Origin of the sequence: Nakamurella multipartita DSM 44233 (assembly GCF_000024365.1) — a bacterium.
Lineage (GTDB): Bacteria > Actinomycetota > Actinomycetes > Mycobacteriales > Nakamurellaceae > Nakamurella > Nakamurella multipartita.
Map to the genome: position 1 here is coordinate 4,526,384 of NC_013235.1, position 115,343 is coordinate 4,641,726.

Below are 115,343 nucleotides of genomic sequence, written 5' to 3' on the forward strand. Positions count from 1 at the left end.
TAGTTGGTGGAGGTCAGCCCCACGCCGTAGGCGGCGGAGGTAGCGAAGGTGGCGCCGAGACGGTGACCGCGGTCGGAATGGCGTTCATCAGCGCCATGCAGGCCACGCGGACCATGTCGATGCCGTTCTCCTTGACGACCTGCACGATCGGCGCCTGCGGCACCTCGCCGTGTTCGGCCTCCTCGGCGAACGCCGGGGTCTCGTCGACGTTGCGACGGATCATGTAGCCGGCCAGCACGACCAGCGCGGACAGGAAGAACGGAACCCGCCAGCCCCAGGACTGGAAGGCCTCGGTCGGCATCAGGGCCGACAGCGGCAGGAAGATCGCGGCGGCGAAGACCTGGCCGGCCTGGACACCCTGCAGGGTGAAGCTGGCGTAGTAGCCGCGACGGCCGAACGGCGCGTGCTCGACGATCATCGCGCTGGCACCGGAGATCTCGCCGCCGACCGCGAAGCCCTGGATCAGGCGCAGGGCGACCAGCAGGATCGGGGCCCAGATGCCGATGGCCGCGTAGCTGGGCAGCAGACCGACGCAGAACGTCGAGAACCCGATCAGCAGCATGCACAGCACCAGCACGTTCTTGCGACCGTGCTCGTCACCCCAGTGACCCAGCACGAACGCACCGATGGGCCGGGCGACGTAGCCGACACCGAAGGTGGCGAACGAGGCGACGATGCCGACCTGGGCGTTGTCGCTCGGGAAGAACAGGGTCGGGAAGATCAGCGCCGCGGCCTGGCGTAGATGAAGAAGTCGTAGTACTCCAGGGCACTGCCGATCCAGCCGCTGGCCGCGGCCTTCTTCGGGGTTTTGACGTGCTCCGTCGGTTCGTGCGAGCCCGGTGGCTCCTTGATGACGTCTGCCATGTGGTTCTCCTCGTCACGGGTCGCCGGGCGCGACTTGCGTCGGCTGTGAAGTAGTCCACAGCGCGGACCACACCCGGTCAACGACACCGGGGGCGCTTTCCGCTGGACGGCAGCACACGAGCGGACCGGTCACGGATCGGGGGTCAGTGCAGTGACGAAACGAAAACGATTGACAGACAAAAGGGCTCGCTGCGAAGGCGGGACCTGGGTCGATGCGCGGTGCGGGGACCCGGCAACGCAACGGCGGATTTTTTCGATCGTCGCAACAAGGGTGGGTCCACCGGCAGCGGTGGACCCACCCTTGTCGGCGGGTCGAAATCTTCAGCAGATCACGGGACGAACCGGTGACGCATGATCATGTTGACGACGACCGCGAGCAATCCGATGACGATCAACATCCAGGCGACGAGCTCGAAATCGGGGCCGCCCCGGTAGAGCAGGACGATGCCACCGAACAGCACCAGGGCCGAAAAACCCATGGCCAGAATCCACCGCCAGCGTGCGGCCGACGCGTCGTTCATGGCTGGATCAACGAGGTTTCACGAAGCTCGTCGGCGGTGGTGGTGCCGAAGCCGAAGAACTCCAGGTAGGCCGGGATCTGCTCGTAGAGCATGTCGGTACCGATCTGGATGGGACAGCCCTTGTCCAGCGCGGCCTGCAGGAACGGCGTGATGGTCTGCTTCATCACCACGTCGGCGACGAACGTCCCCGGCGCGATCCGATCGACGTCCACGGGTAGCGGGTCGCCGTCCTGCATGCCCAGCGGGGTCGCGTTGGCCACCAGGTCGAAGCCGTCGGGATCCTTGGAGCCGATGGTCACCTTCACCGCCGGGTAGTGCTGGTTCAACCGCTCGGCCAGGGCTTCGGAGGCTTTGATGTTCGGGTCGTACAAACCGATCTCGGCCAGCCCGTCGGCGACCAGGGACGCCGCGATGGGCGAGCCGACCCCCCCGTTGCCGACCACCAGGGCCCGCTTGCCGGTGACGTCGAAGCCCTTGCGGGCCACCCCGCGGGCGAAGCCGGCGCCGTCGAACTGATCGCCCAGCAGCGAGCCGTCCTCGCGCAGCAGCACGGCGTTGGCCGCGCCGGCCACCTGGGCGATCGGGGTGAGCTCGTCGACCAGCTCGGTCGTGGTCACCTTGTGCGGCATGGTGACCAGCGCACCGCGGATGTTGGACATCTTGAACAGCAGCGGGAAGAACTCCCGGTACTCCTCGGGCTTGACCCCCATGGGCACCACAACCGCGTCGATGTCGTTCTTGTCGAACCACGGGTTGTAGATCAACGGCGCCTTGAAGGCAAAGGTCGGGTAGCCCAGGTGCGCGATCAGTGTCGTCTTGCCGCTGATCATGTGTTCTCCTCCGGTACTCAGGGACGGGCCGTCAGGCCTTGAGCTGCTTGCTCATCGCGTCGAAGAAGACCTGAGAGGTCTCCCGGACGAAGTTGGCATGTGTGCTGGCCAGGGTGTTGGCCCAGTCCAGGCCGGAACCCTTGGCCGCCTGCTCCTCCAGGGTGAGCAGGCTTTCCAGCACCTTCTCGTAGCCTTCGAGCCAGGTCAGGCCGTTCTGCTTGGCCTGGTCGATGACCCGGTCGCTGAGTTCCTTGACCCGCGCGGTCGCGGCCTCCAGGTCGGCAGGCATGTCGGGAACAGTCATGAGGCGACTCCTTTTCGGGCGACATCGACCTGTCCGGGCAATCCGGCGGGCCGGCACTGGCAGATTGTCACGACGGACCTGGGCGGGCAGGGTGATCCCCGCCTCTTCCGACCAGTGAGAGCGGCTGGAGGTGGCGGCCGGGCCGCACCACAGTCATCGTGATCGGTGCCGCCGGGCGGTGGCACAGCGACGCCGGCGCGGAGCCGGCCGTCCAACCGAACACGTGGGAGGTCGCGTTGACGAGCTCGAATCCGGCGGACACGTCCGTCACTGCAGGATCGACGGCGGCCGGATCGACGGCGGCCGCACCGACCGGGCCGCGGGTGGTCGACGTCCATGCGCATGCGATGCCGATGCCGCTGCTGCGCAGCCTGGCCGACCGCGGCCTGGCCGACGTCTCCGCGGTCGATCAGGGCATCGTCCGGCTCGACCCGAAGGTCAGCGGCGTGGGTCCGGGAGCTCCGCTGCCGCTGGCCCGCTCCCAGCACGACGTGGCCACCCGGCTGGTCGAGATGGACGCGGCCGGCGTCGACGTGCACGCGGTGTCGTTGCCGCCGTTCCTGTTCGCCACCAACGCCGACGACGCGGGCTTCGCCACCGGCATCGTGGCCCAGGGCAACGACGAGCTGGCCGGCTACGTCGCCGGCGCCCCCGATCGGTTGGTCGGCCTGGGCTACGTGCCGCTGGGCTGGCCCGGGGTGGCCGACGAGGCGGTACGCGTGCTCGACGAGCTGGGCCTGGCCGGCATCGCGATCGGCAGCCAGGGCGGCGGCAAGGATCTGGACGATCCGGTGAACGAGGATCTGTGGGCGTTGCTGGCCGAGCGGAACACCTTCGTGTTCCTGCACCCGTCGGGCATGCCGGCCGGTCCGCGACTCAAGGACTACTGGATGCCGCAGCTGGTCGGGTATCCGATGGAGACGGCGATCGCGGTGGCCCGGCTGGTGTTCAGCGGCACCCTGGAGCGGTACCCGATCACCCTGTGCCTGGCCCACGGCGGCGGCTGCGTGCCCTCGCTGCGCGGGCGGATGGACATGGGCTGGGAGCGCAAGGACGTCGCCCACACCAACGACCACCCGCCGACCCACTACACCGATCGGCTCTACTACGACACGGCGGTGTTCAACACGACCGTGCTGAGCCGGATCGTGCAGGACGTGGGCGTCGAGCACGTGCTGATGGGTACCGACCACCCGTTCGAGCTGGGCGATCCGACGCCGCGAAAGACCGTGGGCGACCTGGGGCTGAGCGAGGCGGACACCGCGGCCATCCTGGGCGGCACGGCCAGCCGGTTGCTCGGGTTGGCCTGAGGCGGGGTCGAAAGGCCCGGCCGGTGTCCACTCGACGGAAGATCGCCCGCGCAGGGTCCACCGCGAGCCCCCAACTCCTAGTTTGAAGGCGCCGGCGATGCGGGCCCGACCCGGAGCCGGGGAAACGGTGGCGACAGTGGAGCGAGGGAAAGGGGAAGCGAATGCGAGGTGACCGAACGGGATGAGCCTTTACATGGTTCAGCGCTGCTTGTTCGACCACTTGCGGCGGTTGGAGGCAGCCGGCGACGGCCCGAAGCCGGACCTGGTGGTGGAGGGCTACGACCTGACGCCCGAGGAGGAGAAGGCTCTGCTGGAGCCGGACATCGGCGCCATCTACGCGATGGGCGTCCACCCGGTGATCCTCAACGGCTTCTGCCGCGCCTTGGGCTACAAGCGTGCCGACTACCGACCCTTGCTGGAGCAGTCCGGCGCCGTCCCCGAGAGGAAGAAGACCCGGTGGCAGAAATAGTCATGGCCTATTCGGCCTCCCACGCGCCGATGATGACGGCGGACCCCGGGTCCGCCCCGCGCGAGCAGGCCGACAGCTTCTTCGGTGCGCTGGAAAAGGTCCGCGACAAGTGTCGTGAGCTGGACGTGCAGGCCATCGTGATGATGACCGGCGAACACTTCACCAACTTCTTCCTGGACGGGCTGCCGCAGATCGCGATCGGCCTGGACGACGAGCACCTGGGCCCGCCCGAGGTGTGGCTGCAGGTGCCGAAGAAGATGGTGCCGTCCAACGCCGGTCTGGCCGCGCACATCACCGCGAGCCTCATCGAGCAGGACGTCCAGCCGGCGCTGTCGTACGGCATGAAGATCGACCACGGCTTCATGACCGTCTACTACTGGCTCGACAACTCCATGGAACTGCCGATGGTGCCGATCGTGCTGAACTGCACGACGCCGCCGCTGATGACGATCCGGCAGTTCCACGAGTTCGGCAAGAAGCTGGGCAAGGCGATCCGGTCGTACGAGGGTCTGGAGCGGGTGGCCCTGGTGGCCGGCGGCGGGCTGTCGCACTTCGTCGGTGAGCCGCGGATCGGCGACATCGACGAGGAATTCGACAACTGGTTCCTGGACATCCTGGCCAAGGGTGACCTGACCGACATCATCGACATCCCCAACGACGAGCTGATGGAGGCCGGCAACGGCACCGGCGAGATCCGGGCCTGGGTCGCCCTGGCCGGCGCGATGAACGACGCGCCGGGCGAGGTGCTCTCCTACGTGCCGGTCTACGAGTGGATCAACGGCATGGGAGTCGTGCTGTACAAGGGCGACTCCGAGGCGGCTGCGGCCGTCTGACCCGACCCGGTCCGGCGCTGCACCCCGATCACCGTCCCCGGCATCCTCCAGGATGCCGGGGACGCGTCGTCTGGTGCGCCGGAACGCCAGACCCGACCCGACTTGAGAAGGTGGCATCAATGATCCGCTGGGGATTGATCGGCGGCAGCGACATCGCCGCGACCCGGATGATTCCGGCCCTGCGGGCCCTGGGGCAGTCCCCGGTGGCGGTGAGCAGCAGCAGCGCCGAGCGGGCCGAACTGTTCGCCGGCCGGCACGAGATCGCCCACGCCTGCCGCGATGTCGACGAGCTACTGGCCCGGGACGACATCGACGCGGTGTACATCAGCAGCCTCAACCGGTTGCACGCCGAGCACACCATCGCCGCCGCGGCCGCCGGCAAGCACGTGCTGTGCGAGAAGCCGGTCGCCCTGGACGTCGCCGACGCCGCGGCGATGGTCGCCGCGTGCGATCGGGCCGCGGTGGTCTTCGCGGTCAACCACCATCTGCCCGCGCACACGAGCAACACCGTGATCCGCCAGCTCGTCGCCGACGGGGCTGTGGGCGAGGTCAGATCGATCCGCGCGTTCTTCGCCTACGAGCTGGCCCCGCGGCTGCGCGGCTGGCGGTTGACCGACCCGGCGGTCGGCGGCCCGATCCTCGACCTGGTCCCGCACGTGGCGTCGGTGGTCAACAAGATCGCCGGGACGCCGTCGTCGGCCGTCGCGATCGCCGTCCGGCAAGGCACCTGGGACGGGCCGGCACCCGACGGTGCGGCACTGCCCGAGGACACCTGCATGGCGGTGGTCCGCTACCCCGACGACGTGCTCGTCCAGATCCACGTCGGCTGGGCGACGCCGCATGCCCGCAACGGTCTGGAGGTCAACGGCAGCACCGGGTCCGTCGTCGGCACCGGCGTGCTGTGGGCCGACCCGATCGGCGCCGTGACCGTGGTGGACAGCGACGGGCGGCGCGAGATCGCGCTCGAGCAGCACGTCGATCCGTACCAGGAAACGCTGTCGGCCTTCGCGCGGGCGGTGACCGACGGCACCCCACCGGTGGTGAGCGGCCGCGAGGCGGCCACCGCCCTGGCGCTGACCCTGGCGGTCCGCCGGGCCGCGGCCAGCGGGACCACGGAGCCGGTCGAGCTCGCATCCCCCTGACGCCGGGGCGGGCCCCCGGTCCACGGCCGGACTGCGGGCCCCGCCGCCCTCTCCCCGGCGCGGATCATCTACCTCTGCGCGGATCAACCTCCCCCGTTTTGTGATGGGTGAGGCGAAAGTCAACGACTTGTGCCGCGCCGGCGTAGATGATCCGCGCGGGAGGAGGTGGCGGCGCCGGGGCGGGGGGTGCGGGTGGGGGTGGGGGCTGTGGGGGCGGCGAAGAGCCAGCGGGCCAGCAGCCGGGCGGCCCGCGGCATCACCACCCAGGTGGCGATGGCGGTGACCGGGACCGAGATCAGCACGATGTGCAGGGGCAGCGGCCAGCTGTCCAGGCTCCAGCCGTAGACCAGGCTCAGGGTCAGGTTGAGCAGGTAGAAGACCGTCGCCGAGACCAGGAACATCTTCCATTTCGGCGGGGCCGGGGCGGTCCGCCCGGGCAGCGAGAACCAGGTCTCCAGGCCGGAGACCCGTTGCACCGCGGTCGATTCGACCAGATGCTCACCCTCGGCGAGCCAGCGCGCGCGCTCCGGCGAGGTCTCCCAGGCGGCCAGGTGCGCGGCCGAGTCGAACCGGAAGACCACGTGCCAGGGGTCGCCCACCCGGCTCGGGCGCAGCATGCCCGCGCCCAGGAATCCGGGGTACCGGGTGGCCAGCGCGGTGAGCTGGTCGCTCCAGCGTTCGAAGTCGTCCTCCCGGCCGGCGGCCACGCCGCGGGCCACGGTCACCGTGACTGGCTCCGGGCCCGGGGGGACGGCCGGGTCCCGGTCCCGGGAACCCGGCCGTCCCGCCACGGTCAGCCGACCTCGGCTTCCCAGTCCCGCTGCTCCAGGGAGTCGCGGATGTGCATCAGGAACAGCGATGCGGTCGATCCATCGAACGCCCGGTGGTCGTAGACCAGACCGATGATGCCCGTCGGGTGGATGGCGATCGCGTCACCGACCGCGACCGGCCGCCGCTTGACCCCGTCGGTGCACAGGATGGCCACGTTCGGCTGGTTGATGATCGGCGAGGACGCATAGCTGGCAAAGGGTCCCGGGTTGGTGATGGTGAAGGTGGACCCCTTCATGTCCTCGGCGCCGAGCTTCTTGGACCGGGCCGCGCCGGCCAGCTCGGTGATCTTGCGGGCCACCCCGCGCATGTTCAGCGAGTCGGCGTCCTTGACCACCGGCACGACCAGGCCCTGCTGGTCCAGATCGACCGCGATGCCCAGGTTGACGTACGGGTGCAGGGTCATCGTCTTGGCCTCGATGTCGATCGAGGAGTTGACGGTCGGGAACGCCCGCAGCGCGTCGATGGTCGCCCGGGAGACGAACGGCAGGTACGACAGCGAGGCGCCGGTCTCCTTCTTGAACCGATCCTTGTGCTTGACCCGGACCTTCTCCACGTTGTCGAAGTCGACCTCGACCGAGGTCCACACCGACGCCGAGGCGGCCAGCGAGGCGACCATGCCGTTGGCCACGGCGATCCGCATCCGGGACAGGGTGACGACCTCGTCGCGGGGATCGGCCACACCGGCCGGGACCGCCGGCCGGGGGGCCGTCGTGGCTGGGGCGGCGGCGGGTGCCGCCGGAGCCGGGGCGGTCGCCGCTCGGGCCGCCGGGGCCGCGGCCCCGTTGGTGCGCGCTCCCCCACCGGCGATGGCCTTCTCCACGTCCTCGCGGCGGATCCGGCCACCCTCGCCCGTCCCGGTGAGGGCACTGACATCCAGGTTGTTCTCGGCGGCCAGCCGCCGCACCAGCGGCGAGAGCATCCGTCCCGGTTCGGCCTTGGAGCCGATCACGATCGTGGTCGCGGTGGACGAGCTGGGACCGGCCGAGGCCGAACCACTCGCCGTCGGGGCCGCGGCCGGGGCGCCGACGCTGGCGCCGGCCTCGCCGATCCGGGCCACCGGGGTGCCGATCGGCACGGTCTGCCCGGCCTGGACCAGGATCTCCAGCAGGACCCCGTCGTAGGGGCTGGGGATCTCGGAATCGACCTTGTCGGTGGACACCTCGAACAGCGGGTCGTCCATCTCGACGGCGTCGCCGACGTTCTTGAGCCAGCTGGTCAGCTCGCCCTCGGTGACGGTCTCGCCCAACTTGGGCATGGTGATGTCATGCACCAGCCCGGCCGGGGCGCTGACGCCGGGGGCCTCGTCGGCCGGGCCCTCGGAGCCGCCCATCTGCGGGGCCGCGCCGTCGCCGAGCGCCGGGCCGCCGGCCGCGGCCACGTGGTGGCCGGTCTCCGGCAGCCGCCCCTCGACCGGCGCCACCGAGGCGCCTTCAGGGACGATCCGGGCCAACTGGGTGCCGATCGGCACCGTCTGTCCGGCCGGCACCAGGATCTCGGCCAGCACCCCGTCATAGGGGCTGGGGATCTCGGAATCGACCTTGTCCGTGGACACCTCGAACAGCGGGTCGTCAAAGGCGATCGGATCACCGACGTTCTTGAGCCAGGTGGTCAGCTCGCCCTCGGTGACGGTCTCGCCCAGTTTGGGCATCGTGACGAACCATTCGTCGGACATCCAACGTCTCCTGGTCTTTGATGGTTTCGAGTGGGGAAGGGCCTCAGCCGTGTAGCGAGCGCCCGGAGAAGGTGATCATGGTTTCGCCGATCGCCTCGGACAGGCTCGGGTGCGCGTGGATCAGGCGGCCGACCTCGCTGGGCAGGGCCTCCCAGTTGACCGCCAGGTAGCCCTCGTGCATGAGCTCGCTGGCCCACGGACCGACCAGGTGCATGCCCAGGACCGGGCCGTCCTTGGCGGCGACGATCTTGACCAGGCCGTCGGTCTCGCCCAGGATCATGGCCCGCCCGTTGCCGGCGAAGCTGTGCTTGTGCACGACGACGTCGTGGCCGGCCTCCCGGGCCTGCGCCTCGGTCAGCCCGGACCAGGCGACCTCGGGGTGGGTGTAGACGACCCAGGGGATCTTGGCGTAGTCGACCGGCACCGGGTTCTCCCCCAGGAAGTGGTCGACGGCCAGCACGGCCTCGGCGTAGGCGACGTGGGCCAGACCCGGGGTGGGAACGCAGTCGCCGATCGCGTACACGCCCGGCTTGCTGGTCAGCATGGTGGTCGGGTTGACCTCGAAGAAGCCGCGGTCGGTGATCCTCACCCCGGCCTCGGCGGCGCCCACGGTCTCGGTCACCGGGCGTCGCCCGATCGAGACGAGAACCTGCTCCACCTCGAGCTTCTCGCTGCCCTTGGGGGTCTCGAAGGGCACCAGCACACCGTTGCTGGTGCGCTCCAGGGTGCCAACCCGGGCCTGGGCATTGATCTTGGTGCCGCGCTTGGTCAGCGACTTGGCCAGGACGTTGGCCACGTCGCGGTCGGGCCCGATCGGCAGCACGCCGTCGTTCATCGCCTCCAGCAGCGTGGTGTCGACCCCGAGATCGGTGTAGACGGAGGCGAATTCGGCGCCGATGACGCCGCCACCGATCACCACGGCCCGCTCCGGCAGCTTGTCCGCGGTGCTGTTGGTGGCGTGGTCGGAGGTGATGATCCGCTCACCGTCGATGTCCATGCCGGGGATCGCCCGCGGCACCGAGCCGGTGCACAAAATGGTGGCCTTGCCCTTGAGGGTCTGCCCGTCCACCGAGACCGAGCCGTCGGCCAGCAGCCGGCCCTCACCGATGACGACCTGCACCTTGCGCCGCTTGAGCAGGCCGGACAGGCCACCGTGCAACTGCTTGACGATGCCGGCCTTGCGGGTGTTGGCGGCGGGCCAGTCGGGTTCGGCCTTGAAGCCGTCGGGCAGCTTCACGCCGTGCGCGGCGGCGTGCTCGACCGTGCGGAAGACCTCGGCGGCATGCAGCAGAGCCTTGGCCGGGATGCAGCCCCGGTGCAGGCAGGTGCCCCCGACCTTCTCCTTCTCCACCAGCGCGACCGACAGGCCCGCCGAGGCCGCGTACAGCGCGGCGGCGTATCCGCCGGGACCGCCGCCGAGAACCACGATGTCGTGGTCGGCCACGTCAGTTGTTCCTTCCGAAGGTGAGCACCGCGCGGCGGGCCGATGGGCCCGCCGCGGCGGCGAGGGTTGAATCGAGCGATGCCGGTGGCACCGGACCGGTCAGGCCCGGGCGACCGCGCGGATGGCGGCGGCGATCTCGGCCGGCTGCGGGATGACGGCGTCCTCCAGCGGGGGGCTGGTCGGCGTCGGCGTGTTCTTCGCGCCGATCCGGGCCACCGGCTGGTCGAGGTACCAGAAAGCCTCCTCCTGGATGGTGGCGGCGATCTCGGCGCCGTATCCCATCCGCTTGGCGGCCTCGTGCAGGACCACGGCCCGGGAGGTCTTCTTGACCGAGTTGACGATCGTCTCCACATCCAGCGGGACCAGGGTGCGCACGTCGATCACCTCGACCGAGATGCCTTCCTTGTCCAGCTCGTCGGCGATCTCCAGGCCCTGGTGCACGCCGGCCGAGTAGGTCACCAGCGTGATGTCCCGGCCCGGCCGGACCACGTTGGCCACGCCCAGCGGGATCGGGTCCATGGACAGCGGACCGGCCGCCTTGAGCCGCCGGTACAGGTACTTGTTCTCCAGGTACAGCACCGGGTTGTTGTCCCGGATCGAGGAGATCAGCAACCCGGCCGCGTCCTGCGGGGTGCCCGGCATGACGATCTTGAGGCCCGGCACGTGGGCGAAGTAGCTCTCCACGCTCTGCGAGTGGGTGGGCCCGGCCCGCAGCCGGCCACCGAACGGCGCCCGCATGGTCACCGGCATCGGGTCGCCGGTCCGCCAGTGGTGCCGGGCCAGCACGTTGATGATCGGGTCGAACGCGCACGAGATGAAGTCCGCAAACTGGAACTCGACGATCGGGCGCAGCCCGACCAGGGCGGCACCGGCCGCGAGGCCGGTGAAACCCGTTTCCGCGATGGGGGTGTCGACGACCCGGCGGGGTCCGTACTTGTCCAGGAAGCCCTTGGTCACCTTGAAGGCGCCGCCGAACTGGCCGACGTCCTCGCCGATGATGAAGGTGTCCGGGTCGCGCTGCATCTCGTGATCGAGCGCCAGCGCGACGGCTTCCAGGTAGGTCGCCTGGCCGTTGTCCTTGGGTCCCGCGTCCTGGTTCAGGATGGCCGGGAGCGTGTCAGTCGGCATAAACGCCATCCTCGATGTTCTCCGCCGTCGGCATCGGATCGGCGAGGGCCTTCTTGCGTGCGTCGATGGCCGCCTGGCGGGCCTGCTTCCGGGTGTCCTCAGCTGTCGCCTGGTCGATGACACCGGCGGCCACCAGCCGCTTCTCGAACAGCTCGACCGGGTCCTTCTTCGACCATTCCTCGAACATCGCCGGCGGCACGTAGTCGGCCGGGTCATGCTCGGCGTGCCCGTGCATCCGCATCGTGATGCCCTCGACGATGGAGGGTCCCTTACCCGCGCGGGCCCGCTCGACGCCTTCGGCGACCGCGTCGTGCACGGCGAGCACGTCGGTGCCGTCCACAGTGACCCCGGGAATGCCGTAGGCCTTGGCCTTGTCGGAGAACTGCATCGACTTGGACTGCATCGAGATCGGCGTCGAGTAGGCGAACTGGTTGTTCTCGATGACGAACACGTTGGGCAGGTCCAGCACGCTGGACATGCTCAGCGCCTCGTGGAAATCGGCCCGCGAGGTGGAGCCGTCACCGCAGAACGCCAGGCAGACCTTGTCCTGCCCACGGTATTTCGCCGCGAATGCCATGCCGGTGGCCACCGGGAAGTTGGCCGGGATGTGGCTGGGCAGGTTGTAATGGCCCAGGTCGAGCCGGCCGTAGTGCAGGGTGCCGTCGCGACCGCCGGTGGGCGAGGTGGCCTTGCCCATGAAGCTGGCCATCACCTGCCACGCGTCCATGCCCCGGTACAGGTGGGCGCCCAGATCGCGGTGGATCGGGGCCATGTAGTCGTCCGCGCGCAGCGTGGACGCCGCGCCCACGCTGATCCCCTCGTGCCAGTGCCCGGTGTACAGGGAGCCGAGCAGGTCGCCACCCTTGTACATCGCGACCATCCGGTCCTCGACCGCCCGGGTCAGCACCATCGCGCGGTAGATGCGCAGCAGCAGATCCCGGTCCCGGGATCCCAGGTCGTCCGCGGCATCGGCGGCCGCGGCCGCCGGTGCTTCCTTCGTCTTGGTGGCCATCGTGTCCCTTACTCGTCCTCGACGGTGACGACCGGCTTGGTCGGCGCACCGAGGAAGAAGTCACGGACCAGCCGGTTGAAGTCGGCGGTGCGCTCGATCATCGACCAGTGACCGCAGTGCGAGAACACCGACAGGTCGGCGTTGTCGATCAGCTGCTCGAGCTTGAGCGAGGTCTCCAGCGGGATGACCTTGTCCTCGCGCCCGTGCACGATCAGGGTGCGGTTGGTCAGCTTGCGGATCTCGTCGTCGGGGGTGGTCATGGCCTCGACCCAGCGCTGCCGCGGGGCCGGGAACATCGACGAGAACGACTCGTGGAAGCCGGGCTCCATGCTGGCCTTGTGCCGGACCTGGGCGAGCTCCTCGTTGACCAGATCACGGGAGTAGGCGAAGAAGTCGAGCACCTTGCGCATCGACTCGATGGTGCCCTCGTAGCCCCAGACGGTGTCCAGGCCCTCGGTGATCTCGAAGGGCACGCCCATGCTGCCCATGAGCACCAGCTTCTCCACCCGGTCCGGGTGCTGGGTGGCGATGCGCAGCGCGATCGCCCCGCCGAAGCTGTTGCCGATCAGGTGCGCCTTCTCGATGCCCATCGCGTCCATGAAGCCGACGGTCTGGTCGGCCCAGGTCTGCACGCTGTACTCGACATCGGCGGGACGGTCCGAGTAGCCGAAGCCGACCATGTCCGGGGCGTAGCAGGTGAAGTCCTCGCCCAGCACCGGCAGCACCAGCCGCCAGTTCGCGTAGGCCGTCACACCCGGGCCGGAACCGTGCACGAGAACGACCGTCTGCTCGCCCGAGCCCGACTGCAGGTAGTTGGTGCGGATCCCGTTGGCCTCGATGCTCTGCCCGATCGCGGGGTTCGCCGTGGTGGTCATCTTCTCTCCTGGTCCGAAATGCTGAGTCCGAAATTGTTGATCAGTTGTAGTAGCGGAATACCAGGTCGGCGACGCAGCAGGGCTTGCTCTGCCCCTGCACCTCGTAGGTCAGCCGGTACACGGCCTCGGCGCCCGGACCGTTGGGCGTCTCGAGTTCCTTGACCTCGGCCAGGTTCACGTGCATGCGGATCTTGCTGTCCACGGCCAGCGGGGCCGGGAACCGGACCTTGTTCAGGCCGTAGTTCAGGACAACGGCGAACCCGTCGACCGAGCAGATCTCCCACAGGAAACCGGTGGACAGCCCCAGGGTGAAGAACCCGTGCTGGATGGTGGTGCCGAACGGCCCGTCCTTGGCCCGCTCCGGATCGACGTGGATCCACTGCTCGTCCCCGGTCAGCCGGGCGAAGGTGGTGATGCCGTCCTGCGTCACCGTCCACCAGTCGCTGACGCCCAGGTCGGTGCCGAGCCGGTTCTTCAGCCCGTCCAGACCCTGGATGACCAGGGGACCTTCGGTCGAATCACTCATCAATTCCGTCCTGAACTCGCGGGTTTCGGGTCGGTGACCGGCAGGGTCGCTCCCTGCCCGCTGAGTCAAACATCGGGCCCACCACCGCCGGGGGTGGCGACGGCCGTTTCCTACTCAGTGGGAGCACCCGCCGGCCCGGCGTCGGCGCCGAGCAAACGGGTCACCTCCAACGGCTCGTCGCTGGTGCTGAACCACTCGTAGACCCCGTCGGACCGGATGCGCCGCTCGATCAGCCCGGCGTAGCGCAGACAGGCGATGTGGGCCAGGGTTTCGTTGATCGCCAGCTGGCGCTGATGGCCCAGCATCGAGCCGACCACCAGCTTGTCGGTGAGCTCGCCGACGGTCGTCGGCCGGTCCTGGACGGCTCGCCGGATCCGCTGCATCCGGCGCATCTTGTTGCGCATGATGGCCTCGATCCGGCCGATCGGGTCGCCGAAGGGCCGGCCGTGTCCGGGGTAGACCAGCTCCGGCTGCAGGTCGTGGACCAGTTGCAACGAGCGCAGGTAGCTGAGCATCGGATCGGCGTCGAAGCCCCGCTCGAAGGTCACCGGCGGAGTGATCCCGGGCAGCAGGTGATCACCGGAGAGCAGCAGCCGCCGCCGCGGGGACCACAGGCACACATGACCCAGCGAGTGCCCGGGGGTATGCAGCACCGTCCACTCGTCGCCGCCGATGGCGATCGTTTCCCGGCCGCGCAACCGGGTGGAGGCCTCCACCACCGAGTGCAGGTACGGCATCCACCGGGTCAGGTGCTCGCCGTCCTCACCCGGCCCGTCGGCGATGCCATGGTCGGCGTAGGTGTCCCGCCGCTGGGACATCGAGGTGTCCGGATGCCGGTACTTCTGGCAGTCCAGGTCGGTCATCGCGTGCATCGACAGGTCGGCGCCGGTCAGCTCCATCACCCGGCCGGCCAGGCCGTAGTGGTCGATGTGGGCGTGAGTGATCACCAGCCGGGACACGTCGGACAGGTCGTACCCGGCGCTGTGCAGACCTTCCTGCACGACCGAGACGCCGCCGTCGGGCCGGTCCGGCTTCCACACCCCGCAGTCCACGACGGTCACCTGGGCGCCGTCGTCGACGATGTACATGTTGACGCTCTCGATCGAGTTGACCTCGATCGGCAACGCCACCCGGGTCACCCCCGGCACGCCATCGACGGCGGCGGAGGATGGGGTCATCGAGCTCATCCGTGCATGCGTTCCAGCACGGTGAACCACACCCTGATCTCCACCTGGTAGGCCGTGTGGGGGCCATCGACGATCCCGGTGATGTCCTTCACCTCGAACCGGGTGATCCCCTCGAGGGTTTCCCGGGCCCGGTCCAGGGCCTCGGACACCGCGTCCTGGATGGTCTCGCCACTGCCGGACAGGTCGATCGCCTTCTGCACACTCACGTCGCCGCCTTCCCGGGGCGCCGCGCCGGCTGGGGCGCCCCACACCCGATGATCGTGAAACCCGGGACGCGCCCGCGCCACTCGAAGCCGGCCCGGCGCGACCGCCTCGTCCCACCCAGCGGCAAACCGGGCCACAGGGGTTCCGGCCGCAGTCGGCGCCCCTACAGTTTCCTGGTGTGGGCGCAGCCAGCCGCGCCACCGGCCTGAACCTGGCCGGCCCGACAACGCTCGATCGAACGGCCGCCCGCACGGTCGTCCCGAACCTCCGCAGGGGGGGTCATGGCCGAACCCCATCGACAGCCGGCGAGTGCCGCCGCCCGATCCCCGGGCTCGCCGACGGTCACCATCATGGTGGCCGGACGCGCCGGTGCGGGAACGCTCGTGCGCATCGTCGGTCGGCTGGACGCGCGGGAGGCCCCCCGGGTCGCCCGCGAACTGGCCGCGGTGAACCGGCTCCCCCGCCGCGGACCGCCGCGGCTCACCCTCGACCTGTCCGGGGTCAGCTACCTGGACGACACCGGTCTGGAGGTCCTGCTGCAACTGCAGGACCGGCTCGCCGCCCAGGGCGGTGAGCTGGAGTTGCAGTCGCCGACCGCCGCCGTGGTCCGGCTGCTGCACGAAGCCCACCTGCACGGGGCGGCCGGACTGCGGGCGCCGGCCCGTGAGCTGCGGCCACCGACCGGGCCGTGACCCCCAACCAATCCCGACCAGGAGTCACGCGTTTCCGGCCAGGCGCTCAGTCCGGTCCGATCGACCGCAGCGTGCTCAACCCTTCCTCGGCCCGCCGCGCGGCCCGGGCCGGCGCCTTCCGGCCGCCTTCGGCCAACGCGGCCCCGGCCAGCAGCAGCGAGCGTTCGGCCTTGGCCCGCGCCGCCGCCGGCAGGTCCGCCGCGTCCAGCCGGTCCTCGAGTTCGGCGATCCGGCTCCGCGCGGCGGCCGCCGTCCATTCCGGCTCGGTGCGCGCGGACCGCTGACGGGCCAGCACCGGCCACAGGCCCACCACGACGATCGCCGCGGCCACCACGAGCCAGACCACCAGCTCCGCCGTCATGGTCGAACTCCCTTCTGCGTCAACAGCTCCCGCGCCTGGCGGAGCAGGCCGGCCCAGCCCCCGTCGGCGGTCCGGGCCCGGGTCAGCAGATCGACGTAGCCGGCCGCCCGATCGTGGTCGGGTCCGGCGTCCCGTGGGTCGGCCGGGGTCGCCTCGACGACGGCAAGGGCGAGCTCGGCCAGGACGTCGTCCAATTCGTCCCGGAGCTGTTCCTGCTCCTGCCGCCGAGTGCGCCGCACGCGCAGGTACAGGGCCAGCCGGCGCAGCCCGATCAGGATCAGCAGGATGCCGGCCAGCACCACCGCGACGATCAGCAGCGTGCCGGCGACCTGCGCCCAGGGGGTGCGCACGGCCCGCTCCTGGGGCTCCAGCCGGCCGTTGGTCACCATGGAGTCGTGCACCAGGGCGGCCGCCTGGGCCTTGGCGACCGGATCGGCGACGAACCGCAGGGCGGCGTTGAGCCGGATCTCGTAGGCCAGGCCGCGCAGGTCGTCGTCGCGGCCGGGGTCGCGGATCGGCACATCGTCACCGGTGCACCCGTACCGGCCGTCGGCCCCCTTGACGATGATCAGCTCGAGCTCCGGCAGCCGCGGCGAGACCGCCTGGCAGACCTCCGATTCGGACGGGCCGTCGGCGGGCAGGAAGACCATGGCGACCGGGCGGGTGCCGATGGCGCCGCGGATGCCGGCCAGCTGCTCGTCGGTCAGCCCGAGTCCGGCATCGGCGACGACATCGGTGTCCAGCTTGTCGACCACCGAGGCGTAGGCCGAGAACGGCAGGGTCACCCGGGGCCAGGCCAGGACGGTCCAGCCGAGCAGCACCACCATCAGCGCGGCCAGCAGCACCGCCCGACCGGACGCGGCCCGCCGGCCGTCCCGGCGTCCGGGAGGCACGGGCCTCATTCCCCGACCCCCGCGTCCGCGCGCGTCAGGCGGCCGGGGACGTTCGGCACCCCGAGCAGGTCGGCCGCCTCGGTGAGCGCCGTGCGGGCCGACCGCACGGCCGCGGCGGCCGCGGCCGCGTCCCGGCGGTCGGCCACACAACGGCGCGCCGACCGGTACTGCATCGTGGCCGTGGTCAGCCGGTCCTGGGACGGGCCGCTGCGGGCCAGTCCGTCCAGGGCCAGGATGCCGGCGGCCACCTCGGGCAACTCGGCAGCGGCCCCGGCGAGCAGGGCGACGTCCTCGTGCCGGGCGACCGCGATCCGCCGGGCCCGGCGGCGGGACCGGTGCCGCAGCCCGAAGACCACCACCAGCAGCAGCGCCAGCCACGGCAGGATCAGCAGCAGCCAGCTGACCGGGTTGCGCTGGACCGGCGCCGGCTGGTCCTGCACCGCCCCGGAGGTGAGTTCGGCGTACTGCGCGCCGAGCACCCGCACGATCTCGGTCGGACCGACCTGGCGGGACTGCAGGAAGTCCTCGTACCGGCTCAGGGTCATGTCCCGGGCCACGGTCCAGGTGGCCTGATCGGATCCGGCGACGTCGAGCCAGCGACCCTGCAGGAGCACGACGGTCTCGTCCGGGAAGGCCGCGGCCAGATCGGCGGCGCTCACCCCGGCCGGCTCGCCGTCGGCCAGCGGCGGTCGCACCACCAGACGCAGGCTGGTCCCGGTGGTGTCCTGCCAGCTCTGCCGGACCAGCTCGGGGTCGGTCACCGCCGCCGACGGATCGGCCGCGACGGCGCCGTCGGTGAGGACGACCGGGTGGGCGCGCAACCGGTCGGTGAGGTCGGCGAGCAGACCGGGATCGGTGCGATCGTCCACCCGCTCATCGGTCGACGGGCCGGTCGCCCCGCCGGCCAGGTACGGCGTGATGAACTCCAGTTCGGAGGTCACCTCGAAAGTGGTGAGCAGGTGCCGGATGTCGTCCAGGCCGTCCTGCCCGACGGATTCGACCTCGACCCCGACGACCCGGACGACGGTGCCGTCCCACTGCTCCTCGACGGCCTGGGCGACGTCCCGCAGGGCCCGGCGGTAGCCGGTGTTGGCGTCCGAGTCGATCGGGCCGGGCGGCGCGACCAGCAGCTTGACCTGGCCGTTCGCGGTGAGTGCGGCGATCCGGGACCGGTCGAACCGGGCGATCGATCCGGGCAGCACGACCACCGGGTTGGACAGCAGATCGGCCGTGACCTGGTCGGGGTCGAAGGATTCGTCGGCGGCGGCCGGCGGCGGCGCCGCGGCCCCGAGCCGCAGCGCCGCGGACCCGGCGCCCCCCAGGACCAGGGTCAGCAGGGCGAGCATCATCAGCAGCCCTGACCGCACCCCCGACCCCCTCCCCGACCGGACCGAACCTACCCGAACGGAGCAACCCACCGGGCCGGGGCATCAACGCCCGAACCTGTCGGGGCCGGATCAGGCCCGGTCTCGCCAGACCTGCACGACGGACGGCCGCGGGCCGCGCCACTGCCCCGGACCGGGATCCGCATCCTGCGCGACGTAGTCGGGGAAGTAGGAGTGCGGCGCAGCGAAGGTGCCCTCCTCACCGGGATGCTGCACCGCCACCAGCACGGTGCCCTCGGCATCCCGGATGACCGGCCCGCAGGTCTCGGCCTCTCGCGGCACGGCCAGGAACTGCCGCAGGTATCCCCGATCAGCCCCGGACAGGGGCATATGGAACAGCCCGTCGTTGTGCCCGAGGGTGGACGGAGCGCCGTCGGTGGCGATCCACAGATCACCCCGGGAGTCGAAGGCGATGTTGTCCGGGCAGGAGATCGGCGCGACCAGCTCGTGCGGGAAGCCGGCGAAGTAGGTGCCCGCCGCGGCCGGGTCACCGCAGACCAGCACCACCGACCAGGTGAACGTCCGGGAGCGCAGATCCCCACCGTCCTCGGTGATCTCGACGATGTGCCCGTCCCGGTTCGGGGTCCGGGGATTGACCTCGGTCGCGCCCTCCTTGGCCCCGGCCTTGCCCCGGTCGATGTTGTTGGTGCAGACCACGTAGACCTTTCCGGTGACCGGGCTGGGCTGAACGTCCTCCGGGCGGTCCATCCTGGTCGCGCCGAGCTGGTCGGCGGCCAGCCGGCTGTACACCAGGGCCTGCTCGGCGTTGAAGCCGGGCACCTGGCTCACCCCGTCCACGACGATCGGCAGCCACTCCCCGGTGCCGTCGAAGGCGCCGTCCGCGGGCAACCGCCCGGAACCGTCGATCTGGTCGGCCGGAGAGTTCCCGGTGAACCGGGCGACGTAGAGGCTGCCGCTGCTGAGCAGGCTCTTGTTGGCGTGCCGCGCCGCCGACCCGGACCCGGATTTCATCCGATTCGTGGAGACGAACTTGTAGACGTAGTCGAAGCGCTCGTCGTCACCCATGTAGGCGCCGACATGACCCGACCGGCCGACGATGACGTTGGCGCCCTCGTGCTTGAACCGGCCCATGGCGGTGTGCTTGACCGGGGGCTGATCCGGGCTGAACGGGTCGAGTTCGACGATCCAGCCGAACCGGTTGGGCTCGGTCTCGTAGCCGGCGCCGCGGGCATCGAACCGAGGATCGACCTCTTCCCAGCCGTACGTCGTCGCCTTGTCGGCCAGCCCGTACCGCTTGTCCGCGGCGAAGGCACCGGAGGTGCGGAAGTAGCCCTGGAAGTTCTCCTCCCCGGACAGCACGGTGCCCCACGGGGTGGTGCCGCCGGAGCAGTTGGCGAAGGTCCCCAGCACCGTGGTGCCGGACGGGTCGTCCTTGGTCCGCAGGATCGGGGCACCGGCGATCGGGCCGTCCAGGCTGATCGGGGTGTCGGCGGTGATCCGCCGGTTGTACCGGCTGCCGACCACGACCCGCCACGGTTGGCCGACCGCGTCCCGTCGCACGTGGACAACCGCCATTCCCTGCGCGGCCTTGGTCACCCGCCGCTGGTTCTGCCGTTCCTCGGCCGAGGCCGCCGGCGGGAACATGATGGGCGCATTGGTGTACTCGTGATTGGCCACCAGCAGCGCCTCGCGGTCACCCCGGCCGGGAATCGGGATGAGGTCCAGGTAGTCGTTGTTGTAGCCGAACTGGCGGGCCTGCCGCTGCGGGGTCTGTGCGGCCGCGTCGAACGTCTCGGCCGCGTCGAACAACGGGTCGCCCCACCGCACGACGGTGGCCCACCGGTACCCCTCGGGAACGGTCAGCGCATCCACGTCGGCCGGCACCGGCGCGATGCCGGCGAAGCGCAGTCGCCCGGGACCGCGGACCGCCCCGCCGCCCGACCCGGTCGGGCCGGCGGTCGAGGAACCGATGAGGGCCGCCGCCGCGGCGGGTGCACCCAGGGCCCCGCCGAGCATGATCAGCGCCCCGGCCCCAGCGCCGCGCAGCAGCGATCGCCGGGAGAACACGGCGGAGGCCACCTCGCGGAAGGTGGGGCCGTCGCTGGGGTTGGGGGCCGGCCGGGCGCAGGCGTCGTCGCACTTGAGATGGCAGGTCACCGGGCTGCGCTTGCCCCGGGTCAGGCCGGCCATGGGCAGGCGCCGGGTGGCCGGCCGATCGGCGGTGGGCTCGTCCAGCATGGGGCACTCCTCGACAACAGCGACGGACAACGGCAGCTGACGACGGATGGGCGGGCGACGCCGCGGCCGCGGCGACCCGGACCTGTTCGTCACCGGCCACGCTAGAAACCCGGGGCGGCCAGCGAACGGACGCCGGCCGTCGGCCAGGTGAACCCTGAGCGGCGCTCGGGCCCGCTCGGCGGGGTGAGCCGGGCGGTGACCGGTCCGGGTGATTCATCCCGTCCGGGTGAATCCTCGCGCGGCGACCTGGGCCGATGCTGGTGTCGGGTCGCGGATCGCACCGTCCGCCGTCACGATCGACGTGGCTCATCCGTCCGGCCGGGCGGGTGCGCGCAAGGGGAGGTCACCATGGCCAGCACATCCGGGACCGGCAAGGGCGGCGACGCGAAGCGGGCCGGGCACCCGGTCCCGAAGATGAAGACCAAGCCGTACGAGAAGCAGATGCGGCACCTGCACGGTGAGCTCGTGGCCATGCAGGAGTGGGTGAAATCCTCCGGGGCCAAGATCATCGTCGTGTTCGAGGGCCGGGACACGGCCGGCAAGGGCGGCACGATCAAACGCATCACCGAACGGGTCAGTCCCCGGGTGTTCCGGGTGGTGGCGCTACCCGCCCCGACCGACCGGCAGAAGTCGCAGATGTACCTGCAGCGCTACGTCGAGCACTTCCCCGCCGCCGGCGAGGTCATCATCTTCGACCGCAGTTGGTACAACCGGGCCGGCGTCGAGCGGGTAATGGGCTTCACCCCGATGGCTCAGGTCGAACGGTTCCTCGAGCAGACGCCGTCCTTCGAGAAGGCGATGGTCGAATCGGGCATCCAGCTGATCAAGTACTGGCTGGAGGTGGGACCGGAGGAACAGACCCGCCGGTTGGAGGGGCGGATCAACGATCCGCGCAAGATCTGGAAGCTCTCGGACATGGACCTGAAGTCCTACCAGCGCTGGTTCGACTACTCGCGGGCCCGTGACGACATGTTCCGGGAGACCGACACCTCCTGGGCGCCCTGGTACATCGCCGACACCAACGACAAGAAACGCGGCCGGCTCAACATCATCACCCACCTGCTGAGCCTGGTGCCCTACGAGCCGCTGCACATGCCGAAGACCAAGCTGCCCAAGCGGCACCCGGACCCCACGTACGTCGAACCGCACCTTCCGCTGCGGTACGTCCCGACGACGTTCTGACCCGCGCCCCCGAGCGACAAGGACCGACGATGACCGCGACTGCACCGGTCGGCCCGGCGCCGACCTCCACCGTCCGCTGGTACGCCCTGCCCGTGGCGGAGGTGTCGACGCGCCTTCAGGTCGACCCGGCCGCCGGGTTGTCGGCCGCGACGGCCGCCCAACGCCTGGCCGAGCACGGCCCCAACGCCCTGCCCGCGGAGAACCCACCGCCCGGCTGGCGGCGGTTCCTGGCCCAGTACGCCGCGTACATGCAGATCATCCTGGTGATCGCCGGGGTGCTCTCGCTGGTCATCGGTCAGTGGAGCACCGGCGGTGCCCTCCTGGCGCTGACCGTGTTCAACGCCGCCGTCGGCATGCGGCAGGAGGGCAAGGCCGAGAGCGCGATGAACGCGCTCAAGTCGCTGACCAAGCGCACCGCCCGGGTCCGGCGGGACGGGGTGGAGGCCTCGATCGACGCGGAACAGGTGGTGGTCGGCGACCTGGTCCTGCTCACCGCCGGTGACGACGTGGCTGCGGACGGCCGGATCATCCAGGCCTCGTCGCTGGACATCGACGAGTCGGCGCTAACCGGGGAGAGCACGCCGGCGTCGAAGCTGCCGGATCCGCTGGGCACCGACGGCGCCGAGCTGGGCCCCGGCGACCAACGGAACATGGCGTTCATGAACACCCCGGTTACCCACGGCAGCGGGGTGATGCTGGTGACGGCGATCGGCGCCGACGCCCAGATCGGCAAGATCGCCGGGATGCTGGCCGCGACGAAGAAGGAACAGACGCCGCTGGCCAAGCAGCTCAACGTGCTGACCCTGTGGATCGGGGCGGCCGCCCTGTTCACCATGATCGTGATGTTCGTGCTCGGCCTGCAACGGGGCCAGTCCGCGGAGAGCCTGTTCATCACCGCCATCGCGCTGGCCATCGCCGCCATCCCGACCGCGCTGCCGACGGTGCTCCAGGTCATCCTCTCGGCCGGGGCCAAGACGCTGGCCGGGGAGCACGCGATCGTCAAGGAGCTGGGCTCTGTGGAGACCCTGGGCTCGACCTCGGCGATCAATTCCGACAAGACCGGCACGCTGACGATGAACCAGATGACGGTCGTCGAGGTGCTGGATCCGCAGAACCGGTACACGGTCTCCGGCATCGGTTACGGCCTGGAGGGAAAGATCCACCACGCCCTGGGCACCGAGTCCTCGATCGAGGAGGCGATCCTGCCGCTGCTGGTGGCCAGCGACGCGACCCTGGTCGGCGGCAAGGTGGTCGGCGACCCGACCGAGGGTGCGATGCTCGTGCTGGGCGCCAAGGCCGGCCTGGACATCGACGCGACCCGCGAGGAGTTCCCGCGGCTGGCCACCCTGCCGTTCGACCCGACCTACAAGCTGATGGCCACCTTCAACAAGGCGGTCGACGGCACCGGCCGCGCGGTGGTCCGGTGCTTCGTCAAGGGCGCGGCCCCGGCCGTGATGTCGCGGACCGGCAGCGGCTGGGTGCAGGGACAGCCGGTGGAGCTCACCGACGACCTGAAGCAGCGGGCCCAGGGCGCGATGGACCGGATGGCCGGCGAGGGGCTGCGGGTGATGGCCGGCGCCTTCCGCGACCTGGACCCGGCCTCGTTCGATCCGGCCGGGGACCTGCTGAGCTACGTCACCGATCTGCGCATGTGCTGCCTGATCGGCATGGTCGACCCGCCCCGGGAGGCCTCCAAGCAGGCCGTCGCCGACGCGCAGGCCGCGCACATCCGGGTGCGGATGATCACCGGCGACGACGTGAATACCGGCGCCGCGATCGCCGCGAAGCTGGGCATCGAGGGCGAGGCGATCCTGGGTTCGGAGCTGGCGGCCATGAGCGAGGCCGAACGGCTGGCCCGGGTGGACTCGATCGGCGTGGTCGGCCGCGTCGCGCCCGAGCACAAGGTGCTGCTGGTGCAGACCCTGCGCCAGAAGGGAGAGGTCGTCGCGATGACCGGCGACGGCGTCAACGACGCGCCGGCCATCAAGGCGGCCGACATCGGCATCGCCATGGGCTCGGGCACCCAGGTGTCCAAGAACGCGTCCCGGATGATCCTGTCCGACGACAACTTCGCCACCATCATCAAGGCGGTCGAGCGCGGCCGGATGGTGTTCGACAACCTGAACAAGTTCGTCCGGTTCGTGATCATCGAGCTGTGCGCCTACGTCATCACGTTCCTGGGCGCGAGCATCCTGAACATCGCGGCGGGCCAGCCGTTCACCCCGTCGCAGATTCTCTACATCAACTTCCTGGTGAACGCGCCGCTGGGCGTCGCGCTGGGCATGGACAAGGAAGCGTCCGGGTTGATGCTGCGGCGTCCCCGCCCCCGCAATGCCTCGATCATGACACCCGGTCTGCTGATCACCTCGGGACTGGTCGGCCTGTACATGGCGGTCACCACGCTGCTCCTGATCTCCTACGGCACCGACCAGCGAGGCGGCCTGCCCATCGGCTCGTCGATGGGCGTGACCGCGTTCTCGCTGATGATCGTGGTAGCGGCGTTCCAGGCGCGCAGCGTGACCGCCAGCGCGTTGCGGATGGAAACCTTCGACAATCCGAAGCTGAACTGGACGGCCGTGGTCGAGGTCGTGCTGGCCGTGCTGATCACCCAGCTCGAGCTGATGCGGCGGATCTTCGACACCGCCCAGATCGGCATGAGCGAGTGGGCCCTGTCCCTGGCTCCGGCGATCGCGCTGTTCTTCGTCTGGGAGGTCGGCAAGCTCATCGCCCGGCAGCGCTCGCCCCATCCAGCCGGGCATCACGACGGTTGAGCCCCGACATCCGCGGATCGAGTGTGCAGAAACGGTCCTCACTGCATGGAATAGGGACCGTTTCTGCACACTCGGATCGGGTGGGCATGGGCCGCTTCCCATGGATGAGGACTATCCGGCCGTCGGCACGGAGATCACAGCCCGAGTCGCCGGATGGGCCGGGCACCAGCTTCGGCTCGTTGGCCGGCCCATCCCTTCCGAACACGTGCCCTCAGCGACAAGTGCCGACGACTCCGAGGAATAAGGCCCGGGAACGCAAAAAGCGGAGACCCCGAAGGGTCTCCGCTTTCGCAATGTATGTCCGGCGGTGTCCTACTCTCCCACACCCTCGCAGGTGCAGTACCATCGGCGCAGTGAAGCTTAGCTTCCGGGTTCGGAATGGGACCGGGCGTTTCCCTCACGCTATAACCGCCGAAACACTATGAAACACACAAACCCCAACACCACCACCACAGTGGTGGGTGGGTCGTTTGTTGTTTCAGATCTGCACAGTGGACGCGAACACGCAATAGTCTTGGTGTTAATTGTGGTAAGTCCTCGGCCTATTAGTACCGGTCAGCTCCACACCTTACGATGCTTCCACTTCCGGCCTATCAACCCGGTGGTCTAACCGGGGGCCTTAACCCACTAGGGGTGGGAGCCCTCATCTAGGAACAGGCTTCCCGCTTAGATGCTTTCAGCGGTTATCCCTTCCGAACGTAGCCAACCAGCCATGCTCCTGGCGGAACAACTGGCACACCAGAGGTTCGTCCGTCCCGGTCCTCTCGTACTAGGGACAGCCTTCCGCAAGACTCCTACGCGCGCGGCGGATAGGGACCGAACTGTCTCACGACGTTCTAAACCCAGCTCGCGTGCCGCTTTAATGGGCGAACAGCCCAACCCTTGGGACCTACTCCAGCCCCAGGATGCGACGAGCCGACATCGAGGTGCCAAACCATGCCGTCGATATGGACTCTTGGGCAAGATCAGCCTGTTATCCCCGGGGTACCTTTTATCCGTTGAGCGACACCCCTTCCACTCGGAGGTGCCGGATCACTAGTCCCGACTTACGTCCCTGCTCGACACGCCTGTCTCACAGTCAAGCTCCCTTGTGCACTTACACTCAACACCTGATTGCCAACCAGGCTGAGGGAACCTTTGGGCGCCTCCGTTACTCTTTAGGAGGCAACCGCCCCAGTTAAACTACCCACCAGGCACTGTCCCTGAACCGGATCACGGTCCGAAGTTAGACATCCAGTACGACCAGAGTGGTATTTCAACGACGACTCCACAACCACTGGCGTGGCCGCTTCACAGTCTCCCACCTATCCTACACAAGCCGAACCGAACACCAATACCAAGCTATAGTAAAGGTCCCGGGGTCTTTCCGTCCTGCCGCGCGTAACGAGCATCTTTACTCGTAATGCAATTTCGCCGAGCCTATGGTTGAGACAGTAGAGAAGTCGTTACGCCATTCGTGCAGGTCGGAACTTACCCGACAAGGAATTTCGCTACCTTAGGATGGTTATAGTTACCACCGCCGTTTACTGGGGCTTAAATTCTCAGCTTCGCCCTTACGGACTAACCGGTCCTCTTAACCTTCCAGCACCGGGCAGGCGTCAGTCCATATACCTCGTCTTACGACTTCGCATGGACCTGTGTTTTTAGTAAACAGTCGCTTCTCCCTGGTCTCTGCGACCAAAACGTGCTAGCCCGCAAGGGGCTTCACACACCTCGGTCCCCCTTCTCCCGAAGTTACGGGGGTATTTTGCCGAGTTCCTTAACCATAGTTCGCTCGATCACCTCGGTATTCTCTACCTGACCACCTGTGTCGGTTTGGGGTACGGGCCGCTCGGAGCTCGCTAGAGGCTTTTCTCGACAGCATAGGATCACGCTACTTCGCCTCAATCGGCTATGCATCAGGTCTCAGATCAACACGCAGACGGATTTACCTACCCACGCTACCTACACCCTTACACCAGTACTACCACTCACTGGCGACGCTACCTTCCTGTGTCACCCCATCGCTTGACTACTACCGGATAGGGTCCCGCGCTCCCCACAAACCCAACCGAAGTCGGGCCATGGTTCGGGCGGTCAGCATCACCGGTCTCGTCATTGGCGCTCCATCACGGGTACGGGAATATCAACCCGTTGTCCATCGACTACGCCTGTCGGCCTCGCCTTAGGTCCCGACTCACCCTGGGCGGATGAACCTGGCCCAGGAACCCTTGGTCAATCGGTGGAGGAGGTTCTCACTCCTCATTCGCTACTCATGCCTGCATTCTCACTCGCGTGGCCTCCACGACTGGATCACTCCGCCGCTTCACCGCCCACACGACGCTCCCCTACCCAACCCACCACTGAAGGTGAGATGCCGCGGTTTCGGCGATGTGCTTGAGCCCCGCTACATTGTCGGCGCGGAACCACTTGACCAGTGAGCTATTACGCACTCTTTAAAGGATGGCTGCTTCTAAGCCAACCTCCTGGTTGTCTGGGCAATCCCACATCCTTTCCCACTTAGCACACGCTTAGGGGCCTTAACCGGCGATCTGGGCTGTTTCCCTCTCGACTATGAAGCTTAGCCCCCACAGTCTCACTGCCACGCTTCACTTCCCGGCATTCGGAGTTTGGTTGATTTCGGTAAGCTTGTAGGCCCCCTAGACCATCCAGTGCTCTACCTCCGGAAAGAAACACGCAACGCTGCACCTAAATGCATTTCGGGGAGAACCAGCTATCACGAAGTTTGATTGGCCTTTCACCCCTACCCACAGCTCATCCCCCAGGTTTTCAACCCTGGTGGGTTCGGACCTCCACGACGTCTTACCGTCGCTTCATCCTGGCCATGGGTAGATCACTTCGCTTCGGGTCTAGAGCATGCGACCACAACGCCCTATTCGGACTCGCTTTCGCTACGGCTACCCCACACAGGTTAACCAAGCCACACACCACTAACTCGCAGGCTCATTCTTCAAAAGGCACGCCGTCACCAAGCCACAAGGACTCAGCCCCGACGGATTGTAAGCACATGGTTTCAGGTACTATTTCACTCCCCTCCCGGGGTACTTTTCACCTTTCCCTCACGGTACTTGTCCGCTATCGGTCACCAGGGAGTATTTAGGCTTAGCGGGTGGTCCCGCCAGATTCACAGCGAATTTCACGAGCTCGCTGCTACTTGGGAAACAATGCAAGACAGAACAAGTGTTTTCGCCTACGGGGCTATCACCCACTACGGCCGGTTTTTCCAATTCCGTTCGACTAACACAAGTTTTTATCACTGTCCGCCAGGCCGGCAGGCCCAGCACACACCATCCCCACAACCCCGCCAACGCAACCCCTGCCGGGTATCACACGCCAACGGTTTAGCCTCATCCGCTTTCGCTCGCCACTACTCACGGAATCACAATTGTTTTCTCTTCCTGTGGGTACTGAGATGTTTCACTTCCCCACGTTCCCTCCACACACCCTATACATTCAGGTGCGGGTCACACGACATGACTCGTGCGGGGTTTCCCCATTCGGACATCCTCGGATCACAGCTCGGTTGACAGCTCCCCGAGGCTTATCGCAGCCTCCCACGTCCTTCATCGGCTCCTGGTGCCAAGGCATCCACCATGTGCTCTTAAAAACTTACACACAAACCACAAAAATAAAGATGCTCGCGTCCACTATGCAGATCTCAAACAACAAACCCAGAACCAGCACCACCAGCCCACCCACCACAACAACGCGCAGCGGTATGACACTCACTGATCCGGAGAAGAAACAAGCAAAGCCCGTTCCCTCAGGACCCAACAGCGCACCCACGACCCACCCACAACCCCACCGCCCGTTCCCACCACCCCACCCCCCACAAGGAGCAAGACAGCAGTACTAACCACGACAAGACCATCAATGAACCGCATAGTCAGTGTTCCACCCATGAGCGGCCGCCACAGAACAAACGCCTGCGAAACGACACACAATGAACCACGACATCTCCCACCACACAGCAGGAAACCATGGCCACTTGCTCCTTAGAAAGGAGGTGATCCAGCCGCACCTTCCGGTACGGCTACCTTGTTACGACTTCGTCCCAATCGCCGATCCCACCTTCGACAGCTCCCTCCCCACAAGGGGGTTGAGCCACTGGCTTCGGGTGTTACCGACTTTCGTGACGTGACGGGCGGTGTGTACAAGGCCCGGGAACGTATTCACCGCAGCGTTGCTGATCTGCGATTACTAGCGACTCCGACTTCATGGGGTCGAGTTGCAGACCCCAATCCGAACTGAGACCGGCTTTTTGGGATTCGCTCCACCTCACGGTTTCGCAGCCCTTTGTACCGGCCATTGTAGCATGCGTGAAGCCCAAGACATAAGGGGCATGATGATTTGACGTCATCCCCACCTTCCTCCGAGTTGACCCCGGCAGTCTCTTATGAGTCCCCACCATCACGTGCTGGCAACATAAGACAAGGGTTGCGCTCGTTGCGGGACTTAACCCAACATCTCACGACACGAGCTGACGACAACCATGCACCACCTGTGCACGGACCTTGCGGGGGAACCATCTCTGGAACTTTCCCGTGCATGTCAAGCCTTGGTAAGGTTCTTCGCGTTGCATCGAATTAATCCGCATGCTCCGCCGCTTGTGCGGGCCCCCGTCAATTCCTTTGAGTTTTAGCCTTGCGGCCGTACTCCCCAGGCGGGGCGCTTAATGCGTTAGCTGCGGCACGGAGATCGTGGAAGGACCCCCACACCTAGCGCCCAACGTTTACGGCGTGGACTACCAGGGTATCTAATCCTGTTCGCTCCCCACGCTTTCGCTCCTCAGCGTCAGTATCGGCCCAGAGTCCCGCCTTCGCCACCGGTGTTCCTCCTGATATCTGCGCATTTCACCGCTACACCAGGAATTCCAGACTCCCCTACCGAACTCTAGCCTGCCCGTATCGAATGCAAGCCCGGAGTTGAGCCCCGGGTTTTCACATTCGACGCGACAGACCGCCTACGAGCTCTTTACGCCCAATAATTCCGGACAACGCTCGCACCCTACGTATTACCGCGGCTGCTGGCACGTAGTTGGCCGGTGCTTCTTCTACAGGTACCGTCTACATTCGTCCCTGCTGAAAGAGGTTTACAACCCGAAGGCCGTCATCCCTCACGCGGCGTCGCTGCGTCAGGCTTCCGCCCATTGCGCAATATTCCCCACTGCTGCCTCCCGTAGGAGTCTGGGCCGTGTCTCAGTCCCAGTGTGGCCGGTCGCCCTCTCAGGCCGGCTACCCGTCGACGCCTTGGTAGGCCATCACCCCACCAACAAGCTGATAGGCCGCGGGCCCATCCCCAGCCGAAAAAACTTTCCACCACCCACCATGCGGCAGACAATGAATATCCGGTATTAGCCCCGGTTTCCCGGAGTTATCCCGAAGCTGAGGGCAGGTTACCCACGTGTTACTCACCCGTTCGCCACTCGAGTACCCCGAAGGGCCTTTCCGTTCGACTTGCATGTGTTAAGCACGCCGCCAGCGTTCGTCCTGAGCCAGGATCAAACTCTCCATCGAATGCATATAACCAGACCCCAAAAGGGGCCACAGTCAACAAAGAGAAAACCTGAACCCCAAACGAGCCAAACTGACCCATTCAAAATCCAACACCAAACCACCCACCCCACCACAAAGCAGGGCAGACAATCCGGCAAACAACACCAAACAAAAACATTTGGCACTGACTATCGGTACGCTGTTGAGTTCTCAAAGAACGGACACACACCTTTGATGGCCTTTCGGACATCTCAGGGGCAAAACCTCGACTAACTTACCCGCTCCTCCGAGCGATTGCAAATCGCTCGATCTCGCGGCACCTCGATTGGCACGAAGCATGCTTCGCGCACTTTCTGCTCGCACGCGATCAGAAAGCCTTTTACTTGTCGGGGTGGTGCTCCGGGCCGTCCAGCCACACCGGATCAGATCCGGTCCCTGTGCGGTTCCCCAGGAGCGCGATCTACCTTACCTGCGTTGATCGACCGAGTCAAACGGCCGCTCAGCACCGGCATCGGCCTGATCAGGGGATGCTCCGGGCCGTCCAGCCACACCGGATCAGATCCGGTCCCTGTGCGGTTCCCCAGGAGCGAGGAGAACGTTAGGCGGTGGCCGCCGTCGAAGTCAAATCGCCTGTCCGGGCACCGATTCAGGCCTGAATGTCGGTTTCGGCGGCACTCCCGGACCCGGCACCGAGCTCGATCCCGGCGACCGAGCGCTTGCCCCGTCGCAGCACCAGGTACCGGCCGTGCAGCAACTCGTCGGCCACCGGCACGTGATCGGCCTCGCCCACCCGCGCGTTGTTGACGCTCGCCCCGCCCTCGGCCACGACCCGCCGGGCTTCGGACAACGACTTGACCAGTCCGGCGGCCACCAGCAGCGCGGCCACCGTCGGCACTTCACCGGACACCTGGTGCAGCCCGGCCTCGGTGAGCGCGGCCCGCAGGGTCGGCTCGTCGACCGAGGCCAGATCGCCGCGCCCGAACAGGGCAGCGCTGGCCGCGATGGCCGCGTCGGTCGCCGCCGCCCCGTGCACCAGCGTGGTGACATCGCCGGCCAGCACCCGTTGCGCGGCCCGGGCCTGTGGCCGCTGCGCCGTCTGCCGTTCCAGGTCGGCGATCTCGTCGGGTCCGCGGTCGGTGAAGACCCGGAGCAGCTGCCCCACCGAGGCGTCCTCCACGCCCAACCAGTACTGGTAGAACGCGTACGGACTGGTCATCTCCGGGGACAGCCACACGGCGTTGCCCTCGGACTTGCCGAACTTCTGGCCATGACTGTCCGTGATCAACGGGGTGGCCAACAAGTGGACCGACTCCCCGGTGGCCCGCCGGATCAGGTCGGTCCCGGCGGTGAGGTTGCCCCATTGGTCCTGGCCACCGGTCTGCAAGGTGCAGCCGTACTCCCGGAACAGGTGCAGGTAGTCCATACCCTGCAACAGCTGGTAGCTGAACTCCGTGTAACTGATGCCCTCGTCGCTGGCCAACCGGGCGGCCACCGCGTCCTTGCGCAGCATGGTGTTGACCCGGAAGTGCTTGCCGATCTCCCGCAGGAAATCCAGGGCGCTCATCGGCGCCGTCCAGTCCAGGTTGTTGACCATGATCGCCGGGTTGGACCCGGCGAACTCCAGGAACGGGCGCACCTGCTGCTGGATCCGGTCGACCCACTCGGCGGTCTGTTCCTTGGTCTTGAGCACCCGCTCGGCGGTCGGCCGGGGATCGCCGATGAGCCCGGTCGAGCCGCCGACCAGGCAGATCACCCGGTGCCCGGCCCGTTGCAGGTGACGCAGCACGATCAACTGCACCAGGTTGCCGAAGTGCAGGCTGGGCGCGGTCGGATCGAAGCCGCAGTAGGCGGTGATCGGTCCGGCGGCCAACGCCTGCGCGAGGGCGTGCTCGTCGGTGGTCAGCGCGACCAGCCCGCGCCAGCGCAACTCGTCGAGCACCGAAGGGGGGGCCGCACTCGCGGTCGGGTCCAGGTCGGTCACGGCAGCGGTCTCAGGCACCGTCCCATCCTGGCAGGTGAGGGCCGGCGAACTCACATCAGCCGACTGTCCCCACCGACCCCCGGGTCGCCCGCGTCCCCCGGCGGTACGCGCTGACCGTCGGGTTGCCGGTCTCCACGAACCGCCAGGGCACGTCCGCGGCGGTCGAGACGCCGACCCGCGGGCCGGCCGCCACGGTGACCGGGTGGCCGTCGCCGGCGCGGACGAGCAGCCGACCGGCCGGGTCGCACACATCCAGGCCGGTGTCCGGGCCGGTCAGCCCGAGGACGGCGGCCAGCCCGGCCGGCCCCCGGGCCAGATCCCGCTCGCGGCGGGCGCCCGGCCGCCGGGCCCAGGCCAGCGGCAACCCGTCGACCACCTCGCCGGCCCGCAGCAACACGGCCGAGGCGGTGCCGTCGGGGCCGGTCACCAGGTTGGCGCACCAGTGCATCCCGTAGACGAAATAGACGTACAGGTGCCCGGCCCGGCCGTACATGATCTCGGAGCGGGCGGTCCGGCGGTAGGCGTGCGAGGCCGGATCCAGCGGGCCGGCGTAGGCCTCGACCTCGGTGAGCCGGACGGCCACCGGGCCCTGCTCGGTCGTGCTGACCAGCACCCGGCCGATCAGGTCGGGGGCGACCACGGTCACGTCGCGGGCGAAGAACCGTCGCGTCAGCGTTCGGCCGAGTCGCACCCGGTCAGCCCAACCACTCCCGGTCGGCGGCGATCCGCGCCCGCAGGTCGGCAATCTGCTCGCGCACCCGGACCGGGGCGGTCCCGCCGACCGCGTCCCGGGAGGCCAGGGACCCGTCGACGGTGAGCACCTCCCGGACGGCCGGGGTCAACGCCGGGTCGATCGCGGCCAGCTCGTCGTCGGTCAGGTCGATCAGGTCCTTGTCCCCGCCCTCGGCGACGGCGACGCAGCGGCCGGCCGCCTCGTGCGCGACCCGGAACGGCACACCCTGCCGCACCAGCCACTCGGCGACGTCGGTGGCCAGCGAGAACCCGGCCGGGGCCATCTGGGCCATCCGCGCGGTGTCGAACCGGAGCGTCGCCGTCATCCCGACGACGGCCGGGAGCAGCAACTCCAGCTGGGCGACCGAGTCGATCAGCGGCTCCTTGTCCTCCTGCAGGTCCCGGTTGTAGGCCAGCGGCAACGCCTTGAGAGTGGCCAGCAATCCGGTGAGGTTGCCGACCAGCCGGCCGGCCTTGCCCCGGGCCAGCTCGGCGATGTCCGGGTTCTTCTTCTGCGGCATGATCGAGGACCCGGTCGCGAACGCGTCGTCCAACCGCGCGTAGCCGAACTCGGCGGTGGTGAAGACGATGACCTCTTCGGCCCACCGAGACACGTTCACCGCGATCATCGCCAGCACGAACGCCAGCTCGGCGGCGAAGTCGCGCGAGGCGGTCGCGTCGATCGAGTTCGGCGCCGGGGCGTCGAAGCCCAGCTCGGCCGCGATGGCCGCCGGGTCGAGCCCCAGCGACGAGCCGGCCAGCGCACCCGAGCCGTACGGGGACACCGCGGCCCGCCGGTCCCAGTCCCGGATCCGGTCCAGGTCCCGGGCCAACGCCTGCGCGTGAGCGGCCAGGTGATGGGCCAGCAGCACGGGCTGGGCGTGCTGGAAGTGGGTGCGGCCGGGCATCGCCGCGCCCGGGTGCGCCTCGGCCTGGTCGAGCAGGGCGGCCTGCAGGTCGGCGACCAGCACGCCGACGCGCCGGGCGTGGTCGCGCAGGTACATCCGGTACAGGGTGGCGACCTGGTCGTTGCGCGACCGGCCGGCCCGCAGCTTGCCACCCAGGTCCTTGCCGGCCCGGTCCAGCAGGCCCCGTTCCAGCGCGGTGTGCACGTCCTCGTCGGCCGGCACCGGGCCGAACGCGCCCGAGGCCACGTCGGCGGCCAGTGCGTCCAGCGCGGCCAGCATGCCGTCGAGCTCGTCGGCGGTGAGCAGGCCGGCCCGGTGCAGTACCCGGGCGTGCGCCCGGGAGCCGGCGATGTCGTACGGGGCCAGCACCCAGTCGAAGTGCGTACTCAGGCTCAGCGCCGCCATCTCGGGGGACGGGCCGGAGGCGAACCGGCCGCCCCACAGCGGTGCCGCAGCGGTGGTCCCGGCAGTGACGGCAGCGACCGGTTCGGGCGTCTCGGAAGGGGCGGACATGGATCAGTCGGTCCCGGCGTCCATGGCGGCGCTGTCGCTGGCCTGCTCGATGGCCTCCAGCTCCGGGGCCTGCACGTCGGCCGGCTGACCGGCAATCGCCGCGGCCTGCCCCGGGCGCAGGGTACCGACCAGGGTGTGCTGGGTGTCCAGCTGCCCCAGGCCCGCGTACAGCTCCAGCTTGGCGCGGGTGTCGGCGATGTCCAGGTTGCGCATGGTCAGCTGCCCGATCCGGTCGCCCGGCCCGAACGCGGCCTCGGCCACCCGCTCCATCGACAGCTTGTCCGGGTGGTAGGACAGGTCGGGGCCGGTGGTGTCCACGATCGTGTAGTCGTTGCCGCGCCGCAGCCGCAGGGTGACCGACCCGGTGATCGCCGAGCCGACCCACCGCTGCAGCGATTCGCGCAGCATCAGGCCCTGCGGGTCCAGCCAGCGGCCCTCGTAGAGCAGCCGACCCAACCGGCGGCCCTGATCGTGATAGGCGGCGACGGTGTCCTCGTTGTGGATGGCGTTGACCAGCCGCTCGTAGGCGATGAACAGCAGCGCCATGCCCGGCGCCTCGTAGATGCCGCGCGACTTGGCCTCGATGATCCGGTTCTCGATCTGGTCGCTCATCCCCAGGCCGTGCCGGCCGCCGATCGCATTGGCCTCCAGCACCAGCTCGACCGGGTCGAGGCTGACCCCGTTGATCGCCACCGGCCGGCCACGCTCGAAGGCGACGGTGACCTCTTCGGGGGCGATCTCGACGGACTGATCCCAGTGCGCCACGCCCATGATCGGCTGCACGAGCTCGACCGAGGCGTCCAGGTGCTCCAGCCGCTTGGCCTCGTGGGTGGCCCCCCAGATATTGGCGTCGGTGGAATAGGCCTTCTCGGCCGAGGCCCGGTAGGGCAGGCCGCGGGCCAGCAGCCACTCGCTCATCTCGGCCCGTCCGCCCAGCTCGGCCACGAACTGCCGGTCCAGCCAGGGCTTGTAGATGCGCAGCCGCGGGTTGGCCAGCAGGCCGTAGCGGTAGAACCGCTCGATGTCGTTGCCCTTGTAGGTCGACCCGTCGCCCCAGATGTCGACCTCGTCGTCGGCCATCGCCCGCACCAGCAGGGTGCCGGTGACGGCCCGGCCCAGCGGGGTGGTGTTGAAGTAGGTCAGCCCGGCCGACCGGATGTGGAACGCCCCGCAGGCCAGGGCGACGAAGCCCTCCTCGACCAGGGCGGCCCGGCAGTCGACGATGCGGGCGATCTCGGCGCCGTATTCCTGGGCCCGGCCCGGGACGCCGGACAGGTCCGGCTCGTCGTACTGGCCCAGGTCAGCGGTGTACGCGCAGGGCACGGCGCCGTTCTCGCGCATCCAGGCGACGGCCACCGAGGTGTCCAGACCGCCGGAGAACGCGATGCCGACCTTTTGCCCCTGGGGCAGCGACTCAAGAACTTTGGACACGAGCAGGCAGCCTATCTGTGCGGGTCGGGCCGCCCGGACGGCGGCGCAGGGTGATGCGGGAGGGCGGGTGGACGGCGGTTCAGGCCCGGCCGGCGGGCTCAGGCATCCCCGGCCGGCGGGCTCAGGAGTCCCCGGCGGCCAGGCCCGCGAGCATCCGGCCGACCTGGGCCCCGGTCAGGCCGTCCCGGGCGACGACCAGGATGGTGTCGTCACCGGCGATGGTGCCGACGATATCGGCCAGGCTGGCCCGGTCGATGGCCGACGCCAGGTACTGCGCGGCCCCCGGCGGGGTGCGCAGCACGGCCAGGTTGGCCGAGCCGTCGAAGGACAGCAGCAGCTCGCCGAGCAACCGCGCGAGCCGGTCGGTGCCGCCCGCCATCGGCCGCGGATGCCCGTCCTCGGGGATCCGGTAGACCGGCGGGCCGCCGTCCACGCCGCGCAGCTTGAGCGCGCCGAGCTCCTCCAGGTCCCGGGACAGGGTGGCCTGGGTGACCGACAGGCCGGCCTGTGACAGCAATGCCATCAGCTCGGTCTGCGAGCGGATCTCGTGGTCGCGGATCAGATCGGTGATCCGGCCGTGCCGGGCCGCCTTGGTCGCCAACGGGTTCACGGCGCGCCCGTCAGCGCCCGTCGGGGGCGAGCAGGAAGGCCAGCAGGGCCTTCTGCGCGTGCAACCGGTTCTCGGCCTCGTCCCAGACCGCCGACGACGCGCCGTCGATGACCTCGTCGGTGATCTCGAAGCCGCGGTGCGCGGGCAGGCAGTGCAGCACGATCGCGTCCTGGTTGGCCCGGGCCAGCAGCTCGCGGTTGATCTGGTACGGCCGGAACGGGCCGACCCGATCCAGGCCGTCGTTCTCCTGGCCCATGGACACCCAGGTGTCGGTGACCAGCACGTCGCAGCCGTCGACCGCGGCGTGCGGGTCGGTGATCAGCTCGACGGTGGCCCCGGTCTGGGCGCCGCGCTGCCGGGCGGCGGCCACGAACTCCGGGTGCGGATCGAAGCCGGCCGGGGCGCTGACCCGCACGTGCAGGCCGGCATTGGCGCCGCCCAGCATCAGCGAGTGGGCCATGTTGTTGGCCCCGTCGCCCAGGTAGGTCAGGGTGAGTCCGGCCAACCGGCCCTTGCGTTCGCGGATCGTCTGCAGGTCGGCCAGCACCTGGCAGGGGTGGAACTCGTCGGTCAGCGCGTTGATCACCGGCACCCGGGACACCCCGGCCAGCGCGTCGATCCGGCGCTGGGCGAAGGTGCGGATGGCCACGGCGTCGACGAACCGGGACAGCACCCGGGAGGTGTCCTCGATCGTCTCCTCGCGGCCGAGCTGGCTGGTGCGGCCGTCCACGATCACCGGCTGTCCGCCCAGCTGGGCGATGCCGACCTCGAACGAGAGCCGGGTGCGGGTGGAGTTCTTCTCGAACACCACCGCGATCGCCTTGCCGGCCAACGGTGTGTAGCCGGTGCGGTCCTTCTTGAAGGTGTCGGCGGTGTCCAGCAGAGCGGTCAGCTCGTCCGGGGTGACGTCGTCGTCCCGCAGGTAGTGCCGGACCGGCGCGGTGGTCATTTCTTCTCCTCGGTGGCGGTGTCCAGGATCGCGGGCAGGGCGGCGACGAACGAGTCGGCCTGCTCGGTGGTCAGGGTCAGCGGCGGGGCCAGCCGGATCACGTCCGGGGCCGGGGCATTGACGATGAAGCCGGCGTGCCGGGCGGCCAGCGCGGCGGCCGCGGAGATCGGGGCGGTCAGCACGATCCCCAGCAGCAGGCCCTGGCCGCGCACGTGGTCGATCGCCGGGTGACCCAGCTCTTCCACGGCGGTGGCCAGGTGCTTGCCCAGCGTGCCGACATGGTCGAGCAGGCCCTCGGTCTCGATGGTGCGCAGCACGGCCAGCGCCGCGGCCGCGCACACCGGGTTACCGGCGAAGGTGCTGCCGTGCTGGCCGGGTTGCAGCAACGATGCGGCCTGCCCGTAGCCGATCGCGGCGCCGATCGGCAGCCCCCCGCCGAGCCCCTTGGCCAGCGTGACGATGTCCGGGGTGATGCCCAGCCGCTGGTGGGCCAGCCAGGTCCCGGTCCGGCCGATGCCGGTCTGGACCTCGTCCAGGACCAGCAGCGCGCCGCGGTCGGCGGTGATCCGGCGGGCCGCGACCAGGTAGCCGTCGGGCGCCGGCACCACGCCGGCCTCGCCGAGGATCGGCTCCAGGAACACCGCCGCGGTGTCCTGGTCGACCGCCGCGTCCAGCGCGGCCACGTCGCCGTAGGGCACGAACCGGGCGCCGGGCGGCATCGGTTCGAACGGCGCCCGTTTGGCCGGCTGCCCGGTGATGGACAGCGCGCCCATCGTGCGGCCATGGAACGCGCCCTCGGCGGCGATGATGGTCGGCCGGCCGGTCAGCCGGGCCATCTTGAACGCGGCCTCGTTGGCCTCGGCCCCGGAGTTGGTGAAGATGACCCGGCCGGACTCGCCGGCCCCGCTGATGTCCTGCAGCTTCTCGGCCAGGTCCAGCACGGTCGGGTGGGTGAAGAAGTTGGACACGTGACCCAGGGTGGCGATCTGGGTGCTGACGGCGGCCACGATCGCCGGGTGCGCGTGACCCAGGGCGTTGACCGCGATCCCGCCGAGCAGGTCCAGGTACTGCTGGCCGTCGGCGTCGACGACGACGGCGCCCCGGCCGCTGACCAGCTCGACCGGCGGCGTACCGAAGTTGTTCATCAGGGCGTGCGACCAGCGCTGCCCGGCGGATGCGTTGCTCATGCGTGTTCTTCCAGGTGGGGGAGGACCATCGTGCCGACGCCCTCGGTGGTGACGATCTCCAGCAGGACGGCGTGCGGGACGCGGCCGTCGATGACGTGCGCGGCGGCCACTCCCCCGCGGACGGCGCGCAGGCAGCCCTCCATCTTGGGCACCATGCCCGCCTCCAAACTGGGCAGCAGCGCCTCCAGCGCGTCCGCGCCGATCTTGGACAGCAGCGAGCCGCGGTCCGGCCAGTTGGCGTAGACCCCTTCGACGTCGGTGAGCATGACCAGCTTGGCGGCGTCCAGCGCGACGGCCAGGGCGGCCGCGGCGGTGTCGGCGTTGACGTTGTGCACCACCCCGTCCGCGTCCGGGGCGACCGTGGAGACCACCGGGATGCGGCCGGCGTCGACCAGATCCAGGACCGCGTCCGGGTTGACCGCGACCACGTCGCCGACCAGCCCGACGTCGGTCGGCACCCCGTCGACCAGCACGTCCCGGCGGGCGGCGGTGAACAGGTTGGCGTCCTCGCCGGACATGCCCACGGCCAGCGGGCCGTGCGTGTTGATCAGGTTGACCAGTTCCCGGCCGACCTGACCGACAAGCACCATCCGGACGATGTCCATGGTCTCCGGGGTGGTGACCCGGAAGCCGCCCTTGAACTCGCCCGGCACGCCGAGCCGCTTGAGCATCGCGCTGATCTGCGGGCCGCCGCCGTGCACCACCACCGGGCGCAGGCCGACGGTGCGCAGGAACACCATGTCGGCGGCGAAGGCCTGCTTGAGCGCGTCGTCGGTCATCGCGTTGCCGCCGTACTTGACCACGACGATCTGGCCGGCGAACCGGCGCAGCCAGGGCAGCGCGTCGGCCAGCACCTCGGCCCGCTGCCGGGCGTGCTCGAGCTGGGACAGCTCGCGGGGCTCGAACTCGGTCCGCGTGGTGCTCATGTCGAGTAGGCCGAGTTCTCGTGGACGTAGGCGTGGGACAGGTCGTTGGTCAGCACGGTGGCCGTCTCGGTGCCGGCGTGCAGGTCGATGATCACGTGCGCCTGCCGCCCGGTCAGGTCGACCAGGTCGCGGTCGTCGCCGGTGCCGCCGGCGCGGCAGATCTGCACCCCGTTGAGGGTGACATCGATGGCGTCGGCGTCGAATTCGACGTGCGGGCCGACGGTGCCCACCGCGGCCAGGATCCGGCCCCAGTTCGGGTCCTGCCCGAAGAACGCCGTCTTGACCAGGTTGTTGCGGGCCACCGACCGGCCGACCTCGACCGCCCCGTCCTCGGTGGCCGCGCCGCGCACCTCGATCCGGATTTCCTTGGTCGCGCCCTCGGCGTCGGCCAGCAGCTGCTCGGCCAGGTCGGTGCAGGCCCGGGTGACCGCGGCGGTGAGCTGCTCGGTGCTGGCCTCGGTGCCGGATGCGCCGGAGGCCAGCAGCAGCACGGTGTCGTTGGTGGACATCGCGCCGTCGGAGTCCAGGCGGTCGAAGCTGACCCGGGTGGCCCGGCGCAGGGCGGTGTCCAGGGTGGCGCCGTCTGCGACCGCGTCGGTGGTCAGCACCACCAGCATGGTGGCCAGCCCGGGGGCGAGCATGCCCGCGCCCTTGGCCATCCCGCCGACGGTGAAGCCGGGACCGGGCACGACCACGGTCTTGGGCACCGTGTCGGTGGTCATGATGGCCACCGCGGCCTCCGGCCCACCCTCGGCGGACAGCGCCCGGTGGGCCTCCCCCACCCCGGTCAGCAGCAGATCCATCGGCAGCCGCATCCCGATCAGCCCGGTCGAGGCGACCGCGACCCGGCTGGCCGGCAGGGACAGCACCGAACCGACGTGCTCGGCGGTGGCCACGGTGTCCTGGTAGCCCTCGGCTCCGGTGCAGGCGTTGGCCCCGCCGGAGTTGAGGATGACCGCCGAGAGCTGCGCCCCGGGCCCCTGATCGGCCCCGAACAGCGCCTCGCACCAGCGGACCGGCGCCGCCTTGACCCGGTTGGAGGTGAACACCCCGGCCGCGTCGAACCGCGGGCCGTCGTTGACGACCAGGGCGACGTCGGGCTTGCCGGACTGCTTGAGGCCGGCGGTGACGCCCGCCGCCCGGAACCCCTGCGGGGCAGTACAGGTCACGACGACCTCCCCGACGACCTCGCGGGCTCGGCCGCCCGGGCGCGGTCGTCGTTCCTGAGGATCCGATGGTTCACTCCGCAAGCTCCGCGATGCCGATGGTTCACTCCGCAAGCTCCGTTCACTGTCATGGCGCGACTCCTACGGTGGGCAGGCCCGTCGTCTCCGGCAGGCCGAGCGCGAGGTTGAGGCACTGCACGGCCGCGCCGGCGGTGCCCTTGGTCAGGTTGTCCAGGGCGGCGATGACGATCACGCGACCGGCGTGGGCATCGACGGCGACCTGCAGCAGAACGGTGTTCGCGCCGAGCGTGGACGCGGTCGATGGCCACTGCCCCTCCGGCAGCAGGTGCACGAACGGCTCGTCGCCGTAAGCCTTCTCGTAGGCCGCGCGGACCTCGCCCAGGCTCAGGTCGGCGTCGGCCACGGGGGCGCTCACGGTGGACAGGATGCCGCGGGGCATCGGCACCAGCAGCGGGGTGAAGGACACGGTGACCGGCTGCCCGGCCGCCTTGCTCAGGTTCTGCACCATCTCCGGGGTGTGCCGGTGCCCGCCGCCGACGCCGTAGGCGCTCACCGACCCCATCACCTCGGCGCCGAGCAGGTTGGCCTTGGGCGCCTTGCCCGCGCCCGAGGTACCGGAGGCCGCGACCACCACCACCTCGGGCCGGACCAGGCCGGCGGCCAGGGCCGGGGCCAGCGCCAGCGAGGCGCCGGTCGGGTAGCACCCGGGCACCGCGATCCGGGTTGCGCCACGCAGCTGCTCGCGGGCGCCGGGCAGCTCGGGGATGCCGTAGGGCCAGGTCCCGGGATGCTCCCCGCCGTAGAACTGCTGCCAGGCCGCCGGGTCCTCCAGCCGGTGGTCGGCGCCGCAGTCGATGACCACGGTGTCCGGACCCAGCTGGGCGGCGACCGCGTGCGACTGCCCGTGCGGCAGGGCCAGCACGACCGCGTCATGCCCGGCCAGCACCTCGACGGCGGTCGGCTCGATGACCCGGTCGGCCAGCGGCCGCAGGTGCGGCTGGTGCGCCCCCAGGGTGTCGCCGACGCTGCTGAACGCGGTCACCGCACCGATGCTGACCTGCGGGTGGCCGAGCAGCAGGCGCAGCGCCTCGCCGCCGGCATACCCGCTGGCCCCGGCCACCGCTACGCGGAAAGTCATGGGATCCTCCTTCGGAAGCGTCGACCATACACCAGAATGCATGGTTATCCAGGACGCCCGGCCGACCCCACCGTCGAGTGTGCAGAAACGGCCCCCATTTCCTTTGATAGGGGCCGTTTCTGCACACTCGGGGCGTCAATCGTCCAGCCGGCGGGTGTCGCGCCGCAGCGGATGGTCCGCCGGGACCTGGACCAGCACGATGGGCGTGCCGTCGGGGTCGGCGATCCAGGCCTCGATCAGGCCCCAGGACTCGGTGCGCGGTTCCCGGACGATCGGGATCCCGCGGTCGGCCAGGCGGGCCACCTCGGCGGCCACGTCCCGGACCTGCAACCAGATCGCCGTACCCGCGCGGGCCGGCGCATCCATCTGCCCGGAGATCTCGATCAGCAGCGGGCCGGCGAAGAATACCTGGGCCGGAGCGTCAGGCGGGCCGAACTCGCGGGCCACGGCCAGGCCGAGGTCCTCGCCGTAGAAGCGTCGGGTGGCCGGCGGATCGGCCGGTCGCAGGATGATCCGAGCCGCGAGCACGTCCATGGGCCCGATCCTGCCGCACGGCCGGTCGACCCGGGCTCGGGCCTCAGCTGACGGATCGCAGGAAAGGCACCAGTTGCTCGTCGGGGGTCAGCGAGCCGTGCTGCCCGATCAGCGACAGCGTGTGCGGCCGGGCCGTGCGCGAATCGATCAGGGTGAACGGCTCCCGGCCGGCCACGATGACCTCGCCCAGCCGCGGCCGGACCCGTTCCTCGACCGGGCCGAACCAGCCGGCGTCGATCGCCGCGACCCGGGTGCAGACATGGGCTCGCTCGCCGATCCAGTCGGCCAGCTGCCGGGCCAGGTCCGCCACCCGATCGGCCGGGGTGCCGGGTTCGCAGTAGAGCTGGGCGAAGCGGCCCTCGCCGCCCAGCACCCGGAACCGGGACCACAGGCCGGGCTGGGCGGCCAGGTCGAGCCGCTCGGCATGCGGGACGTCGACCATGCCGTGGTCGGCGGTGATCACCAGCAGCGTGCCCGACGGCAGGCACCGGGACAGCCGGGCCAGCTCCCGGTCCAGCGCCCGGACCGTGCGGCGCCACTGCGCGGACCGCCAGCCGTGCACGTGGCCCACCGAATCCACGTCGGCCCAGTAGAGGTAGACCAGGCCCGGTTCGCGCAACCGGTCGACCGCGGCGTCGACCCGGTCGCGCAGCCGGGTGAGCCCGACGAACGTCGCCCCGCGCAGGGCCGCCTCGGTCAGCCCCGACCCGTAGAACTCCGGGTTGCCGATCTGGGTGACCGGGACGCCGCGAGCGGCCAGCTCCTGGAACACCGTCGGGTGCGGCTGCCAGCGCAGCGGATCGGTGTCCGGATGCCAGCGCAGCTCGTTGAGCAGCTCGCCGCGGTCCGGGTCCATCACCTCGTACCCGACCAGCCCGTGCCGGCCGGGCGGCAGGCCGGTGCCGAAGGAGGCCATCGAGGTGGCGGTGGTGCTGGGCGCGCCGGCCACCAGGCATTGCTCGGGGTCCATCAGCGTGCTCAGGAAGGGGGCGGCCCGCGGGCGTTCGAGCAGCATCCGGTGACCGAGCCCGTCGACGACGACCACGCAGATCCGTTCGGCCGCCGGCAGCGACACGGCGGGCCGGCCCAGGTCGTGGCCGAGCGCGGCGGCCGCACCGGGTAGCAGGGCCCCCAGCGCGCGCTGGTCGTAGCCGGGTACCAGCCAGTCGGCGGTCACCTCGCCCCCGACCGGATCCGGCGTTGCCGGGTCAGGACCGCTGGGCGGCGGCCGCGGTCATCGCCGACAGCGCCTTGGCGAAGGTGATGCCGTCCCGCAGGGCGCCCTCACCCTCGGCGTCCGCACTGATCCGCAGGGACAGATCGTCGGCGGTGATGCTGCCGGTCATTCCGTGGTCGGCCTCGCAATTGGGGTCGCCGCAGGTCGCCGGCTCCAGGTCGATCCGGGCGACCGCGCCCCAGCCGATCGTCACCGTCAGCTCCCGGCCCAGCTTGCCGCGCCGGTACCGCTCCGGCTTGGGCACCACATGGGTCACCATCACCGACCGCACCTGCGACAGGGGCACCGATTCACTGGTCGCGATGCCGTGCGCCTCGTCCACGTGCTCCTCGTCCGGGCTGTGGTCGTCGGCGTGCACGAAGATCAGCCGGCCCGGGGTCAGCACGACGACCGACAGATGCCGCCGGATCGTGTCCATGTCGAAGGTGGTCTCCAGGTGCACGAGGTGGGCGAGCACCTCCTCGCCGGCCAGCGCGACGTCCAGGACGTCGGCGACCAGGTCGGGATAGTAGCCAGCCTTCTCGATCTTGCGGGACAGGTCGGCGGGTTGGGTCAACGGCATAGGCACATCGTGGCACTACCCTGCGTCCCAGCACGAACCGAACCCGCCGCCGGTGGACAACTCCGGTTCACCGCAGCAGACCGCGCACCCACCGGGCCTGCCCGGGCGTCTCCACCGCCCGCCGGTCGTAGACCCGCCGCACCCAGGGCACCGCCGCAGCCGGGTCCAGCCCGTCCAGCACGGCCAGGGCGGCCAACGCGGTGCCGGTGCGGCCGCGGCCGCCCCGGCAGGCGACCTCGACGAGCTGGCCGGCCCGGGTCCGGTCCAGCGCATCGGCCAGGGCGGCGAGCGCGTCGGCCCGATCGGTCGGCAACCGGAAGTCCGGCCAGCGGATCCGGCGGACCGGCCACGGCGGGGCGGGCCCGTCGGCCAGCGCCAGCAGGAAATCGGCCGGATCGGCGGGCCGGTCGCCGATCCGGCGACCGCGCACCCGCAGGCCCGACGGCAGCTCGACCCAGTCGCCGATCACCCGCCGGTCACCCGCCGCCGACCAGCCGGCTCCGCCGCCCCCGGGGTGATGCCTAGCCCCGCAGCACCGCGCCGAGCCGGTCCGTCGCGGCGACCGCCCGGTCGCGGACCGCGGTCGCCTCGGCCGCGGTCAGTGTCCGGTCCGGTGCCCGGACAACCAGGGCGAAGGCCAACGATCGGTGACCGGCCGGCACCTGGTCGCCGCTGTAGACGTCAAACAGCCGCAACGATTCCAGCAACTCGCCGGCTCCGGACCGCAGCGCCTGGGCCACCTCCGCGGCCGGCACCGAGTCCGGCACGACCAGCGCCACGTCCAGGTTGACCGGGGGGAACGCGCTGATCTGCGGGGCGGTCGGGGTCTGCCGCGCCGGCAGCCCGTCCAGGTTGAGCTCCAGGGCGGCCGTCCGCGGCGGCAGGCCCAGGCGTTCGACGACCTTGGGGGCCAACTCGCCGGCGAAGCCGATCGGCCAGTCACCGACCCGGATGCTGGCGCACCGGCCCGGGTGCCAGGGCGCCTGCTCGGCGGCGACCACCCGCACCGTCACACCCGCGGTGGCGGCGATCCGCCGGGCCAGTTCGACCGCGTCGGCCCAGCCCGCCGGCCGGCCCGGTCCCCACCAGCCCGTGCGCTCGCGCGCCCCGGCCAGCACCGCGGCCACGTGCACCGGCTGGTTGGGCAGCGATGCGTCGAGCACGGCCAGCGTCTGCGGGTCCGGACGCCGGTCGACGCCGACCTCCGGCGGGGTCGGCGCGTTGCGCCGGGGCAGGAAGACCGAGCCGATCTCGAACACCGACAGGTCGCGCGAACCCCGGGACATGTTGCGCAGCACCGTGTCCAGCAACCCGGTGAGCAGGGTGGTGGCCATCGCGGGGCGGTCGGCGTCCAGGGGGTTGGCCACCAGCACCATGCTGCGGCGGGCGTCGTCGGCGGGCAGGTCGAGCCGGTCCAGGTCGGCCACGTTCTGGAACGGGAACGAGAGCACCTCGGTCAACCCGGCCGAGGCCAGGTCCGCGGCGATCAACCGTTCCCGGCGTTGGCTCGGGGTCAGCCCGGTCCCCGCCGGCGCCGTCGGCAGCACCGACGGGATGGAGTCGAACCCCTCCAACCGGGCGACCTCCTCGACCAGATCGGCCGGGCGCAGAAGATCCGGCCGCCAGCTGGGGGGTTGCACGGTCAGCTCGGTGCCACCGCCGCCGACCTCGCACCCGAGCTGCTCCAGGCGGCCCACGATCACCGAGCGTTCGTACGGGCGGCCGATGAGCCGCTCCGGTTCGCCGACGGCCAGCTCGACCGCCGGACGCGGGACCGGTTCGCCCCGGACGTCGGACCGGCCGACGACCGTGCCGCCGCCGTAGCGGACCAGCAATTCGGCCGCCCGCTCGGTGGCCACCGCGGCCACGGCAGGATCGACGGACCGCTCGAAGCGGCGGGCGGCCTCGCTCGGCAGCCGGTGCCGGCGCACCGTGCGCATGATCACCGGCGGGTCCCAGTAGGCCCCTTCAATGATGACATTGGTGGTCTGGGCGGAGATCTCGGTGGACTCGCCGCCCATCACGCCGGCCAGCGAGATGGCCCCCGAGGAGTCGGCCACGACCAGGTCGTCGGCGACCAGGGTGCGTTTGGTCCCGTCCAGGGTGACCAGGGACTCGCCCTGGGTGGCCCGTCGCACGGTGATCGGGCCGGCCAGCTTGTCCGCGTCGAACGCGTGCAACGGCTGGCCGAGCTCGACCATCACGTAGTTGGTGACGTCGACGGCCAGCGAGATCGACCGGATGCCGGCGGCGCTGAGCCGGCGCCGCATCCAGTACGGGCTGGGCGCGGTCGGGTCGATGCCCTGCACCCGGACGGTGACGAACCGGCCGCAACCGACCGGATCGGCCAGCGTCACCGGCCAGCCCGGCCCCGAGCGTTCCGGCAGGTCCCGCACACCGGGGTCGGTGAACGGCAGGTCGTAGGCGGCGGCCAGCTCACGGGCCAGCCCGCGGACCGAGAGGGCGTAGCCGCGGTCGGGGGTGATGGCCAGTTCGATGACGGCGTCGTCGGCGCCGATGATCGGTCGCGCGTCGGTGCCGGGCGCCGGGGCGGGCTCGCCGGCCGGGCCGGAACCCGCGTCCGAAGCGGAGGCGAGGACCAGGATCCCGTCGTGCTCCTGGCCCAGACCCAGCTCCCGGTTGGAGCAGATCATCCCGTCGGAGACGTGGCCGTAGGTCTTGCGCGAGGCGATCTGGAAGCCGCCGGGCAGGGTAGTGCCGGGCAGGGCGACCACGACCGAGTCGCCGACGACGAAGTTGGTCGCGCCGCAGATGATCCCGCGGGGCTCGTCGGAGCCGTCCGGGCCGTGGCCGGGTCCGACGTCGACCTGGCAGAACCGGATCGGCTTCTTCAGCCCGGTCAGCTCCTCGATCGAGAGCACCCGGCCGACGACCAGGTCGCCGGTCGTGGGCGGCACCAGGTGCACGTCCTCGACCTCGAAGCCGATCCGGACCAACGTGTCGGCCACCCCGCCGACTCCCCCGTCGACTCCCCCATCGACACCGGCGCCGGCCGGCAGCGTGAGGGCATCACTGAGCCACTCCAGAGACAGGCGCATGACTCAGACCTCCCAGCCGAATGCGGTGGTGAACCGGACGTCACCCTCGACCAGGTCCCGCATGTCCGGAATCTGGTTGCGGAACTGCAGGGTCCGCTCGATGCCCATGCCGAAGGCGAAGCCGCTCCACTCGTTCGGGTCCAGCCCGCAGGCGATCAGCACGTTCGGATCGACCATGCCGCAGCCGCCCCACTCCACCCAGCCCGGACCACCCTTCTTGTCCGGGAAGTAGACGTCCATCTCGGCGCTGGGCTCGGTGAACGGGAAGAACGAGGGCCGCAGCCGGGTCGTCGACTCCGGACCGAACATGGCCCGGGCGAAGTGGTCCAGCGTCCCCTTCAGGTGCGCCATCGACAGGTGACGGTCGATGGCCAGCCCCTCGACCTGGTGGAACACCGGCGTGTGGGTGGCGTCCAGTTCGTCCGAGCGGTACACCCGGCCCGGGCAGACCACGTAGATCGGCGGCTCCCGGTCGAGCATGCTGCGGATCTGCACCGGCGAGGTGTGGGTGCGCAGCACCAGCCCGCTGCCCGTGCCGCCGGGCCCGTCACCGGCGATGTAGAACGAGTCCTGCATGGCCCGCGCCGGATGGTCCTTGGGGAAGTTCAGTGCATCGAAGTTGAACCACTCGGCCTCCAGCTCGGGGCCGGTGGCCACCTCCCAGCCCATGGCCACGAAGACGTCCTCGATCCGGGCCATGATGGTGGAGATCGGGTGACGCGCCCCGGCCGGCTCCCGGTCGTAGGGCAGCGTGACGTCGACGGTCTCCTCGCGCAGGATGCGGGCGTCCCGTTCGGCGATCAGCTCGCTCTCCCGGACGGCGACGGCGTCGGCCACCCGGCGCCGGCTCTGTCCGATGAACTTGCCCGGCGCGGCCCGTTCGGTCTTGGGCAGGTCGGCCAGGGCCCGGTTGGTCAGGGCGAGCGGGCTGCGGTCCCCGGCGTGGGCCAACCGGACGGTCTTGAGCGCGTCCAGGTCGGCGGCCGCGGCGACGGCGGCCAGGGCCGCGGTCACGGCCCGCTCGATCCCGGCCTCGTCGGTCGGGTCCAGGGGCAGGGCGAGTCCCTGATCGGACTGCACCGCGGAGCTGGGCGCGGCCGACGAGGGCGAGGCGGTGGTCATGGGAAACCTTCCGGGCTGGGTCACTGCGGGCGGTGCCGGCCGGTCCTCCGCACCGGAAGGGTCACGACCAAGCAGGCAGTCTACGGACGTTGCCGCCCGCCCCCGGCCGTGCGCCGACCGCGACCTGCGCGGGTCCGCCGGCGCGGGCCGTTCCCGCCGACACCCCCGCGGTCCCACGATCGTGCCGACGCAGGATCCGCGGGGGTGCCCCCGACGGCGCTCACCCGGCCGGCGCCGGCTCCTTGACCGCAGAGTCCGGAGTCCGGATCCGGGCCGGGTAGCGCAGTGATTGCAGGCCGAGTAACTTGGCGCGTTCGTCTTCGGAGCGGCCGCCCCAGACGCCGTAGGGCTCCCGCACGGCCAACGCGTGGGCCAGACACTGCGCGATCACCGGACATGTCCCGCACACCGCCTTGGCCGCCTGAATCCGCGCCCGCCGACCCCGCGCCCGTTCCGCACTCGGATGGAAAAACACCTCCGAATCCATCCCCCGACAGGCGGCCGCCCCCTGCCAATCCCAATGATCCACAATCGGCTCCGGCAAACGCTCGATGTCGGCCAACGATCCGACCTTTCTGTGCATGCGTCCCTGCATGGTCAGTGAACCAGCGAAAATCAGGCCTCGATCGGCTCGATCCGCGGATACTCCGGCTGCCACATCGCGTCATACACCTGCTGCACCGGATTACTCAGCTCCACCCGCGCCAACCCCTCGGCATCGGCCGCCTTCGCCACCGCGATCGCCACCGCCGCCGACGCCGTCCGCAACACCGTCATCGGCGGCAACAAACTCGCCCCCGGCGTGCGCGCATCCGACATCGCCGCCACCGCATCCGCCGCCGCCGCGATCATCCCCTCACTGATCCGCGACGCCTTCGTCACCGCCACCCCCAACCCCAACCCGGGAAACACCAACGCATTGTTCGACTGCGCAATCTGATACGCCACCCCCTTGTAATGCACCGGCTCGAACGGACTACCCGTCGCGGTCAACACCTTCCCGTCCGTCCAATGGATCAGATCCTGCGGCAACGCCTCGGCCTTACTCGTCGGATTCGACAACGGCAAAATGATCGGCCGCGCATTGAACGAAGCCATCTCCCGCACGATCGACTCCGTGAACGCCCCCGCCTGCGTCGACGTCCCGATCAAAATCGTCGGCCGCGCCCGCGACACCACCGTGGCCAACCCGACCCCACCCGCACCCGCCGGCCACCCCGCCACCTCGGCGCGCGAGCGCGCATACGGCACCTGGAAATCCAACAACGACGGATCGTCATCAACCAACAACCCCTGCTTGGCCAACGCATAGAACCGGCCCGTCGCCTCCGCCGGCGACAACCCCTCCCGGATCATCTGATCCCGCAACATGTCCGCGATCCCCAACCCGGCCGTACCCGCCCCATGGATCACGATCCGCTGATCAGCCAACCGCGACCCCGCCGCCCGCACCGCCGAGAACACCGCCGCCAACACCACCGCCGCCGTGCCCTGCATATCATCATTGAACGTGCAACACACCCCCGAATACTTGTTCAGAATCCGGCGGGCGTTCTCCGTCCCGAAATCCTCCCAATGCAACATCGCGTTCGGGAACAACTTGTTACACGCCGTCACATACGCATCGATCAACTCGTCATACCGATGATCCCGCACCCGCGCATGCCGCTCACCCAAATACATCGAATCATTCAACAACCGCAAATTATCGGTACCCATGTCCAACACCACCGGCAACACCCGCCGCGGATGAATCCCCGCCGCCGCCGTATACACCGACAACTTCCCGATCGAGATCTCAATACCACCGATCCCCTGATCACCGATCCCCAAAATCCCCTCGGAATCCGTCGCGACCAACAAATCAACATCATCCGGACCCAAACCAGTGTTCCGCAACGCGGTCTCCACCTGATCCGGATGATCCACCGACAAAAACACACCCCGACTACGCCGGAACTCATGACTGAACCGCTCGATCGCCGTCCCCACCGTCGGCGTATACACCACCGGCAACATCTCCGGCAAATGCTCCGACAACAACCGGTAGAACAACACCTCGTTACGATCCCGCAAATTCGCCAAATACACCCACTTCGCCAAATCCGACGGCTGCTGCAAATACTGCGCCCACACCCGCCGAACCTGACCCTCCAACGTCGACACCCCCGTCGGCAACAACCCCGTCAACTCCAACTGCTCCCGCTGCGCCAACGTGAACGCCGTCCCCCGATTAATCGTCGGCGAGGACAACACCAGGCGACCACGAGCACGCACCCGCGCCACCACCTCCCGCGGTTGATGGACCAGCTCATACGGGGCGACAGCCATTGTCATTGCCTCTCATCAGGGGGAGGGCCGAGGTGGGTCGGCCCGGGTTCGAACGGGTGCGATGAATCGTGGAGTGATCGACGTCAGCATCCCGCCCGGCGCGGCCCGGGTCACGGATAAGTTCATAAAGTCCGGATGTGGTCATCACGAAACCCGCCGCGCACGGGCGCCGAGCCGGACTGGGTAGGCTCTGCCGGCATGTCGTTCCTGTCCCGGCTGACCGACGCGCTCCGGTCCGTCCTCGCCCCGAAACGGACCAGCGCCCCGACCCGGAGCCCGGGCCCCCGGACGCCGGCCAGCCCCCCGGGCCCGGGGCAGTCGCCCGGACAGAGCGGGCCGGCGGCCACCATCGAGGTGGATCCGCAACGGATCGGCCGGGTGCGGATGACCTACGCGCCGGCCCGGGACGGCGCCCCCGACCCCGGTGAGGTGGTCTGGACCTGGGTGCCGTTCGAGGAACGGGACGGGCGCGGCAAGGACCGTCCGGTGCTGGTGGTGGCGGCCGAACCGGAAGGCACCTTCCTGGCCGTGCAGCTGACGTCCAAGGCCCACCAAGGCGCGGACTACGTGCCCATCGGCGCGGGCGCCTGGGACTCGACCGGCCGCCCCTCCTGGGTGAACATCGACCGGGTGTTCCGGGTGCACGCGGCGGGCATGCGACGGGAGACCGCCGGGCTGCCGGCCAAGGCCTACGCAACCGTGGAGGCGCGGCTGCGCCAGCGCTACGGCTGGCGCTGAACCCACCCCGGCCCAGGGCCCGGCCCGGTGCCCCGTTCGGGCGACCGGGCCGGTCGCCTCAGTGCGTCCGGCGGTGCGCGGTGGCGCTCGCGTACAGGCAGACCGCGGCGGCCGCGGCCAGGTTCAGCGACTCGGCCCGGCCGTAGATCGGGATCCGGATCCGCTCGTCGGCCCGGCCGATGATTTCGGCCGGCAGGCCGTGCGCCTCGGAGCCGAACAGCCAGGCCGTCGGCAGGTCGAGGATGCCCTCGGCCTGGGCCGAGCCGAGCTCGACGTCGGCCTGCCCGGTGGAGGCCAGCACCGAGAGCCCGGCGGCGGTGAGCTCGCCGATCAGAGCGGCCGGGTCCCGCGCGGGCACCACCGGCAGGTGGAACACGCTGCCGGCGGAGGCCCGGATCGCCTTGGCGTTCCACGGGTCGGCGGCCTCCCCGGCGACGATGACGCCATCGGCGCCGGCCGCGTCGGCCAGCCGGATCACCGTGCCGGTGTTGCCGGGGTCGCTGGTCTGCACCAGCACCGCGACCAGCTTGGGCGAGCCGGCCAGCAGGTCGGCCACCGAGGTCATCGGCAACGCGCAGCGCACCACCAGGCCCTGCGGGCTGACCGCGTCGCTGAGCGAGGCCGCGGCCCGGTCGGTGACCTGGGTGACCGTGATCCCGGCGGCGTAGGCCCGCCGCACCAACTCGGTGTGCCGGGCGCCGGCCGCGGCGGTCAGGTACAGCTCGAGGACCGCCCCCGGGTTCTCGGCGGCATGGGCGATGGCCTCGGCGACCGCGGGGGCACCCTCGGCCAGGAACTCGCCGGCCTCGACCCGCCGCGAGCGACGCAGCAGCTTGTGCGCGGCCACGATGCGGTTGGACCGCTCGGTGAGCACGGCCTCGTCGGCGGGCGCCGCGTTCTGGTCCCGGACACCGGAACGCCCGGCCGACTGGGCGTCGGCCGGGCGTCGGGAGCGCGGGTCCTGAGTGCTCAGGCTGCGTCCGCAGCGGTCGGGGCCTGAGCGGCGGCCGCAGCGCCGGAGGACTCCAGCGCGTCGTGGGCGACCTTGACCAGGCCGGCGAACGCGGCGATGTCGTTGACGGCCAGCTCGGCCAGCACCTTGCGGTCGACGTCGACCTCGGCGATCTTGAGGCCCTGCATGAACCGGTTGTAGGTCATGCCGTGCGCACGGGCAGCCGCGTTGATGCGGGTGATCCACAGCTTGCGGAAGTCGTTCTTGCGCTTGCGGCGGTCGTTGTAGGCGTAATTCGCCGAATGCAGCGTCTGTTCCTTGGCCTTGCGGTACAGGCGGGACCGCTGGCCGCGGTAGCCGCTGGCGCGCTCAAGGACGACACGGCGCTTCTTCTGGGCGTTGACTGCCCGCTTCACTCTGGACATGGGGGCACCTGGCTTTCTCTATCGGGCCGGTCGGGCGAGGACCGGGAGGAAAATGTCGGGATCCGGGAGCTCGGTCAGATGCCGAGCAGGCGGCGGATGCGGGGGGCGTCGGCGGGCGCGATTTCCTTGGCGCCGTCCATCCGACGGGTCATCTTGGTCGACTTCTTCTCCAGGTTGTGCCGCTTACCGGCCCCGGCGTGGGTCAGCTTGCCGCTGCCGGTGACCTTGATGCGCTTCTTGGTGCCGGAGTGTGTCTTGTTCTTGGGCATCGCTTAGTACTCACATTCCACTGTCGTGGCGACCCGCGGTGGGTGGATCGCCTGCGTCTTCATTGCGTGCTGGTCCTACTGGGCGCAGGCTCCACCGCCGGATCGGCCGGACTGGAGCACCGAGCCGACCCGTACCGGATCGTGACGGCCGCGGGCCGACGGGGCGGGCTCGATCAGACCTCGACCGAGTTACCCTCCGGCCGCGTTCAGGATGCGGCCGCCGGCTGTCCCTGGCGGGGTCGTACCTGCTTGTGGGGGGCCAGAACCATGATCATGTTGCGCCCGTCCTGCTTGGGCGCGCTCTCCACGAATCCCAGCTCGGCGACATCGGCGGACAGCCGCTGCAGCAGACGGAACCCGAGTTCCGGACGGGACTGCTCCCGACCGCGGAACATGATCGTGACCTTGACCTTGTCCCCGGCCTTGAGGAACCGCACGACGTGACCCTTCTTGGTCTCGTAGTCGTGCGAATCGATCTTCGGCCGAAGCTTCATTTCCTTGATAACCGTCAGGACCTGGTTCCGGCGGGCCTCACGGGCCTTCTGCGCGCTCTCGTACTTGAACTTGCCGTAGTCCATGAGCTTGCAGACCGGAGGCCGGGCGTCCGGGGCAACCTCGACCAGGTCGAGGTCGGCCTCCTGCGCCATGCGCAGTGCCTCGCCGATCGGCACGATGCCGACCTGCTCCCCCTCCGACCCGACGAGACGTACCTCGGGAACGCGGATCCTGTCGTTGATGCGTGGCTCGACGCTGATTGAGTCCTCCTGCAGACGGTTGATTCCTCGTGCCGCGACCCCGCCCACCGGTCCCATCCGGTGTCGGCGGTGACACACGAAAAAAGGGCCCGGCGCGAAACGCGCAGAGCCCTCACCCCGGATCCCGGACGACATGAGGCCACCCGTCGCACGACCCCGATATCGAGGCGTGCGGCACCGACCTGACGATCGGCGGACCGGTACCCGACCGCCGGAGGCAGTTCGGGTGGGAGTGGGGACTCCACTTGCTTCCCCCGCGTGAACGGAGGCTGGTCGCACATGACAGCGTACACGGTGTGAGTACACCTGATCGACCAGTGCCGACCCGCGAGCTTATCGACGTCCCCGCCGTGGAGGTGATCAGCCGGGCCGCGGTCATGCTGATGAGCGCCGCGGCCGAGCAACTCGGGCTGGGCGCCGACGACCCCGAGCACCCCGACCACCGCGACCTGGGCGAGGCCCGCATCCTGATCACCGCGTTGGCCGGCCTGATCAAGGCGTCCACCCCGGACCTGGGCCCGCACGCCGCCGCGTTCCGGGACGGCCTGGCCGGCCTGCAGGGCGCCTTCCGCGAGTACTCGATCGAGCCCGACGCACCCGGCCAGGGCCCGGGCGAGCGGTAGTCGATCGACGCCGGCGCGGGTGGCGGGCTGCGGCCCCGGGCCGGTCGGTTCAGCTGATCCCGGCGGCGGCCATCACCGCCCGCTTGGTCAGCACCCGGGCCAGGTGTTCGCGGTAGTCGGCTTGGGCGTGCAGCTCACTGGTCGGGCTGGTGCCCTCGGCGGCGTGCCGGGCGGCCCCGCCCACGGCGTCCGCGGCGGCGGTGGCGCCGGCGAGGGCGGCTTCGGTGGCCGCGGCTCGCAGCGGGGTCGGGCCCATGTTGGTGAGCCCGATCCGGGCTTGCGCGATGGATCCGTTCGATCGTTGCACCGCCGCGGCCACGCCGACCATCGCCCAGGACTGAGCGGTCCGGTTGAACTTCTCGTAATGGAAGCCCCATCCGGCGTCGGTGTCGAGCTTGGGCACCCGGACCGCGACCAGCACCTCGTCCCACTCCAGGGCGGTGGTGAAATAGTCGACGAAGAACTCCGCGGCCGGGATCTCCCGCCGTCCGGCGGGGCCGGCGGCGACCATGGTGGCGTCCAGGGCCAGGGCCACCGAGGGCAGGTCCCCGGCCGGGTCGGCGTGCGCGAGTGACCCGCCGAAGGTGCCCCGGTGCCGGATCTGCGGGTCGGCCACCGTGGCCGTCGCGGCGGCCAGCAGCCCGGCATGCCGCCGGACGAGCGGGTCGTGCATGACGTCGTGGTGGGTGGTGGCCGCCCCGATCAGCAGGGACGACCCTTCGTCGGACACTCCGCGCATCGCCTCGATGCGGCTGCAGTCGACCAGCACTGTCGGGGCGGCCAACCGCACCCGCAGCAGGGGCAGCAACGACTGCCCACCGGTGATCACCTTGGCGTCGTCACCGGCCTCCGCCAGCGCGGCCACCGCCTCGTCCACGGAAGCGGGGCGGACGTAGTCGAAACTGGCCGGGATCATTCGGCCCCTCCCTCGGTCGCCGCCTGCAGCGCCCGCCACACCGTCTGCGGGGTGCAGGGCATCGTCACATCGGCCACGCCCAGGTGCCGGATGGCGTCGATCACCGCGTTGACCACGGCCGGGGTGGACGCGATCGTGCCGGCCTCCCCCACCCCCTTGGTGCCCAAGGGATGCGTCGTGGACGGGGTGACGGTCCGGTCGGTGACGTACTCGGGCACGTCGACCGCAGTCGGCAGCAGGTAGTCGGCCAACGACGCGGTGACCAGGTTGCCGTCCTCGTCGTAGGCGGCACCCTCCCACATCGCCTGGGCGATGCCCTGGGCCAGGCCACCGTGGATCTGTCCCTCGACGATCATCGGGTTGACCTGCACCCCGACGTCGTCGACGGCCACGTACTTGCGGATGGTCGCCTTGCCGGTCTCGGTGTCGACCTCCATCGCGCACAGGTGGGTGCCGTGCGGGAAGGAGAACGCCTCCGGGTCGATGGTCGAGGCGCCGAACAGGGTCGGCTCGATCCCGTCGGGCAGGTTGTGTGCGGTGAACGCCTCCCAGGCCGCGGCCTGGATGGTCTTGGCCTGCTCGGGGTCGCCCTTGACCTTGAACGAGCCGTCGACGAATTCCAGGTCGTCGGCCGAGACCTCCAGCATGTGCGCGGCGATCAGCCGGGCCTTGGCCACGACGGAGTCGGCCGCGGCCAGGATGGCGCGGCCACCGACCGCGAGCGACCGGGACCCGTAGGTGTCCATGCCGTACGGCGCCATCCCGGTGTCGCTGAAGATCACCGTGATGTCGTCGACGGCCACCCCGAGCGCGTCGGCCGCGATCTGGCTCCAGGCGGTGGCGTGGCCCTGGCCGTGCGGCGAGGTGCCGGTGACCAGTTCGACGGTGCCGGTGGGCAGCACCCGGATCGTGCAGTGCTCCCAGCCGCCGGCCGCGTACTTGAGCGAGCCGAGCACCTTCGACGGGGCCAGGCCGCACATCTCGGTGAAGGTGGAGATGCCAAGGCCCAGCTGCACCGGATCGCCGGACTCGCGCCGCCGCTGCTGCTCGGCCCGCAGGCCGTCGTAGTCGAACAGCTCCATCGCCCGGTCGGTGGCCGCCTCGTAGTTGCCGCTGTCGTAAGTCAGCCCGGAGATGGTGTCGAACGGGAACTCCTCGTGGGTGATCCAGTTCTGCCGGCGCAGGTCCATCGGGTCGCGGCCGAGTTCAGCGGCCAGCTCGTCCATCATCCGTTCGATGCCGAAGGTGGCCTCGGGCCGGCCGGCGCCCCGGTAGGCGTCGGTCGGAGTGGTCGTGGTGAACACCCCGGTACAGCCGAACTCGTAGGCGTCCATCTTGTAGATCGAGTTGAACATGAACTGGCCGAGCAGCGGGATGCCCGGGGTGATGATCTGCAGGTAGGCACCCATGTTGGCGATCAGGTCGACCTTCATGCCCAGCAGGGTGCCGTCGGCCTTGGCGGCCAGCTCCAGGTACTGGATCTGGTCACGACCGTGATGGGTGGCCACCATGTTCTCGGTGCGGGTCTCGGTCCACTTGACCGGCCGGCCGAGCTTGTTGGCGATCACCGTGCACAGCTGTTCCTCGCGGTACATCTGCAGCTTGGCGCCGAAGCCGCCGCCGACGTCGGGGGCGATGACCCGCAGCTTGTTCTCCGGGATCCCGGTGGTCAGGGCCAGCAGCAGCCGCAACACGTGCGGGATCTGGGTGGCCGACCAGACGGTGATGTCGCCGACGTTGCCCATCGGCGCGGCGACCACGGCCCGCGGCTCCATGGCCGAGGGAATGAGCCGCTGGTTGACGAACCGCCGTTTGACCACCACGTCGGCCTCGGCGGCCGCTTTGGCGTAGTCGCCGCACGGGTAGCTCATGCTGTAGCACTTGTTGGTGCCCTTGTCGGCGTGCACCAGCGGGGCGCCGTCGGCCAGCGCGGCCTCCATGTCGATGACGGCCGGCAGCGGTTCGTAGTCGACCTCGACGGCCTCGGCCGCGTCGGCGGCCAGGTACCGCTCGGTGGCCAGCACCACGGCCACGCAGTCACCTCCATGGCGGACCTCGTCGATGGCCAGCGCCGGGAACTCCGGCATGACGATGTCGTCGACGACCGGCCAGACGCAGATGACCTTGGGGTTGGCCTCGCCCAGGTCGGCGGCCGAATAGGCGGCGACGACCCCGGGCATGGCCAGCGCCCCGGACAGGTCGACCCGGGTGATCTTGGCGTGGGCGTGCGGGCTGCGCACGAACACCATGTGCAGGGCGCCGGGCAGCTGGATGTTGTCGGTCCAATTGGTGTTGCCGGTCAGCAGCCGGGCGTCCTCCTTGCGCCGGACGGACTGACCGACGGCGGGGGTGCTGGCGACGGGGCGGTCGGCGAGTTCGGTCACTTGCCCGCCTCCTGGATCAGATCGGCGGCGTGCCGCACCGACTTGACGATGTTCTGGTAACCGGTACAGCGACAGATATTGCCCTCCAAGCCCTCCCGGATCTCCGAGTCGCTCGGGTCGGGATTCGCGGCGAGCAGGTCGACCGCCGAGAGGACCATGCCCGGCGTGCAGTACCCACATTGCAGACCGTGACATTCCTTGAACGCGGTCTGCACCGGATGCCAGGAGCCGTTGGCCAGACCCTGGATGGTGGTGATCGTGGCGCCGTCGGCCTGGACGGCCAGCACGCTGCACGACTTGACGCTGCGGCCGTCCAGCAGGACCGTGCAGGCCCCGCAGTTGGAGGTGTCGCAACCGATGGGAGTGCCGACCAGGCCGAGCTTTTCACGCAGATAGTGGACCAGCAGCAGGCGCGGCTCCACCTCGTCGCTACGCCCGATCCCGTCCACGTTGACGTTGATCCGAGACATGCAGTTGACCACCGATCAGTTCCCGGTCCCGTTGCGGGGTCGGGACCGCCGATGCAACGGACGGTAGGCCGAAAGTGTGGGCCTCGCCGGGTCGAATCGGACACTGCGCTTCTGGACCGATTCCGATCAACGGACGCGTCGACGATCAGTGAGCGGTCCGGTACGGGCGGTCAGAGCGGGGTCAGCCCCCCTGGCGGCGAGCCTGCTTCTCGGCCTTGGCCCGCAGATCCCGGCGGTGCGCGGCCGCCTTCTCCAGATCGATCTTCTCCAGCCGGCCCAGCGGCCGGGCGTAGGCGGCCTCGTCGACCTCGATCGTCATCGGGCGGGGCCGGCTCTGCGGGGGCGCGAACCGGTCGTGCAGTGCACGGACCTGCTCCAGGGCGCGGACCGCCCGGGCCCGATCGAGCGCCTGGATGGCCATCACCGGGTGGGTCTCGTCGTCCGGGAGCAGCAGCTGGGCCCAGGGCGCATTCGGCGGATAGGCCACCCGGATGACCAGCTCCCAGGCGAAGAACTGCTCGCCGAGCACGTTGCGCACCCACAGCCCGTCCTCGGTCACCCGCAACCGCGGCCGGGCGGCCGTCATGATCGCCGCGGCCAGCACCAGCCCGACCCCGATCAGGCCGATCTGGTCGAAGGCCCGGAACGAGACGCCCTCGTCCACATCCTTGAGCAACAGGCCCGCCACCACCGACACCGCGACCACGACGAACGCGGCGATCCCGGCCAGGATGCTGATCTTGCGCGGGCGGACCTGGAACAGCACCGGCCGGGACCGGTCCGGTGCCGGATCGGGGTCGGGCAACGCCCCACCGGGCTCGGTCATCGCGCTCCGGCGGTCGGGGCGAAGCCCATCCGTCCGCCGGCCCCGCGCAGCTGCCGCAGGACCAGGGCGGTGGCCAGCGCGGCGGACATGGACTCGGCGCCCTTGTCCTCCTTGGCACCCGGCCCACCGGCCCGGTCGATGGCCTGCTCGACCGTGTTGCAGGTCAGCACCCCGTTGCCGACCGGCACCCCGGAGTCCAACGCGACCCGGGTCAGCCCGGCCGTCACCGAGTCGCAGACGTACTCGAAATGCGGGGTGCCGCCACGGATCACGACGCCGAGTGCGCAGACCGCGTCGTGCCCGGTGGCCAACGCCTGGGCGACCACCGGGATCTCGATGCACCCGGGCACCCGCACCACGGTGGGCGTGGTCGCGCCGGCCTGGGTGGCCAGCCACACCGCCCGCTCCAGCAGGGTGTCGGTGATGTCCCCGTGCCAGGACGTCGCCACCACGCCGACCCGCAGCCCACGGGCGTCCGGGATCTCCAGTTTCGGTCGTCCGTCGCCGCTCATGCCCTACTCCCGTTCGCCGTCATGTCCAGGTCGTGCTCGATCACGCGTGTCCCTCGCCGTACAGGATGTCCGTCCCGTCCAGCCCGTCCAACTCGTGCCCCATCCGGTCCCGCTTGGTGGTCAGGTACCGCAGGTTCTCGGGGTTGACGTGGGCCGGCAACGACACCCGGCCGTTGATCGACAGGCCGTAGCCCTCCAGCCCGGCCCGCTTGGCCGGGTTGTTGGTCAGCAGCCGCATCGAGGTGATGCCCAGATCGGCCAGCACCTGGGCGCCGGTGCCGTACTCGCGCGAGTCGGACGGCAGGCCCAGCTGCAGGTTCGCATCGACCGTGTCCGCCCCGGCGTCCTGCAGCTCGTAGGCCCGCAGCTTGTCCAGCAGACCGATCCCCCGGCCCTCGTGCCCACGGATGTAGAGCACCACGCCGCGCCCCTCGTCGGCGACCGCCTGCAGCGCGGCCTGCAGCTGCGGACCGCAGTCGCAGCGCAGCGATCCGAGCACATCACCGGTCAGGCACTCCGAGTGCACGCGCACCAGCACGTCCCGGCCGTCGCCGATCTCGCCGGCCACCAATGCGATCAGCTCCCGGCCGGTGACCGTGCTGATGTAGCCGACGGCCGTGAACACGCCCTGCGGCAGCGGCAGCCGGGCGCTGGCGACCTTGCGGATCTGCACCTCGCGGGCCCGCTTGTAGGCGATCAGGTCGGCGATGGAGATCAGCGCGAGCCGGTGCCGGCGGGCGAAGACCTGCAGGTCGGGCAGCCGGGACATCGAGCCGTCGTGGTTGACGATCTCGCACAGGGCACCGGCCGGCTGCAGCCCGGCCAGGGCGGCCAGGTCGACGGCGGCCTCGGTGTGCCCGGGGCGGACCAGCACGCCGCCGTCGCGGGCGCGCAGCGGGAAGACGTGGCCGGGCCGCGACAGGTCCTCGTCGGTGGCCGCCGGGTCGGCCAGCAGGCGCACCGTGTGCGCCCGTTCCGCCGCCGAGATGCCGGTGGTGACGCCCTCTTTGGCGTCGACGCTGACGGTGAACGCGGTCGACTTGCGGTCCTGGTTGCGGTGGTACATCGGCGGCAGGTCGAGCCGGTCGCAGGCGTCTCCGGTCAGACCGACGCAGACCACGCCCGAGGAGTGGCGCACCGTGAAGGCCATCAGCTCGGGGGTGGCCAGCTCGGCGGCGAAGATCAGGTCACCCTCGTTCTCCCGGTCCTCGTCGTCGACAACGACGACCGCGCGGCCGGCGGCCAGCTCGGCCAGGGCGAAATCGATGGTGTCGAAGCCGGCCTCGGTCTTGGGCCGGTTCGGGTCCCAGGGCCGGGGCGGCGCCGCGGTGCCGTCCTCGAACGGGATCCCGGCGTACCCCGTGTCGACGGCCGCGTCGCCGGCCGGGCCGCGGTCGGCCCGGGGCCGCCGGGGCGCCTCGGTGAAGTCGGCCGCGGGGATCCCGGCGAAGCCCAGGTCCTGGTTCTGCGCTCCGGGCGCCGTGCTGGTCATGCGTTCTCCCGAGTTGCTGGACGGACGCCGCCGGTTCCCGGCGCCGGGGTCGCACCGGCCAACCCACCGGCGGCCAGCAGCCGCTCGGCGTACTTGGCCATCACGTCGACTTCCAGATTCACCACCGTGCCCACCTCGGCCGCGCCGAGGGTGGTCGCCGTGCGGGTCTCCGGGATGATCCCGATGCCGAACTCGACGGCCGGACCGGCGTCTCCGGCCGGGCCTCCGGGCAGGTCGAGCACGTCGATGACGGTCAGCGAGATGCCGTCGACGGCGACCGAACCCTTGGCGGCCAGGTAACGGGCCAGCTCGACGCCGGTGCGGATGCGGATCTCGTCGTAGGCCGGGTGCTCGGTCCGGCGCACCACCGTGCCGACCCCGTCCACGTGCCCCTGGACGATGTGGCCGCCCAACCGGGTGGTCGGGGTGACCGACCGCTCCAGGTTGACCTCGTCGCCCGCGGTCAGCGAGCCGATGGTCGACCGCCGCAGCGTCTCGGCCATCACGTCCACGGTGAAGCGGTCGCCGGCGCGCCCGACGACGGTCAGGCACACGCCGGAGACGGCGATGGAGTCGCCGTGTCCGACGTCGGCGGTGACCTTGGGGCCATGCACGGTCAGCCGGGCCGAGTCGTGATCGGCCGGATCGTGGTGCACGGCGACGATCCGCCCGCGCTCCTCGACGATGCCGGTGAACATCCGTGTCCCTTCCGCGTGCGGTCCGCTGTCAACGTCAGCGAGCCGCGCATTGCTCAATTCGTCGTGCCCGTCCATAGTCCACCATCCCGGCGAGCCCGGGTGGGCCCGGTGAAGCCCCGGCCGGAGCCGGGCGCCCGGCGATGGCTCAGACGCTCGCGCGGACCCGCTCGGCCGCCGCCCGCAGCCGGGCGACGGCCAGCGCGGGATCGGCCGCCGAGTAGACCGCCGAGCCGGCCACGAAACAGTCGGCCCCGGCCTCGGCGGCGATCTCGATGGTGTCGGCGCTGATGCCCCCGTCGACCTGCACCACGACCGTCAGGTGCCCGGTGTCGACCAGCCGACGGGCCGTGCGCACCTTGTCCATCATGTCGGCCATGAACGCCTGACCGCCGAAGCCGGGCTCCACGGTCATCACCAGCAGGGTGTCGTAGTGCTTGAGCACGTCGGTCCAGGCCTCCAGCGGGGTGCCGGGCTTGAGCGACAGTCCGGCCCGGGCGCCGGCGGCGTGCAGGTCGGCGGCCATGGCGATCGGGTCGGCCACCGCCTCTGCGTGCACCGTCACGTTGTGCGCGCCGGCCTCGGCGTACCCGACCGCCCAGCGGTTGGGGTCCTCGATCATCAGATGGCAGTCCAGCGGCAGGTCGGTGACCTTGGCCAGGGACTGGACCACGGGCAGGCCCAGGGTCAGGTTCGGTACGAAGTGGTTGTCCATGACGTCCACGTGCAGCCAGTCGGCGCCGGCCACGGCGGCCACCTCGTCGGCCAGGTGGGCGAAATCGGCGTTGAGGATGCTCGGCGCGATCAGGACGGTCACCGCAGGAGCCTATCGGTCGGCCGACCGCCGCCCCCAAACCCCCGTCAGGCCGCCCGGCCCCTCCCATCCGTTGGGCAAACCGGGTGGCCCCGTCACCCTTTCGGAGTACGTTCTGGTGAGGCCCCGCTCACAGCGAGCGCGGTCCGCCGTACCGGCGAATGGACCGAACACCTCCAACCGAGCCCTTGTCACGTGTTCGAATGAGCACTCCTGAAAAGGGCTTTTGCCGCAACGCGCCGGCGGTTGACTCAAGATCAACACGAACTTGATCACACGCCGGGCTGGTCCCGACAGGGCTTCCCGGTGGGCAGAATGGTTGCTGTGCCGCCCGAACGGGGCACATCGCAAGCGGGCCCGCAAAGACGCAGGAATGTCGGCGGAGTCGCCGCTCCCTCGGATCCATATCCGGGGATCCCGGTCCGCAAACCATGTCGAATGTTTGCTGCTGGAAGGAGCAATTTCTATGAGCACGACCAACGAACTGACCAAGGTCTACAAGTGGAGCGCGCTGACCGCCGCCGTGGTGCTGGCCCTGGCCACCGCCGCCGCGCTGGCCGGGCAGACCGTCGGCCTCTGAGCCGACCAGGCCGGTGCCTTGCGCACCGGTGCGACCACGACGGCCGGAACCCACGGGTTCCGGCCGTTCGTCGTTGCCGGCGTGGCGACCGGGAGCCGGTCAGCCGGTCCGGCGCAACAGGGCCAGGAACATGCCGTCGGTGCCCTGCCGATGAGGCCAAAGCTGCACGGTGGGTCCGTCGCCCAGCGCGGGCACACCCGGCAGGAACGGCCGGGCGTCGCACAGCTCCAGCTGGTCGGGCCGCCGCCCGACGACGCCGAGCGTCTCGGCCAGATGCGGTGAGCAGGTGACGTAGGCGATCAACCCACCGACCCGGACATGCCGGGCCGCCGCAGCCAGCAACTCCTGCTGCAGCTCGACCAGCTCGGGTACGTCGCTCGGGGTGCGCCGCCACCGCGACTCCGGCCGGCGGCGCAACGCCCCTAATCCGGTGCACGGTGCGTCCAGCAGGACCCGGTCGTAGGCGTCCTCGTCCAGCCCGCTGGCCCGGCCGTCCGCCGTGTGCACGGTGACCGGCAGGCCGGCCGTCGTGCGGCGGACCAGATCGGCCCGGTGCGGCCCGATCTCCACGGCGTCCAGGTGCGCGCCCCGCCCGGCCGCGAACGCACCGAGCAGCCCGGCCTTGCCGCCGGGTCCGGCGGCCAGGTCCAACCACCGCTCGTCGGGTCCGTCCAGGGTGGCGGTGGCCAGCGCCGTCGCCACCAGTTGCGACCCCTCGTCCTGCACCGCCGCCCGGCCGTCGGCCACCGCCGAGACCCGGCCGGGGTCGGTGCCGTGCAGGTAGACCCCGTACGGCGAGTACTGGGCCGGGGTCCCCCCGGAGGCCGTGACCAGCTCGTCCCGCCCGATCAGCCCGGGGCGGGCGACCAGGTGCACCGTGGGCGGCACGTCGTCGGCCCTCAGGGCCTTCTCCAGCTCGTCCGTGGCGGTGTCGGTGTCTGTGTTGCTGGCCGTGGGTGTGGCCGTGTCCGGGGCCAGGCGGTCGGCCAGGGCACTGACGATCCACCGCGGGTGGGCGGTGGCCATGGCCAGATGGCCGAGCCGGTCCTGCTCCGCGGGCGGCGCGAGCCGCTGCACCCAGGTGTCCAGGTCGGCCTCGGCGATCCGGCGCAGCACCGCATTGACGTACCCGGCGGCGCCGGCGCGATCGCCCGCCCGCACCAGTTCGACGGTGGACGAGACGGCGGCGTGCGGCGGGATCCGGGTGTGCAGCAGCTGGTAGGCGCCCAGCCGAAGGGCGTCGATCACCTCCCCATCGAGCTCGGCGAACGGACGGTCGCCGCAGGCGGTGATCACCGCATCCAGCTGGCCCAGCGCCCGGCAACTGCCGTAGGCCAGCTCGGTGGCCAGCGCGGCGTCCCGGCCGCCGATCCGCCGGTCGCGCAGGATCGGCGGCAACGCCAGGTTGGCGTACGCGCCGCGGCTGCGGACCGCGGCCAGCAGATCCAGGGCGGCCTGCCGGGCCGGGTCGTCGATCGGCGGGCGCAGGGTCGGCGGCCGCCGCGGCGGTCCGGCCGGACCCTTGCGAGCGCCGCCGCGGTAGGGGCGCCCGGCGCCGGCGCGGCGCGGTGGGGGTGACGTCATCAGTGGTGAGCCTCGTTTCTCATCCCAGCACGGTTCTCAGCCCAGCAGGGTGCCGGGTTCGGGACGGGCGCCGCGGGCCCAATCGGCGGCGTCCATCGGTTTGCGACCGGGCGCGGTCAGCCGGCCCAGCCGGACCGCGGTGGTGCCGGTACCGACCAGCACGTCCCGCTTGCCGGCCTCGAGCCGGCCCGGGGGCAGGTCGGTGCGGTCGGTGTGCGCGACCGGGCCGAGGACCAGCCGCCCCCAGGGCGAGTCGGTCCAGGCACCGGGGTCGGGGGTCAGGCTGCGAATGGTGCGGTGCACGGCGGTGGCCGGCATCGACCAGTCCAGCCGGGCGTCGGCGACGGTGATCTTGCCCGCGTAGCTGACCCCGTCGGCGGACTGCGGCAGGGCCACGACGGTGCCGTCGGCCAGGCCGTCCAGGGTGGCCACCAGCAGCCGGGCCCCCGCGGTGGCCAGCCGGTCCAGCAGGTCCCCGGCGGTGTCGCCGTCCCCGATCGGCTCGGTGATCAGCCCGTACACCGGCCCGGTGTCCATCCCGGCCTCCAGCCGGAAGGTGCTCGCGCCGGTGATGTCGTCGCCGGCACGGATCGCCGCGGGCACCGGCGACGCCCCGCGCCAGGCGGGCAGCAGGCTGAAGTGCAGGTTCACCCAGCCGTGCGCGGGGATGGCCAGGATCGGCGGCGGTAACAGGTTGCCGTAGGCCACCACGGCGGCCGCCTCGGGCTCGATCGCGGCGAGCTGCTCGGCGAACTCGGGATCGCGCGCGCTGCGCGGGGTCAGCACGGGCACACCGGCCGACTCGGCGAGGGCGCCGATCGGCGAGGGGTGGAGCGTGCGGCCGCGACCGCGGGGCGCCGGCGGCCGGGTGATGACGGCGGCGACCTCGTGCCGGGAATCCAGCAGGGCGGTCAGCGACGGGACGGCCGGGGCCGGGGTGCCGGCGAAAACGATGCGCAGCTGCGTGCCCTTCTGCTGGTCGGCCCGCGGTGCGCGAGGATTCCCGTCGCGGTCGTCCCGGGTCGGGTGGCCGGCTCAAGTCTAGGGAGTCCGGGAGGACACGATGGCCGCAGTCGCACCCGATGGGCGAACCCTGGCCGGCCGGGTGGTGCGGCTGGATGCCGGCCGGGCGTCGGATGCGGCCGGGGTGTTCGCCGCCCTGGACGATCCGCGCGTGTACGCCGCCGGGTTCGGCGGTGGCCCGGCCGGACGCCCGGCAGATCGGGCCGCGTTCGATCGCGGGTGGGTGGCCGGGCTGGTCGACCCGCGACGGGTCGCCGTCTATGTGGTGCGCTCGCTCGTCGACGGCCCCGCGGGGGCGGCCGGGACGATCCTGGGCACCTCGTCGTTGGGCGACCTGTCGCTGCCCGACGAGCGCATCCACCTGGGCTGGACGGCCTACGCCCCGGCGGTCTGGGGGACGGCGGTGAACCCCGAATGCAAACTGCTCCTGTTGCAGCATGCGTTCGCGGATTGTGGCCTGGGCCGGGTCAAGATCCAGACCGACATCCGCAACACCCGCTCGCAGGCGGCGATCGCCCGGCTCGGCGCAACCCGTGAGGGGGTGCTGCGCCGGCACCAGGCCCGAGCCGACGGGACGTTCCGGGACACCGTGGTGTTCTCGATCCTGCGCGACGAATGGCCGGCGGTGCGGGCCGGCCTGCTGGCCCGGATGGACGCGGCGGCGCCCTGACCTGATCGGCGCCGCCCGCGCGGATCACCCGGCCCCGATCACCCCGGCCCGATCACGCCGGCCCCGATCACCTCGACCCGATCAACTTGGCCCGGATCACATTCGGCGGATCGGCTGAGCTGAAATTCGGCCCAGATCAAATCGGCTCAGATCAATTCGGCTGGGTCGACCTTGATCCGCAGCCCGCCGCCGAGCTTGCGCGCGGACCGGCCGGCGGCGACGACGTGCAGGGCCGCACTGAGCGCCTTGCGCTGGGCCAGCGGCGCCCGGACCAGCGCCCGCAGCCGGGTGCCCTCGGGCAGCGCCGGGTCGAGCCCGAGCAGGAGCGCGCCGGACTCGTCGATCGCCTCGGCCGCGTCGTCGGCCCCGAGGCCACCGTCGGCGCTGTCGGCGTCCTCCAGCGGGACCGGACCGAGCACCTGGGCGTCGGCGGGCAACGCGAGCCGGTCCAGGGCATCCATGATCGCGGTCTGCGAACCGTCGATGGAGGCCATCGCCACCGCGGGCGGGAACCCCAACTCCCGGCGGGCGGCCAGCTCGGCCTCCGCGTGGCCGGCCGGATCCCACCGGATCAGCGCCTGCACGGTGGGCAACTCGGCGTCGGCGGCGACGATCACCTGACCGCCCTGCTGGCGGGGGCGGACCAGGGCGGCCGCGCCCATCCAGCGGCGCAGCGTCTCCTCCCCGGCCCGCAGATCCGGCCGGCCCAGCAGCAGCCGGCCGTCCAGCAGCAGGGCGGCGCCGTAGCCGGTCGGCGCGACCGGTTCGGCCCCCGGAGTGGCCACCACGATCGCCGGACCGTCCGGCACGGTGGGCCGTCCGGCCGCGCCCGAGGAGTTGAGGATCGGCACGCCGGCGAAGGCGCGCCCGATCTCGTCGGCCGTGCGCCGGGCGCCGACGGTGGTGGCCCGGATCCGGTCGCTGCCGCACGCCCCGCACCGGAAGTGGCCCTCGTTCACTCCGCACCAGCGGCACTGCAGCAGGCCGGATGCCGGCTCGGCCAGCCGTGGCCCTGGCCCTGGCCCTGGCCCGGACGATGCCCCGGTCGGCCCACCGGATGTTGCCCCGGCGGGCCCGCCGGCCATCGCCCCGATCGGCCCCCCGACGGAGACCAGCGGCCCCCGGCAGCGCCGGCAACGGGCCGGGCGGCGGCAGCGGGCACAGGCCAGGCCCGGCAGGTATCCGGCCCGCGGCACCTGGATCAGCACCGGCGCGCGAGCGGCCAACGCGGCGCGGGCGGCGTCGAAGGCGACCGGCGGGATGCGTGCGTGCGCGGCGGCCGAACCGGCACCGTGCACATGGTCGCTGCCGGCCGCCCGGATCCAGGGCACCCGCGCACGCAGCACCGGCCGCGGGGCGACGACGGGCTGGGCCCAGCCGCTGTCCAGCAGCAGCTGCGCCTCGGCCGTGCGGGCGAAGCCGGCGATCAACAGCGGGCAGGACCGGGCCACCGACCGCAGCATCAGCACCTCCCGCACATGCGGGTAGGGCGCCCGCGGCTCGGCCAGCAGGTCGTCGCCGTCGTCGAACAGGGCCACCAGGCCCAGGTCGGCCACCGGCGCGAACGCGGCCGCCCGGGTGCCGATGACCACCCGCTGCTGCCCCCGCAGCACGCTCAGGAAACGGCGATACCGCTCGGCCGGGCCCAGGTCGGCGGCCAACGTCACATGCCGGTCGGCGCCCAGCACCGCGGTGAGCGCGGCGTCGAGCCGGGCCAGGTCGGTGGCGTCCGGCACGATCATCAGCGCCCCGCGGCCGGCGGCCAGGGCGGCGGCCGCGGCCTCGGCGAGCCGCACCGGCCAGTCCTCGCCCGGCAGGGCCTGCCAACTGGCCCGGGCCGGCCGGCCCTCGCGGATCGCCCTGAAGAATGCCGGGCCGGCCGGGTAGGCCTGCGCCCACGGGGCCGGGACCGGCGCCGGCTCGCCGCCAGGTTCGGGCGTCGGCTCCCTGCCGGGTTCGGGCGTCGGCTCCCCGCCGGGTTCGGGCGTCGGCTCCCCGCCGGGTTCGGGCGTCGGCTCCCCGCCGGGTTCGGGCGTCGGCTCGCCGGTCGGCGGGGCCGGCTGCTTCTCCACCCGGGCGTGCCGGGGCGGCACGGCCAGCCGGAGGACGTCGGCGACGGTCCCGGCATAGCGGTCGGCCACCGCGCGAGCCAGGTCGGCGACCTCGGCGGTCAGCACCGGCTCGGGCGAGACCACCCGCTCGAGGTAGCCCAATTCGCCGGCGTGCGCCGACTCGGCCACCCGGGCGAGCAGGAAACCCCCGACCTGCCGGCCGGCGAAGCGGACCTTGACCCGGACGCCCGGTCGGGCATCCGCATCGTCGCGTTCGTCGACCAGGTAGTCGAACGGACGGTCCAGGTGGGCCAGCGGCACCTCGACCAGCACCCGGGCCACCGGCAGGGTCGCCGCAGGACGCCGGTCACCCGCGCTGGGCCGCCGGTCACCCGCGGCCGAACGCCGGGGGGCCGGCGCAGCGCGGCGGGCGGGAGGTGCGGTCACCACCCATGCATACCAAGCCGCACCGACACCACCGCCACCCGCCCGATTGGCGCCCACTCCGCTCCGCGCCGGTGTTCCCTCCTCCACATCGACGGGGAGTCGGGAACACCGCGGTGGAGTGAGGTCGGCCGGTCCGGAGTGGGGAGGCGGCCCGTCGCGTGGCCGACCTCATCCGCGCGGATGAAGTCGTACTCACCGGCCACAGCAGTCACATTCGGTGCAGCTTCATCCGCGCCGGGGAAGATGATCCGCGCGGGACCGGGGGTGGGGGTTGGCCCGGGGCGGGCCGAGCTACATCCCCAGGGCCGACTTCAGGTCGGCCGCCCGGTCGGTGCTCTCCCACGGCAGATCGACGTCGGTGCGGCCGAAGTGGCCGTAGGCGGCGGTCTGCGCGTAGATCGGGCGCTTGAGGTCCAGGTCGCGGATGATCGCCGCGGGCCGCAGGTCGAAGACCTGCTTGATCGCCTCGGCGATCTTGTCCGGGTCGACCTGCTCGGTACCGAAGGTCTCGACGAACAGCCCCACCGGCGAGGCCTTGCCGATCGCGTAGGCGACCTGCACCTCGATCCGGTCGGCCAGGCCGGCCGCGACCACGTTCTTGGCCACCCAGCGCATCGCGTAGGCCGCGGACCGGTCCACCTTCGACGGGTCCTTGCCGGAGAACGCGCCGCCGCCGTGCCGGGCCATGCCGCCGTAGGTGTCGACGATGATCTTGCGGCCGGTCAGACCGGCGTCGCCCATCGGGCCGCCGATGACGAAGCGGCCGGTCGGGTTGACCAGCAGCCGGTAGCCCTGGGTATCGATGTCCAGGGCGGCCAGTTCGGGCTCGACGACCTGTTCGCGGACGTCGACGGCCAGCAGCTGCTCCAGGTCGATGTTCTCCGCGTGCTGGGTGGAGACGACCACGGTGTCCAGCCGCACGGCCTTGTCCCCGACGTACTCGATGGTGACCTGGGTCTTGCCGTCGGGCCGCAGGTACGGCACGGCACCGGACTTGCGGACGCCGGTCAGGCTGCGGGAGAGCCGGTGGGCCAGCGCGATCGGCAGCGGCATCAGCTCGGGGGTGTCGGTGCAGGCGTAGCCGAACATCAGCCCCTGGTCGCCGGCGCCCTGCTGCTCCAGCTCGTCGACGGTGCCGTCCACCCGGGACTCGTACGCGGTGTCCACGCCTTGCGCGATGTCCGGGGACTGCGCGCCGATGGCCACGTTGACCCCGCACGAGGCGCCGTCGAAGCCCTTGGCCGAGGAGTCGTAACCGATGCCCAGGACGGTGTCCCGGACGATGGCCGGGATGTCGGCGTAGGCGCTGGTGGTGACCTCGCCGGCGACGTGCACCTGGCCGGTGGTCACCATCGTCTCGACGGCCACCCGGCTGGACGGGTCCTGCCGCAGCAGCTCGTCGAGGATGGAGTCGCTGATCGCGTCACAGATCTTGTCCGGGTGCCCCTCGGTGACGGATTCCGAGGTGAACAGGCGGGAGGTCACGGCTGTTTGCTCCTATATCGCGGTGATGGTCTGGCGTGAATCAGAGGCTGATCTGAAGGAACTTGAAGCGGACAAAACGGGTGCAAGCCGCCCCATCATTGTGGGCGACCCTACGCGAAGTGCAGGTGACGTCCGGTCAGGTCGGAGGTTCCGGGCCGGACAGCCTCGGGGCCAGTACATCGCAGACGGCGGCGGCCAGCACGGTCTTGGGCCCGAACGGGATCTCGACCGGCGCCGACCCGTCGGCGGCCAGGATGACCCCGGCATTGTCGGCTACCTCGAAGGCGCGGCCGTCATCGACCCGGTTGACCACCAGCAGGTCGCAGCCCTTGCGGGCGAGCTTGTCGCGGCCGTAGTCCAGGGGGGTGCCGTGGGCGTCGCCGGTCTCGGCGGCGAACCCGACGACGACCCGCGGGCGGTCCGGGCCGGGCCGGCTCAACCCGGCCAGGATGTCCGGGTTCTCCACCAGTTCGATGGCCGGGGGGCCCTGACCGGCCCGCTTCTTGATCTTGGTGGGGCCCGCGTGCACGGGGCGGAAGTCGGCGACGGCGGCGGCCATCACCACGGCGTCGGCCCCGGCCGCATGCTCGACCATGGCCGCCTGCAGGGCCCGGGCATCGGTCACCTCGACCACCCGCACGCCGGGTGGCGGCGCCAGCGAGACGTTGGCCGAGACCAGGGTGACGGCGGCCCCGCGGGCGGCGGCGACCAGGGCCAGGGCGTAGCCCTGCCGCCCGGACGACCGGTTGCCCAGGAACCGCACCGGATCCAGCGGCTCCCGGGTGCCACCGGCGGAGATGACCACGCGCCGGCCGGCCAGGTCCGGCGGCAGCGCGGCCGGCCGGGCCAGCAGCAACGCGGCGGCGGCGTGGATGTGCTCGACCTCGGGCAGCCGGCCCGGGCCGGTGTCGGCCCCGGTCAGCCGGCCGACGGCCGGATCCAGCACGACGACGCCGCGCGCGCGCAGGGTGGCGACGTTGGCCTGGGTGGCCGGGTGGGTCCACATCTCGGTGTGCATGGCCGGCGCCATCAGCACCGGCGCCCGGGTGACCAGCAGGGTCGAGGTGAGCAGGTCGTCGGCCCGGCCGGTGGCCGCGCGGGCCAGCAGGTCGGCGGTGGCCGGGGCGATCACGACCAGATCGGCCTGTTGCCCGGCGGCGACGTGCTTGACGTGCGGGATGTCGGTGAAGACGTCGGTGGAGACCGGGTGCCCGGACAGGGCCTCCCAGGTGGCCGCACCGACGAAGCGCAGAGCGGCGGCGGTCGGCACGACGGTGACGTCGGCGCCGTGCTCGGTGAACAGCCGGACCAGGCCGCCGACCTTGTAGGCGGCGATCCCACCACCGACCCCGACCACCACCCGGGGACGCCGGTCAGCACCGGCCGGCTGCGTCGAGGTCACCGATTCGTGGACCAGCGGATCCGGTCCGCTCACTCGCCTTCGGTGTGGGTGAGCAGCCCGGCGTTGATCTCGCGCAGCGCGATCGACAGCGGCTTCTCCTTGGGCAGCGGCTCGACCAGCGGGCCGACGTACTCCAGCAGGCCCTCGCCCAGCTGGGCGTAGTAGTCGTTGATCTGCCGCGCGCGCTTGGCCGCGTAGATGGACAGCCCGTACTTCGAACTGGTGCGGGTGAGCAGCTCGTCGATCGGCGGGTAGGTGATGCCGGCGGCCGCGATCGCCGCGGCGCTGGGCGCACCGGTCTCTGCTGAAGTCGTCATATGCAGGGCTCCTGTTTCCGTGATGGTCTCGCTCGCCGGCGCTGCCGCCGCGGCCAACAGAATCAGGGCACGCGCGAACCGGGCCGGGACCCGGTCATCAACTGTACCAAGCCTTCGGCCGCGCTCCGCACGTTCGTGTTGACGACCGTGTGGTCGAACTCCGGTTCGGCGGCCAGTTCGTCCCGAGCCGCGGCCAACCGGGCGGCGATGGTCTCCGGATCCTCGGTGCCGCGACCGACGAGCCGGCGGTTCAACTCGTCGACCGACGGCGGGGCCAGGAAGATCAGCACGGCCTGCGGGCCCAGGCCCGGGGCGGCCCGCACCTGGCGGGCGCCCTGCACCTCGATCTCCAGCAGCACGTCCTCCCCCGCGGCCAGCCGGTCCTCGACCGGGTCCCGCGGGGTGCCGTACCAATTTCCGGCGAAGAACGCGTGTTCCAGCAGCCGTCCGGTGGCGATGAGCTCGGCAAACCGGTCCTGGCTGACGAAGTGGTAGTTCACCCCGTCCACCTCGCCGGGCCGCATGGCCCGGGTGGTGGCCGACACCGAATACCACAGCCCAGGCAGCAGCTCGCGCACCTGCGTCAGGACCGTGCTCTTGCCCACCCCGGACGGGCCGGACAACACAAACAGACGGCCTCGGTCCACGGCCGCGTCCGCCCGACCCCCGGAGCCTTCGGCCGGGGTCAGTAGCCGAACTCGTTGAGCAGGGCCTGGCGCTGGCGCTCGCCCAGGCCACGCACCCGGCGGCTGGCCGCGATGTCGAACTGGTCCATCAGCTGGGCGGCCCGCACCTTGCCCACCCCGGGCAGGGACTCCAGCAGCGCGGAGACCTTCAACTTGGCCAGCGCCTCGTCGGTCTCGGCGTCCGCGAGCACCTGCTTGAGCGTCGTGCCGCCCCGCTTGAGCCGCTCCTTGAGCTCGGCCCGGGCACGGCGGGCGGCCGCTGCCTTCTCCAGGGCCGCGGCGCGCTGCTCGTCGGTCAGTTGCGGAAGAGCCACGTCGGCCTCACTTCTTTCCTGTGAATTGTCCTACTGCAGTGCCGCGGGGCCAGGCCCCCGGCAGTCGTGCCACCCGGTAACACGGTCGCGTCCAGCAGTCCTCTGCGAACCTACCCAGGCCGGGGCGGGGCGGCAAACACCGACCCGGCCGGGGTGTTGCCGATGATCTTGCCCGATCCACCGGCCGAGCGCACCCAGCGCCGGCCCGGCCCCCCGGACCACCCGGGGGCCCAGCTCAGCTGCCGGGTTCGTTCTCCTCACGACGCCGCCGCCCTCGGTCCGGCCCGACCCAGCCGGAGTCCTCCTCGGCCCGCCAGGTGGCCTTGAGCTCCTCCTCGGTCAGGGCCAGGCCGTCCCCGGCCCGGCGCCCCACCATGGAGTGCTTCTTGCCGTAGAGGTAGTAGACGGCCACCCCCAGGGCCATCCAGACCAGGAACCGGATCCAGGTGATCGCGGTGAGATTGATCATCAACCACACGCAGGCCAGCACCGACAGGATCGGCAGCACCGGCATGAGCGGCACCTTGAACGAGCGCTCCAGGTCCGGCCGGGTGCGGCGCAGCACGATCACGCCGATGGAGACCAGGACGAAGGCGAACAGGGTGCCGACGTTGACCATCTCCTCGAGCACGCCGATCTCGGAGAAACCGGCGATGACGGCGACGACCACGCCGACCCCGACGGTGATCCGGGCCGGCGTTCCGGTCTTCTCGCTGACCGTGGCCATTCCGCGCGGCAGCAGGCCGTCCCGGCTCATCGCGAAGATGATGCGGCTCTGCCCGAGCAGCAGCACCAGCACCACCGTGGTCAGCCCGGCCAGCGCGCCGATGGCGATGACGTTGGCCGCCCAGTCGACGCCCACCGCGGAGAACGCCGTGGCCAGGGTCGCGGCGTTGCCGTCGTGGGTGCCGTCCGGCTGCAGCGGCCCGAGCTGGTCGTAGGGCACCATCGCGGTCAGCACCAGCGAGACCAGCACGTACAGCACGGTGACGATGGCCAGCGAGCCCAGGATGCCGCGCGGCAGGTCCTTGCGCGGGTTGCGAGTCTCCTCGGCCGCGGTGGCCACGATGTCGAAGCCGATGAAGGCGAAGAACACCAGCGAGGCCGCGGCCAGCACCCCGAACCACCCGAACGAGGACGGCGCGCCGCCCAGGATCAGCTGCAGCAGCGGCTGCTCCAGCCCGGTCTTGCCGCCCTCCGCCGCCGGTTGGCTCGGCGGCACGAACGGCGAGAGGTTGCTGGCGTTGAAGTAGAAGAAGCCGACCACGATCACCAGCAGCACCACGAACACCTTGATCGCGGTGATGATCATGTTGGCCCGGGCCGAGAGCTTGGTGCCCTGCACCAGCACGAACGTGATCAGACCAACGATCACCACCGCGCCCCAGTCGAAGTCCAGCGGGCCGAGCTCGATCGTGGTCTGCAGCGAGCCGCCGAACTGGGAGAACAGGTTGCCCAGATACAGCGACCAGCCCTTGGCCACCACCGACGCGCCCAGGGCCAGCTCCAGCACCAGGTCCCAGCCGATGATCCAGGCGACCAGCTCACCGAGGGTGGCGTACGAGAACGTGTAGGCCGACCCGGCCACCGGCACCGTCGAGGCGAACTCGGCGTAACACATGGCGGCCAGGCCGCAGGCGATGGCGGCGATCACGAACGACAGGGACACCGCCGGGCCGGCCGTGGTCGCGGCCACCCGCGCGGTGAGGGTGAAGATGCCGGCGCCGATCACCACGGCCACGCCGAAGATGGTCAGGTCCCAGGCGCTCAGGCTCCGCTTGAGCTTGTGCCCGGGTTCATCGGTGTCGCGGATCGACTGCTCGACAGACTTGGTGCGCCAGACGGACATGGAACGCCCTCCGAGGGGTCGACGATCGGGGTGCGCGGGTGGGAGCACAGCAGTCCGACCGTAACCGCGCCCCTCGGTGTGCGCGCTCCGACATCCCGTCGCCGGCGGGCGGAATCAGTCCAGGCCGTCGGTGGCCCGGTAGGCCACCGCATCGCCGGCGACCCAGACCAGACCGTCATGGGCGCCGATCCAGACCGACCGGCCCCGGGGCACGGTCAGGATGCGACCCCGCTCGTCGGCCACCTGCAGCTCGCCCTCGACGACCAGCAGCACCTGCGGGCCGGCGTGGGTGATCTCCCGACGGCCGGGGACCGGTTCCAGCCGCGACAGCCGGAACTCGGGGGTCGGCGTGCGGTAGACCCGCTCACCGGGCAGACCCGGGTCACCGTGCAGGATCGGCACGTCGCCGGGGTGGAAGTCGAGCACCTTCATCAGTTCCGGGACGTCGACGTGCTTGGGGGTCAGGCCGCCGCGCAGCACGTTGTCGGAGTTGGCCATCACCTCGATGCCCACCCCGGCCAGGTAGGCGTGCAGGTTGCCGCCGGGCAGGTAGAGGGCCTGGCCGGGCTGCAGGGTGATCCGGTTGAGCAGCAGCGAGGCCAGCACCCCCGGGTCGCCGGGGTAGCGCTCGCCCAGGGCCAGCGCCGTGCGGTACTCGGTGGCGAACTCGTCGGCGACCTGGACCCGCCGGACGCAGGCCGCGAGCACGTCGGACAGCAACGGGCCCAGGGTGGACGGCGGGATGGTGATGATCGAGGAGAACAGGGCCCGGGTCCCATGCTCGTCCGGCTGGCCGGACAGCAGGCCCAGGTAGTGATCCAGCGCCGGCACCTCCAGCGCGGCCAGCAGATGCACCGTCCGGGACGGCTCGCGGAACCCGCAGAGCGCCTCGAACTCGGTGAGCGCGCAGATCAGCTCGGGCTTGTGCCAGCTGTCCCGGTAGTTGCGCTGCGGCGAGGTCAGGGGGATGCCGGCGGCCTCCTCCAGCGCAAACCCGCGTTCGGCCTGCGCCGCCGACGGGTGGGCCTGCAGGGACAGCGGCTCGGCCGCGGCCAGCACCTTGAGCAGGAACGGCAGCCGGGAGCCGAAGCGTTCGTGCACCGGTCGGCCCAGGGTGTCGACCGGGTCGGCCGCGATCACCTCGGTCAGCGGGCGGGTCGGGGCGCCTGGCTCGTCGACCGAGCCACCGGGCCCGTCCAGCAACGCCGACGGGTCGGCCGGATGGGCGCCGACCCACAGCTCGGCCTGCGGATGGGGGGCCGGGCTCGGTTCGCCCAGCAGATCGGCGATCGCCGTGCGCGAACCCCAGGCGTAGGGCCGGATCCGGTTGCGCATCAGCTCCACGAACCGGACTCCCTCTCGCTCCACGCGGCGCGGCCACCCGTCGACGGCAGGTGCAACGCGGCACTGCCGGGACGACCCAGCCCGTCCGGGCTGTCCATCGGCGGGCGGGTGCCCGACCGCAGTCCAAGGTAGACGGCTGCGAAGTCGATCCGGGCCATCATGGACAGGGTCCAGCCGAACGCATCGCGGGCGGGTGCCGGGCCGGTCGCCTCCCCGGGCGGGGCCGTGTCGTCGGTCGGGGCTTCCTCGGGCCCGATGACGATGGCCCGCGGCAGGGCCGCCTGCAGCGCCGCGGCCAGGGGCGATTGCGGGGCCGCGGGGACCCGCGTGGGATCGACCGGTTCGCTGCCGAAGGAGGGCAGCGACTCCAGCGGGAGCAGGCCCGCGCCCGGGGGCAGGCCGGCGGCCGACGGGCCGATCACCAGCACACTGCTCAGCCGCTGTCCGGCGCTGTCCCCGTCGCCGTCGGCGAAGGGGTCGTAGAAGGTTCCGGTCGGGCCGTCCGTGCGCGCGGCGCTGGCCAGGATCGGGGGTGAGCCGGCCGCCAGGTAGGACGGCAGGGCGGCGCCGGCCTGCCCGGCCAGCGCGATCAGCGCCCGGCCCGCGTAGGCGGCCAGGGCATCGGCCACCGGATCGGTGCCGATGATCAGTGCAGTCCCGTCGGCCAGGTGTTCGGCCAGGGTCAGGGCCGGGTTCACGAAGAACTCCGATGACGGGTGGCAGGCCATCGCCAGGGCGTCGAGCTGGTCGGCGGCCGTGGCGAAATCGGGACGGCGCCCGAAACCCGCCGCGGCGGCCACGGCGACCAGGACGGTCAACCGGGCGACGCCGGCCAGGGCCTCGGTCACCGTGACCGCGGGCGCGATCAGCAGCGACCCGGCGGCGGCCTGGGCCACCGGTCCGTCGGCGGCCGCCCGGACGATCACCCGGGCGCCGCGTCGCGCGGCCAGGGCAGCGGCTTCGGCGCAGGCGATGTCGTCGACGACGGAGGCCAGCACCACCACGATGTCCAGCGGGCCCACCCACGACGGCAGCGTCGTACCGGTGACCACCGGGGTCGGCGGATCCCCGAGCAGGGCGAGCAGCAGGGCGGTGTCGATCGCGGCGCTCGCCCCGACGACGACCAGGGCGCGGGGCCGACCGAAGTCGCTCAGCCCGGCCACCTGTTCGGCTGTGGACCGCACCTGGGCGCCGGCCAGCGCGGCCGAGGGCAGCAACTGCGCCCCGTCGGCGGCGATCAGTTCGTCCGGCGCATGCAGGTCCGCCGTCATGGCCCGGTCCCCACACCCGATGCGGCGGGTCCCCCCGTCGCCTCGTCCAGCAGCAGGACCGGGATGCCGTCCCGGACCGGGAAGACCCGCCCGCATTCGGTGCAGGTCAGCGCCGGCGCACCCGGATCGCCGGGCGCACCGGGGTGCAGCGGCGCGTGGTGCTCGGCCGGGCAGGCCAGGACGTCGAGCAGAACCGGATCCAACCGGGCCGGCCCCTCCCCCGGAGCGGACATCGTCGGAACCTTTCTTCAGCAGGTAGCGACCATCGTGCCCGATCGCCGGGTGGGCGCCATCCCCCATCGGTCAAGACAGCGGATGACAGGGGGTCACGCGCGGATGAGGGCCAGGATCTCGTCGCGCAGGGCCGCCATGTCGGCCGCCGTCGGCGCCTCCACGTTCAACCGCAGCAGCGGCTCGGTGTTGCTGGAGCGCACGTTGAACCAGCGTCCCCCGTCGAGCGTGACGGTGATCCCGTCCAGCTCGTCCACCTCCGCCCCGTGCTCGGCCGCCCAGCCCCGGATCTCGGCGAGCTTGGCCGGCGCGTCGGCGACGGTCGAGTTGATCTCGCCGGAATTGGCGTAGCGGTCGAACTCGGCGGTGAACTCCGACAGAGGCCGCGGCTGGCCGCCGAGCGCGGCCAGCACGTGCAGCGCGGCGAGCATCCCGGTGTCGGCCCGGAAGAAGTCCGCGAAGTAGTAGTGGGCCGAGTGCTCACCGCCGAAAACCGCGCCGGTGCGGGCCATCTCGGCCTTAATGAACGAGTGCCCGACCCGGGTGCGCACCGGTTGACCGCCGGCCTCGCCGACGATCTCGGGGACCGCCCGGGAGGAGATCAGGTTGTACAGGATGGTCGCCCCCGGATGCCGACCCAGCTCGCGGGTGGCGACCAGCGCGGTGACGGCACTGGGCGAGACGGGCTCGCCGCGCTCGTCCACCACGAAGCAGCGGTCGGCGTCGCCGTCGAAGGCCAGGCCGATGTCGGCCCCGACCTCCCGGACCCGGGCCTGCAGGTCGACCAGGTTGGCCGGATCCAGCGGGTTGGCCTCGTGGTTGGGGAACGATCCGTCCAACTCGAAGTACATCGGATCCACCCGCAGCGGCAGCCCGGCGAACACGGCCGGCACCGTGTACCCGGCCATCCCGTTGCCCGCGTCGACGACCACGTGCAGTGGACGGATCGCAGTCAGGTCGACCAGGTTCAGCAGGTAGGCCGCGTACTCGGACAGCAGGTCCTGTTCGGTGACGACACCGACCCGGTCGGCGGCCAGCGCGGCCGCGTCCCAACCGGCGTCGAGCAGGTCCTGGGCCTCGTCCCGGACCAGGGCCAGTCCGGTGTCCAGGCTGATCGGCACGGCACCGGCCAGGCACATCTTGATGCCGTTGTAGCTGGCCGGGTTGTGCGAGGCGGTAAACATCGCGCCGGGCAGGTTCAGGTGGCCGGCGGCGAAGTAGAGCATGTCGGTCGAGCCGAGCCCGGCCATCACCACGTCCAGGCCGGCCGTGGTCACTCCCTCGGCGAAGGCGCCGGCCAGTTCGGGCGAGGATTCGCGCATGTCGTAGGCGACGACGACGGCGGACGCATCCGGGCTCAGGAAGCGGGCGAAGGCGTAGCCGATCGCGCGCGTCACCTGCGGGGTCAGTTGTGATCCGACCAGTCCGCGGACGTCGTAGGCCTTGACGAATGCGGTCAGCCTGCTCTCGTCCGTGCCGGTCGTGCCGTCGGCCGCGATCGGTCCCGCCACGACATCAATCCTCTCGGTCCGCGCTCACCCCGAATGGGTCCGCGATCGGTGCTCTGCCCAGGTCGTCCCGGGTGGAGACACCGACTGCGGCGTCCCCGGGTTCAGGCAAGGACCCTACCCGGAGGCCCGCAGCCGGGGCCGCGGACGCACCGCGATGGTGAGCATCGCCGCAGCGCGGGCCGCAGCGCAGAAGTAAGGCCCGCTCAGGACTCGGGCGACCGCAGCACCCGCAGGTGACCACGCCGGGATCCCTCGGCCGGCTCCGGCTCGGCCGCCCGTTCGGCGCGGCCGGCCTCGCGGACGGCGTTGGCCAGGGCCTCGAGGTCGTCGTTGCGCGTTCCGGATTCCGACAGTTCGTCCTCGGGACGGACTACTTCCCACCCCTTGGGTGCGGTCAATCCCTGGGCGTGGACCGAACACAGGTCGTAGGAGTGCGGCTCTGCGGCGGTAGCCAAAGGACCGACGACCGCCGTCGAATCGGCATAGGCGAACGTCAGAGTCGCGACGGCCGGGTTGGTACACCCGTTCCGTGAACATCGCCGCAGTCTGGCCACTGCGGCACGATAACGCGACACGGCCGATCGCGGTATCGCGGCACGCCGGAGGAGTCGGCAAGCTCGCGTGCGATAACACCGGATCCGGCCGGCGCACCGGGTGGCCACCACCGCCCGGACGCGGGTCACCGCCCGCCATACTGAGCCGGACATGACCGGCATGGAACCCGATCCCCGCCCCCCGCGCCCCGGCCTGCCCGGGCGTGCGTCCAAGCCTGTCCGCCCGTTCCTGCCCCGGCGGGCCGCCCCGGCGACGGACGAGAGCCCGCGGGTGCGGCGGGATCGCCGGGGCCGGGGGCTGCGCAGCCCCCTGCTGCCGGTGGACGTGCCGGCCTCCCGGACCCGGGCCCAGCGTTTCGATCAGGCGGTGCTGGAGGCCGTGGCCGAGCTCGAGGGGCACTGGCCGGGCAAGTTGGAGGCGCTGGAGTTCGCCGTCGACGAGGTCCCCGGGGTGCCGGCGGACGGGCCGGAGTCGGCTTCCGACGAGGTCGTCCTGGACTCGGGAGTCCCGCTGACCCGCTTCCTGCCGCCGGGCATGGATGCCCGGGGCCGGCCGACCAAGGCCCGGATCGTCGTCTACCGCCGCCCGCTCGAGGTGCGGGCGGGCGACGCCGGCGAACTGGGCGACCTGGTCGCCGAGGTGCTGGGCGAGCAGTTGGCCGCGGTGCTGGGCGAGCCGGACGAGGGCGAGGATCCGGTCAGCTGACCGTCTGCAGGGACCGGGAGTCGCCGAGCGGCACGATCTGCTTGCCCAGCGGGGCCAGGGAGACCGGGATCAGCTTGAAGTTGGCCACGGCCAACGGGATGCCGATGATCGTGATGCACAACGCCAGCCCGGTGACCAGGTGGCCGATGGCCAGCCACAACCCGGCCACGATGAACCAGATGACGTTGCCGATGAACGACGGCGAACCGGCGTCCGGCCGGTTGACCATGGTCCGCCCGAAGGGCCACAGAGCAAAGCCGGCGATCCGGAACGAGGCGATCCCGAAGGGGATCGTGATGATCAGGATGCAGGCGATGACGCCCGTGATGAGGTAGGCCAGGAACATCCAGAAGCCGCACAGCACGAGCCAGATGACGTTGAGAACGAATCGCACGCCATCGACGGTACTGGCTGCCGGCCCACCCGGGCGGGCCCGTCACCCTGGTCGGATGAGACCGGCGCGCGATCGCCGGATCCGACCGCGAATCGATGGCCGCCGGCGCCGGTGGCGCCGCGGTCGCCGACCCCCGCGCAGTCCTGCCCCCCGGGCCGGTCGGCCCACAGGCAGCGCTCAGTCGGCCCGCGGTCGGCCTGCAGCCAGGCCTCGGTCAGCCGGCCGCGCGCTTGAGCCGGCGGCGTTCCCGCTCGCTCAAGCCACCCCAGATCCCGAACCGCTCGTCGTGCGCCAGCGCGTACGACAGGCATTCGGCGCGCACCTCGCAGCCGGTGCAGATCTTCTTGGCCTCGCGGGTCGAGCCCCCCTTCTCCGGGAAGAAGGCCTCGGGATCGGTCTGAGCGCACAGTGCTCTTTCGTGCCATTCCGGTTCGCCGGATTCCTCCGCCGAGAAGGGAATCTGCCGCATGGTGGGCACCCCCAGGTTGGTCACGCGCTACATCCTCACTGTCCGAACTGTGGCGCCGGCGGGCGATCGTGTCGCCTCCGACACCGGGTCCACCGGGGCATCGGGCCCTGTGCCACCCTCGATCGGATGTTCGCCGCGGATCTGCGCTGACGGGGGAACTGATCGAGGACGACCGGTGAATGACACCGATGTGATTACACCCGTGTGTCCCGACTCACGTCAAGCTCGGACGGGTGCTATACGGCGCGTCGCGGCAAGAATTGACTCATCGGTGGGTGAGCAGCGGCACACGTTGCTCTGCGTGACCACCAGGGAGACTGGATGGATGGCCAAATCCCCCGGTGGCAGCTGGATCTTTCCCGTCATCGTGCTCGTCACGGCGGGCGCCGGCGTCGCCGCGCAAGCCTCGACCCGTTCGTCCGGGTGGTTGGGCGTCCCCGTCGAGGTCTGGGTGTTCCTGGTGGTGCTCGGCGGCTGGGTCATCACGCTGTGCCTGCACGAGTTCGCCCACGCCCTGGTCGCCTACGTCGGCGGGGACACCTCGGTGCGGGCCCGCGGGTACCTGACTTTGAACCCGGCCCGGTACACCGACCTGGCCACCTCGGTGATCATGCCGATCATCCTGCTGGCGGTGGGCGGCATTCCCCTGCCCGGTGGCGCGGTGCTGGTCGAGCCGGGCCGGTTGCGCCGGCGCTGGTTCGCCAGCCTGGTCTCGGCCGCCGGTCCGCTGACCAACGTCGTCGCCGGGGTGGTGCTGGCCGTGGTCGCGGCGCCGATCTCCTCGCCGCTGGGCGCGGCCCTGTCCTACCTGGCCCTGCTGCAGTTCGTCGCCGGCATCCTGAACATCCTGCCGATCCCCGGCTTCGACGGGTTCGGCGTCCTGGAGCCGTACCTCTCGCCCCGGTTCACCGAGCGGCTGCGGCCGGCCCGGCCGTGGATTCCGCTGGTCGCCTTCATCATCCTGTTCTCGGTCCCGCAGGCCAGCCGGGCGCTGTTCGGCGCGGCCAACGAGCTGTTCGTCTGGGCGGGCGGCAACACCGCGCTGGCCGCCATCGGCTCGAGCCTGTTCCGGTTCTGGGCCTGAGCGGCTGCGACCCGCGCGAGGTGGGAGAGTCGCAGGGATGAGCGCCGATCATTCCCCCAGCCGGCTCGACGACACCGCGGCCGGGCTGTGTGCCTTCCTGGACGCCTCCCCCACGCCGTTCCACGCCTGCGCCACCGCCGCCGCACTGCTCGAATCGGCCGGCTTCACCCGGCTGGTCGAACGCGACCGGTGGCCCACGGCACCGGGCGAGTACTACCTGATCCGCGGCGGGTCGCTGATCGCCTGGCGGACCGGCCGGTCCGCCGATCCGGCGGCGCCGCTGCGCATCGTCGGCGCCCATACCGACAGCCCCGGGCTGCGGATCAAGCCGAATCCGGACCTGGTCCGCGAGGGGTGGCAGCAGCTGGGCGTCGAGGTCTACGGCGGGCCGCTGCTGGCCAGCTGGGTGGACCGCGACCTGGGCCTGGCCGGACGGATTGCCGTCCGCTCCCCGGACGGCACCGGCGCGGGCACCCGCCTGCTCACCGTGGACGAGCCGCTGCTGCGGGTGTCCGAGCTGGCGATCCACCTCAACCGTGGGGTCAACACCGAGGGTCTGGTGCTCAATCCGCAGCTGCACCTGGCCCCGCACTGGGGCCTGGGCGATCAACCCGGCGACCTGCGCGGTTTCCTGGCCGACCGCCTGGAACTGGCGCGGGGGGACGTCCTGGGCTGGGACCTGATGCCCTACGACCTGACCCCGGCCCGCCGGATCGGGCGGGACCGCGCGCTGATCGCCAGCGCCCGGCTGGACAACCAGGCCACCTGCTACGCCGCGGTGCAGGCGCTGATCCGCGCCGCCGACGACCCGTCCGGCCGGCATCTGATCGCCCTGTTCGACCATGAGGAGGTGGGCAGCGTCTCCGAGCGGGGCGCCCAGTCCACCCTGCTGGCCAGCACGCTCGAGCGCATCGTGCTGGCCGCCGGCGGGGACCGCGAGGACCTGTTGCGGGCACTGGCCGGCACCGTGATCGCCTCCGGGGACATGGCCCACGCCACCCACCCGAACTATCCCGACAAGCACGAGCCCCACCATCGCATCGCCATGAACGGCGGGCCGGTACTCAAGATCAACAATCAGCTGCGGTACGCCACCGACGCGGTCGGCGCGGCGGCGTTCGAGCTGGCCTGCGAGCAGGCCGGGGTGCCGGTCCAGCGATTCGTGGTCCGGTCGGACCTGCCGTGCGGGTCGACCGTCGGGCCGATCACCTCGGCGCTGACCGGGGCGAGCACCGTCGATTTCGGCGCCCCGACTCTGTCCATGCACTCGATCCGGGAGCTGTGCGGGGTCGCCGACCAGGCGATGTACGCCGACGCACTGACCGCGTTCCTGGCTCCGGCCGGCTCCTGACCCCGACCGGGCGGCCCGCGCGGCTCGGCGAGGATCCCACGAGTGGCAGGATCGGCAAGCGTGAGAATTGCAGTCCTGGCCGGCGGAGTCGGCGGCGCGAAGTTCCTGCTCGGCGTCAAGCGTTACCTGGGCCGGCCGGCCTTCGGCCCGGCCCCCGCGGACGAGCACCTGATCACGGCGATCGTGAACACCGCCGATGACATCCGGCTGCACAACCTGCAGATCTGTCCCGATCTGGACTCGTGCATGTACACCCTCTCCGGGGTCTCCGACCGGCAGCGCGGCTGGGGCCGGGCCGACGAGACCTGGACCGTGTCCGGCGAGCTGGCCGGCTACGACGCCGAGGCGCCCTGGTTCTCCCTGGGCGATCGGGACATCGCCACCCACCTGGTCCGGACCCGGATGCTGGACGCGGGCTACCGGCTCTCCGACGTCACCGACGCGCTGTGCCGGCGGTGGCAACCGGGGCTGACCCTGCTGCCGATGACCGACGACCGGGTCGAGACCCATGTGGTCGTCGAGGACCCGGCCGCCGCCCCGGACGCCGACCGGCCAGCCGGCACTCCGGGACCGCTGGTCGCCCTGCACTTCCAGGAATGGTGGATCCGCTATCAGGCCAAGCTGCCGGCGTTGTCCATCAGCCCGATCGGCGCCGAGGAGTCCACGCCCGCGCCCGGCGTGCTCGATGCGATCGCCGAGGCCGACCTGGTCCTGATCGCTCCGTCCAACCCGGTCGTGTCGGTGGGCCCGATCCTGGCCGTGCCGGGCATCGCCGACGCGCTGCGGGCCACCGCCGCCCCAGTCGTCGGCGTCTCCCCGATCATCGGTGCCGCCCCGGTCCGCGGGCACGCCGACAAGTGCCTGGAGGCGGTCGGGGTTCCGGTCAGCGCGCAAGGGGTGGGCCGGCACTACGGGGCCCGGTCCGATGGCGGGGTGCTTGACGCCTTCCTGATCGCGCCGGACGACCGGGCCACCGTGCCCGGGGTGACCGTGGCGGGCCAGCCGCTGCTGATGACCGACCCCGAGCACACCGCCGAGATGGTCGCGGCCTGCGTCCAGGTGGTCGGTCGTGGCTGACCGGCCCACCCCGGATCACCCCGACGACCCCACTCCGGACGGGGCCGCCCCGGCCGGGCTGCAGCTGCTGCCGATCACCGGGCTGCCCGAGTTCCGGCCCGGTGACGACCTGGCCGGCGCCATCGCCGCGGCCGCGCCCTGGCTCACCGACGGCGACGTCCTGCTCGTGACCTCCAAGGTGGTCAGCAAGGTGGAGGGGAGGTTGATCCCCTCCCCCACCGACCCCGAGGAGCGCGACGCACTGCGCCGGCGGCTGATCGACGAGGAATCGGTGCGCCTGGTCGCCCAGATGGGCCGGACCAAGATCGTGGAGAACCGGCTCGGCATCGTCGCCGCCGCGGCCGGTATCGATGCCTCCAACGTGCTGCCCGACGAGATCGCCCTGCTGCCCGACGACCCGGATGCCTCCGCGACGCGGCTGCGAGCGGCGTTCGCCGACCGGGGCCTGGACGTCGGGGTGATCATCACCGACACCCAGGGCCGCGCCTGGCGGCTGGGGGTCACCGATGTGGCCATCGGCGCAGCCGGGCTGGCCGTGCTGACCGATCACCGCGGCGACGTCGACGCCTACGGCAACGAGCTGGTCGTCACCCAGGTGGCCGTCGGCGACGAGCTGGCCGCGGCCGGCGACCTGGTGAAGGGCAAGCTCGGCCAGGTCCCGGTGGCCGTCGCCCGCGGCCTGCGGGCCTCGGGCCCGGGATCGCTCGACCCGGACGCCGAACACCGGACCGCCCGCTCGCTGATCCGGCCCCGCGAGGAGGACCTGTTCCGGCTGGGCACCGACCTGGCGGTGGCCCAGGGACGGCGCGAGGCGGTGCTGCTGCGGCGCACCGTGCGCGAGTTCGCCGACCAACCGGTCGACCCGACGGTGCTGGCCCGCTGCGTGGACATCGCGCTGACCGCGCCGGCTCCGCACCACACCCGGCCGGTGCGCTTCGTCTGGGTCCGCGAGCACCGGGCCGCCCTGCTGGAGGCGATGCTGGCCGCCTGGGAGGCCGACCTGGCCGCGGACGGCTGGAGCGCCGAGCGCATCGCCCGCCGGACGGCCCGCGGGCGGGTGCTGCAGGGCGCGCCGGAGATCGTGGTCCCGATGATCACCGGGGACAGCCGGCACGACTACCCCGACGAACGCCGCCGGTCGGCCGAACGCACCATGTTCACCGTCGCCGGCGGCGCCGCCGTGCAGGCCCTGCTCGTCGCCCTGGCCGCCGAAGGGCTGGGCTCGGCCTGGATCTCATCGACCATCTTCTGCCCGGCCGTGGTCCATGCGGTGCTGAACCTGCCCTCGGACTGGGAGCCGCTGGGCGCGGTGGCCGTCGGGCACCCGAGCACGCCGATCGACGCGCCCCGGCCACCGGCCGGCGGTGGGCTGGTGCTGCGGTGAGCGCCCCGCCGCTGGCCCCGGTCACCGAGGCCGACCGGACCCTGCACGCCGACGTCACCGCGGTGCTGGCGGCGTGGCCGGCTCCCAATCCCGGCCAGGCCGCCGTGCGCGAAGCCTTCCTGGGGTTCTTGGCCGCCCGCCCCGACGCCACCCGGCGCCAGTGCGCGCCCGGCCACATCACCGCCAGCGCGGTCGTGCTCAGCGCCGACCGGCGGCAGGTGCTGCTCACCCTGCACCCGCGGATCGGTCGCTGGGTGCAGCTCGGCGGGCACTGCGAACGCACCGATCGCACCCTGGCCGGCGCGGCCCTGCGGGAGGCCACCGAGGAGTCGGGCATCGACGGGCTGCTGATCGACCCGGTCCCGGTGCACCTGGACGTCCATCCGCTGACCTGTTCGCTGGGCCTGCCGACCCGGCACTTCGATGTCCGCTTCCGGATCATCGCCCCAGCCGGCGCGCGCCCGGTGATCTCCCACGAGTCCGACGACCTGCGTTTCTGGCCGGTCGACGACCTGCCGCCCGGGTTCGACCGCGCCGACCGGGAGCTGATCGCGGCTGCCCTGGGCTCGAGCTGAGTCGGCGGGCTAGACCGTCTGCATCTGGAACTGCTCCCAGGTCTGGGCCACGTCGCGATTCGCCCGCAGCGAGAGTGCTCCGCCGTACTCGGCGCAGACGAACTTCCCGTTCGCCCACGACCGCAGGCTGACGGTGCCGTTCGAATTGCGGATCAGATCGAAGGTCTCCCAGCCGAGCACGGACGACCGGTTGGCGATCAACGGGGAGGCACCGCCGTTGTCGGCACACACGTACATATTGTTCGCCATGGACCGGAGCGCGACCGCTGAGCCGCCCCGGTTGATCATCATGAACTGCTCCCACGCCTGCGCCACGCCGCGGTTCGCGATCAGCTCGCTGGCGCCCCCGTTGTCGGCGCAGACGAACTTGTTGTTGGCAAGCGATCTGAGCGTGACGCGGGTGCCGCTGAGCGTCCGGTCTCCGATGGCGGCCACGACCGACTTGAGCCGGCTGTCACCCGGGGCGACATCGATCTCGAAGTGCATCTCGTCGGTCGTGCCGCGATAGTCGCCACCCCAGTAGATGACATCCCCGAAGAAGCTCAGAATGTTCCGGATGGCCGAAACCTGACTCGATGTAAATGATCCCTTTGCCCCATTAGGGTGAAGAGCCGAATTGAGGTCGATCGCCGTACCCGAAGCGTGATTGGACCACACGCTGGGATTGTTGACATTCCGTCGGTAGTCGTAGCCCCACACTTGGCCGGACCGCAACCCCTCGACTTCCCGATTGAAACGGTCGGCAAGGTGGATCAGGACCGTCGCGACGTCGGACCGAACCGGAATCGAGATCGACGTACCCGGCACGACATAGTTGGCCACACCGATCGCTGATGCCGGGGTGCCCACCGACCAACCGTTGTAGGACGTCTCGACCGCGGCGGCTACAGACATGCGCTGGACGGCCCCGACTCGCGACGCGAAGTGCGGATCATCCGCGGGCGCACCGCACGCTCCGGCACCGCCGGCGACAGGCGCGGCCCCTGCGGTCCCCGCGCCCAGCGCGCCGTACAAACCGATCGCCGCGACTGCCGCACCCGTCCGCAAAAGGCTGCGCCTTGACATCGATTCATGGTGCTCGCACATCGTCCGACCCTTTCCATTCAGGCAAACACGGTGCAAATCGGAGAAATCGCGCAGCGGGCACGGTCGGGGTTCGTCGAAGCTTACTGCCCCGCCTTGAGCGCAGAGACTACCCAAGAAAATGCCGGACGCGAGGTCCGGGGACGAATCAATCGGATGACACGCTTCGATTGATTCCTCACGGTGGGTGTTTTCTCAAGGTTCGCCGGAGACAGACTGGGGGGCGGTGATACTCGGCCGATCTTGGCCCCCGGCGGGCGCGGACCAGCCGGGATGCGTCGTTTCTTACCGGGGGCTAGCCGTCCGTCGAGAACCGGACACTGCCGGCGGGAAGGTTGACATCGGGCCATACACGGATACCCGACCGCAGTTCACAGCGGGCACCGACGAGTGCGCGATCGCCGATCACCGCATCATCGACGATGGAATCGGCGCCGATCCGGGCGTCCGACCCAATCACCGATCGGGTGATCCGGGCGTCTCGATCAACCCGGGCCCCGTCGAAGATCACCGAACCGTCGACCACCGCGCCGGCTTCGATGACCACCCCCCGCCCCACCGTCGAACCGCCTATCACCGACGCGGTTGCCGCGACCGAGGCGCCGTCCAGAATGAGGGCGTCGCCGACCGGCCCGGGCAAGGCCGCCGTCGGCGCCACTCCGCGAACCAGATCGGCCGAGCCGGTCACGAACGCGGCGGGGGTACCCAGGTCCAGCCAGTAGGTCGAGTCGACGTGCCCGGCCAGCACGGCCCCGGACTCCAGCAGGCCCGGGAATGTTTCCCGCTCGACCGAGACCACCCGACCGGCCGGGATCGCCTCCAACACCGAACGCTTGAAGACGTAGCAGCCCGCGTTGATCTGGTTGGTCGGCGGATGCTCGGTCTTCTCCAGGAAGGCAGTGACCCGGCCGTCCGGATCGGTGGGCACGGACCCGAACGCCCGGGCGTCCGCGACCTCGACCAGATGAAGGGTGACATCCGCGGCCAGGTGCCGATGGGTGGCCAGCAGCGCTGTCAGATCGAGCCCGGAGAGGATGTCACCGTTGAAGATGACCGCGGTGTCGGCGCGCAGACGGTCAGCAACGTTGCGGATCGCGCCGCCGGTGCCCAGCGGTTCATCCTCAACCACGTACTCGATGTCCAGGCCGAATGCCGACCCGTCACCGAAGTACTCCGCGAAGGTCTGCGCCTTGTAGCTCGTCCCCAGCACGACGTGGGTCATGCCGGCCGCGTGGATCCGCGACAGCATATGCTCCAAGAAGGGCACACCCGCGGTCGGCAGCATCGGCTTGGCCGCCGACAGGGTCAACGGCCGCAGCCGGGTCCCCTGGCCACCCACCAGGATCACGGCGTCGACGGTGTCGGAATTCGGGTCGGATTTCGGCTGAGTCACCCAGGTCCCCTCGGTTGTACCGGCCGTCGTGAGATCAGCCGATCGCGCCCGCTGCGCGGGCAACGGCCATCACATACTGCCCGTAGGGCGATTTCGCCAGCGACTTCCCGAGCGCCAAGCACTGGTCGGCGTCGATGAAGCCGGCGGCTAGTGCGATCTCCTCCAGACACGAGATTCGGACCCCCTGCCGATGCTCGAGGACCTGGACGAACTCGCCCGCCTCCAACAACGAATCATGGGTACCCGTGTCCAGCCAGGCGAACCCGCGGCCCAGGTCGATCAACGAGGCCTTGCCCTGTTGCAGGAACAGATTGTTCAGATCGGTGATCTCCAGCTCGCCCCGTGCGCTGGGCTTGAGCGAGCGGGCGTGTTCGATGACACTGTTGTCGTAGAAGTAGAGCCCGGTGATTGCCAGATTGGACTTCGGCGCCGCGGGCTTCTCCTCGATGGAGATCAACTTGCCGCTCGCGTCCCGCTCCCCGACGCCGTAGCGCTCGGGGTCGCGAACCGGGTACCCGAACAGCACGCACCCGTCGATGTCCGCGACGGCGTTCTTCAACGTCCGGGAGAAGCCCTGACCGTAGAAGATGTTGTCGCCGAGCACCAGCGCCACCGAGTCGCCGCCGACATGGTCCGCGCCGATGATGAAGGCCTCGGCCAGTCCGTTCGGCGCCGACTGGATGGCGTAGGAGATGCTCAGGCCCCACTCGGACCCGTCGCCGAGCAACCTGCGGAACCCGGCGTTGTCCTCCGGGGTGGTGATCACCAGGATGTCCTGGATACCGGCCAGCATCAGCACCGATAGCGGGTAGTAGATCATCGGCTTGTCGAAGACCGGCAGCAGCTGCTTGGAGACTGCACGCGTGATGGGGTGCAGGCGGGTCCCGGCGCCGCCGGCCAGAATGATGCCCTTCATCGTTCCTCTTCCATCTCAATCACGCAGCTCAACTCGGTTCTCGGCTCGGCTCGATCACTCGGCCCACCAGCCGCCGATGGGTCGTTCGACCGTTACTGACCGTATCGGGGAGCTCGCCGGCCAGGTCCGCCGGCCCGTGATCGTGCACGACCGGCCGGGCCAGGTCAACCGCAGACCGCCCTTCACCTCGCTCGACGCTGTGGCAACGAGGCCCCCCCGGCCACCTTGTTGGACCGCGCCGACACGAAGGACCGAGCGGCCAGCGCCCCGCGCAGCGCCAGCCGCAGCGGGGCCCTCCACCAGCCCGGATATCGACCTGACAGGTAGCGGTAGGCGCTCACATGGTGCGCCTGGGCCATCGCCGATGGGTCGCGCTCGGTCGCGTGCCCGCCCTGGTGCACCACCGTCGCCGCCGGGCAGTAGACGTTCGACCAGCCGGCCCGGCCCAGTCGGTCGCCCAAGTCGACGTCCTCGAAGTACATGAAGTAGTTCGGGTCGAATCCGTGCACCTCGTCGAAGGCCGCCCGCCGCAGGAACAGGCAGGATCCGGACAACCATCCGGCCTCTCGCTCGACCGGGTTCTCGGCGTCCCGCCGATAACGCCGGGTCCAGGGGTTCTTCGGCCAGACCCAGCCCAAAACCGCATGGCCCGCCCCGGTGAAGATCGACGGAAGTTCCCGAGCCGACGGGTAGACCAGACCGTCCGGAGTGGTGATGAGGGGCCCGAGCGCCCCCGCCCGCGGATACCGCTGGGCTCCGGCGATCAGCTCGTCGATCGATCCGGGGCCGAACTGCACGTCCGGATTGACGACGAGGACCCAGGTAATGGCCGGATCCAAGGCCGCCACTCCTCGGTTCGCCGCACCGCCGTAACCCAGATTGGCGCCGGTCCGCAGCAGCCGAACGTTCGGGCGCTTGGCGGCCGACTCGACCGATCCGTCCGTCGACCCGTTGTCGGCCAGCACGGTCAGCACCGTCCGGCCGGTGGCGGCCGGCAGCGAGTCGAGCAGCCCGGCCAGGGCCGGGCCGGGCGAGTAGGTCACGGCGACCAACCCAATCGGCTCCGAATCCGGCACAGACGGCGTCGAATCGGTCGTGGTGTCAGATGTCATGACTGAGCTCCTGATGCGGCGAGCCGGTAGGCGCGCTGGTGCGCCTGCGCGCAGGCCACCCAGGTAAATTCGCCGGCCCGGACGATGGCCGCATGCGCCAACCGGGCTCGCTCCTCCGGCTGGTCGAGCAGCCGGACGAGCGCGTCGGCGATATCGCCGGCCCCGGTTTCGCTATAGGCAACCGCATCCCCACCCACCTCGGGCAGGGACAGCCGGCGGGTGGTGAGCACGGGCGCACCACACGCCATCGCCTCGAGCACGGGAAGGCCGAACCCCTCGCCGAGGCTGGGGTAGGCAACCACGAGTGCCCCGCCCAGAAAGCCGGGCAGCTGCTCAATGGCCAGGTGCCCAGGCCGGATAACGCTCAGGCCGGGCGGGACCGCGGCCATCGCGGGCTCGATGGCCGCGTCCCAGCCGGGTGATCCGGCGAGCACCAGCACCGGCGGATCGCCGCGGTGGGCCGCCGCACGAACGAACCCCCTGATCAAGGCGGGCACGTTCTTGCGCGGCTCAAGGGTGCCCAGGAAGCCGATCCAGGGTTGCCGACCCAGCCCGAGAGCGGCGGCGGCCGCCTGCTTCTGCGCATCGGTCGGCGGCCGGAACAACTCGTGGTCGACCCCGTGATGGGCGACCACGAGCTTGGCCGGATCGGCCCCCACCAACCGCACGAGCTCGGCCTTGGTCGCCCGGCTGGGCACGACGCAGACCGCCGATCGCCGCAGTGCGGTCCGGGTCCAGGCGCGGAAGAACCGGCCCTTGACGCCCAGGTGCAGGCCACGGTCGGAGAAGAACGTCGCGTCATGAAGCGTGACGACCACCGGCAGGGGTGCGGCCAGCGGCATCGTGTAGTGCGGTGAATGCAGGACATCGGCCGACAGCCGTCGGGCCAGCCGGGGCAGCGTGGTCTGCTCCCAGGCCAGCCGCGCCGGGCGACTGTCCAGCTGCTCCGCCGTGGGGACGATCCGGCTGTGGGTCGCGAGCTTGGCGAAGGTCGCGGCGTCCCGATGCTGGCACACCACCGAGAGCGTCGAGCCGGCGGCGTCCAGCGCGCCGGCCAGCTTGTCGACGTAGCGACCGACGCCACCACGATCGGCCGGGATGGCGGTGGCATCGAGCAGCACGTGCGGCTCAGTGCCCATCCCCACCGCCCTTCCGTCTGCCCGCGGCTTGCCTCGGCTGGGTCAGCCTAGTAGTTGGCCGAGCGGGCCAGACCACCGTCGAGCAACCAGGGACAGCGGGACGCACATCCGGGCTCATCCGGCGTGCAGATCCCAAAGTCGATTCGCCGCCTCCGGCCAGCTGAACGCGGAGGACCGCTGCTGCCCGCGCAGAGCCAGGTCGGTCGCCAACGCCCGGTCCTGCAGCACCTGGGCAAGCGCATCGGCCAGCGCGACCGGGTCCTGCCGAGGGACGACGATGGCGGCGCCCGCGACCAGTTCGACCAAGGCCGGCGCGTCGGAGCACACGACGGGCACCGCCGCCGCCATCGCCTCCAGTACCGGCAGTCCGAAGCCCTCCGAACGGGAGGGCGCGGCGAACGCGGCGGCGCCATCAAGGACGGCGGCCAGATCAGCGTCGCTGAGCCGGCCGAGCTTGTGCAGCCGCTCCGGCGCCACCTCGGCTCGGGCCGCCAGCGTCGGCACGTCCACCTCGCCCCAGCCACCGGGCCCGACAATGGCCAGGTGGGCCTGGTGCAGGGCCGGCTGCCCCATGGCCGCGATCAACGTGTCGATTCCCTTGCGCGGCTCGAGGGTGCCGATCGCCAGGACGTACCGCTCGGTCAAACCCAGGTCGCGACGTCGGTGCTTGGCGTCGGCCGGAACCGGAAGCGCGGTCACGCCATGCCCGACCACGACGATCCGGTCGGCGGCTCGCGGGAAGATGCCGTGCAGATCGCTCGCGACCGCCGCGGAGGGCACCACCACGCTGCGCGCCCGCTCCATGGCCCGGCCCACCATCACCTGGTGCCAGTGCACCCCGCGGGCAGTCAGAGTCTCCGGATGGGTCCACGGCACGGCGTCGTGCACGGTGACCACGAGCCCGTCAAGACGAGGCGGCGCCAGCGGCGTCGTGGCATGCACAGCCTGGCCACCGACGGTCGGCGGCAGTCCGCGAAGCCAGAGCTCGCCCAGCACCCGGTGACCGGCCGGCAGGCGAACCGGCCCGTTCGTGCCGGCGATCGCTGCGGCCCGCACGTTGCGGTGCCACGCGGTGACCGTGCGGACCGACCATCCCGGCCGGGGTCGCTCGGCCAAGGCCTGGGCGATCTGCGCAGCGTATCGACCGGTCCCACCCGGCACCGGCGCCAGACACTGCTCGACGATGACGCTGAGCTGTTTCATCCGCTCAGCACAACACACGGTGAGCCCTACCGGCGTCCCAAGGATCGCACCTCGGTACGGGCCAGATCCGGCTATCGCCTGGCATATTGATCGTGCCACCCGCTGGGATTGCGGTGGACCGGATCGAAAGATTGGACGAGATGGACACCTCGCTGATGAGCGGGTGGCTGAGCTGGCTGGTGCTCGGCCTGGGGGTCGCCGGTGCGGCGTTCCTGCTCGTCCGACGGCCTCGCTGGTGGTGGCTGTACGTGGTGCCACCGGTCGTTCTGGTCTCGGCCGTGACCGGGTGGCTGCTCGGCACGGTCGGCGGCGAGAAGTTATTCGCCCAGCCACTGACCGGCTCGGACATCTTCTGGATCGCCATCGCCCTGGCGGCCATCGGTCTGGCCGTCGGGCAACAGGTCCGCAGCCCGTGGTGGCGTAAGATCGTTGCCGTCGTGGCCGCGGTGCTGGTGCTGGCCGCCGCCGGCAATCAGATCAACAAGAACTACCAGGAGTTCCCGGCGGTCAAGGACCTGTTCGGGCCATCGGGCACGGACCAGAGTTCGCTGCCGCCGGTGACCCCACAGACCACCCGACCGACCACGCCGTCCGGTCCGCTCACCGCGACGTGGGCCCCGACGGGCGCCAACATTCCGGCCGACAGCAAGGGCAAGATCCTGCCGTTCACGATTCCCCCCACCCAGTCGGGCTTTTCAGCGCGTCCCGGCTGGGTGTACCTGCCACCGGCATACTTTGCGGACAATCGGGAGCCGCTTCCGGTCCTGATCCTGTTCCACGGCCAGCCCGGCAGTCCCGACGACTGGATCACCGGCGATCGGGTCCAGACCGTCATGAACGATTTCGCCGCCCAGCACAACGGAATCGCCCCGGTGGTGGTAATTCCCGACGTGCTTGGTTCCCAGCTGGCCAACCCGATCTGTGCCGACAGCAGCTTGGGCAACGTCGACACCTACCTGGCCAAGGACCTCCCGGCGGCGATCGCCAGCCAATTGGACGTCGACCAAGACCACCGGCACTGGGTGGTCGGCGGCTTCTCCTACGGCGGGACCTGCGCCCTGCAGATGGCTACTAATCATCCCGATGTGTACCCCCACTTCGTCAATATCAGCGGCGAGAAGGAGCCGACCCTGGGCTCGGGCGACACTGCGCGCAAGACCACGGTCGATGCCGCATTTGGCGGCGACGAGGCCAAGTTTGTCGCGATCAATCCGGCCGACCTGATGCAGAAGCACTCCTTTCCGGATTCGTCGGGCTGGTTCATCTGGGGTCAGGCTGATCCGGACACCAAGCTCCAGCAGATTCGCAACGACCAACTGGCCACGACGGCCGGGATGAACGTCCAGATCTGGGAGGTCCCGGAGACCGGTCACGATTGGGGTACCGCGGCTTCCGGGTTGGCCCACGTCATGCCCTGGATGGCCACCACCATGGGCCTGACCGGCTGATGACCTCGCCCGTAACCACCGTGGTGGTCATCACCCACCGCGCGGCGGAGTTCATCGCCGACGCACTGCGTGGCCTGCAGGCCCAGACCGTCGCCCACCACCTAGTGATCATCGACAATGATTCCACCGACGGCACCGCCGATGTGCTCGCCGACCTGGCGCCGCCGGGAAGCGTGCATCGGATGACCGAGAACCTGGGCTTCGCCGGCGGGGTGGCGGCCGCAATCCCCCTGGTCACGACCCGCTTCATGGCTCTGCTCAACGACGACGCCGTGCCCGACCCGGACTGGCTCGAGCAGCTGCTGCTGGCTGCCGAGGACGACGACCGGGCGGCCGCCTGGACCTGCCTGATGGTGCTCGCCGACGACCCGGCCGCGGTCAACAATCTCGGCACCGAACTGAACGATGCTTGGTACGGCGTGGACGTGGCGGCCGGAGAGCCGGTCGCGTCGGTGCCCGATCGGATCGGCGACGTCTTCGGATTCTGCGGTGGCGCCGCGCTCCTGCGCACCGACGCGGTCCGGGCCGTTGGCGGCTTTCCCGCCGAGTTCTTCCTCTATTACGAGGACCTGGACACCTCATGGCGGCTGCGCCGGGCAGGCTGGGCGATCCGCTCGGTTCCCCGGTCGCGGGTCGTCCATCGGCATGCGGCCACCACAGACCGGCGGTCCGAGTTGTTCCACTACTACAACGAGCGCAACCGCCTGCTGACCCTCGCCCGCTGCGCCCCGCTGCGAGTCGCAGCGGGCCAGGCCGCCCGATTCCTGCTCACGACGGCGTCGCTGGCCGCGCAACGGCTGGCCGGCCGGCCGGTACGGGACGTGCCCAACTTCCAGCTGGCACTGCGGCGACGCGTCGTGATCGACGCGGCGCGCATGGCGCCGCGTCAGCTCGCCCGTCGCCGGCCCGCGATCGGTGGTTGACGTGGACCTGCTGGTTGTCGGAGCAGGATTGTTCGGCCTGACCGTCGCGCAACGGTGCGCGTCCGAACTCGGCCTGCGGGTGACGGTCATCGACAGCCGCCCGCATCCGGGCGGGAACGCCTGGTCCACGCGAGACCCCGAAACAGGTATCGAGGTGCACCGCTACGGGTCGCATCTGTTCCATACGTCCAACGACCGGGTGTGGACATACGTGAACCGGTTCACCGGATTCACCGACTACCGGCACCGCGTCTACACGGTCCACCGTGGCGAGGTGTTCCCGATGCCGATCAACCTGGGCACCATCAATCAGTTCTTCCGCTCCGCCTACGGTCCCGATCAGGCCCGGGCGTTGATCGCGGCGCAGGCCGCCGATGAGGCGCAGGCAACCGGCGGCACCCCGGACGAGTCACTGGAAAGCCGCGCGGTGTCCTTAATCGGACGCCCGCTGTACGAGGCCTTCATCCGCGGCTACACCGCCAAGCAGTGGCAGACCGACCCGGCACACCTGCCGGCATCGGTGATCTCACGGCTACCGGTCCGCTACAACTATGACAACCGGTACTTCGGCGACACCCACCAAGGGCTACCGGTCGACGGGTATGGGGCTTGGATCGAGCGGATGATCGACCACCCCTCGATCGACCTCCGATTGGATACCGACTTCTTCGCCGACGGTCCCTTCGGGCGGGCGGCAACACGTGGTCGGGTGCCGATCGTCTACACCGGGCCGATCGATCGCTACTTCGACCACGCCGCGGGCCGGCTCGGATGGCGAACCCTGGACTTCGAGACAACCATCGAGCCGGTCGGCGATTTCCAGGGCTGCTCGGTCATGAACTATGCCGACGCGGACGTGCCGTACACCCGCATCCACGAGTTCCGCCATCTACACCCCGAACGGCAGCATTCGCCGGATGCGACGGTGGTCGCCCGGGAGTACTCCCGGTTCGCCACCGATTCCGACGAACCGTACTACCCGGTCAACTCACCGGCCGATCGTGATCGGCTGCTGCGCTACCGCGCGCTGGCCACCGCCGAACCGCAGGTGAAGTTCGGTGGACGGCTGGGCACCTACCGGTACCTGGACATGCACATGGCCATCGCGTCTGCCTTCACGCTGGTCGACACTGAGCTGGTGCCCAAGTTCTACCCCGGAAGGCGGATGATCGCCGTCAACCGGAACGGCGGGACAGGCTGACGGTGAAACTGACCATGATCAGTTCCAGCCCGCCGAGCACCAGCACCATTCCCAGAATCGGCAGCCGCATGGTGGACATCGGGTCGAGCGCCCCGAATCCGTGCGAGCCCCACACCAGCAGTGCAACCACGAAGGCCACCACCCCCAGGGTCAGCAACACGCCGCCGACGACCACGCCGCGATCGAGGGTGACGCGCTCAAGCATCCGCTCCAGGCGGTCGTTGGGCGGCAGCAGGCCTAGGCGCGCCGCATAGGACCGCGTCACGACGGCCAACCCAAGCAACTGCAGCCCGGCGATCACCCCGGTCGCGCAGGCCAACATGGTCTGCACACTGAACACCACGTTGCCGACCTGCTTCGGACCCAAGGCCAGGGCCAGCAAGCCCAGGCCCCCGACCGAAAACAGCACGAGGGCCGGATAGAGCATCAGCCACCGCGGCGTGAGGGCCAACAGAAAACTCAGATGCCGCCAGCCATCACGCCAGGTTCGCAGGTGGGGCGAGCCGCTGCGCCCGTCCGGGCGCAGCGTGGTCGGCACCTCTTCGATCCGCAAACCCGCCAGGGAGGACCGGACGACCATCTCGCTGGCGAACTCCATCCCAGGCGTGCGCATTCCCAGGGCGCTGACCTTGTCCCGGTCAAAGGCCCTGATCCCGCAGTGGAAGTCACCGACCGGGACGCCGAAGAACAGGCGGCCCAGCTTGGACAGCACCGGATTGCCGACGTAACGGTGCAGCGCGGGCATGGCTCCGCGCTCGATCCCACCGGCGAAGCGGTTGCCCATGACCAAGTCGGCGCCGCCGCGCAACGCCGCGACGAACGGCTCGATGTCGTCCAGAGCGTAGCTGTCGTCGGCGTCGGCCATCAGGACCCAGCGACCCCGGGCCGCCTGGATCCCCCCGGCGAGGGCCGCGCCGTACCCGCGGGCCCGAACCGCGACCACCCGGGCCCCTTCGCGCTCGGCGATCTGCGGCGATCCGTCGTCGGAACCGTTGTCCGCGATCACCACCTCCCCATCAATGCCGAGTCGCTCCATGGAGTCCCGCGCCTTGCGGATACACGTGGCCAGCGTCTCGGACTCGTTGAGACACGGCAGCAAGACAGTCAGCTCGCAGGCCGGTGCGACGGTCGCCACCGGCGCGCACTCCGGTGGTCTCCTCGAGCCGGCGAGCGCCCGGTCGGGCAGCGGGTCAGCGGCACTCGGATCGTTGAGGTCAGCCATGCCGGTCACGCTATGTCCAGCAGCCGCGGCAACCAAGCCTGGGCGGTCACGGCCCGCCGTCCGCCCCGACCATCCCGTGGTCTGCAGCTCGCGCGTCGTCCAGGTGGTGAACCATCGGCGGACACCCGATCCCACGGCCGCGCCGCCGGATGCGTGACGGCCGGCATTGCTGCTTCGGGTCGCCCTCGCGCCGTCGCCACCGCTGGCCCGTCTACCCGTTGCCCGAGGTTCCCGCGATAGGCTCATTCGGCCACAGCGCCGAAAGGGCGCCAAAAAGGGCGCCAAAAAAGGGGAGGACTCATGGCCCATGTCGTCGTCACCGGGGCAGGTGGCTATCTCGGCCCGCACGTCGTGTCTGCTGTCTTGGATCGCGGCCACGCCGTCACCGCCGTGGTCCGACCGGGCTCCACGATCCGTCTGGACGATCGCGCCGAGGTGCTGGAGGCGGATGTGCTGCGCGACGGGATCGATATCCCGTCGCGGGGGTCCGCGGGCCCAGTCACAGTCGTTCACCTGGCGTGGAGGGATGGATTCCACCACAACTCACCCGCGCACATGGCCGAATTGTCGGCGCACTACCAGTTGCTGACCGAGCTTCCGAACCGCGGCGTTGCCCGGATCATCGCATTGGGCACGATGCACGAGGTCGGATACTGGGAAGGGGCGATCGACGCGGACACGCCGACGCAGCCGCTCTCCCAGTACGGCGTGGCCAAGGACGCGCTGCGCCGATCGTTGGAGTTGGCCCTACCCGACTCGGTCGGACTCGTCTGGGCGAGGGCGTTCTACATCTATGGTGACGACCGGCGCAACCGGTCGATCTTCGCCCGCCTGCTGCAGGCGGTCGACGAGGGGCAAACCTCGCTTCCCTTCACTTCGGGTAAGAACCGGTACGACTTCATCAGAGTCGAGGAGCTGGGTCGGCAGTTGGCGGCCCTGGTCGACGCCGAGGACGTGACCGGGACGCTCAACTGCTGCACCGGTCGACCGGTGTCGCTGGCCGACAAGGTGATGGAGTTCATCCGGGAGAACGATCTCCCGATCAGCCTAGATTATGGTGCGTTTCCCGACAGACCGTACGACTCCCCCGGGATCTGGGGAGACGCATCACGCATCCTCGATGTCGTAGCCAGAGACAAGGTCGCGACCAGCTGAACTTGGGGCACCGTGAGGTTGCTCCCGTCAGATGGTGCCGTCCTTCATGGCTTGTTCGATCCATGGAATGACCTCGTCGAGCATGTCCTCAAGCGTCGTTTCCGCCTGAAAACCCAAGATATCGCGGGCCTTGTCGGTAGCCGGAACCCGACGCTGCACGTCGTACTCGAAGGCCGGATCGTGGACCAGGTTCATGAACACCTCCGGGCCCTTGATCTTCGTCCAGATGATTTGCGCCAGCTCGGTCACCGTGTGTCCGGTCGGGGTCGAAAGGTTGAAATCGTCATTGAGGGCCTTTGGGTGGGCCATCGCATCGACGATCCCGCGGGCCAAGTCACCTCCGTACGTGTAGTGCCGGATCTGGTTGCCCTCGCCCAGGATGTGCAGCGGGTCCTGGCCCTTGAGCACCTTTTGCACCAGGTCCGGGACCACGTGACTCATGGCCAGCTTCACGTTGCCCGAGTCGATCTCCACGTCACCAAGGGCGCGGGATTCGCCGATGCCGACGCAATTGAACGGCCGCAGAATCGTGTAGGGCAGCTTGTACTGATCCCATGCTGCGCGGGCGAAGTACTCGACGGCCAGTTTCTGAAAACCGTAGGAGGACAGCGGTGGCGGAACCTTGCGTTCGTCGCCCTCCTGCGAGGGCCACGTGGTCGTTGATTCGAACACCATCGAGGACGACATGTACGTCACCTTGCTCAATTTGCCCGACTTGTGCGCGGTGATCGCCGCATCACAGGATGAGGCGATGATCCGCTCGTTCTGCGCCAGCAGGTCGTAGGCATAGGTGTGGAAGTAGGAGATGCCGCCGATCAACGCAGCGCCTGCGATGAAATGCTCGCAATCCAGCAGCAGCTCCGTCATCAGCTCGGTATCCTGCACATCGCCCTTAATTAAGTTATAGTTGGGATTGTCGTCGTACGACTTGACGACCGGCCCGTACTTTGAATAGTTGTCCACACCAACCACCGAATATCCTCGGCGCAGCAACTCCTCAACGACGTAGCCGCCAATGAACCCGGCCGAACCGCTGACCAGAACTTTCTCCATCGTAGTGCTCAATTCCTCTCGTGAGGTACGGGGTGGCCCACGGGCTCACCACCGGACACCTTTTCTTCGGATTGTTCGTGAGACGGTCCGGACGGGGCCACCGCATCGGTCTCGGCGCCCGCGATCGGGCGATCCCGTTCCTGGACCAACGCCTGGGCCTCGGCGCGCAGGGTGTCGACGTCGACCCGGGGCCGGAACGCGAACCGGTACCACCGCAAGTAGTGCGGAATCCACTGGAGCAGTTTGAAGTTCGACTTGCCTGCCGTGCGGTCCAACCAGATGGTTGGAATCTCGGCGACCGGCCGGCCCAACCGCCGGGCCTTCGCGGTCAGCTCCAACCCGATCTCAAAGCCGTCGCGTGAATGGATGCCGACCTGTCGCACGAACTCCCGGTCGTAGGCCTTGAATGAGTTGGTCGCATCCCTGGTGCCCACTCGGGCGAGCATATGCAGCGATCGTCCGGCCGCCCGGGACATGGCCGACTTGACCAGGGGACCGCCAACCTGTTGGCCGCCAGGCATATACCGGGAGGCCGCAGCCACGACCACACCGCGCTCCACCAATCGAACCAGTTCATCGATCTGCCGCGGGTCGTCACACCCGTCGGCCATCGTCACCACGACCGTCGGTGCCCGCGCCGCGTCGATCCCGTATCGGATCGCGTTCGCCGGGCCCCTGCCGTAGGTGCTGACCACAGCCCGCACGCGTGGCTCCGTCGCAGCGAATCGCCGCACGACCGGCACCGTGTTGTCCTCCGGAAAGTCGACGACGACCACGACCTCGCAGTCCAACTGCATGCTCTCCAGCAGCCGCGCCAGTGGCGCCTCGATCCCCTCCCCCTCGTTGTAGGCCGGAATCACCACTGACACCCGCGGACTTGGACGCGCCACCATCATCAGACTCTGACCCCGCCGCCCAGGACGTTCCACACGTCGGCCACCGGCTTGTCCACGACCAGCCCTCGGTATTGCGGATGCGGCGTCGCCACGATCAACAGGTCCGACCGGGTCAGCACGTCTTCCAACGGCAGCAGATCAGGATCGACCGTGACATAAGGATCCGTGGTCAACACTGCCTTGGCCTTGAAGGAAAGCACTCGGCGCAACTTGTACGACAGGCTCGAGCGTATGTCGTCCGACCCGCCTTTGAACGCCATTCCCAGGATGCCTACTGTCATCTCGGCAAGGTCGAATCGGTCTTCCAGTCGGCTCACCAGATACAGCGGCAAACCTTCGTTCACCAACATTGCCGAATGGCCCAGGGCGAATTGATTGTCGCTGAACGCAGCGAGCTGCATCGTGTCCTTGAACAAGCAAGGACCCGCGGCAAAACCTGCGCCCGGCAGATCGGCCGCACGAGGGTAGTCCTGGGTCAATCCGGCGCGGATGCGTTCAAAATCAAGACCTCGGTCATTGGCCATCATGTAGAACTGATTGGCTGCCGCGAACTTGATGTACCGCCAGGTGTTGGTGAACAACTTCGCGAGCTCGGCCTCCTCGGGCAACATTGGCACCAATGTCGAGGTTAGGCGCCCGAACAACGCCTCCGCCCGCTTCAACCCGGCATCCGTGCGCGCGGACACGATCTGGGGCAGGCTGAACAGTTCCTCCATTGCCCGGTGTTCGGCAATCCTCTCGGGGCAGAACGCCACCGGCATGTCGATCCCCAGCTCGTCGACCATGCGCTCCACCAGGGCCGTCACCCCCGGATACACCGTCGACCGCAGCACCAGCAACTGACCGTCCCGGAAGAACGGCGTCACCTGCGCCAGCGCTCGAGGGATCGCCTTCGGATCCGGGTTCAGGTGCTCGTCGACAGGGGTGCCGATCACCACGACCACGTGCTCTGCCTGACCCACCACCGCCGGATTCGTGGACGCTCGGATCCGGCCGGCCGCCAACGCCGCCCGCAACATCGGTTCGGCCCCGGGCTCAACGAATGGCAGCTCGCCCGCGTTCACCGCAGCCACGGCGGTTACGCTGATGTCCTGGATCAACACCGACGCACCGCGATCAGCGAACGCGATCGCCAAAGGCAATCCGACGTGCCCGCCACCGCCGACGATGACCAGGTCGTACGCAAACAGAGCCGAGCTACTTTCGGACATATTGCCAACCTGTCCCTGGTCTCGGGAGGCTCCCGCGAAACACTGACGAACGGCGGTCATCGCGGAGCTGCGAACGGGGGCGCCGGCCCTGCGAGCGAGTTCACGCAGCTTGCGCCGGTCGTCAACACGATACTGGAGGCCTGGCCCGATCCTGACCGGGCACGCCGGCTCAGCCGATCGAATGTGACAGCATGAAGCCTGCTTGGTTCCGATCGGTGGCGCACACACGACCCCCGAGGCCGGACGAGGACCAGAGACCGAGGGGCTCGGTGGGGCGGTTGGTGAAGGCGCTGGCCACTGGGCGCACGCGGCTCAGTTCGCTGTTCTCACCGATCGACCCGCCGACGGGATGGCAGTGGGCCAATCCTGCGCTGTTCGTTCTGGGAACCATCGTCATGGTACTTCGGGTCCCCGCGGACACCCGCTTCGTCCTCTGGGCCGAGGACGGAAACACTTTCCTCGCCCAGGCCTACGACCAGGGTGGCGGATCCGTCTTCTTCGCGCCTTACGCGGGGTACATGCATCTCATACCCCGCGTGACCGCCTGGATCGTCCGTGACACCGTCGACCTCCCTGACTCCGGTATCGCGATGGCACTGGCGGCGGCCGCGGTCACATCTCTGTGCCTCGTGGGAGCCTTTCATTGGTCGCGTGGGTGGCTGTCCGCCCCGGCCGCCGTGGTGCTGTGGCTGGCAACACTGCTGATGCCCGCCTCTGCGTTGGAGCTCGCCCTCAACGTCGCCGACTCACACTGGTGGCTGATGTACGCGGCGTTTTGGGCCCTGCTGAGCCGTCTTCGCGGCCCGGCGAGCGTTGCTGCCGCGTCGGTGGCCGTCGTGGCCGCCGCGCTCAGCGATCCCTTGACCGCGGTGCTCGTGCCCTTGGCCCTGATCCGTGCCGCCGGATGGACCACCAAGCGCGACGTCATCGCGCCGGTGGCGCTGCTGATCGGGTTGGCCGGTCAGATGCTGGTCGTGCAGGGCGCGTCGCGCTCGACGGCGGTGGCCAAGCTCACCATCGACGAGCTGATCCACCAAGCGATCGTCAGGCTTGGCTTCGCGACCGTCGTCGGTGGAGAACTCGGCGATCGCTTCGCGATGGCCCACCCCTTCCGCGCGGCCATCGTCGGCGCCGGCGTGCTGATCGGGATACTTGTTGCGTCCGCTGTCGTCGTCCGTCGCCGACCGATCGCCGTGATTGCCCTCGTTCACGCCCTCGTGTGGTACTCGCTGATCGAGTACCTGGTCTGGCCGAACACGCGCATGCCCACCGAGTTCGGTCCGCTCACCTGGGGGCAGCGCTATGCCTTCAATGCGTTGCTGCTCCTGGCCGTCGCCGTCGTAGCGATCGCGGATGCTGCCGCGACCCAACGCCGCGCTCCCGTTGCCGGTCGGATCCTGGCCGGCGTCATTGCTGTGGCACTGCTCTGGCCGGGCATCACTCAATTCCAATCCTCGACCTACCGCAGACCGACGCCAACTCTTGACGCCCAACTGCCGGCTGCGATCGAGGCGTGTCGCCTTGATGGGTCGGGGATGTACTCGTTCGTCATCCTGCCGACCGAGCTTTACACCTGGCCGGTGGCGTGCTCGGTCATCCTGTCGACCGCGGACGGCTGACCGGCCCGGCAATCGCGTCGGCTCCCTGGCGCACCCCCTGGCCTGGCTTGTGCGACCGGGGGGCGGCCTACGAATGTGGACGTCCACGCCGGCGTAGTCTTGGAAGCCGCTTCTCACGCCGGATGCTGGGAGCGGCGCATCGCGAATTCAGCAGGCTGGGCCGCGATGGGCGTTCCGAAAAGTGATTTGGCTGAACCGGGCGGAAATGATGAGCGCGGCGCGAACAGGGGATCTGACAACAATCCGGTCTCCCATTGAACGAGCGTTCAATTTTCTCCGGCGTCATCGGGTCATCCTCGTCCCCCTGGTGATCTATGCCGCACTGATCATTGTCGGCGTCACCACCTCGAGCATCGGCGCACCCTTCCTCCGCGAAGATCCCGCAGCACCCCTCGGATTTCAGCTGGGCCAATCGCAGCTGATCAGGTCCGACGAGTACAATACCGAGTCCGCTCTTTGGCTAGGCCAGATGGCTGAAGGGTTCGCCCAGCTGCATGATCCGCTGAGCGTCTCACCTGCCTACTTCGCCCAACTTCCGGCCGGACCGGTCTCCGGAATCGTCTTCTTCGACGGCACGCTGCTCATGCTCGGGCCCTGGTTGCCCGACGCGATGCTCTTCGCCATGAAATGGTGGCTTCCCACGGTCTTGCTGTTCATTGGCATGCCGGTTTGGTTCAAACAAATCACCGGCAAGTACCGGTGGGGCTACCTGGCGGCCGTTCTCATCTTCTTCTCGCCGTCGAGCATGTGGTGGTCGGGGCGTCCAGTGAACACCATCGGCTTTATTGTCGCGGGCTGCGCGCTGGGCATCTTTGCTGCTCGTCGCCTCGTGGGCGGTCAGTGGATCGCGGGAGTCCTCTCGGTAGGAGCCGCCGGAATCCTATTGGCGCGCTTCCCGTCGTATTATCAACCTCTTGCCATCGTTGTCGGCCCGCCGATCGTCCTTGCCACTGCGGGCTACCTGTTCTTTGCCAATCATGGCGTCCGCAATCGATTATTGGCCTTGGGACCGCTGGCCCTTTCCGGAGCGGCGTTCACACTATTCACAGCGCTCGAGAACTGGGATTCGTTGAGTGCGGTCCTGGCCACCGTGTATCCAGGAGATCGTCGATCGACTGGGCAGGGGCAGGAGATCGGGGCGGTCTTCGGGGCGACGAACTTCGGGTGGATGGAGTCCGTGGGCACGACCGCCCTCAACACCAACCAGACCGAGATCGCCAGCTCTTTTACAATTCTGCTCGTCGTGATCGGATTTGCCTTCGTCGCGCAGCGATGGAACTCAGATCGCGCAACAGCCGCCGCACTGATCCCACTGGTGGTCCTAGCGACTTTCTGGCTGACCTGGTGCACCGTCTCCTGGGGCGCCGTAGGTGAGATGATTCCGCTGGCCAATCGTGTTCCGTATTATCGTGCGACCAACGCGACCGGGTTCGTGGCGACCATCGCATTTTGCCTCTACATGACGCAATGGCGGACACCCCAGCGGCGGGCGGTGCCGGCGGTGGCCGGCGGGGTCGCTGCCCTGGCCTCAGCCGTTGCCGGTAGCTCACTGCAGGCAATCTATCTGCCCGATCTCGCCACCTGGATGATATGGCTCAGTGCCGCAGCAGTCGGCCTTGTCATCTTCGCTCTCCTGCAATGGCCCGACCGCTGGTACTCCCTGGCCGCGGCCGGGTTGGCGGCCAGTGTCATGACCGCGACAGCAGTCCCGGTTCTGTTCGGCCTGGCCGACCTTCGGGCCAGCGACGCCGCGAGCGACTTCCTGTCAGCTGGCCGGCAAGCACGCGAGGCGGGTGCGGTGTGGGCGACGGACTCTTTCTATGTCGACGCGCTCCTGACGGCGACCGGGACACCATCGCTGTCCGCCCGCCAACAGATGGGACCAGACCGTCACAACTGGCTTCGCCTGGATCCCGAAGGTACGAACGAAAATACCTGGAACCGCGCAGGAATGTACTACACCTTCGACTGGACAAACGCACCAGAAATAAAATTCTCGAACCCGAGTCCAGACATACTCGTCATGACGGCATCGCCGTGCACGGTCGCCCAGAGAATCCCCGAACTGGATCACATCGTATCCGGTAAGGAGTTAGATATGGAATGCCTGGAGTTGACCGGAGAATTCAATTGGTCAGGGTCGCAGCATTGGATCTACGCCGTTCACCACGGCGGAGCCTGACCCTCGCACCGTGGAGGTGACTCCATGGTGGGCCGACCCGGACAGCGCGACACGGGCCGCGCAATCGCCACGATCCGCCGAGGGCCCCGGCGTAGTGTGGCCTGGAAACCGGATCCGGCGCGAATGGGGTCGACATGCCCGCTCAGCACGATCAGCAGACGCAGGTCGCGGTTGTCCTGCGGACGAGGAATCGTCCTCTGCTCCTAGCTCGTGCACTGGCCAGCGCGGCCGCTCAGACGTACGCCGACTACGTGGTGATCGTGGTCAACGACACTGGGGATCCGGGTCCGGTCGACGACGCGGTCGCCCAGGTCGCCGACCGCGCGCTGGGTCGCTTCCAGGTGGTGCACAACACCGTCTCGCGAGGACGCGAGGCGGCACTCAACATCGGGCTGGAGGCCAGCTCGTCCTGCTACGTGGCGGTGCTCGACGATGACGACACCTGGGCCTCGTCGTTCCTGGCGCAGACGGTCGATCATCTCGAGCGCACCGGGGACCTGGCCGTTGCGACTCGATCCGAGGTGATCTACGAGCGCATCGACGGCGAGACGGTCGTCACCGAGGGCCGTGAGCTGCTGGCATCGGACCGTAATCAGGTGACCCTGCTCGAGACGATCGTGCGTAACTACACCCACACCGGTTCGCTGGTCTACCGGCGCGACGTGCTGGACACCATCGGCCGATACGACGAGGCGCTGCCGGTACTGGCCGACTGGGACTTCCTGCTCAGGCTGCTCCGTCACGGCGAGGTCGGGTTCATCGACGGCAACCCCCTCGCCTTCTGGCACCGCCGCCCGGCGTCGGTCGGCGACGCCCGGAACAGCGTCGAGGGCGACGAACACACCCGCTGGGATGTCCTGGTCCGTGATCGCTATCTGCGAGCCGACCTGGCCCGGCACGAGGGATTGGGCTACCTGTTGTTCGTCAGCGAACTGCAGGACCGGGACGCGAGGATCGCTCAGGCCCGCGGCGCGCACATCGCCGGCGCCGTGCACAAGATCGACACCGAACTGCTCTCGATGCGAGACACCCAGACCTCTCTCGCCGCGGCGGTTCACCACCTGCACGGCACCCAGGATGAGCTGCTGCGCCAGCTGGTCGAGATGAATCGCAACCTGATCAGCCAGAACAACCGGATCGTCGCCCAGTTTGCCCTGCTCGGCGAGAGGGTGGAGCGGCTCGAATCGCTGCTCGACCGCAGGCTTGCCGGTCAACTGCGTTGAACAAGCAATCCTGACAACGGCGCGGCGCCGCTCAGCATCCACCCCGTGGGGGTCGGGATTTCACACCCCAGCTCGGTCCCGACGTCCGGGCCGTGACGGACGTGTCGCGCGTCACCGATCGAGCCGGTGCGATCGTTACAATGCGTCCTGTCAATGCATGGGGTCCGCGGCGGTGCTCCTGCGCGTTCACCCGCAGGAGGGCCCTCGGCCCATGAGGAGGTAGGTCAGCCAGTGCGGCGCGTCATCTTCTATCTGTTCTACGATGCCCAGGGCATCGTCGATGACTACGTTCCCTACAAACTCAACGCACTGCGCCCGTTCGCGGACCACATCTTCGTCGTTTCCAATTCCACCCTCACGCCGGAGGGGCGGGAAAAACTCGCCGACGTCGCCGACACCGTCCTGGCCCGCGAGAACGTCGGCTTTGACGTCTGGGGTTACAAGGAGGCGATGGAGGCCTTCGGTCGCGACCGGCTCGCCGAATACGACGAGCTCATCCTGATGAATTACACGTTCTTCGGCCCGATCTTTCCGTTCGCCGAGACGTTCACGGCGATGGACGCCCGGGAGGACATCGATTTCTGGGGCCTGACCGCGCACGGAGAAGTGGACCCCAACCCGTTCCCGGACACCACCGGAACCCTTCCCCTGCACATCCAGTCCCACTGGATCGCCGTTCGCAAGACGATGTTCACCTCGATCGAGTTCGCCTGGTACTGGGACAAGATGCCCATGGTGACCTCGTACACGGATTCAATCCTGCAGCACGAGTCAAAATTCACTCAGCACTTTGCCGATCGCGGCTTCCGGTATTCGATCCTGTTCGATCCGAGCCGATATCCGACGACGCATCCGGTCTTCGACAGCGCCGATCTGATGCTGGGCGACCGGTGCCCGATCCTCAAGCGGCGCATGTTCTTCCACGAGCCTACCTATCTCGAGCGCAATGCCATTCTCGGTCGCCGGGTCATGGAGATCGTGTCCCGCACGGACTATCCGGTGGATCTCATCTGGCGCAATGTCGTGCGCTCGGCCGAGCCGCGCACGCTGTACACCAACATGTCGATGCTGTCGGTCGTGCCCGATGTCGACACCGGATTCCGGCCCGATCCGCCGCTGCGGATCTGTGTGCTGGCCCATATCTTCTATGAAGACATGACCGACGAGATGATGGGCTGGATCGGAAATATTCCCGTCCCCTTCGATCTGGTCGTCACGACGACGAGCGCCGCCAAGAAGGAGGCCATCGAGTCCGCCCTGGAGGCGTACGCACTGAAATCGGTCGAGGTGCGGCTCGTCGAGAGCAATCGGGGGCGCGCGGAAAGCGCCTTCCTCATCGCCTGCCGCGACGTGCTGACCTCCGGCGAGTACGACCTGGTCCTCAAGATCCATTCGAAGAAGTCCCCGCAGAACGGCGCCAATCTCGGGCAGTTGTTCAAGCACCACTCGGTGGACAACCTGCTGTCCTCACCGGGCTACGTGGCGTCCATCCTGGGCATGTTCCAGAGTCAGCCCAGCCTCGGCATGGTCTTCCCGCCGGTGGTCAACATCGGATTCCCGACCCTGGGACACTCCTGGTTCACCAACCGCGAGGCCGCCCACGAGCTGGCCGACCAGCTGGGCATCCACACGATCTTCGACCGGACCACGCCGCTGGCCCCCAACGGCACCATGTTCTGGGCGCGACCGGAGTCCCTGGCCAAGCTGGCCAGGCATGACTTCGACTATTCACAGTTCGCGGCCGAGCACGAGGGCTGGTCGGACGGCATGCTCGGGCACGTCATCGAACGACTGTACGGTTATGCCGTCCTGGACGCGGGACTCAGGATCCAGTGCGTGTTCAACACCGACTGGGCATCGATCAACTACGTCTTCCTGGAATACAAGCTGCAGCGCATCCTGTCGATGCTGCCGGCCCACACCCAGGAGGCGGTGGACTACCTGGAGCGCGCCCGGGCCGCGCTCGAGAGCCCGCCGCCGCCGCCCCCGCCGGAGGAACCGCCGCTGGCCCTGCTCAAGCACTCGGTCGATCGGTCGTACCCGCGGTTCGGCCGCTTCATGCGGCCCTTTTACCACGCCGCTCGCGCCACTGTGCGGACCGGTCGGCGCATGCGGAAGGCGCGATGACGGGCCGACGATGGCACTGACTCTCGACCAGGCGTTCCAACCCCGGCACAACAGCATCGGATTCCTGCGCTGGTTCATGGCCTTTCTGGTCATCTTCTCCCACGCCGGGCCGCTGGCCGGGTTCTACGGCAGCAAGAACCTGGGCACCCAATGGTCGGACGAACAATCCCTGGGCGGCATCGCCGTCGGCGGGTTCTTCTTCCTCAGCGGCTTCCTGATCACCCGGAGTCGGATGGGCCGCTCGACGATCTTCCGGTTCCTGTGGCGGCGAACCCTGCGGATCTTTCCGGCGTTCTGGGCCTCGCTGCTGTTGGTGGCCTTCGTGCTCGCGCCCATCGCGTGGTGGCATGTCACCGGCACGATCCGTGGCTATATCAGCTCGCCGGTCGAATCACCGTTGACGTACTTCGCCAACAACATGTGGATGAGCCTGAACCAGCAGAACATCGACGGGCTGGGCAAGGGGCTGCCGTTGGAGCAGTGCTGCGGCTACGACTGGAACGGGTCGGCGTGGACGCTGCGCTACGAGTTCAAGGGTTACATCATCGTCGGCGTCATGGGCCTGTTCGGCCTGCTCGGCTACCGGATCGTCGCGACATTGGCCTTCCTGCTGATGTTGACGCTGAACACCCTCACCTTCCTGTCCGTGAACGCGAACATCGCTATCCTCGATCCGCTGATGTCCGATTTCTACTCGGTCATGGTGCTGACGCCGTTCTTCGCCGGCATGATGTTCGCGATCTGGGGCAGCAGAATACCTATTGACGACCGGTTGGCCATGGCGGCCGGTGCGATCGCCATCTTCACCTATTTCATCGCATCCGGATGGAACGTATACGGACAGTTTGCATTCCTGTATGTGTTGATGTGGGCCGCCATTCGACTTCCGCTACAGAATTGGGAACGATACGGCGACCTGTCCTACGGCATCTATATCTACGCCTGGCCAATACAGCAATTCGTGGCCTTCTTCGGCGTGTACACTTGGGGGTGGTTCGCCTATCACGCCGTCGTGGTCGTGCTCTGCCATATTGCGGCCTTCACCAGCTGGCACCTGCTGGAGAAACCGGCACTGAGCCTGAAGAACTGGACGCCTCGATGGCTGGCGGCTCTGCAGGTGCGCTTCCGTCCCCTCAACCAACGGATCAAACGGGCCATCGTCAATCCGGCTTACTCCTCGACCCACTTCGCCCACACGTTGCGCCAGGACGCGGCGGCACTGGCCCAGGATCGGCGCGACGACAACCTGGTCTCGCACTCTATCGACGATCGGGTCGAGATCGACCACGACGGACCCTACCGCCACCACCGGCCGACCGACCCGGCGGGTCCCCCGCCGGCCGGGAACCCGCCGGCCGATGCAGTGACCACGGACGGCCCGAGTCGCGCATTGGAGACCCGTGGCACCCCGTGAACGACACGTGCTGCGCTGGATCGCCATCGTCGGTGCGCTGCTCGTCGTCGTGATCGCCGGCTGGGTGCTCCCGGTGGTGTACGAGATGCGCTACGACCCGGCCGAAAGGACCACGGGCGGGTCGTCCGAGCCGGCCCCGGCTCCGGCCCTGCCGCCGAACTCACCGTCGGTCGTGCCGCCGGACCCGCCATCGGCCGAATCGCCCGGCGATCAGTTGGGCAACCACCCGGTCCCAACGGCCGAACAGGACCGGATCTACCTCGACCAGACCCAGGCGCAGGCGGCGCACCCCGGTCTGGCCGTTGAGGGACGCGACGGTTACCTGTTCCTCGGTGACGCCTTCATGTCCAACTTCGCCCAGGCAATGGGCCGCCGCTTCTACTCGCCGGACGAGATTGCCAGCACGGTCGGCGCCGTGACCTCCACCGATCAGTGGCTGCGGGACCGTGGGATCGCCGCCGAATTCGTCGTCGTGCCGGCGACCTGGAGCGTGTACGCCGACAAGATGCCGGAGTGGACGGACGGGCAGCGGCTCCCGACGATCCTGGACCAGCTCGTGGCCGCCGACCCGACCAGCTTCATGGACCTTCGTCCGGAGCTGACGGCGGCCCGGGCCACGGCCGACACCTACTCGCGCCTCAACAGCCACTGGACCCCGTACGGCTCAATCGTGGGCTTCAGCACGATGATCGACCGGCTGCAGGCCGACCACCCCGACCTGGGGTCCCTGCCGCTCCCCACAGTCACCGGCACCACGGAGTCCGACGCGTTCAACGAGTTCGCCGGCATCACCGGCGCAGCCGGTCCCAACAACTGGGTGGTGCCCCGGCTGGCCTCGGCCCTGCCGTCTTACACCGTGATCGCCGCTGACGGCACCCGGCGCATGGCGGCCGGCGACGAGTTCCTGGACATCACCCAGATGCCGTTGCAAACCGAGAACCCGGCCGCCGGAAACGACCATCGCGCGCTTATCCTCGCGGACTCCGCGACCAGCCTGATGTCGCCCTATCTAGCAGCCGCCTTCGGAAGCACGATGATGGTGCGGCACTGGGCCGACCAGCCGGCCCAGGCACCTAACCTGCCCGCCCTGGTCGAGAGCTACCGACCGGACGTCGTCATCACCCTGGTCAGCGAGCGGAATCTGAACGTCGTGACCCCGGACACCGCGATGTGGCAGGCGGCCGTCGCCTTCGATGCCGGCGAGGGCCGGCCCCTGGGCGAGTGGTCGACCAGCGGCGCCGCGACGCTCGACGTTTCCGGGCCAGACCTGTCGGAACCGGTGACCGCGACTCTCTCGTCGCTACCCCCGGATGCGGCTACCGTTCGGTTGAGCGTCCAGGCCGACAGCCCGGGGACGATCACCGTCTCTTCAGTGACTGCCGTCGGCCCGGAGCAGTCCTCGATCCGCGTCGCGCAGGGTGAGAACGTACTGTTCGCCGGGATCCCGGCCGCTGCGACCGAACCGGTTCTGACCATCACCCGCACCGACGGAACCGGCACCTGGACGCTGACCAGCCTGTCGGTGCGGGGCCGGTGACCGCCTGGCCGGAGTTAGCCGGGCCCACCCCGGTCGCGTTGATTTTTCCCAAGGCCACCCCTACTGTGCCGGGGGCCGACGCCACCATCGCAAAGGACGACACACACCGTGACGACTAGCTGCCTGATCACCGGTGGCGCCGGATTCATCGGATGCGCGGTCTCGCGGATCCTGCCCGACCGTTTCGACCGGGTGGTCGCGATTGACAACCTGCACCCGCAGATCCATCCGACCCGGCATCGCCCGGCCGACCTGGACGAGCGGGTGGAATTCGTACGGGGCGACGTGACTTCGGCGGACGATTGGGACGACCTGCTCGCGCAGGTCCGGCCCACCGTGATCATCCATCTGGCCGCCGAGACCGGAACGGGCCAGTCCCTGACAGAGGCCTCCCGGCACGCGAAGGTCAACGTCGTCGGCACCACCGAGATGCTCGACGCGTTCGTCCGGCATTCGGCCCTGCCGGACCGGATCGTGCTCGCCTCCAGCCGGGCCGTCTACGGGGAAGGAGCCTGGGCGGATCCGGACGGCCGGCTCGTCTACCCCGGTCAGCGGCCCCGCGCCATGCTGGAAGCCGGTACCTGGGACTTCCCCGGACTGACCGCGACGCCCTTCAATTCCCACCGCGTCCAGCCTTCGCCGACTAGTATCTACGGATCCACCAAGCTGGCGCAGGAGCACATCGTGCGGTCGTGGTCGCTGGCGATGAACGTCACGCCCGTGCTCTTCCGCCTGCAGAACGTGTACGGGCCGGGTCAGTCCCTGATCAATCCCTACACCGGAATAGTGTCGCTGTTCACGCAGAAGGCCAAGGCCCGCGAGGTCATCCCGGTCTTCGAGGACGGGGCCATCATCCGCGACTTCGTGTTTATCGACGACGTGGCCTCGGCCCTCGTGGCCGGCACCGGCGTCCACCAACCCGACACCGAGCCGTATGACGTCGGCTCGGGCGAGGCGACCAGCATTCTCGGGCTCGCCCAGGTCGTCGCGGCGCACTACGGCGCGCCCGCTCCCGAGGTGAACGGTCGGTTCCGCGACGGGGATGTTCGGCACGCCTCGTGCACGATCCAGGAGACCCGGCGGGACCTGGACTGGACTCCTCGGATCATGCTGCCCGAGGGTGTGCGCCGCTTGTGCGACTGGATTGATCGGACAGACGGGAGGACTTTCTGATGGGGCCGGCGCTGCGGGCCACCGCACGGCTCTACGATCAGCACCTTCGATTGGTGGCATCGCATTTCAGCAACATGTTCAACGGGCGGGCAAATTCCGCCGCCTATGTTGCCGACTATTTTCATCAGCTGATGGGCATGTCCGAGCCCGCCCTGTTCGTCGAGGTTGGGGCCTATCGGGCCGACGCGTCGCGGCGGCTGCGGGAGGCGAACCCCACGTGCCGGATCGTCGCGATGGAGGCCAATCCGTACAACCACGCGAAGTATTCGGCCGAACTGCCCTTCGCTCAGCTGGCCATCGAGTACCTGAACGTGGCCGCCACCGACCGGACCGGCCCGGTCACGTTCCATCTGCGCACCCGCAGCCACGGCGATGAGCTGCGCAGAGTGACCGGCAACAGCTCGATCCTGCCGAGGGTCGACCCGGATGTCGACTACGAGTTGATCACCGTCGACGGCATCAGCCTGGACGGCATGTTCGCCGATCCGCAGGCCGGCCCGGTCTGCCTGTGGATCGACGTCGAGGGAGCATCCGGCCAGGTACTGCGCGGAGCCACCGAACTGCTCCGACGGACCGATGCGGTTCTGATCGAGGTCGAGGAACGCGCGATGTGGCAGGGACAGTGGCGCTCGCTCGACGTCATCGAGTTCTTCCTGGCGCATGACTTCACCCCGCTGACCCGGGACGCCGAGTACAACCAGCAATACAACATCCTGTTCGTCAGCAACCAGTTCTACGAACGGCCGGACGTGCTCTGGTCGCACGAGCTGCACGACAACTATCTCGTTCAACACATGGGCGTGGACGACCGCTGAGGAACTTGACGTGACCAATGACGAACTGCACGACCACCTGACCCGTGATGAGTCCAGGAACCGGGAACGTGCGACGCGCACGGCACCGCCCGCGATCGACGTCCTGTTGCCTTATTACGGCGATCTGGTTCAACTGCAGCTGGCGGTGCGCAGCGTACTTAGCCAGACCATGACCGCCTTCCGGCTCGTGGTGGTCGACGATGCCTACCCGGACTCGGCCCCGGCCCAGTGGCTGGCCGGGGTGGACGATCCCCGTCTGACCTATCTGCGCAACGACGTCGGGCTTGGGGCCAACGGCAACTACCGCCGGTGCCTGGAATTGGCTCAAGCTCCGTTGCTACTCGTGATGGGGGCCGATGACGTGATGCTGCCCGGTCACCTCGCCGCGGTCACCGAGCTGTTCGCAGCCGAGCCGGCGGCCACCATCGTGCACACCGGTGTGCGCGTGATCGACGAGCACGGGCAGCCCTGCCGACCGCTGGCCGATCGGGTGAAGAGCTTCTACGCGCCGTCTCGGCGCACCCTCCTGCG

General features: G+C 69.8%; 102 protein-coding genes, 3 rRNA genes and 1 pseudogene (2 of these 106 running past the window's edge). 29 read left to right on the top strand and 77 right to left on the bottom strand.

What is annotated here, in order from left to right; translation table 11 throughout:
* From NAMU_RS31945 to NAMU_RS20325, 4 genes and pseudogenes are all read right to left on the bottom strand, one after another.
* Nucleotides 1–864: pseudogene (locus NAMU_RS31945) on the bottom strand (MFS transporter) (it extends 631 nt beyond the left edge of the window).
* A gap of 329 nt (nucleotides 865–1,193) precedes the next feature.
* Entirely contained in the window at nucleotides 1,194–1,385 is a 192-nt protein-coding gene (locus tag NAMU_RS20315; RefSeq protein WP_015749213.1) for a hypothetical protein, read from the bottom strand.
* Complete coding sequence (locus NAMU_RS20320; protein ID WP_015749214.1) at nucleotides 1,382–2,215, bottom strand: shikimate dehydrogenase family protein; 834 nt, start codon at nucleotides 2,213–2,215, stop codon at nucleotides 1,382–1,384. Before NAMU_RS20320 ends, NAMU_RS20315 begins: the two co-directional genes overlap by 4 nt.
* A 31-nt stretch (nucleotides 2,216–2,246) precedes the next feature.
* Nucleotides 2,247–2,519 (bottom strand): hypothetical protein, encoded by a 273-nt coding sequence (locus NAMU_RS20325; protein ID WP_015749215.1) that lies wholly within the window; start codon nucleotides 2,517–2,519, stop codon nucleotides 2,247–2,249.
* A gap of 236 nt (nucleotides 2,520–2,755) precedes the next feature.
* Between NAMU_RS20325 and NAMU_RS20330 the strand changes: the two genes are divergently transcribed.
* The 4 genes from NAMU_RS20330 (at nucleotide 2,756) to NAMU_RS20345 (ending at nucleotide 6,273) form a co-directional block, all read left to right on the top strand.
* Complete coding sequence (locus NAMU_RS20330; RefSeq protein WP_217180532.1) at nucleotides 2,756–3,829, top strand: amidohydrolase family protein; 1,074 nt, start codon at nucleotides 2,756–2,758, stop codon at nucleotides 3,827–3,829.
* 181 nt (nucleotides 3,830–4,010) lie between these two features.
* Entirely contained in the window at nucleotides 4,011–4,298 is a 288-nt protein-coding gene (locus NAMU_RS20335) for a hypothetical protein (RefSeq protein WP_052308026.1), read from the top strand.
* Nucleotides 4,286–5,131, top strand: coding sequence for a DODA-type extradiol aromatic ring-opening family dioxygenase (locus tag NAMU_RS20340; protein ID WP_015749218.1), 846 nt, complete (start codon nucleotides 4,286–4,288; stop codon nucleotides 5,129–5,131). Before NAMU_RS20335 ends, NAMU_RS20340 begins: the two co-directional genes overlap by 13 nt.
* Nucleotides 5,132–5,250: 119 nt before the next feature.
* Nucleotides 5,251–6,273, top strand: a complete 1,023-nt coding sequence (locus tag NAMU_RS20345; protein WP_015749219.1) for a Gfo/Idh/MocA family protein — start codon at nucleotides 5,251–5,253, stop codon at nucleotides 6,271–6,273.
* Between the two features lie 119 nt (nucleotides 6,274–6,392).
* On the opposite strand, the gene NAMU_RS20350 is transcribed toward NAMU_RS20345, so the two are convergent.
* The 9 genes from NAMU_RS20350 to NAMU_RS30655 form a co-directional block, all read right to left on the bottom strand.
* Entirely contained in the window at nucleotides 6,393–6,998 is a 606-nt protein-coding gene (locus tag NAMU_RS20350) for an antibiotic biosynthesis monooxygenase (RefSeq protein WP_169312529.1), read from the bottom strand.
* 68 nt (nucleotides 6,999–7,066) lie between these two features.
* Nucleotides 7,067–8,776 carry a 2-oxo acid dehydrogenase subunit E2 gene (locus NAMU_RS20355; protein ID WP_015749221.1) on the bottom strand — a complete coding sequence of 570 codons (1,710 nt, stop codon included), beginning with the start codon at nucleotides 8,774–8,776 and terminating at the stop codon, nucleotides 7,067–7,069.
* A 43-nt stretch (nucleotides 8,777–8,819) separates the two neighbouring features.
* On the bottom strand, nucleotides 8,820–10,220 hold the full coding sequence (gene lpdA, locus NAMU_RS20360) for a dihydrolipoyl dehydrogenase (protein ID WP_015749222.1): 1,401 nt from the start codon (nucleotides 10,218–10,220) through the stop codon (nucleotides 8,820–8,822).
* A gap of 99 nt (nucleotides 10,221–10,319) precedes the next feature.
* Nucleotides 10,320–11,348 carry an alpha-ketoacid dehydrogenase subunit beta gene (locus NAMU_RS20365; RefSeq protein WP_015749223.1) on the bottom strand — a complete coding sequence of 343 codons (1,029 nt, stop codon included), beginning with the start codon at nucleotides 11,346–11,348 and terminating at the stop codon, nucleotides 10,320–10,322.
* Entirely contained in the window at nucleotides 11,338–12,360 is a 1,023-nt protein-coding gene (locus NAMU_RS20370) for a thiamine pyrophosphate-dependent dehydrogenase E1 component subunit alpha (protein WP_015749224.1), read from the bottom strand. The genes NAMU_RS20365 and NAMU_RS20370 overlap by 11 nt, the downstream gene beginning before the upstream one ends.
* A gap of 8 nt (nucleotides 12,361–12,368) precedes the next feature.
* On the bottom strand, nucleotides 12,369–13,235 hold the full coding sequence (locus NAMU_RS20375; protein WP_015749225.1) for an alpha/beta fold hydrolase: 867 nt from the start codon (nucleotides 13,233–13,235) through the stop codon (nucleotides 12,369–12,371).
* Between the two features lie 40 nt (nucleotides 13,236–13,275).
* Nucleotides 13,276–13,761 (bottom strand): MaoC family dehydratase, encoded by a 486-nt coding sequence (locus tag NAMU_RS20380; RefSeq protein ID WP_015749226.1) that lies wholly within the window; start codon nucleotides 13,759–13,761, stop codon nucleotides 13,276–13,278.
* A 110-nt stretch (nucleotides 13,762–13,871) separates the two neighbouring features.
* Nucleotides 13,872–14,939 carry an MBL fold metallo-hydrolase gene (locus NAMU_RS20385; protein ID WP_015749227.1) on the bottom strand — a complete coding sequence of 356 codons (1,068 nt, stop codon included), beginning with the start codon at nucleotides 14,937–14,939 and terminating at the stop codon, nucleotides 13,872–13,874.
* 5 nt (nucleotides 14,940–14,944) lie between these two features.
* The gene (locus NAMU_RS30655) at nucleotides 14,945–15,154 is read right to left on the bottom strand and encodes a dodecin family protein (RefSeq protein WP_015749228.1); all 210 of its coding nucleotides are present in this window, start codon (nucleotides 15,152–15,154) and stop codon (nucleotides 14,945–14,947) included.
* A 279-nt stretch (nucleotides 15,155–15,433) separates the two neighbouring features.
* Here NAMU_RS30655 and NAMU_RS27695 point away from each other — a divergent pair, with 279 nt between their 5' ends.
* Nucleotides 15,434–15,844, top strand: coding sequence for an STAS domain-containing protein (locus NAMU_RS27695; RefSeq protein WP_015749229.1), 411 nt, complete (start codon nucleotides 15,434–15,436; stop codon nucleotides 15,842–15,844).
* A 46-nt stretch (nucleotides 15,845–15,890) separates the two neighbouring features.
* On the opposite strand, the gene NAMU_RS20400 is transcribed toward NAMU_RS27695, so the two are convergent.
* The 4 genes from NAMU_RS20400 to NAMU_RS20415 form a co-directional block, all read right to left on the bottom strand.
* Nucleotides 15,891–16,205: a hypothetical protein gene (locus NAMU_RS20400; RefSeq protein WP_015749230.1), complete on the bottom strand. Its 315-nt coding sequence runs from the start codon at nucleotides 16,203–16,205 to the stop codon at nucleotides 15,891–15,893.
* Nucleotides 16,202–17,098 carry a hypothetical protein gene (locus NAMU_RS20405; protein WP_041369219.1) on the bottom strand — a complete coding sequence of 299 codons (897 nt, stop codon included), beginning with the start codon at nucleotides 17,096–17,098 and terminating at the stop codon, nucleotides 16,202–16,204. The genes NAMU_RS20400 and NAMU_RS20405 overlap by 4 nt, the downstream gene beginning before the upstream one ends.
* A gap of 5 nt (nucleotides 17,099–17,103) precedes the next feature.
* On the bottom strand, nucleotides 17,104–18,465 hold the full coding sequence (locus tag NAMU_RS20410; RefSeq protein ID WP_015749232.1) for a hypothetical protein: 1,362 nt from the start codon (nucleotides 18,463–18,465) through the stop codon (nucleotides 17,104–17,106).
* 90 nt (nucleotides 18,466–18,555) lie between these two features.
* The gene (locus NAMU_RS20415) at nucleotides 18,556–20,682 is read right to left on the bottom strand and encodes a PhoX family protein (protein ID WP_015749233.1); all 2,127 of its coding nucleotides are present in this window, start codon (nucleotides 20,680–20,682) and stop codon (nucleotides 18,556–18,558) included.
* A gap of 348 nt (nucleotides 20,683–21,030) precedes the next feature.
* On the opposite strand from NAMU_RS20415, the gene ppk2 reads away from it, so the two are divergent.
* Both ppk2 and NAMU_RS20425 read left to right on the top strand, forming a co-directional pair.
* On the top strand, nucleotides 21,031–21,864 hold the full coding sequence (gene ppk2, locus NAMU_RS20420) for a polyphosphate kinase 2 (RefSeq protein ID WP_015749234.1): 834 nt from the start codon (nucleotides 21,031–21,033) through the stop codon (nucleotides 21,862–21,864).
* A 29-nt stretch (nucleotides 21,865–21,893) separates the two neighbouring features.
* Nucleotides 21,894–24,635, top strand: coding sequence for a cation-translocating P-type ATPase (locus tag NAMU_RS20425; protein WP_015749235.1), 2,742 nt, complete (start codon nucleotides 21,894–21,896; stop codon nucleotides 24,633–24,635).
* A 299-nt stretch (nucleotides 24,636–24,934) separates the two neighbouring features.
* Here the strand turns inward: NAMU_RS20425 and rrf are convergent.
* The 22 genes from rrf to NAMU_RS20530 form a co-directional block, all read right to left on the bottom strand.
* A 5S ribosomal RNA gene (rrf, locus tag NAMU_RS20430) occupies nucleotides 24,935–25,051 on the bottom strand.
* 108 nt (nucleotides 25,052–25,159) lie between these two features.
* Nucleotides 25,160–28,250: ribosomal RNA gene (locus tag NAMU_RS20435) — 23S ribosomal RNA — on the bottom strand.
* Nucleotides 28,245–28,421: a hypothetical protein gene (locus NAMU_RS30105; RefSeq protein ID WP_169312528.1), complete on the bottom strand. Its 177-nt coding sequence runs from the start codon at nucleotides 28,419–28,421 to the stop codon at nucleotides 28,245–28,247. Before NAMU_RS30105 ends, NAMU_RS20435 begins: the two co-directional genes overlap by 6 nt.
* A 213-nt stretch (nucleotides 28,422–28,634) precedes the next feature.
* A 16S ribosomal RNA gene (locus NAMU_RS20440) occupies nucleotides 28,635–30,151 on the bottom strand.
* Together the 16S, 23S and 5S rRNA genes form the textbook arrangement of a ribosomal RNA operon.
* A 625-nt stretch (nucleotides 30,152–30,776) precedes the next feature.
* Nucleotides 30,777–32,129: a tyrosine--tRNA ligase gene (gene tyrS, locus NAMU_RS20445; RefSeq protein WP_015749236.1), complete on the bottom strand. Its 1,353-nt coding sequence runs from the start codon at nucleotides 32,127–32,129 to the stop codon at nucleotides 30,777–30,779.
* A 37-nt stretch (nucleotides 32,130–32,166) separates the two neighbouring features.
* Complete coding sequence (locus NAMU_RS20450; RefSeq protein ID WP_015749237.1) at nucleotides 32,167–32,802, bottom strand: DNA-3-methyladenine glycosylase; 636 nt, start codon at nucleotides 32,800–32,802, stop codon at nucleotides 32,167–32,169.
* A 4-nt stretch (nucleotides 32,803–32,806) separates the two neighbouring features.
* Entirely contained in the window at nucleotides 32,807–34,264 is a 1,458-nt protein-coding gene (gene argH, locus NAMU_RS20455; RefSeq protein ID WP_015749238.1) for an argininosuccinate lyase, read from the bottom strand.
* A gap of 3 nt (nucleotides 34,265–34,267) precedes the next feature.
* The gene (gene argG / locus NAMU_RS20460; protein WP_015749239.1) at nucleotides 34,268–35,695 is read right to left on the bottom strand and encodes an argininosuccinate synthase; all 1,428 of its coding nucleotides are present in this window, start codon (nucleotides 35,693–35,695) and stop codon (nucleotides 34,268–34,270) included.
* A gap of 121 nt (nucleotides 35,696–35,816) precedes the next feature.
* Nucleotides 35,817–36,305: an arginine repressor gene (locus NAMU_RS20465; protein ID WP_015749240.1), complete on the bottom strand. Its 489-nt coding sequence runs from the start codon at nucleotides 36,303–36,305 to the stop codon at nucleotides 35,817–35,819.
* 10 nt (nucleotides 36,306–36,315) lie between these two features.
* Entirely contained in the window at nucleotides 36,316–37,254 is a 939-nt protein-coding gene (argF, locus tag NAMU_RS20470; protein ID WP_015749241.1) for an ornithine carbamoyltransferase, read from the bottom strand.
* Nucleotides 37,251–38,441, bottom strand: a complete 1,191-nt coding sequence (locus NAMU_RS20475; protein WP_015749242.1) for an acetylornithine transaminase — start codon at nucleotides 38,439–38,441, stop codon at nucleotides 37,251–37,253. The genes argF and NAMU_RS20475 overlap by 4 nt, the downstream gene beginning before the upstream one ends.
* Nucleotides 38,438–39,367 carry an acetylglutamate kinase gene (gene argB, locus NAMU_RS20480; protein ID WP_015749243.1) on the bottom strand — a complete coding sequence of 310 codons (930 nt, stop codon included), beginning with the start codon at nucleotides 39,365–39,367 and terminating at the stop codon, nucleotides 38,438–38,440. The genes NAMU_RS20475 and argB overlap by 4 nt, the downstream gene beginning before the upstream one ends.
* A complete protein-coding gene (argJ, locus tag NAMU_RS20485) occupies nucleotides 39,364–40,536 on the bottom strand; it encodes a bifunctional glutamate N-acetyltransferase/amino-acid acetyltransferase ArgJ (RefSeq protein WP_015749244.1) in 1,173 nt (390 codons plus the stop codon). Before argJ ends, argB begins: the two co-directional genes overlap by 4 nt.
* Before the next feature lie 124 nt (nucleotides 40,537–40,660).
* Entirely contained in the window at nucleotides 40,661–41,692 is a 1,032-nt protein-coding gene (gene argC, locus NAMU_RS20490) for an N-acetyl-gamma-glutamyl-phosphate reductase (protein WP_015749245.1), read from the bottom strand.
* A 135-nt stretch (nucleotides 41,693–41,827) separates the two neighbouring features.
* Complete coding sequence (locus tag NAMU_RS20495) at nucleotides 41,828–42,226, bottom strand: VOC family protein (RefSeq protein ID WP_015749246.1); 399 nt, start codon at nucleotides 42,224–42,226, stop codon at nucleotides 41,828–41,830.
* Between the two features lie 43 nt (nucleotides 42,227–42,269).
* Nucleotides 42,270–43,403: an alkaline phosphatase family protein gene (locus NAMU_RS20500; protein WP_015749247.1), complete on the bottom strand. Its 1,134-nt coding sequence runs from the start codon at nucleotides 43,401–43,403 to the stop codon at nucleotides 42,270–42,272.
* Nucleotides 43,404–43,434: 31 nt separating this feature from the next.
* Complete coding sequence (locus tag NAMU_RS20505; protein ID WP_015749248.1) at nucleotides 43,435–44,025, bottom strand: DUF5998 family protein; 591 nt, start codon at nucleotides 44,023–44,025, stop codon at nucleotides 43,435–43,437.
* Nucleotides 44,026–44,092: 67 nt separating this feature from the next.
* Nucleotides 44,093–44,491, bottom strand: coding sequence for a protein-tyrosine phosphatase family protein (locus NAMU_RS20510; RefSeq protein WP_456152560.1), 399 nt, complete (start codon nucleotides 44,489–44,491; stop codon nucleotides 44,093–44,095).
* Nucleotides 44,492–44,546: 55 nt separating this feature from the next.
* Complete coding sequence (gene pheT, locus NAMU_RS20515; RefSeq protein ID WP_015749250.1) at nucleotides 44,547–47,084, bottom strand: phenylalanine--tRNA ligase subunit beta; 2,538 nt, start codon at nucleotides 47,082–47,084, stop codon at nucleotides 44,547–44,549.
* A gap of 3 nt (nucleotides 47,085–47,087) precedes the next feature.
* Nucleotides 47,088–48,206 (bottom strand): phenylalanine--tRNA ligase subunit alpha, encoded by a 1,119-nt coding sequence (gene pheS / locus NAMU_RS20520; RefSeq protein WP_015749251.1) that lies wholly within the window; start codon nucleotides 48,204–48,206, stop codon nucleotides 47,088–47,090.
* Nucleotides 48,207–48,426: 220 nt separating this feature from the next.
* Nucleotides 48,427–48,768: a WhiB family transcriptional regulator gene (locus tag NAMU_RS20525; RefSeq protein ID WP_015749252.1), complete on the bottom strand. Its 342-nt coding sequence runs from the start codon at nucleotides 48,766–48,768 to the stop codon at nucleotides 48,427–48,429.
* A 53-nt stretch (nucleotides 48,769–48,821) separates the two neighbouring features.
* Nucleotides 48,822–50,537 (bottom strand): NAD-dependent malic enzyme, encoded by a 1,716-nt coding sequence (locus NAMU_RS20530; RefSeq protein WP_015749253.1) that lies wholly within the window; start codon nucleotides 50,535–50,537, stop codon nucleotides 48,822–48,824.
* A gap of 198 nt (nucleotides 50,538–50,735) precedes the next feature.
* On the opposite strand from NAMU_RS20530, the gene NAMU_RS20535 reads away from it, so the two are divergent.
* Nucleotides 50,736–51,275, top strand: coding sequence for a type II toxin-antitoxin system PemK/MazF family toxin (locus NAMU_RS20535; RefSeq protein ID WP_015749254.1), 540 nt, complete (start codon nucleotides 50,736–50,738; stop codon nucleotides 51,273–51,275).
* 58 nt (nucleotides 51,276–51,333) lie between these two features.
* On the opposite strand, the gene NAMU_RS20540 is transcribed toward NAMU_RS20535, so the two are convergent.
* From NAMU_RS20540 to infC, 4 genes are all read right to left on the bottom strand, one after another.
* Nucleotides 51,334–52,149 carry a TrmH family RNA methyltransferase gene (locus NAMU_RS20540; protein WP_015749255.1) on the bottom strand — a complete coding sequence of 272 codons (816 nt, stop codon included), beginning with the start codon at nucleotides 52,147–52,149 and terminating at the stop codon, nucleotides 51,334–51,336.
* A 95-nt stretch (nucleotides 52,150–52,244) separates the two neighbouring features.
* The gene (gene rplT, locus NAMU_RS20545) at nucleotides 52,245–52,652 is read right to left on the bottom strand and encodes a 50S ribosomal protein L20 (RefSeq protein WP_015749256.1); all 408 of its coding nucleotides are present in this window, start codon (nucleotides 52,650–52,652) and stop codon (nucleotides 52,245–52,247) included.
* Between the two features lie 74 nt (nucleotides 52,653–52,726).
* On the bottom strand, nucleotides 52,727–52,921 hold the full coding sequence (gene rpmI, locus NAMU_RS20550) for a 50S ribosomal protein L35 (RefSeq protein ID WP_015749257.1): 195 nt from the start codon (nucleotides 52,919–52,921) through the stop codon (nucleotides 52,727–52,729).
* A 206-nt stretch (nucleotides 52,922–53,127) separates the two neighbouring features.
* Nucleotides 53,128–53,724 (bottom strand): translation initiation factor IF-3, encoded by a 597-nt coding sequence (infC, locus tag NAMU_RS20555; protein WP_322785878.1) that lies wholly within the window; start codon nucleotides 53,722–53,724, stop codon nucleotides 53,128–53,130.
* A 248-nt stretch (nucleotides 53,725–53,972) separates the two neighbouring features.
* On the opposite strand from infC, the gene NAMU_RS20560 reads away from it, so the two are divergent.
* Nucleotides 53,973–54,299 carry a DUF1844 domain-containing protein gene (locus tag NAMU_RS20560; protein WP_041369222.1) on the top strand — a complete coding sequence of 109 codons (327 nt, stop codon included), beginning with the start codon at nucleotides 53,973–53,975 and terminating at the stop codon, nucleotides 54,297–54,299.
* A 49-nt stretch (nucleotides 54,300–54,348) separates the two neighbouring features.
* Here NAMU_RS20560 and NAMU_RS20565 read toward each other — a convergent pair whose 3' ends face one another.
* The 10 genes from NAMU_RS20565 to NAMU_RS20610 form a co-directional block, all read right to left on the bottom strand.
* Entirely contained in the window at nucleotides 54,349–55,215 is an 867-nt protein-coding gene (locus NAMU_RS20565; RefSeq protein ID WP_015749260.1) for an FAD binding domain-containing protein, read from the bottom strand.
* Nucleotides 55,212–57,599 carry a xanthine dehydrogenase family protein molybdopterin-binding subunit gene (locus tag NAMU_RS20570; protein ID WP_015749261.1) on the bottom strand — a complete coding sequence of 796 codons (2,388 nt, stop codon included), beginning with the start codon at nucleotides 57,597–57,599 and terminating at the stop codon, nucleotides 55,212–55,214. Before NAMU_RS20570 ends, NAMU_RS20565 begins: the two co-directional genes overlap by 4 nt.
* Nucleotides 57,596–58,069, bottom strand: coding sequence for a (2Fe-2S)-binding protein (locus tag NAMU_RS20575; RefSeq protein ID WP_015749262.1), 474 nt, complete (start codon nucleotides 58,067–58,069; stop codon nucleotides 57,596–57,598). The genes NAMU_RS20570 and NAMU_RS20575 overlap by 4 nt, the downstream gene beginning before the upstream one ends.
* 181 nt (nucleotides 58,070–58,250) lie before the next feature.
* Nucleotides 58,251–58,895: a PH domain-containing protein gene (locus NAMU_RS20580; RefSeq protein WP_015749263.1), complete on the bottom strand. Its 645-nt coding sequence runs from the start codon at nucleotides 58,893–58,895 to the stop codon at nucleotides 58,251–58,253.
* Nucleotides 58,892–59,407, bottom strand: coding sequence for a 6,7-dimethyl-8-ribityllumazine synthase (ribH, locus tag NAMU_RS20585; RefSeq protein ID WP_015749264.1), 516 nt, complete (start codon nucleotides 59,405–59,407; stop codon nucleotides 58,892–58,894). The genes NAMU_RS20580 and ribH overlap by 4 nt, the downstream gene beginning before the upstream one ends.
* A gap of 40 nt (nucleotides 59,408–59,447) precedes the next feature.
* The gene (locus tag NAMU_RS20590; protein ID WP_015749265.1) at nucleotides 59,448–60,899 is read right to left on the bottom strand and encodes a bifunctional 3,4-dihydroxy-2-butanone-4-phosphate synthase/GTP cyclohydrolase II; all 1,452 of its coding nucleotides are present in this window, start codon (nucleotides 60,897–60,899) and stop codon (nucleotides 59,448–59,450) included.
* Complete coding sequence (locus tag NAMU_RS20595) at nucleotides 60,896–61,597, bottom strand: riboflavin synthase (RefSeq protein WP_015749266.1); 702 nt, start codon at nucleotides 61,595–61,597, stop codon at nucleotides 60,896–60,898. The genes NAMU_RS20590 and NAMU_RS20595 overlap by 4 nt, the downstream gene beginning before the upstream one ends.
* Nucleotides 61,598–61,742: 145 nt before the next feature.
* A complete protein-coding gene (rpe, locus tag NAMU_RS20600) occupies nucleotides 61,743–62,402 on the bottom strand; it encodes a ribulose-phosphate 3-epimerase (RefSeq protein WP_041371162.1) in 660 nt (219 codons plus the stop codon).
* A 685-nt stretch (nucleotides 62,403–63,087) separates the two neighbouring features.
* Nucleotides 63,088–64,572 (bottom strand): RsmB/NOP family class I SAM-dependent RNA methyltransferase, encoded by a 1,485-nt coding sequence (locus NAMU_RS20605; RefSeq protein ID WP_015749269.1) that lies wholly within the window; start codon nucleotides 64,570–64,572, stop codon nucleotides 63,088–63,090.
* 36 nt (nucleotides 64,573–64,608) lie between these two features.
* On the bottom strand, nucleotides 64,609–65,532 hold the full coding sequence (locus tag NAMU_RS20610; RefSeq protein ID WP_015749270.1) for a methionyl-tRNA formyltransferase: 924 nt from the start codon (nucleotides 65,530–65,532) through the stop codon (nucleotides 64,609–64,611).
* A gap of 103 nt (nucleotides 65,533–65,635) precedes the next feature.
* Between NAMU_RS20610 and NAMU_RS20615 the strand changes: the two genes are divergently transcribed.
* Complete coding sequence (locus tag NAMU_RS20615) at nucleotides 65,636–66,265, top strand: GNAT family N-acetyltransferase (RefSeq protein WP_015749271.1); 630 nt, start codon at nucleotides 65,636–65,638, stop codon at nucleotides 66,263–66,265.
* Nucleotides 66,266–66,411: 146 nt separating this feature from the next.
* On the opposite strand, the gene NAMU_RS20620 is transcribed toward NAMU_RS20615, so the two are convergent.
* The 12 genes from NAMU_RS20620 to NAMU_RS20680 all read right to left on the bottom strand — a co-directional run bounded on the left by NAMU_RS20620 (nucleotide 66,412) and on the right by NAMU_RS20680 (nucleotide 79,727).
* On the bottom strand, nucleotides 66,412–68,763 hold the full coding sequence (locus NAMU_RS20620; RefSeq protein WP_169312531.1) for a primosomal protein N': 2,352 nt from the start codon (nucleotides 68,761–68,763) through the stop codon (nucleotides 66,412–66,414).
* Nucleotides 68,764–69,054: 291 nt separating this feature from the next.
* Complete coding sequence (gene metK, locus NAMU_RS20630; protein ID WP_015749273.1) at nucleotides 69,055–70,248, bottom strand: methionine adenosyltransferase; 1,194 nt, start codon at nucleotides 70,246–70,248, stop codon at nucleotides 69,055–69,057.
* A 136-nt stretch (nucleotides 70,249–70,384) separates the two neighbouring features.
* Nucleotides 70,385–71,650: a bifunctional phosphopantothenoylcysteine decarboxylase/phosphopantothenate--cysteine ligase CoaBC gene (gene coaBC, locus NAMU_RS20635; RefSeq protein WP_052308228.1), complete on the bottom strand. Its 1,266-nt coding sequence runs from the start codon at nucleotides 71,648–71,650 to the stop codon at nucleotides 70,385–70,387.
* A gap of 29 nt (nucleotides 71,651–71,679) precedes the next feature.
* Nucleotides 71,680–71,967, bottom strand: a complete 288-nt coding sequence (gene rpoZ / locus NAMU_RS20640; protein WP_015749275.1) for a DNA-directed RNA polymerase subunit omega — start codon at nucleotides 71,965–71,967, stop codon at nucleotides 71,680–71,682.
* A 62-nt stretch (nucleotides 71,968–72,029) separates the two neighbouring features.
* A complete protein-coding gene (gene gmk / locus NAMU_RS20645; protein WP_015749276.1) occupies nucleotides 72,030–72,614 on the bottom strand; it encodes a guanylate kinase in 585 nt (194 codons plus the stop codon).
* Nucleotides 72,615–72,652: 38 nt separating this feature from the next.
* The gene (gene mihF / locus NAMU_RS20650) at nucleotides 72,653–72,967 is read right to left on the bottom strand and encodes an integration host factor, actinobacterial type (RefSeq protein ID WP_015749277.1); all 315 of its coding nucleotides are present in this window, start codon (nucleotides 72,965–72,967) and stop codon (nucleotides 72,653–72,655) included.
* Between the two features lie 235 nt (nucleotides 72,968–73,202).
* Nucleotides 73,203–74,816, bottom strand: a complete 1,614-nt coding sequence (locus NAMU_RS20655) for an amino acid permease (RefSeq protein ID WP_015749278.1) — start codon at nucleotides 74,814–74,816, stop codon at nucleotides 73,203–73,205.
* Between the two features lie 114 nt (nucleotides 74,817–74,930).
* A complete protein-coding gene (manA, locus tag NAMU_RS20660) occupies nucleotides 74,931–76,151 on the bottom strand; it encodes a mannose-6-phosphate isomerase, class I (protein WP_015749279.1) in 1,221 nt (406 codons plus the stop codon).
* A complete protein-coding gene (locus tag NAMU_RS27700) occupies nucleotides 76,151–77,431 on the bottom strand; it encodes a hypothetical protein (RefSeq protein WP_015749280.1) in 1,281 nt (426 codons plus the stop codon). The genes manA and NAMU_RS27700 overlap by 1 nt, the downstream gene beginning before the upstream one ends.
* Complete coding sequence (locus NAMU_RS20670) at nucleotides 77,428–77,664, bottom strand: Trm112 family protein (RefSeq protein WP_015749281.1); 237 nt, start codon at nucleotides 77,662–77,664, stop codon at nucleotides 77,428–77,430. Before NAMU_RS20670 ends, NAMU_RS27700 begins: the two co-directional genes overlap by 4 nt.
* A gap of 93 nt (nucleotides 77,665–77,757) precedes the next feature.
* Complete coding sequence (locus NAMU_RS20675) at nucleotides 77,758–79,173, bottom strand: phosphomannomutase/phosphoglucomutase (RefSeq protein ID WP_015749282.1); 1,416 nt, start codon at nucleotides 79,171–79,173, stop codon at nucleotides 77,758–77,760.
* 203 nt (nucleotides 79,174–79,376) lie between these two features.
* Nucleotides 79,377–79,727: a DUF3499 domain-containing protein gene (locus tag NAMU_RS20680; protein ID WP_015749283.1), complete on the bottom strand. Its 351-nt coding sequence runs from the start codon at nucleotides 79,725–79,727 to the stop codon at nucleotides 79,377–79,379.
* Between the two features lie 151 nt (nucleotides 79,728–79,878).
* On the opposite strand from NAMU_RS20680, the gene NAMU_RS20685 reads away from it, so the two are divergent.
* Nucleotides 79,879–80,433 carry a metallopeptidase family protein gene (locus NAMU_RS20685; RefSeq protein WP_083786057.1) on the top strand — a complete coding sequence of 185 codons (555 nt, stop codon included), beginning with the start codon at nucleotides 79,879–79,881 and terminating at the stop codon, nucleotides 80,431–80,433.
* Here the strand turns inward: NAMU_RS20685 and NAMU_RS20690 are convergent.
* Nucleotides 80,426–80,827, bottom strand: coding sequence for a YccF domain-containing protein (locus NAMU_RS20690; protein ID WP_015749285.1), 402 nt, complete (start codon nucleotides 80,825–80,827; stop codon nucleotides 80,426–80,428). The genes NAMU_RS20685 and NAMU_RS20690 overlap by 8 nt on opposite strands.
* Before the next feature lie 214 nt (nucleotides 80,828–81,041).
* Entirely contained in the window at nucleotides 81,042–81,296 is a 255-nt protein-coding gene (locus NAMU_RS20695; RefSeq protein ID WP_041371174.1) for a WhiB family transcriptional regulator, read from the bottom strand.
* Between the two features lie 325 nt (nucleotides 81,297–81,621).
* Between NAMU_RS20695 and NAMU_RS20700 the strand changes: the two genes are divergently transcribed.
* The 5 genes from NAMU_RS20700 to NAMU_RS20720 are packed head-to-tail and all read left to right on the top strand — an operon-like array spanning nucleotide 81,622 to nucleotide 86,767.
* Nucleotides 81,622–82,380, top strand: coding sequence for a site-2 protease family protein (locus NAMU_RS20700; protein WP_015749287.1), 759 nt, complete (start codon nucleotides 81,622–81,624; stop codon nucleotides 82,378–82,380).
* 37 nt (nucleotides 82,381–82,417) lie between these two features.
* Nucleotides 82,418–83,731, top strand: a complete 1,314-nt coding sequence (locus tag NAMU_RS20705; protein WP_015749288.1) for a M18 family aminopeptidase — start codon at nucleotides 82,418–82,420, stop codon at nucleotides 83,729–83,731.
* 60 nt (nucleotides 83,732–83,791) lie between these two features.
* Nucleotides 83,792–84,808: a 2-phospho-L-lactate transferase gene (cofD, locus tag NAMU_RS20710; protein WP_015749289.1), complete on the top strand. Its 1,017-nt coding sequence runs from the start codon at nucleotides 83,792–83,794 to the stop codon at nucleotides 84,806–84,808.
* Complete coding sequence (locus tag NAMU_RS20715; protein WP_015749290.1) at nucleotides 84,801–86,192, top strand: coenzyme F420-0:L-glutamate ligase; 1,392 nt, start codon at nucleotides 84,801–84,803, stop codon at nucleotides 86,190–86,192. The genes cofD and NAMU_RS20715 overlap by 8 nt, the downstream gene beginning before the upstream one ends.
* The gene (locus tag NAMU_RS20720; protein ID WP_217180538.1) at nucleotides 86,189–86,767 is read left to right on the top strand and encodes an NUDIX hydrolase; all 579 of its coding nucleotides are present in this window, start codon (nucleotides 86,189–86,191) and stop codon (nucleotides 86,765–86,767) included. Before NAMU_RS20715 ends, NAMU_RS20720 begins: the two co-directional genes overlap by 4 nt.
* Nucleotides 86,768–86,776: 9 nt before the next feature.
* Here the strand turns inward: NAMU_RS20720 and NAMU_RS28560 are convergent, their stop codons facing one another.
* The 6 genes from NAMU_RS28560 to NAMU_RS20750 all read right to left on the bottom strand — a co-directional run bounded on the left by NAMU_RS28560 (nucleotide 86,777) and on the right by NAMU_RS20750 (nucleotide 93,613).
* Nucleotides 86,777–87,832 (bottom strand): DUF7910 domain-containing protein, encoded by a 1,056-nt coding sequence (locus tag NAMU_RS28560; protein WP_169312532.1) that lies wholly within the window; start codon nucleotides 87,830–87,832, stop codon nucleotides 86,777–86,779.
* 313 nt (nucleotides 87,833–88,145) lie between these two features.
* A complete protein-coding gene (gene manB, locus NAMU_RS20730; protein WP_015749293.1) occupies nucleotides 88,146–89,243 on the bottom strand; it encodes a mannose-1-phosphate guanylyltransferase in 1,098 nt (365 codons plus the stop codon).
* Between the two features lie 34 nt (nucleotides 89,244–89,277).
* A complete protein-coding gene (gene rfbA, locus NAMU_RS20735; RefSeq protein ID WP_015749294.1) occupies nucleotides 89,278–90,159 on the bottom strand; it encodes a glucose-1-phosphate thymidylyltransferase RfbA in 882 nt (293 codons plus the stop codon).
* Between the two features lie 182 nt (nucleotides 90,160–90,341).
* Nucleotides 90,342–91,271, bottom strand: a complete 930-nt coding sequence (locus NAMU_RS20740) for a glycosyltransferase family 2 protein (RefSeq protein WP_052308028.1) — start codon at nucleotides 91,269–91,271, stop codon at nucleotides 90,342–90,344.
* Nucleotides 91,268–92,410, bottom strand: a complete 1,143-nt coding sequence (locus NAMU_RS20745) for a glycosyltransferase family 4 protein (RefSeq protein ID WP_015749296.1) — start codon at nucleotides 92,408–92,410, stop codon at nucleotides 91,268–91,270. The genes NAMU_RS20740 and NAMU_RS20745 overlap by 4 nt, the downstream gene beginning before the upstream one ends.
* Before the next feature lie 114 nt (nucleotides 92,411–92,524).
* Entirely contained in the window at nucleotides 92,525–93,613 is a 1,089-nt protein-coding gene (locus NAMU_RS20750; protein ID WP_015749297.1) for a glycosyltransferase family 4 protein, read from the bottom strand.
* A gap of 140 nt (nucleotides 93,614–93,753) precedes the next feature.
* On the opposite strand from NAMU_RS20750, the gene NAMU_RS20755 reads away from it, so the two are divergent.
* From NAMU_RS20755 to glf, 3 genes are read left to right on the top strand one after another with little or no spacing between them, the layout of a single operon-like run.
* Nucleotides 93,754–95,061, top strand: a complete 1,308-nt coding sequence (locus tag NAMU_RS20755; protein WP_041371181.1) for an alpha/beta hydrolase — start codon at nucleotides 93,754–93,756, stop codon at nucleotides 95,059–95,061.
* Complete coding sequence (locus tag NAMU_RS20760; protein WP_015749299.1) at nucleotides 95,061–95,984, top strand: glycosyltransferase family 2 protein; 924 nt, start codon at nucleotides 95,061–95,063, stop codon at nucleotides 95,982–95,984. The genes NAMU_RS20755 and NAMU_RS20760 overlap by 1 nt, the downstream gene beginning before the upstream one ends.
* A 1-nt stretch (nucleotide 95,985) precedes the next feature.
* Entirely contained in the window at nucleotides 95,986–97,185 is a 1,200-nt protein-coding gene (gene glf, locus NAMU_RS20765) for a UDP-galactopyranose mutase (RefSeq protein ID WP_015749300.1), read from the top strand.
* Here the strand turns inward: glf and NAMU_RS20770 are convergent.
* Nucleotides 97,160–98,407: a glycosyltransferase family 2 protein gene (locus NAMU_RS20770; protein WP_138180368.1), complete on the bottom strand. Its 1,248-nt coding sequence runs from the start codon at nucleotides 98,405–98,407 to the stop codon at nucleotides 97,160–97,162. The genes glf and NAMU_RS20770 overlap by 26 nt on opposite strands.
* Nucleotides 98,408–98,707: 300 nt before the next feature.
* On the opposite strand from NAMU_RS20770, the gene NAMU_RS20775 reads away from it, so the two are divergent.
* Complete coding sequence (locus tag NAMU_RS20775) at nucleotides 98,708–99,562, top strand: NAD-dependent epimerase/dehydratase family protein (RefSeq protein ID WP_015749302.1); 855 nt, start codon at nucleotides 98,708–98,710, stop codon at nucleotides 99,560–99,562.
* 27 nt (nucleotides 99,563–99,589) lie between these two features.
* Here NAMU_RS20775 and NAMU_RS20780 read toward each other — a convergent pair whose 3' ends face one another.
* The 3 genes from NAMU_RS20780 to NAMU_RS20790 are packed head-to-tail and all read right to left on the bottom strand — an operon-like array spanning nucleotide 99,590 to nucleotide 102,722.
* Complete coding sequence (locus NAMU_RS20780) at nucleotides 99,590–100,615, bottom strand: NAD-dependent epimerase/dehydratase family protein (RefSeq protein WP_015749303.1); 1,026 nt, start codon at nucleotides 100,613–100,615, stop codon at nucleotides 99,590–99,592.
* Nucleotides 100,616–100,623: 8 nt separating this feature from the next.
* The gene (locus NAMU_RS20785) at nucleotides 100,624–101,511 is read right to left on the bottom strand and encodes a glycosyltransferase family 2 protein (RefSeq protein WP_138180370.1); all 888 of its coding nucleotides are present in this window, start codon (nucleotides 101,509–101,511) and stop codon (nucleotides 100,624–100,626) included.
* The gene (locus NAMU_RS20790; RefSeq protein WP_015749305.1) at nucleotides 101,511–102,722 is read right to left on the bottom strand and encodes a nucleotide sugar dehydrogenase; all 1,212 of its coding nucleotides are present in this window, start codon (nucleotides 102,720–102,722) and stop codon (nucleotides 101,511–101,513) included. The genes NAMU_RS20785 and NAMU_RS20790 overlap by 1 nt, the downstream gene beginning before the upstream one ends.
* A gap of 278 nt (nucleotides 102,723–103,000) precedes the next feature.
* Here NAMU_RS20790 and NAMU_RS20795 point away from each other — a divergent pair, with 278 nt between their 5' ends.
* The 9 genes from NAMU_RS20795 to NAMU_RS20835 all read left to right on the top strand — a co-directional run.
* Nucleotides 103,001–104,341, top strand: coding sequence for a hypothetical protein (locus NAMU_RS20795; RefSeq protein ID WP_138180372.1), 1,341 nt, complete (start codon nucleotides 103,001–103,003; stop codon nucleotides 104,339–104,341).
* A 181-nt stretch (nucleotides 104,342–104,522) separates the two neighbouring features.
* Entirely contained in the window at nucleotides 104,523–106,523 is a 2,001-nt protein-coding gene (locus NAMU_RS20800) for a DUF7657 domain-containing protein (RefSeq protein ID WP_138180374.1), read from the top strand.
* 134 nt (nucleotides 106,524–106,657) lie between these two features.
* Nucleotides 106,658–107,746 (top strand): glycosyltransferase family 2 protein, encoded by a 1,089-nt coding sequence (locus NAMU_RS20805; RefSeq protein ID WP_015749308.1) that lies wholly within the window; start codon nucleotides 106,658–106,660, stop codon nucleotides 107,744–107,746.
* A gap of 153 nt (nucleotides 107,747–107,899) precedes the next feature.
* Nucleotides 107,900–109,873 (top strand): rhamnan synthesis F family protein, encoded by a 1,974-nt coding sequence (locus tag NAMU_RS20810; protein ID WP_138180376.1) that lies wholly within the window; start codon nucleotides 107,900–107,902, stop codon nucleotides 109,871–109,873.
* Nucleotides 109,874–109,949: 76 nt separating this feature from the next.
* The gene (locus NAMU_RS20815; RefSeq protein WP_217180543.1) at nucleotides 109,950–111,287 is read left to right on the top strand and encodes an acyltransferase family protein; all 1,338 of its coding nucleotides are present in this window, start codon (nucleotides 109,950–109,952) and stop codon (nucleotides 111,285–111,287) included.
* Nucleotides 111,274–112,824, top strand: coding sequence for an alginate O-acetyltransferase AlgX-related protein (locus tag NAMU_RS20820; RefSeq protein WP_015749311.1), 1,551 nt, complete (start codon nucleotides 111,274–111,276; stop codon nucleotides 112,822–112,824). Before NAMU_RS20815 ends, NAMU_RS20820 begins: the two co-directional genes overlap by 14 nt.
* A 108-nt stretch (nucleotides 112,825–112,932) precedes the next feature.
* Nucleotides 112,933–113,997, top strand: coding sequence for an NAD-dependent epimerase/dehydratase family protein (locus tag NAMU_RS20825; protein ID WP_015749312.1), 1,065 nt, complete (start codon nucleotides 112,933–112,935; stop codon nucleotides 113,995–113,997).
* 53 nt (nucleotides 113,998–114,050) lie between these two features.
* Nucleotides 114,051–114,812, top strand: coding sequence for an FkbM family methyltransferase (locus NAMU_RS20830; RefSeq protein WP_169312533.1), 762 nt, complete (start codon nucleotides 114,051–114,053; stop codon nucleotides 114,810–114,812).
* Between the two features lie 10 nt (nucleotides 114,813–114,822).
* A protein-coding gene (locus NAMU_RS20835) for a glycosyltransferase family 2 protein (RefSeq protein ID WP_015749314.1) crosses the window boundary here: on the top strand, nucleotides 114,823–115,343 show its 5' portion. The gene runs 433 nt beyond the window's last position; 521 of the gene's 954 nt are visible here — the first part of the coding sequence; the start codon lies at nucleotides 114,823–114,825; its stop codon lies off the right edge, out of view.

Coding starts and splice junctions, on each gene's coding strand:
- NAMU_RS20315 (WP_015749213.1), bottom strand. CDS start 1,385: ATGAACGACGCGTCGGCCGCACGCTGGCGGTGGATTCTGGCCATGGGT.
- NAMU_RS20320 (WP_015749214.1), bottom strand. CDS start 2,215: ATGATCAGCGGCAAGACGACACTGATCGCGCACCTGGGCTACCCGACC.
- NAMU_RS20325 (WP_015749215.1), bottom strand. CDS start 2,519: ATGACTGTTCCCGACATGCCTGCCGACCTGGAGGCCGCGACCGCGCGG.
- NAMU_RS20335 (WP_052308026.1), top strand. CDS start 4,011: ATGAGCCTTTACATGGTTCAGCGCTGCTTGTTCGACCACTTGCGGCGG.
- NAMU_RS20345 (WP_015749219.1), top strand. CDS start 5,251: ATGATCCGCTGGGGATTGATCGGCGGCAGCGACATCGCCGCGACCCGG.
- NAMU_RS20355 (WP_015749221.1), bottom strand. CDS start 8,776: ATGTCCGACGAATGGTTCGTCACGATGCCCAAACTGGGCGAGACCGTC.
- NAMU_RS20365 (WP_015749223.1), bottom strand. CDS start 11,348: ATGCCGACTGACACGCTCCCGGCCATCCTGAACCAGGACGCGGGACCC.
- NAMU_RS20370 (WP_015749224.1), bottom strand. CDS start 12,360: ATGGCCACCAAGACGAAGGAAGCACCGGCGGCCGCGGCCGCCGATGCC.
- NAMU_RS20375 (WP_015749225.1), bottom strand. CDS start 13,235: ATGACCACCACGGCGAACCCCGCGATCGGGCAGAGCATCGAGGCCAAC.
- NAMU_RS20380 (WP_015749226.1), bottom strand. CDS start 13,761: ATGAGTGATTCGACCGAAGGTCCCCTGGTCATCCAGGGTCTGGACGGG.
- NAMU_RS20385 (WP_015749227.1), bottom strand. CDS start 14,939: ATGACCCCATCCTCCGCCGCCGTCGATGGCGTGCCGGGGGTGACCCGG.
- NAMU_RS27695 (WP_015749229.1), top strand. CDS start 15,434: ATGGCCGAACCCCATCGACAGCCGGCGAGTGCCGCCGCCCGATCCCCG.
- NAMU_RS20400 (WP_015749230.1), bottom strand. CDS start 16,205: ATGACGGCGGAGCTGGTGGTCTGGCTCGTGGTGGCCGCGGCGATCGTC.
- NAMU_RS20415 (WP_015749233.1), bottom strand. CDS start 20,682: ATGCTGGACGAGCCCACCGCCGATCGGCCGGCCACCCGGCGCCTGCCC.
- ppk2 (WP_015749234.1), top strand. CDS start 21,031: ATGGCCAGCACATCCGGGACCGGCAAGGGCGGCGACGCGAAGCGGGCC.
- NAMU_RS20425 (WP_015749235.1), top strand. CDS start 21,894: ATGACCGCGACTGCACCGGTCGGCCCGGCGCCGACCTCCACCGTCCGC.
- argH (WP_015749238.1), bottom strand. CDS start 34,264: ATGTCCGCCCCTTCCGAGACGCCCGAACCGGTCGCTGCCGTCACTGCC.
- argF (WP_015749241.1), bottom strand. CDS start 37,254: ATGACCACCGCGCCGGTCCGGCACTACCTGCGGGACGACGACGTCACC.
- NAMU_RS20475 (WP_015749242.1), bottom strand. CDS start 38,441: ATGAGCAACGCATCCGCCGGGCAGCGCTGGTCGCACGCCCTGATGAAC.
- argB (WP_015749243.1), bottom strand. CDS start 39,367: ATGAGCACCACGCGGACCGAGTTCGAGCCCCGCGAGCTGTCCCAGCTC.
- argC (WP_015749245.1), bottom strand. CDS start 41,692: ATGACTTTCCGCGTAGCGGTGGCCGGGGCCAGCGGGTATGCCGGCGGC.
- NAMU_RS20495 (WP_015749246.1), bottom strand. CDS start 42,226: ATGGACGTGCTCGCGGCTCGGATCATCCTGCGACCGGCCGATCCGCCG.
- NAMU_RS20505 (WP_015749248.1), bottom strand. CDS start 44,025: ATGCCGTTGACCCAACCCGCCGACCTGTCCCGCAAGATCGAGAAGGCT.
- pheT (WP_015749250.1), bottom strand. CDS start 47,084: ATGCGCCTGTCTCTGGAGTGGCTCAGTGATGCCCTCACGCTGCCGGCC.
- pheS (WP_015749251.1), bottom strand. CDS start 48,206: ATGACCACCGCCTCGCCCTCGTCGGCCGCGCCCAGCTCCGCGGTGCAG.
- NAMU_RS20530 (WP_015749253.1), bottom strand. CDS start 50,537: ATGGCTGTCGCCCCGTATGAGCTGGTCCATCAACCGCGGGAGGTGGTG.
- NAMU_RS20535 (WP_015749254.1), top strand. CDS start 50,736: ATGTCGTTCCTGTCCCGGCTGACCGACGCGCTCCGGTCCGTCCTCGCC.
- rplT (WP_015749256.1), bottom strand. CDS start 52,652: ATGTCCAGAGTGAAGCGGGCAGTCAACGCCCAGAAGAAGCGCCGTGTC.
- rpmI (WP_015749257.1), bottom strand. CDS start 52,921: ATGCCCAAGAACAAGACACACTCCGGCACCAAGAAGCGCATCAAGGTC.
- NAMU_RS20565 (WP_015749260.1), bottom strand. CDS start 55,215: ATGATCCCGGCCAGTTTCGACTACGTCCGCCCCGCTTCCGTGGACGAG.
- NAMU_RS20575 (WP_015749262.1), bottom strand. CDS start 58,069: ATGTCTCGGATCAACGTCAACGTGGACGGGATCGGGCGTAGCGACGAG.
- NAMU_RS20580 (WP_015749263.1), bottom strand. CDS start 58,895: ATGACCGAGCCCGGTGGGGCGTTGCCCGACCCCGATCCGGCACCGGAC.
- ribH (WP_015749264.1), bottom strand. CDS start 59,407: ATGAGCGGCGACGGACGACCGAAACTGGAGATCCCGGACGCCCGTGGG.
- NAMU_RS20590 (WP_015749265.1), bottom strand. CDS start 60,899: ATGACCAGCACGGCGCCCGGAGCGCAGAACCAGGACCTGGGCTTCGCC.
- NAMU_RS20595 (WP_015749266.1), bottom strand. CDS start 61,597: ATGTTCACCGGCATCGTCGAGGAGCGCGGGCGGATCGTCGCCGTGCAC.
- NAMU_RS20605 (WP_015749269.1), bottom strand. CDS start 64,572: ATGACGTCACCCCCACCGCGCCGCGCCGGCGCCGGGCGCCCCTACCGC.
- NAMU_RS20615 (WP_015749271.1), top strand. CDS start 65,636: ATGGCCGCAGTCGCACCCGATGGGCGAACCCTGGCCGGCCGGGTGGTG.
- rpoZ (WP_015749275.1), bottom strand. CDS start 71,967: ATGACGACTTCAGCAGAGACCGGTGCGCCCAGCGCCGCGGCGATCGCG.
- NAMU_RS20655 (WP_015749278.1), bottom strand. CDS start 74,816: ATGTCCGTCTGGCGCACCAAGTCTGTCGAGCAGTCGATCCGCGACACC.
- manA (WP_015749279.1), bottom strand. CDS start 76,151: ATGCGCAACCGGATCCGGCCCTACGCCTGGGGTTCGCGCACGGCGATC.
- NAMU_RS27700 (WP_015749280.1), bottom strand. CDS start 77,431: ATGACGGCGGACCTGCATGCGCCGGACGAACTGATCGCCGCCGACGGG.
- NAMU_RS20670 (WP_015749281.1), bottom strand. CDS start 77,664: ATGTCCGCTCCGGGGGAGGGGCCGGCCCGGTTGGATCCGGTTCTGCTC.
- NAMU_RS20685 (WP_083786057.1), top strand. CDS start 79,879: ATGACCGGCATGGAACCCGATCCCCGCCCCCCGCGCCCCGGCCTGCCC.
- NAMU_RS20695 (WP_041371174.1), bottom strand. CDS start 81,296: ATGCGGCAGATTCCCTTCTCGGCGGAGGAATCCGGCGAACCGGAATGG.
- NAMU_RS20700 (WP_015749287.1), top strand. CDS start 81,622: ATGGCCAAATCCCCCGGTGGCAGCTGGATCTTTCCCGTCATCGTGCTC.
- NAMU_RS20705 (WP_015749288.1), top strand. CDS start 82,418: ATGAGCGCCGATCATTCCCCCAGCCGGCTCGACGACACCGCGGCCGGG.
- NAMU_RS28560 (WP_169312532.1), bottom strand. CDS start 87,832: ATGTCAAGGCGCAGCCTTTTGCGGACGGGTGCGGCAGTCGCGGCGATC.
- rfbA (WP_015749294.1), bottom strand. CDS start 90,159: ATGAAGGGCATCATTCTGGCCGGCGGCGCCGGGACCCGCCTGCACCCC.
- NAMU_RS20740 (WP_052308028.1), bottom strand. CDS start 91,271: ATGACATCTGACACCACGACCGATTCGACGCCGTCTGTGCCGGATTCG.
- NAMU_RS20745 (WP_015749296.1), bottom strand. CDS start 92,410: ATGGGCACTGAGCCGCACGTGCTGCTCGATGCCACCGCCATCCCGGCC.
- NAMU_RS20750 (WP_015749297.1), bottom strand. CDS start 93,613: ATGAAACAGCTCAGCGTCATCGTCGAGCAGTGTCTGGCGCCGGTGCCG.
- NAMU_RS20755 (WP_041371181.1), top strand. CDS start 93,754: ATGGACACCTCGCTGATGAGCGGGTGGCTGAGCTGGCTGGTGCTCGGC.
- NAMU_RS20760 (WP_015749299.1), top strand. CDS start 95,061: ATGACCTCGCCCGTAACCACCGTGGTGGTCATCACCCACCGCGCGGCG.
- NAMU_RS20770 (WP_138180368.1), bottom strand. CDS start 98,407: ATGGCTGACCTCAACGATCCGAGTGCCGCTGACCCGCTGCCCGACCGG.
- NAMU_RS20775 (WP_015749302.1), top strand. CDS start 98,708: ATGGCCCATGTCGTCGTCACCGGGGCAGGTGGCTATCTCGGCCCGCAC.
- NAMU_RS20780 (WP_015749303.1), bottom strand. CDS start 100,615: ATGGAGAAAGTTCTGGTCAGCGGTTCGGCCGGGTTCATTGGCGGCTAC.
- NAMU_RS20785 (WP_138180370.1), bottom strand. CDS start 101,511: ATGATGGTGGCGCGTCCAAGTCCGCGGGTGTCAGTGGTGATTCCGGCC.
- NAMU_RS20790 (WP_015749305.1), bottom strand. CDS start 102,722: ATGTCCGAAAGTAGCTCGGCTCTGTTTGCGTACGACCTGGTCATCGTC.
- NAMU_RS20805 (WP_015749308.1), top strand. CDS start 106,658: ATGCCCGCTCAGCACGATCAGCAGACGCAGGTCGCGGTTGTCCTGCGG.
- NAMU_RS20810 (WP_138180376.1), top strand. CDS start 107,900: ATGCATGGGGTCCGCGGCGGTGCTCCTGCGCGTTCACCCGCAGGAGGG.
- NAMU_RS20815 (WP_217180543.1), top strand. CDS start 109,950: ATGGCCTTTCTGGTCATCTTCTCCCACGCCGGGCCGCTGGCCGGGTTC.